Below are 101,793 nucleotides of genomic sequence, written 5' to 3'. Positions count from 1 at the left end.
TGAACCTGCCAGGTTCGGACCGAGAGACGCAAAGCGGATCGAGCGTCAACGGCGAAGCCGGTAAATCCTGCTCCCGCAACCAAACCTCCCAAAAAGCCCCACGCAGCTACGCGCGGGGCTTTTTGCTGTCTGTCCCGCCTCACGCAACTTGCACGTTGCTGGCGGTGACCTCGGGGGAACCGCCTGCGGTCTGGATCTGCGCCACGATCGTGTAGCCGTCGGCGGCGCCATTGGCATCGTAGATCAGGTTGTTGTCGCCATCGAGGATCAGCGAGGCCTTGCCGTCGGCAAAGGCGGTGCTGGTCGCGTTGGTGCCGTCATAGCTGTCGGTGATGGTCGAGAAATCGATTCCTTCGGCGAAAAGATGCCCGGCCTGCCAGCCGCCGGCGCCGTCATAGAGTGCCGTGAAGATGACCTTGTCCGCGGTGGCATCGAAATCCGTGATGCGGTCCAGGAGGGAAACGTTGACCGTCGAGGCCGCGACATTCGAGGCGACGCTGTAATTGTCATCGGTCGATTGATTCTGGAACAGATCGTTGCCGCCACCGCCGGTCATGACGTCGTTGCCGGCACCGCCGGAGAGGAAGTCGTTTTCGCCGCCGCCGTCGAGCGTATCGTTGCCGCGGCCGCCGGTCAGATAATCCGCCCCGCCGGCGCCGTTGAGCTTGTTGTTGCCGGCATTGCCGTAAATCTCGTTGGCAGCGTTGTTGCCGGTACCGTCGATGTTCGATGAGCCGGTCAGCACCAGATTCTCGACGTCGATATCACTCAGAGTATAGGTGACGCTCGAGAAGACGATGTCGATGCCACCATCGGGATCTTCCAGCACGATGTCGCCGCTGCTGTTGACCACATAGGCGTCATTGCCGGCGCCACCCGACATGGTGTCATTGCCGCTACCGCCATCCAGCAGGTCGTTGCCGGCGCCGCCATTGAGAACATCGTTGCCACTGCCGCCGATGAGCCAGTCATCGCCGCCATTGCCGTTCAGGGTATCGATCGCGCCGACACCGTCGAGGCGATTGTTGCTCTCGCTGCCATTGAGCGTATTGGGGTTGTTGTTGCCGGTTTGCGATGCCGTGAGGTCGCCCGGCTGATAGGCGGTTATGGTCGGCACGATCTTCAGCGACAGATCGGCCGGTATGTTGATCACCAGGCTGGCGCCGCCATCCGGATCGAGGTCATTGTCGCCATCGATCGTCGTGTAGTGAAAGGTCTCAACCTGGGCGGCGGCGCTGGCCGTCGCCGTGAAGGTAAAATCGCCGGCGAGGCGCGCACCGCTGTCGACGAAGAAGAAGGTTATGATCCCGGCATTGGTGGCAAGGGTGACCACGCCATCGACATTGGAAATGAGCTGCCCGATGGCAGCCCCGGTCACCGTCGCGGCCATGCCGGTCCAGGTGACGGTGAAGGAATTGGTGCCGTTGCCCTGCACGGGATCGACATAGCTGAAGCTGGCAAGCCGGGTGGTCGGGTCGCCGGCTTTGTCCGGTGTGACGCCAGCGACGCCGCCATCGCCATTGCCGGCGGTGAGGCTGCCATCCAGAACGTTGCCGCTGGCGCTCGCTGTGGTCGCTGCCAGCGCCGCGCTGAGTTCATAGAAATTGGCAACCTGCACCACCGTGTTTGACGGGGAATCGCCGCCATTGGGATTGGCGACAGCGACGAGATCCGGGTCATTCACCTGGATATCGGGGCCCAAAGCGACGGCGACGACGCGATCGACATGATCGACCAGCGCAGCGTCCCAGTCATTGCGGATCGTGGTGTTACTGGCCAGGCTGGTGCCGGATGACGGCTCGCCGTCCGACAGGAAGTAGACGGTGGTCGGACCGCCCAGCAATTGCGCCTGCAGGTCCGGATCGGTCAGGATGTCGGTCGCCGCGTCAATGCCATTGGCATAATTCGTGACGCCGCCGGCTTCGAGATCGTCGATGAAGGCGAGGGCGCTCTCCGTGTCACCCCATTCGGACATGGCGGTCGCATTGCTGCTGAAACCAATGACGATCACATTGACGTCGCCGGCCGCTTCATATTGAGACAGCATGTTGGCCAAGGCATCCTTGGCCAACTGGAACCGGGTCGTCCCGCCGACCGAGGAGCCCATCGATCCTGAGCAATCCAGGATGATGACCACGTTATTCTGTTGGTTGACCGCCGTGGTCGAGGTGGCGTCATTGTAATTGACCGGCGCCGGATCGAGAACGTCGACCGAGAATTGCGCCGTATCGGTGTCGCCATCGGCATCGGCGAGGCGATAGGTGAATTGCAGGTTGGACAGATTCGAGCCGGCGGTCTGCTTGAAGCTCCAACTGCCATCCTGGTTGATATGCAGGGTGCCGATATTGTCATCTGCCGTGCCCTGGGTGCCGTCGGCCTTGACATGGATATCGGTCCCGTCGGCATCGACAGCGACGAAGGAGCCGTCGCCCAGCGCCACGGCCTCGATCTGGCCTGGCGCGTTGATGCCGATATCGTCATTGGCGAGGAGGTTGGCGCCCTCGGTCACGGTGTCGAGGCTATTGATCACCAAGGCTTGCGTGTCATCATTGGCAACCGGCACGTCATTGACGTTACCGACACCGATCTCGAAATTCTGGCTGCTGGTCGAGCCGTCGCTGCTGGTGGCGAGCACGGTGATACCATGGCTCTCGGCGCTTTCGAAATCGAGCGCGCCCGCCACAGTGACGATTCCGGTCGCGGAATCGATCGCAAAGCGGCCTCCGGCATTGTCGCTCAGGCTGTAGGTGATCGTGGCATCAGTATCGGCATCGCTGGCGGCAGCGGTGATTCCGACTGCCGTGCCGATCCCGGCATTCTCGGCGACCAGATTCTGCGCCCCATTGGCGTCGATCGGGCCGACGATCTCGTTGTCGTTCACGTTTCCGATATTGACCGTGAAATCCTGATCGCTGGTCGATCCGTCGCTGCTGGTGGCGAGCACGGTGATGGTATGACTCTGGGCGCTTTCGAAATCGAGCGCAGCGGCCACGGTGACGATTCCCGTGACGGCATCGATCGCAAAGCGGCCGCCGGCATTGTCGCTCAGGCTGTAACTGACCTTGTCGTCGGCATCGACATCGATCGCATGGCCGGTGATGCCAATTGCCGCGCCGATCGCCGCGTTCTCCGCCACCAGGTTCTGGGCGGCGTCGCTGTCTTCCACAGGGCCGATGGATTCCTGGGAATCGGTCACCTGGACCGTGAAGGTGGTGGTGGAGGAAAGCCCGCCGGCATCGGTTGCCGTAACCTCGATGTCGTACTGGCTCTGCGTTTCGAAATCGAAGACGGCGCCGTCGGCGACGGTGACCACGCCGCTGGCTGAATCGATCACGAAGCGGCCGCCGGCATCATCGGCCAGGCTGTAGCTGCGTGTATCTCCCGCATCGGGGTCGGTTGCCTGAGCCACGATCCCGACCAGCGTGCCGGCGGTGGCGGCTTCGCTCACCTTGTTGTCCGCGGCATCGGTATCGACCGGTGCACCCGGCGCCTCGTTGACGTCGGCGACGTTGATGGTGAAAGTCTCGGTCTGGACGAGGCCGCCGCTATCGGTCGCCGTCACGACCACATCGAATTGTTGCGGACCCGATTCGAAATCGAGGGCGATCCCGGATTTAAGGCGCAGAGCGCCCGCCACGACTTCAAAGCGGTCGTCCGAAAGCTCGAAAGTATGGGTATCGCCCGCATCCGGATCGCTGACGGTGAGGAGGCCGACAATCTCGCCCGGCGCATTCTCAAGCACAGTGGTGTTGCTAAGCTCGATATCGGTCGGCGCCTGGTTGATGCCGCCCTCGAGATCGGCCACCGAGGCCTTCTGGTCGGAAAACTGCAGCCATTCTATATTGCTCAGCGTGTCCGTGCCGTCACCGCCCTCACGCTGATCGACGATGGTGATCGAACCGCCCTCGTTCAGGAAAATGTCGTAATCGGCCGCCTTGCCGGTAAAGACGGCGACGTCTTCGCCCAGATTGCCGTCGATCATGTCGTCGCCGCCCAGGCCGGCGATCTGGTCGTCGCCGGTATGGCCGTCCAACTTGTTGGCATTCTTGTCGCCGGTAATGGCGTCGTTGCCGGAACCGCCGACCACATTCTCGATATTGATCAAAGTATCGATGCCGATATCCGGATCGCCGAAGGCCTTTCCCGCAGTGAGGTCGATGATCATGGTTTCATCGGCGCTCAGATATTTGACCGTGTCGCCGTCATCGCCACCATCGATGACATCGTCGCCGCCGCCATGGCCGGCAATGAGCGTGTCGTTGCCGCCCAGGCCGAAGATCAGATCGTCCTGAGGGCTGCCGGTCAGGGTATCGTCGCCGGCATTACCCAGAATGATCAGCGGCCCGGCATAAGGCCCGCCATCGATCTCGTCATTGCCGGCGCCGCCGGAGAGAATTGTATAGGGCGAAAGATCCGCGGGAAGCTTGGACGCCGTGCTGGGATCCAGATAGTCCAGCGTGAGGCCGGAACCGTAACCCTTGGTCGTCCCGAACTGGACGCCTCCCAGGCCGATATTGCCGAACAGGCTGATATTCAGGAACGAGACGGGCGCTAGAGGATCCGGTATGAAGCCGAGCAGGGAGGACAATTTGTCGACCGTCCCGAGTTCCGTCTGCTCCCCATTTTGTTCTTCGCCGCCGGCGGCGGTGGAGAACCCGCTGGGATCGAATTCATCGAGCAGTGCCTGGTCGCCATCCTCGGCGCCATCGGCTTCGCCGCCCTGTTCCTCCCCAGGTGCTGCACCCTGGATCGCGCGCAGTTCCTGGAGCACGTCGTTGAAGTATTGCAGGACTTCATTGCCCGGCAGGACCACCGGCTGACCGGGTGCTATGAAGAAGCTGGTTACCGTCGCCGCGGCATTGGCCTCGGTGATCTCCTGGATGCCGCCTGCATTCTGGATGACGATGCGGCCGACATGGCCATCCTCGTCCGGCAGCAGCATGATGATGGTATCGGTGCCTTCCAGTGCCAGTCGGACCGCAACCGTGGTGCCGCGGATGCCGATCGTGCCGACAGGCGTGTTCACTTCCATGCTGCCATTGGGCGCGATGGTGCCGGTCGAGAAGACGAAGGTGCCCTGCAGCACGGTGGTCACGAAATTGCCGCCGCCGCTGGCTGGATCGTAGACCATCTCGTCCATGGTCATGCGGGCGCCCGCGGAGAGCGCGAAGGTGGTGCCGTCGATGAAGACGATGCCGACGCTGCCGTCGTCAGCCGCCAGCACGACGTCATTGAGGAAAATGGGATCGCCGGCTGCGAGTTGCGTGCTTGATCCGCCGGCGCGCTCGACCGTCACGGTGCCGGCAACCGTCTCGACACGACCGATCGCTTCACCTGTCTGAGCGAGTTGGATATCTCCGACGTCGCTCTGTGTGGTTTGATTTTGCGCCAGGCGCAGGTCGCCGCCACTGTCAGCCAGGCGTTCGACCAGCGCACCATCAAGTTGCGCACGACCGCCGATCAGCAGATCCGGCGTCTCTCCTTGCGCGAAGTATTGCTTGATGACGATGTCTTGACCGATCGCCGTCTCGATCAGCAAATCATCGCCGATCTGCCGGAAATCAGCTTTGAGGATATCGCCGCCGCCAGGAACGGCAATGCGATCGCTGCCATCGGCGTGCAGAACCAGCCGCCCGGCATCGCCATCCAAACCACGCTCGACTGTCGCTACCATATCGACCCCCCGTTCCTTGCGGGGAGCCGATCTGGGGCTCATCGCAGGACGTCTATTGGCAAGCCATCACTATCCAGATCTTGCGTCGGCAGATGGCCTCGTTGTTTGGGCGTCACACGCATTGGCGGAACAAGAAGCATCTGGCGACCGCTGGCGACGCTCATTGGCACGCATGGTCAAATCTGCTCGTTGTGAAGCTCTTCAGCCCCACTTCAGTAATTGTTTAAAATTATTATTAGATTGTCTCTTGTTGTCATCAGGGAATCGCGTGGGTTGGCGGCAAATTGAATTGTTGCACAACGCGATGTGCGAAATTCCCCGCCAAGCCCGCCGTTCTTGCCGCCAGCGTCTAATATTCGATCACAACGACCAAATATTGGGCAGGACTAAATGCATTTAACGATACCCTTAATGGATGTGAAGAAGCGAGTCCGCGACCTTTCGGAACGGGATGGAGAGGCGCAATGGGACGATCAACGCGACCGAGTAGAAATTAAGGTGTCGCGGTGGCGTTGGTCTTTCGCATCGACTGAACTGGCGAGCAAATTCTGCGTCCATGCCTCAGCCAAATGATGAATTCGAGGGTGATCCGTTGCTTTAAGATACAGCTTGTGACTGGCGTCACAGCCTTTCTCGCCAATGGTCTTTACCACTCCTATGCCTTTATTTGCGTCCGGTCCGGGCAAATGATTGGCAGTGAAACTGCGTTCAGTCATGCGCGCATCAGAAAGCGCAGGCAGAGGGAGGTGAAGGCGTGCGGGTCTGGGATTCTATTCTGGCGTTTCTTCTGAGGTTGTGGCTGCGCGATGAACGGCGCTATGCGCGCCGCTGGATTCTGCGCCTGAAACTGGGCCGCCGTCATTCAACCTTGGGCAACGACGTGAAGGACGAGGCGGAGACGCGTCGCAAGGCCGAGCAATGGCTGGCATATATGCGTGGTCTTGGCCTGAAGCCCAATCATGCCTGCGTTGAAATCGGTTGCGGCTCGCTCTGGGCGGCCGAACCCGTCATTCGTTACCTCGATCCCGGCAAATATGTTGGCCTCGATATCACGGATTATTTTTTCTCGCTTGGGCGCCAGCGCCTGGGCACATTGATCGACAAAAAGCGCGTTGAGCTCCGTGTGCTGACGCCCGGAGAACTGGCACGGCAGGCCGCCCGGCCGGCCGATTTTGTTTTCGCGCGCAAGGTGCTGGCGCATGTGGAGCCCGACGAGCTTCCGGAGTTCATGACGAATTTCTGCCGTCTCATCCATTCCGGAACGATCGGCGTGATCGATAACCCCAAAACCGAGACAACGGGATATCGCAATCCAGGTACAATCGCCTATGCTCTGGCCGATATCCTGCCGCATGTGCCGCCCGGCATTAAGTGCACGCAGCATCGTTTCACGCTTATCCTGTGCCGGGAAATGGCACCGGTGATGAATCCCGATGATGCTGCACGCGCCTTTGCCTAACAAAACGGCCCCTTCCGCTGGAAGGAGCCGTTTCGATTGTCACCAGGATAAAGCCTGTCAGGCGGCGACCGCCTTGTCCTCGGCCGGTGCCAGGCGGATGAGGTAGTCGAAGGCCGACAGGGCCGCCTTCGAACCCTCACCCATGGCGATCACGATCTGCTTGTAGGGCACGGTCGTGGCGTCGCCCGCGGCGAAGATGCCGGGCTGCGAGGTTTGGCCGCGGTGATCGATCTCGATCTCGCCGCGCGGGGTCAACGCAACCGCGTCCTTCAGCCATTCGGTGTTGGGCACCAGGCCGATCTGCACGAAGATGCCTTCGAGCTCGATACGGTGCAGGTTGTCCGTGTTGCGATCCTTGTAGGTGAGGCCGACAACCTTGGCGCCGTCACCATGCACTTCGGTCGTGAGGGCCGAGGTGATGATTTTGACGTTCGGCAGCGAGTTCAGCTTGCGCTGCAGCACCGCATCGGCGCGGAGGCTGCTGTCGAACTCAATGAGCGTCACATGAGCGACGATGCCGGCTAGATCGATCGCCGCCTCGACCCCGGAATTGCCGCCGCCGATCACCGCCACGCGCTTGCCCTTGAAGAGCGGGCCGTCGCAATGCGGGCAATAGGCGACACCCTTGTTGCGGTACTCATCCTCGCCCGGCACGTTCATCTGGCGCCAGCGGGCGCCGGTGGCCAGGATGACGCTGCGCGATTTCAGCACCGCGCCATTGGCGAGATGCACTTCGGCGAAGCCGCCTGGCACCTTTGCCGGCACCAGCTTCTCGGCACGCTGCAGGTTCATGATGTCGACGTCATAGGCCTTCACATGCTCTTCCAGCGCCACGGCGAGCTTGGGGCCTTCCGTATGCGAGACGGAGATGAAGTTCTCGATCCCCATCGTATCCAGCACCTGGCCGCCGAAACGCTCGGCTGCCACACCCGTGCGGATGCCCTTGCGCGCGGCATAGATCGCGGCGGCGGCACCAGCGGGACCACCGCCGACGACGAGGACATCGAAAGCTTCCTTGGTCTTCAGCTTTTCGGCCGCGCGCTTCTCGGCGCCGGTATCGATCTTGGCCAGGATCTGTTCCAGATCCATGCGACCCTGGCCGAAAGTCTCACCATTCAAAAAGATGGTCGGCACGGCCATGACCTGGCGTCCGTCCACTTCCGACTGGAAGAGGGCGCCGTCGATCGCGACGTGATGGATGCGCGGATTGATGACGCTCATCAAATTGAGCGCCTGCACCACGTCCGGGCAATTCTGGCAGGATTGCGAGAAATAGGTCTCGAAATGATACTCGCCGTCCAGCGCCTGGACCTGCTCGATCACGTCCTGCGCGGTCTTGGAGGGATGGCCGCCGACCTGCAGCAGAGCCAGAACCAGCGAGTTGAATTCGTGACCCATGGGGAGGCCGGCAAAGCGCACGCCGACGGCGGTGCCGGTGCGATGGATCGCGAAGGAGGGCTTCCTGGCATCGTCGTCGCGCCGCACCAGGGTCACCTGCGGGGAGAGCGAGGCGATGTCTTCCAGTAGCGCCAGCATCTCCTGCGAGCCGGCGCTGTCATCGAGCGAAGCCACCAGCTCAATGGGTTGGGTGATCCGCTCCATATAGGCCTTCAATTGCTCTTTCAGATTGGCGTCCAACATGACGATGGCTCCCCGGAATTTCGGTGTTTGGGAATTCGGTGTTCGGTATCCCCCGGATCCAGGCGAGAAGCCGGATCCGGGGAAACGCGTCAGGTAATCGGTTAGATCTTGCCGACCAGGTCGAGGGACGGAGCCAGGGTCTTGGCGCCTTCCTTCCAGGCCGCCGGGCAGACTTCACCCGGATGCGCGGCGACGTATTGCGCCGCTTTGAGCTTGCGCAGAAGTTCCTTGGCATCGCGGCCGATACCGCCCGCGGTGATCTCGACGATCTGGATCGTGCCGCTGGGATCGATCACGAAGGTGCCGCGATCGGCGAGGCCGGCTTCCTCGATCAGCACGTCGAAATTACGGCTGATGGTGAGGGTGGGGTCACCGACCATGGTGTACTTGATCTTCTTGATCGCGGCCGAGGTGTCGTGCCAGGCCTTGTGGGCAAAATGGGTGTCGGTCGAGACGCTGTAGATCTCGACGCCCATCTTCTGGAACTCGGCGTAATTGTCGGCGAGATCCTCGAGCTCGGTCGGGCAGACGAAGGTGAAATCGGCCGGGTAGAAGAAGACGACCGACCACTTGCCCTTCAGATCGGCATCGGTGACGGTGACGAACTTGCCGTCCTTGAAGGCTTCGGCTTTGAACGGCTTAATAGCGGTGTTGATCAACGACATTTTTCTTATCTCCAAATAGGTTTGCCGCGAAACGGTGAGGCTTTGATATAGGGGTCATGTCGATCAATGAAATCGATTTTTTGCAGCGCATCAATCGAGTGAAGCGATTAATCGGCATTTGAGCCTAGAAAAACCCGGGAAATCAGGCAGTTCCTCCTGTGTGCAGATGCGTTGCCGATGCTGCACCTGCGTCAATTTGTCCGCCAGGGCTGGCGCCTGTTTTGGCGCAAGGCGCTCCGATAGGATCAGAGAATCGATATGGGAATCGGAAGGAGAGTGATCGTGCGGGGCGAATCCAGGCGGCAGAGGCCATGACCTCGCTCAGGCGATCCCTGCCATCCGCCAATGCCCTGTTCGTGTTCGAAGCGGCGGCGCGTTTTCTGAGTTTCACGCGCGCGGCGGCCGAACTCAACGTCACACAATCGGCCGTAAGCCGCATGATCGCCCGGCTCGAGGCGCATCTCGAAGCAAAACTCTTCATCCGCACGGCGACTGGCATCGAACTCACCGATGACGGGCGGCAGCTCTATCACGCGGTGACCGGCAGCTTTCAGCATATCGAGATGGCGATCGAGGCGATCCGGGCGCGCCATGGCGGTGGCGGCATGGTGACCCTGTCGCTTTCCTCGGCCTTCGCGATGCATTGGATCATGCCGCGCCTCGATCGCTTTCAGGCGCTTCATCCCGGAATAGATCTTCGCTTTCAACTGGTGCGCGGCGAGCCAATCGGGCCGGTCGAGGATGTCGACTTCGCGATCCGCTACAATTTCCCGCGCGACGCCGATCACGAAAGCTGGCCGTTGATGGCAGAGAAGGTGCTTCCGGTCTGCAGCCCGGCTTATCTTGCGGCGCATGGCCCCTTGGAACATGGCCGCGATCTCGGCCGACATACCTTGGTCCATCTCTCCGGTTCCACGCGGATTCCCTGGTCGCGCTATCTCGCCGAATTCGACTATGCGCCGCCCACCGGTAGCCGCAGCCTCACGTTTTCCGATTATTCGCTGGTCATCCAGGCAGCGATCAGCGGCCGCGGTATCGCCTTGGGCTGGTGGCATGTCGTCGCCCATGAGCTGGCGCAGAAGGAATTGGTGCCGGCGGCACCCGAGATATTGGAAACCGGCAACCATTATTACCTGGTGGCCAGCAACCGCCGTCCGTTGCGCGATCCGGCCATCCTGGTACGTGACTGGTTGCTGGCGGAAATGCTGGCTTTGCAGGCACAAATCCGGGCCGATTGATCTCGTTGCCGGTTTCTGACCTCATGATCTGGGATCATGCCCGGCTGAGTATTGCGGTGATCCGGGGCAATGCCGGCCGCTGCTAGATTCGCGGGCAGAAAACATCATCCGGGGAAACGGCCATGGATTTGGAACTGAGTGCGCGCGAGAAGGAACTGGCGGCCAAGGGCCGTGCCTTCTGCGACGAAGTTTTGGTGCCGCTCGAAATCATCGCCGACGAGCATGGCGAGCTGCCGATGGAAAGGCGCGCTGCCGTGCGCCAGGCGGTGCGCGATTGGGGCCTTGCCGGTATCAATCACAAGAAGGAACATGGCGGCCTCGGCCTCACCATGGTCGAGCAGACCGTGATCGAGGAGCAATTGGGCCGCGTCACCAACGGCCTTTGGTCCTGTGTCTGGCGCGCACCGGTGAGCCTGACCTCCGGGACAAAGGCGCAGATCGACGCCTATTTGCGCCCCTCGATCCAGGGAGAACGTCGTGGCTGCTTTGCGATCACGGAAGCCGAGGCCGGTTCGGATCCAAGGCGCGTGAAGACCAAAGCGGTGAAGAAGGGTGACCAGTGGCTGCTCAACGGCGAGAAGTGGTTCGTCACCTCCTACAACGCCTCGGATTTCATCATCGTCCATGCCCATGTCGATGACGATCCCGACAAGCCGACCTTGTTCCTGGTCGACAAGCCGGTCACCAACATGGTGCATCTGCGCTCGCCGAAATTCATGCACAACTTCGCCTTCGACCATGCCGAGCTCCGCTTCGACGACGTCGCGGTGCCGGAGGATCGGATGCTGGGTGAGATCGGGCAGGGACTGGAACTCACCAAGGATTGGTTCGTCGAGGCGCGGTTGCAGATCGCCTCGCACACCTTGGGGGCCGCCATTCGTGCCGCCGAGATCGCCAATGACTACGCGACCACACGCCATCAATTCGAACGGCCGATCCGCGATTTCCAGGGCGTCGAATTCATGCTGGCCGATATGGCGGTCGAAATCTTCGCCGCGAAGTCGATGCTCTACCGTGTCGCCGCCGAGATCGATCGCGGTCTCGACCGCAAGATCGTCCATGCCCATGCCAGCGCCCTGAAGCTGTTCTGCTCGGAGATGGCGGGACGGGTGATCGACAAGGCGCTGCAGGTCCTGGGTGGGCGCGGCTATATGCGCGAGAATCCGGTCGAGCGGCTCTATCGCGATATCCGGGTCGATCGCATCTGGGAAGGGACCTCGGAAATCCAGCGCGTGGTGGTGGGCGGCCAGATCCGCAAGCGCGGCCTCGACATCTATAGCGGCTGGCAGTAACCGATCAGCGGCCGGGCGCGTCCAGGGTCACGGATTTTACCAGGGCAAAAACATCCTGGCCGACGCCGAGGCGCAGCTCCTCGGCCGATTGGCGCGTGATGCGCGCGCGGATATGGGCATTGCCGATGTCCAGCATCAGATCGGCATGGGCCGTGTCGGGCTTGCTGGCGATTTCGGCGATGCGGACGTTGAGGACATTTCGCACGCTGATGCCCTGTGGCCTCTCGGTCGCGATGGCGACGTCGCGGGCGCGGATACGCAGCCGCAAATTCGTATCGATGGCGGCTTCAAGCAGCGGCACCGAAAGTGATTGCCCCTGCAGATCGAGCTGCGTCAGATGATAATGTGCGTCGTGACCAATGATACGTGCCTGAAGGGCGACGCCGGGCTCATAGCGCTCGCCATTGGCCGGGAGGTCCAGGCGTTCGAGCACTTGCTCGACGGCGCCGCTGGCGACCAGCTTGCCGTCGCGCAGCACGATCATGCGATCGGCGAGGCGCGCCACTTCGTCGATATCGTGGGTCACATAGATCGCCGGCACGCCGAAGACGCTCGGCAATCTTTCGATATAGGGCAGAATCTCGGCCTTGCGCTTGAAATCGAGAGCGGCGAGCGGTTCGTCCATCAACAGCAGGCGCGGCCGGGTGAGGAGCGTACGGCCGATGGCGACACGCTGGCGCTCGCCCCCGGAGAGTGAGGTGGCATGGCGGGTGAGGAGGGGGGCGAGGTCGAGAGCAGCCACGACCTGGTCGAGGGTGATGCCGCTCGGCACATGGCGCGAGCGTTTCTCCGCGTAACGGAGATTGCCGGCGACATCGAGATGCGGAAGGAGCCGCGCATCCTGAAACACATAGCCGGTACCGCGTCGATGCGCGGGCAAGGCGTTCTTGCCGGCAGCCGATTGCCAGGTCTCGCCGGCAAAGGTGACGGTGCCGCTGGCGCGGCGTTCCAGCCCGGCGAGGATGCGCAGCAAGGTGCTCTTGCCGCAGCCGGAAGGGCCGAACAGGGCGGTGATGCCCTGGAGCGGCACGCTTTCCATCACGGCAAGTTTGAAATCACCGAAGGTGATGCGGAGGTCGAAGGCGAGTTCGTTCATGCGATCAGCCGACATGGATCGGGAAGCGTCGGTTCGTCACATAGACGAAGAGCAGGACCAGGAAGGAGAAGGCGAGGAGGCCCGCCGAGAGGAGATGTGCCTCGGCATAGCGGATCGTCTCGACATGCTCATAGATGGCGATCGAGATGACCTTGGTCTCGCCGGGAATGTTGCCACCCACCATGAGGACGACGCCGAATTCGCCGATCGTATGGGCGAAAGTGAGCACGATGGCGGTGAGATAGCCGCGCGCCGCCAAGGGCGAGATGACGGTGAGAAAGGCATCAAGCGGGCTGGCACGCAAGGTGGCGGCCGTTTCCCAGAAATTGCGGCCCAGCGTTTCGAATGTGGCCTGCAATGGCTGCACCATGAACGGGAGGGAATAGATGACCGAGCAAATGACCAGACCGGCGAAAGAGAAGGTGAGCTTCCCGCCGGTCGCGCTGAACCACAGACCGCCCAGGGTGGAATTGGGACTGAGGAAAACCAGGAAATAGAAGCCAAGCACCGTCGGCGGCAGGACCAGCGGCAAGGCAGTGATCGCCTCGGCCACCGATTTGATCCGCCAGCGGGTATTGGCGAGCCACCACGCGAGCGGCGTGCCGATGACGAGCAGGATGACGGTTACCAGCGCCGCGAGGCGCAGGGTGAGCCAGAGCGGGTCGAGATCGGGCAGCGTCATGTCGATCCTATTCTACCCCATAACCATAGCTCTCGATCAGCGCATGGGCTTCCGGCGATTTCAGGAAATCGAGAAAGCCCCGCGCCGCGGCATTGTCCGCCCCTGCGTTCAGCAGGATGGCGTCCTGGCGGATCGGCGTGAACTTGTCTTGCGGCACGACCCAAAACGACCCTTCCGATGGTTGCTGCGGGCTCTGCACGGCGGAGAGGGCGACAAAGCCAAGCTCGGCATTGCCGGTCGCCACCATGCTGTGCGTTTGCCCGATATTTTCCCCCATGACGATCTTGGTGGCCAGCTTGTCCCAGAGCCCCAGCGACTGCAAGGTCTCCCGTGCCGCCACGCCATAGGGTGCCAGGTCCGGATTGGCGATGGCCAGATGCTGGAAATCGTCGGCTTGAAGTGCCGCCGCGCCATCGGCACCGATGCGCTTCGGATCCGCGCTCCAGAGGGCGAGCTTGCCGATTGCATAGGTGAATTTGGTGCCGGCCACCGCCGCCTTCTCATCCGCCAGCTTGGCGGGTGTTTTGGCGTCGGCGGAGAGCAGGATCTGGAAGGGGGCGCCTGCCGAGATCTGGGCATAGAGCTTGCCGGTGGCACCCGTCGTGACCACGACCTTGTTGCCGCTGGCCTTCTCATAGAGTGCCGCGAGATCCTGCGATGCCTCGGCGAAATTGGCGGCGACGGCGACCAGTATATCATCGGCTTTCGCGGCGGCGATTCCGGCAATGGACATGATGCCGGCGACGGCCAGACGCGCGAGAGAGTGACGCAACATGATGGGGCCTCTTTGTTGATCGTTATAGCCATTCGTATATATCGAAATTCAAGTGCCGTCAAAGGGTGCATTTGCTTGCGATTCTGTGCTGATTTTCTTGGATAAACGGCACGTCTGGACTAACATCGGGCGCAACAGATTGGCTTTGGAATCGGGAGATTTTTATGGCGCATGACGCACCGGCCGGCAGTTCGGGGCCAGGCAAGCTGGCGATCCGCAACATCGGCATGATCCTGTCCGGCGATCTCGAGAACCCGATCCTCCCTGGCGATGCGCTGCTGGCCGAGAACGGCAGGATCGTCGCCTGGGGCAAGGCCAAGGATCTCGACATCGACGACGCCGTGACCGTGATCGATGCGCAGGGTGTCACCCTGGCCCCAGGCCTTATCGACAGCCACGTACATCCGGTGGCGGGCGACTGGACGCCGCGGCAGAACCAGATCGGCTGGATTGATTCCTCACTCCATGGCGGCGTCACCACCATGATCTCGGCGGGCGAGGTGCATATGCCCGGCCGGCCGAAGGATATCGTCGGCCTCAAGGCCATGGCGATCTTTCATCAGCGCATGTACGCAGCCTTCCGTCCCGGCGGGGTCAAGGTGCATGGCGGAGCACCCATCATCGAGCAGGGCATGACGGAACAGGATTTCAAGGATCTCGCCGATGCCGGCGTCCGCCTGCTGGGCGAGATTGGCCTGGGCGGTGTGAAAGACGGCCCGACTGCGCGGCAGATGGCGGGCTGGGCGCGGAAATACGGCATCCAGAGCACCATCCATACCGGCGGTCCCTCGATCCCCGGTTCCGGCCTCATCGACAAGGACGTGGTTCTGGAAGTGGATGCCGATGTGGTGGGGCATATCAATGGCGGCCACACGGCTTTGCCGGACAGCCAGATCCGCTGCATCTGCGAGGGTTGCAAACGCGGGCTCGAGATCGTTCATAACGGCAATGAACGCGCTGGGCTTTACACGCTCCGCACCGCGAAGGAAATGGGGCAGCTCAACCGCGTCATCCTGGGCACCGACGCGCCGGCCGGGTCCGGGGTGCAGCCTTTGGGAATCCTGCGCATGGTCTCGATGCTCTCGTCGCTGGGCGACATCCCGGCGGAATTCGCTTTCTGCTTTGCGACCGGCAATACGACCCGCATGAGGAAGCTCGATACCGGTCTCATCGAGAAGGGCATGGCGGCGGATTTCGTCTTCCTCGACAAGGCACAGCATTCGGCCGGCAAGGACCTGCTCGATTCCGTGCAGCTCGGCGACCTGCCGGGCGTCGGCATGGTCGTGATCGACGGTATCCCGCGCATCCAGCGCAGCCGCAATACGCCGCCGGCGACGCGTATTCCCGATCTGGTGAAGGGCAAGCTGGGTTAGAAGCGCTATGCGTCTCGAAGCCCAGAATATCTGCGTATGTTATTAAATTTGATGTGAATGAAGAGGCGTGATTTTTAACAGTTAAGAAAGAATCTGCATCTAGCGTCCGATCTGCATTAATTGTGAGTTGAGATATAGAGGACGCGAAATGGAAGATGCTCACTATTGGCTGGTCGCAACTGTGGCATTCGCGATCGGCGGCATTGCCACCTTTTATTCAAGCCAAGATAGCAAGCCGCATCCTAGGCTGATCGCGTTGGCTGCATATGGTGGGTCTATCGCCGCATCTTTCATCGGTGTTTACGCGGCAGCGGCGATTTCACTGTCTCAGCAGGCAGCCGCCGAAGAACAGCGGGTTATCGCAACTCTCTCGGCGATGCGAGAGGACACGATGTTTGCTATTGGGAAAGTCACATTGGCCGAGCAAGCGGCGGGCGCCGATGGTGCTGCCAAATCGGATGATCCGATTAGGTTCTGCAGCACGACGATCGAGATATTGTCGAGCGATGTGGAGGTATTGAGCATGGTTCCGCCCGAGGCTACGTCTACGTTGATTCAGGCGAGCAAGTCGGTCGAGGAAAGTTGCCGCAAGCTTATTGACGCCTTCTACGGCGACGATCCTTCCGGATTTGCCGAGGAGCTTCCGAGATATAAAGTAGAGCTCAGCTTCTCCGCCGAACTGCTTGACGTCATCAAAGATGCAGTGGCTGCGGATATAGATACGAACGCTCTCATGGAGAAGATCAACTACCTCCAGACCGAGCGACGCAAAAAGCTATTTGGCTAGCTCAACGCTTTCAGCAGTGCCAGCAACTGCGCTCGCTCTGCGGCATTTAAAGGCGCCAGGGTTTCCTCGGTGATGCGCTGGGCGGTCGCAAAGCCTTTTTCGGCTTCGGCGCGGCCGGTTTCGGTGAGGGCGACGACGATACGGCGGGCGTCGTCCGGATCGGGGCTGGTCTCGATCAGGCCGCGGGCCGAGAGACGGTCGACCACGCCCTTGATGGTGGCGGCATCGAGCGCCACCATGCGGCCGAGCAGATTCTGCGAGGTGGGGCCGATCTCGTAGAGCTTGGCCAGCGCCGCCCATTGCGGCGCCGTCACGTCGTTGCCGAACGCCGCCGAGAAGATCGCGGTATGGCGCTGGCTGACTTTGCGCAGGATGAAGCCGATCTGGTCATCCAGTGCGTAAGGCCTCTCGGTCTCGGCTTTCTTGCCGGGGATGCTGGCCATCAGCGCAGCCCGTCCTCGCCCTTGATCTCATTCTTGGTGAGTCCGCCGACGCGCGGCAGGGGCCGGCCGCTATCGGTGACGGCGATCGCCACCATGATCTCGCCCGCGCGCGGCGCGTCGTTGATCTGCACTTCCATGCCGTCGAAATGGCTGCGCACATAGGCAGCATCCTTGTGTCCCAGCGGCACGTCGAGCACGCAGCCTAGGCCACCGCGTTTCTTGGAAGAGGGAATAAGAGCGGCACCCTTCTCCAATACCTTGCGGACCGGCGTTCCCATCTTGGGGTGCAGGATCGCGGCGGCGTGTTCCAGCTCGCCATTCTCGCCGACGGCCGCGGCCTTGCCGTAACTCTCGGCCTTGCCACCTTCGATGCCGAGGGCGGCGACGGCTTTCTCGGCCAGCAGCTTGCCGAGTTCCTCGCCGATTTCCATCAACGGCGTCAAATCCTCGACATACTTTCCGGCGAAAGGATTGGCGATGACGGCGACCGCCGCCGCGCGCCGTGTTGGCGGATTGATGCCCTTATCCATCTCGCGATGGGTTTCCTCGACGAAGGTCACGATCTTGCGGATCTCGGCTTTCATCGCAATCCATCCTCTCCCTTGATATCCGCGGCGGCCAAGCCGCCGGCCCGATTGTGAATGCGCGATCCCGTGGTCATCACCAGCGCCAGCAGCATTTCATCGGCGCGCGGGCTGTCCGGAATGCCGATTTCGATGGCGTCGAAATGACTGCGCACATAGGAAGCATTGATATGGGTGACCGGCACGTCGAGCCGCGCGCCCGGCCCACCGACCTTTTTGGTGGAGGGCACGATCGCCTTGCTGTCGCCCAGCACCTCGCGCATGGCATAGCCACCCGGCGCGTGCCAGAGCGCCCCATGCTCGATTTCCCCCGCCGACCCGACAATGGCGCCCTTGCCATAGCCTTCGACGATGGACCGATCGCCACCCAGGGCTTTCACCATGTCCTGGGCGAGGGCGAGGCCGATCGGTTTCAGATCATCCATGAAATCGACGATGTGTTCGACATAGCGTCCGGCGAACGGGTTGCGGATCACGACCAGCCCGGCGACACGCCGCAGCGGTTTGTTGGCGCGCGGTCCGCCTTCGTGAAAGATCTCTTCGACCGAGATCAGGCGCTTGCGGATCTCAACTTGCGGCATGGCTGCCGAACTCCTTTTGCTTTGCCGTCATCCCGGGCATGACGACCCCGGCCATGACGAATTGTGTGGGCGCCTTCACGCCGATCAGCCGCGTCTCCCCCGCAAGATGCAGCGCCGCGGCATGAATATGTCCCGCCTCGACCAAACGTTCAGCATAACCGGCGCCGCTGGCAAGGGCGTCAGCGATCTCGGCATCGGAAAGAGGTCCGACCGAGCGGGTGACCAGGCGTTCGCCCAGATCGCTGTCGGGCTGGATCGTATTGGCCGGTTCCCGTGTTACCGCAAGGTGGCCGGGCAGATCGACGGCATTGGCGATCATGGTGGCGGCGGCATCGGCGCCGGCGGCATCGGCGGCGAGCACGGTCACCGCATCGGCGACGCCCAGCGAGAAGGAACGGCCGTGGCGCCCGCTGGTGGCGATGCCATGGATTCCGTCCTCGGCGCGGATGGTGAGGTTGCCGTGAAGGGCGGCCGCGAGATCGGGCCGTGACACCATGCCGATGGTGAAACTGGTCCCCGGTGCCAGATGGAGGGCGATGTCGCCGCCATTATTGACGTAAGCACGGTTGAGTGGTGCCGCTTTCAGCATGGCGGAGAGAATGGTGTCGGCGCCAGCGCCGGCCACGGCGGCCATGGGCGTGATGAAGTCATCCGTGGCATAGGCGCGCGTGGCGGCCACCATGCGGCGGCCTGTTTCGCTTAGCGCATCTGCATGGGTCGGCTGCCGGAGCAGAGAAAGCTCCCCGCAAAGCTCGTCGAGCAACGTGGCAAAGCGTCTTGCTGCCGCTTCATAGGCGGCGCGTATTGTCTCTCCATCACCATCCGCGCCCACAATGAGATCAATCGGGCCGTCCTGCAGATGCAGGCGGTGCCCGTCGGGCAGCATCCGGATTTGCTGGCGACCGCTCAATGCTTGCGCTCCTTGCGGGCGTGGAAGTTGAGCGGCCAAGGCGAATCGCGATGACGCGAGACCTGCTGGCGCTTGAGACCGTCGCCCTCCAGCGCATCGAAGCGGCGCACATGGTCCATATGCCCGCCGAGCTTGGCGTAATCGTCGAGCCGCATGGTGAACTCGATCGGGGCGACCAAAGCCGGTGTCGGCACATAGCCGAAGGCGTTCTGCGGCAACAGGGTGACGTCGACCATCAGCGTGATGCCGCCGCCCGGCCAGATATAGGCCGGTGCCCCGCCGCAGGTGACATAGGTGAGCGCGTTCTTGACCGATTGCGTGAGGCGCACGGGATTTTCGGTAACGCCGGCGCGCAAGGATCCGCCGGCACCGCCCATGAAGAGCACGGTGGAGAGCGCCGGCTCGCAATTCTCCTGAATGCGCGCGACGGAATCCTTGAGTGCTTGCGGCATCTCGGTTTCGACCGGCTGCAATGCCTCATTGAGCACGTAATAGCCGGCATGTTCGCCGGTTGTGCTCACCATCAGCATCGTGGTTCCGGCCTTCGCCACTTTCGGGTCGAATGGCATCAGGATGGAGAGTGGATCGGAGATGTCGGTGCCGCCCCATCCGGTGCCGGGTTCAGCCACCTGGAAATAGCGGCCGGGGGTGGATTTTCGCCCGCGCATCTTGATGCCGGTATCGGGAATGCCCAGGAGCTTCCCCGCCTGATGTTCGGAAAGCACGCCGGTGATGTGATCGTCGACCACCACCACCTCGTCGACTTTCCCCTGCCATTGCTTGGCGAACATGCCGATCGTGGCCGAGCCGCAGCCCACCCGCATGCGCTCTTCCGCCTGGCCGTTGACGATGGGTGCCTTGCCGGCCTCGACGATGACGGTGGAACCGCCATCGATCGTGAGTTCGACCGGTTTCATGTTGCAAAGATCGAGCAGCGTGTCGCAGGTGACGCGGCCTTCCTTCTTCGAGCCGCCGGTCAGGTGATGGACACCGCCCAGCGACAGCATCTGCGAGCCGTATTCGCCGGTCGTCACATGGCCAACCGCCTCGCCCTGTGCGCGCACGGTGGCTTGTTCGGGGCCGAGATGGCGATCGGTGTCGATTTTGATCTTCACGCCGCAATAGCTGAAGATGCCCTCGGTTACCACGGTCACCATGTCGACGCCTTCAACCTCGGCGGCGACGATGAAGGGCGCCGGCTTGTAATCGGGATACGTCGTGCCGGCGCCGATCGCGGTCACGAAGGTATTGCCGGCATGAAGGAGATTGCCGTCCCAATCCTGTGCTGCCCCACCGAAGGGCACCACGGCCTGGCCCTCGGCCACAGTCTTGCCGAGAAGGATATGCGGATCGACACGCATGAGTTCGCCAGCGACGTTGGCATAGCGGTCGCAGGCGCCCGTGGCCCCGTCGCGAATATAGCAAAGTACGGGACAGGCATCGCAGCGGATCTTGCCGTCTTCGGTCTTGGCCGGGATTGCGCTCATGACCGTGCCTCCAATATCGCCGCGCGGATGCGGTCTGGTGTCGCCGGAACGCGGGCGAGGCGTATCCCGGTGGCGTCGGCGATGGCGTTGAGAATGGCGGGTGCCGTCGGAATGAGGGCCTGTTCGCCGATCCCCTTGGCGCCGAAGGGGCCGACAGGCGACGCGTCCTCGATGAGGATGCTCTCGATCGGCGGCACGTCGCCGATGGTCGGGATCAAATAGTCATGCAGATTCTCGCCGCGCCCCGGATGGAATTCCTCCATGAGAGCGAGGCCGATCCCCTGTGCGATGCCGCCCTCGATCTGGCCCTCGACCAGGGTCGGGTTGATGGCGCGGCCGACATCATGGGCGGCGGTGATCTTCAGCAGTTTGACCGTGCCGAGTTCCTGATCGACCTCAAGCTCCACCAGATGCGCGCCGAAACCATAGACCGCATAGGGAACGCCCTGACCGTCGCCATCGAGGGGCGAGGTCGGCGGGTCGAAGGTTTCCTCGGCCATCAGCACATAGCCGTATTGATCCGGCGCGAGGGTGCCAAGATCGATGCGATGCGCGGCAGCGCCGTCGCGGACCACGATATGACCGGGATGAAATTCGAGCATCGCATCGGCGCCAGCATTGGCGAGGCGCAGGATGCGGCTGCGCAAGGCATTGCCGGCCAGTTGTGCTGCCTTGCCGCTGACGAAGGTCTGGCGCGAGGCCGAGGTCTTGCCGCAATCCGGCGTGACGTCCGTATCGGCGGAGAGAAGATCAAATTGGGCCACAGGCGCGCCCAAGGCATCGGCGCAGATCTGCGTGATGACGGAATTGGAACCCTGGCCGATATCGACGGCACCCTGATGAAGCGCCAGACGCCCATCGGGCTTCAAGCCGAGGCGCATGGTCGACGGATTGGGCAGCGAGGTATTGCCGCAGCCATACCACATGCCGGCCACCCCAACGCCACGGCGCCAGGGCGATGACGCCGTTTGCTGATCGTTGAATCGCTTGGCGTCTTCGCGCGCGCGGCGCCAATGCGGCCGCAGGGATTCGAAGCAGGCGCGGATGCCGGTACCTTCACCCAGGACCTGGCCGGTAACGGTCGGCTGATCTGGGCGCAGGGCGTTCACCAGGCGGAATTCCAGCCGGTCCATGCCGATCTTGTCGGCCAGCATGTCGTAAAGCTGCTCCTGTGCCACACCCGCTTGCGGCACGCCGAAGCCGCGGAAGGCGCCTGCCGGCACCACATGGGTATGGACGGCGCGGGTAAGGGCGCGGTAATGCGGCACGAAATAGGGACCCGAGGCATGAACCGGCACGCGGTTCGCGACCGTCGGCCCCCAGGACGCATAGGCGCCGGTATTGAAATCGCCGTCAAAATCCATCCCCAGCAGCTTGCCATCGCGATCCACCGCGACGCGGACATGCATGCGGCCGGGATGCCGCTTGGTTGTCGTCGTGATGGATTCGGTGCGGGAATAGACCATGCGCACGGGTTTGCCCGTCACCCAGGCGGCCACGGCAATGAAAGGCTGTACGGAGAGATCGAGCTTGGCGCCGAAACCACCGCCGACCGCGGTCGGGATGATCCGCACCTGATCCGGCGCCAGGCCCAAGATCTTGGCGATATCGTCGCGGTCCATATAGGGCGCCTGGGTGCAGGCCTGGATTTCGATGCGGTCGCCCACGCGCCGGGCGAAGCCGGCTTCTGGTTCGATATAGGCATGCTCGACGAAACCGGTCTCGAACACGCCTTCGACCACATGCGCTGCTTCGGCGAGTGCCTTGTCGACATCGCCTTTAACCACGCGGCCGCGCACCAGGATATTGCCCGCGCGCTTCTCGTGCACCGGCACCGCATCGGCGGCGAGGGCCTCGTCCAGCGTCAATTGCGCCGGCAATTCCTGCCAGGTGACCGGAAAGGTCTTGAGGTCGACCGCCTCGATCGCGGCTGGATCGCCGATGATGGCGGCAACCGCCTCGCCCTTGAAGCGAGCACGATCGATCGCGAAGACCGGCTGATCGGCAAAGGGCGGGATGACGCCGAAGCAATTCTCGCCCGGCACGTCGGCGGCGGTGAGGATGCGTTGGATGCCGGGATGCGCCTTCTGATAGGCAGCGAGATCGCCCAGCTTGAAACTGGCATGGTGATGGGGCGACCGGATCACGCGCAGCAGCAGCGCATCCCGGGGATGGGCATCCGCGCCGAAGACGTCGCTGCCGCAAACCTTGCGCTGGCCATCCAGGCGCTCGATCCGCGCGCCCACCGCCGTCCCGGAATCCGGCAGAACCGCCGCCGGCACGTCTTTCCCGGCGTCCAGCACCGCCGCCACGATCTTGCGATAACCGGTGCAACGGCACAGCACGCCACCCAAAGCGTCCTGCACGTCCGCCTCGCTGGGCTTGGCATCACGCTCCAACAGCGCCGTGGCGGCCACCAGCATGCCCGGCGTGCAGATGCCGCATTGGGCAGCGCCATGGCGCAGGAAGGAATCCTGCAATTTCCTGGCGACGGGTCGGGTATCGGCCAGGCCCTCGATCGTGGTGATCTCGCATCCCTCCACCTGACCCAGGGCCATGAGGCAGGCACAGGAAGCTTCGCCATCCACCAGCACGGTGCAGGCGCCGCAATCGCCGGCATCGCAGCCGACTTTCGTACCGTCGAGTTTCAGCGAATCCCGGAGCGCCTTGCTGAGACGCCAATGCGCCGGGGCATCGACCAGCACGCGGCTACCGTTGAGAATGAGGGGAATGCCGGGGGCGGAATCGTACATATTCAGGCTTCCTTCTGCGCCAGAAGGAAAGCGTCGCGCACGACGCGCTTTAACAATGTACCCGCGGCATCGCGCCGGTAGCTGGCGGTGGCGCGAATATCGTCGATGGGGGCGATCGGCGCGAGGACGATAGGGTCCAGCCGGCCGGCGATGCCTGCTGGAGACGCGCAGCCGAGAAGTGCTGCTTCCGCCGCCGGCAAGCGCTGGGCGACCGCCGAGCAGGAACCGATCGCGATATTGATCGCCGCGATGCGCCCGTTCTCGAGGGAAACCGCGACGGCGATCATGGCAATCGAGATCACCAGATAACGGCGCGCACCCAGCTTGGTGAAGGTCGTGGTGAAGCCAGCCATGCGCTTCGGCACCAGGACGGCCGTCACCATCTCGCTTGTCTGCAGGGCTGTGCGCCGGTTGCCGAGGACGAAAGCCGAGAGCGGCAGAACGCGCTGGCCCTGCCGCGAGGTGAGTTCAACCTCTGCTTCGAGCGTGAGGAGCGGGGGCACGCTATCGGCTGCCGGCGAGGCATTGCAGAGATTGCCGGCGATGGTGCCGCGATTCTGGATCTGGATCGAGCCCACTTCCCGCGCTGCCGCCTTCAACCCGTCGAAGCAGCGGGGCAGGGGATGCGCGACGATCTCGCTCCAGGTGGCACCGGCGCCGATCCGGAAATGCGCCTCGGTCTCGGTGATGCCGCGCAGATCGGCGAGGCGCGAGATGTCGATGACGGGCGTTTTGATCGGCTGATCGCCAAGCGCCGGGAAGAAATCGGTGCCGCCCGCCAGCAGGCGCGCGCCGGGTTGCGCCATCAGATCGAGCGCCGCGCTCACCGATGTGGGCTGCTGAAACATGCCGGCTGGTATCCTCTCGCTTGGCAGCCATCCACGCAACCGCCCCACCTTGCGGCCGGGAGATTGTTTGTATGCAAATAATTCTCCCGCCGAGGGGGCGCGCCGTCAAGTGCGTAAATGGCCCATCTCTCATTGCCTTGCCGGGAGCGCCCGAATCTCCGAAGAATGGCGGCGATTAGCAAGCCGTTCGGGAGGCAGATCATCCGCTCACGCGCAGAAATCGGCGTCCCGGTCCTGCTTCTGGCCATGTTCGGTACGGTTCTGCCGGCCGCGGCACATACGACCAGCAACGCTTTCGTCCTGCTGTTGCCGACTGGGTATTACCAGTTCGGCGGTACTTTGGCCGTGGCGCTTTCGGTCATTTTTATCTTTCTGGTTCCGCCCCGCATGCTGGCGGAAGGGTTTCGCCGCCGGGTCAGTCTTGGCGCGATTCCAGTGCCATCGTCGCTCTGGACCAGTGCCGTCGCCGCGACCGGGCTCAGCTTTCTGATCCTGGCAGGCTTTCTGGGCAGCCCCGACCCGCGGGCCAATCCTTTGCCCATCGCCATCTGGTCGCTGCTCTGGGTGGGATTCACTTTCCTGCAGGCTCTGTTCGGTGACCTTTGGCATTTCTGCAATCCCTGGCACGCGCCCTATCGGCTTCTGCGACGGTTGATGGGAACACGTGATGGCTGGCTCACCTATCCCGCCTGGCTCGGCTATTGGCCGGCTGTGCTCAGCTTCTTCGCCATTGCCTGGTTCGAGCTGGTCGATCTGGCCCCGGACGATCCGACCCGGCTTGCATATGCCGTTCTCGTTTACTGGGCCATCACCTTGATCGGGATGCTGCTGTTTGGCGAGGCTGCCTGGTTGGCGCGCGGCGAGGCTCTCACGGTCTTTTTCCGCTTCATGGCGGCCCTGTCGCCCTTTGCGACAACAGAGATCGCTGGCACAAAGCGGAGACTGGTCTCGCTGGGCTGGCCGGGTGAAAGGCTGCTGCGGCTCGAACCACTCCCTTTCGACGGCATCTGCTTTGTGCTGCTAACGCTTGGCACTGTCTCTTTCGATGGTCTTTCCAAGACCTTCTGGTGGCTGGCGCTGGGCGGCATCAACCCGCTGGAATTTCCGGGCCGCAGCGCCGTCGTTACCCTCAACACCTTCGGCCTGTTGATGCTGTGGCTGCTGCTCGTCGTCTGCTACGTGCTTTGCTGCGGAAAGGAGCAGGCGAAGGCGGGGCGCCAGGCGCTCAGCATCATACCCATCGCCCTGGCCTATCATTTTGCCCATTACCTCACCGTGCTGCTGGTCGACGGGCAATATGCACTGAAGATTGCCAGCGACCCGCTGGGGCTTGGCTGGGATCTCTTCGGAACCGCCGGCCTATATGTCACCACCTCCTTCCTCACCACCTATCATTCCGTGGTGACGCTCTGGAATTTGCAGGCCGGCGCCATCGTGGCCGGCCATGTCATGGCGGTGGTCCTCGCTCAAGTGATGCATAACGCCGGTGACGATGTGCGCCGTTGGCGCCATCTGCCGCTCGCGCTGCTGATGATCCTCTACACGCTGTTCGGCCTGTGGCTGATGTCGACGCCGAGTGCCGGTTGAGGCGTCCAGAGTTTTCCGCATTGAGTTTTCGAAAGGAGCGTGTTTTTATTCGTGTACAAACGGTCGGCACAAGACCGGAGAGGGGCTGCGTCATTGTAACGATTGCCTCAAGGCAGGCGATCCGCTCGAAACAGGGAGTCGCGATATGAAGCCGAAGAATCCCGCCGCCACATTGCGGCAAGCTCTCACCAGACGTTCCGCGCTCAAGAAAATCGGTGCCGCCGCTGGTGCGGCCGGCGCTTTCAGTCTGGCGCCGGGTTTCGTGCGCTATGCGCAGGCGCAATCCAGCGCGCCGATCAAACTGGGTTTTCAAGTACATAGCACCGGCATCGGCGCCGCCTATGGCCGCTGGTACGACCGCACCACGCAGGCCGCGGTGAAGTTGATCAACGAGGCGGGCGGGATCTCCGGCCGTCCGATCGAGTTGGTGAGCGAGGATGACGGCACCGATCCCAAGCGCGGTGCCGAGGTGGTCGAGAAATTCGCCAGCCAGCACAAAGTGGATCTCGTCTTCGGCACGCTGTTCTCGCATGTCGTGATCGGTGCAGCACCTCGCGCGGGCGAATTGAAGATGCCCTATTTCGTGGTGAGCGAGGGCTATCATGTCGCTTCCGGCGCTCTCAACCGCTATGTGTTCCAGCCCGGCATCACCGATGTCCGCTCGCAGGTAAGTTCGATGGCGCCCTGGATCGCCGGCAATCTCGGCAAGAAGGTCACGATGATCTTCCCGGATTACGCCTTCGGCCATGATCACCGCGATTTCTTCTCGGCGGCGATCGAGAAACAGGGCGGCTCCATCGCGGCGCTTCTGGCGATCCCGCCGACGGAATCGTCCTATACCAAATACTTCCCGCAGATTCCCGCCGAGACCGAGGTGATCTATCACGTCATGGTCGGGCCGGGCGTGCTCACCTTCGTCAAGGAAATGGGCGAGCATTTCGGTTCGCAGCGCCCGCAGATTTTCGGCTTTGTCGATTCGCTGGAAGCCGTCGATCTCGCCAGCCCCGGCCTCGAATTCCTCGACGGCACTTATTTCTGGGAAGCCAATCCGCGTTATGCGGGCTCCAAACAGACCGAATTCGACAAGTTCTACCGCGAGAAGGTCGGCGTCGACGCCAACGGCGCCAGTGTCTCGGATGCCAAGGATATTTCGACCTATTCGCATATGTTCGGCTGCTGGGAGACGCTTTACGTCATCAAGCAGGCGATCGAAGCCAGCGGCTATCAATCGCCCGCCGACAAGGCGAAGCTGATCGAAGCCACCGAGGCGATGACGACCTTCGCGGCCAGCAACGAGCATCCGCAGGGCGACAAGGTGTTCGATGGCAAGCGGCATCAATGCTATGGCCATCAATTCATCTCGAAGGTTGAAGGGCAGAAACTCAACGTCGTTCACCAGACCTCGATCGAGGACGGTCTCTACGAGAACGATACCGATTACACCAAGCAAGCGCTGTAAGTTTGGCTTATCGCGTATGGTCGCTACATGCTCACGTGTCATCCTCCGCGAAGGCGGAGGATCCACGAGTTTCTTTCTTCGCCTTCCTGACAAACTCGTGGATCCTCCGCCTTCGCGGACCATGACAGCGTAGGTTTACCTTGGCTCTGGGTCCACATCTCCTTCTCGCCTTGATGGAAGGCACGGTCGCTGCCTTCGTGCTGGCGCTGACAGCCCTTGGCCTGTCGCTGGTCTTCGGGGTCATGCGCATCGTCAATGTGGCGCATGGCGAGTTCTTCATGCTGGGCGCGGTGCTGGCCTGGTTCTTCACCTCGCTGGTGCCGGATTTGCCCTTCTGGGGTTTCATGCTGGCATTGCTTGCCGCACCTCTCTGCGTTGCGGTGATTGCGGTTCTGGCTGATGGGCTGGTGCTGCGTCGGCTGAATTACGAACCCGAGGCTACTATCGTCGCCACGATCGGGATTCTCTACATCCTGCAGCAGGCGGTTTTGACGATCTACGGCCCCAATGCGCAGCCGGTGGTGGCGCCGATCAATTTCCGCGTCGTGCTGCCCTGGTTCGGCTATTCCGGTTACAAGCTGGTGGTGATCGGGGCCGCGGGCTTGCTGCTGCTGGCCGCCTGGTATTGTATCACCCGCACCAAATTCGGCCTGATCATGCGTGCGACACAATTCGACCGCGAGACCGCCCAGGCCTTCGGTGTGCCGGTGAAGCGGGTTTACGCAGCCGTCTTCGCCCTGGGCGCCGGATTGGCGGCGATCGCCGGCGTGCTCGTCGTGCCGCTCCAGCAGGCGCATTACTTGATGGGCCTTGATCCGCTGCTGCTCTCTTTCATCGTCGTCATCATCGGTGGGCTTGATTCTCTTAAGGGCACCATCCTGGCTGCCTTCATCATCGGCATCAGCGACGGCATCATCTCGATGTTCTTCTCGCCGACTTTGGCCAAGATCATCGCCACCCTGGCCGTGGCTCTGGTGCTGGTGTTCCGGCCGAACGGCCTCTTCGGAGGGCGCAGCCGATGAAGGACCGGCGCGTTCTTGGCCTGCATCTCGGCCTTGTCGTACTTCTCTTTGCCCTTCAATTCGTGCTGCCGGATTATCATCACACCAATGTCGCCCGCATCATGGTGCTCGCAACCTATGCCATGGGCTACAATCTGCTGGTGGGCTATACGGGGCTGCTCAGTCTCGGCCATGCCATGTTCTTCGCGGCCGGTCTCTATGGTGCCGGTCTGCCGATCTATTATTTTGCCATGCACCCGGTGGGTGGTTTCGTCCTTGGCTGCCTCGCCGCCTTGGCGCTGGCGATCCTGGTGGGATTGATCGCTCTCCGCACAACCGGTGTCGCCTTCATGATCGTCACCATGATGTTCGCCCAAGCCTTCTTCCTGGCGACGCTCTATTTCAACGATGTCACGCATGGTGACGAAGGGCTGGTCCTGTCACCCGAGGCGCGGCGCTTCGCTGTTCTGGGTCTCGACCTCGATCTCGCCGAGCCGATGACGCGCTACAACATGGCGCTGGCACTCTTTATCGGCGGCATGATCGTCTGCCTCGCTTTGGTACGCTCGCCCATGGGCCGTGTCCTGGTGGCAATCCGAGAAAACGAGGAGCGCACCAAGATGCTGGGCTACAATGCTCGTGATTACAAACTCCTGGCGCTCTCGTTGTCCGGCCTGCTCTCGGGCGCTGCCGGTGCGGCCTATGTTCTGCTCTTTGCCTATATGGGCTCCAGTTTCGCCGCCATCCAATATTCGATCCTGCCGCTGCTCTGGGTGCTGCTGGGCGGGATCGGTACGGTGATCGGGCCGCTCATCGGCACGGCGCTGATGTTCTATCTCATCGACAAGACCAGCGAAGTAATGTCGAGCTACCTCATCGTCGTGGGCGCCGTTCTTGTCGCGCTGGTGTTGTTCTTCCCGAAAGGGATCGCCGGATCTCTCCGGGCGCGCTATCTGCGGTGGATGCCGTGAGCTTCCTCACCACCCAGGCGCTGGCCCGATCCTTTGGCGGCCTCAAGGCGGTCGCGGGAGTCGATCTTGCGCTGGCGCAGGGGGAGATCCGTGCCATCATTGGTCCCAACGGCGCCGGCAAGACGACATTGGTGAGCCTGATCTCCGGCCGCATTCCACCCTCCGCCGGCCGCATCACCTTCGACGGCGCGGATATCACGGAGCTGAAGCCGTGGGACCGCGTCTTGCGCGGCATCGTCTACACGTTCCAGATCACCAGCATCTTCAAGAATCTGACTCTGACCGACAATGTCGCCCTCGCGGCACAACGTGCGCTGACACGGTCTCGGCCGCTCTGGCGCGGTCTCGATTCCAGCGAAATCGCGACGGCGACACAATCAGCCCTCGACCGTGTCGGCCTGGGCGCGCGTGCCGACGAGCTGGCAGGTGAGCTCGCCTACGGCCATCAGCGGCTGCTTGAAGTGGCGATGGGGCTGGCGCTGAAGCCCAAGCTCCTCATTCTCGACGAGCCCACGCAGGGTCTGTCGGAACAAGAGATCGCCGATTTCTGTCGGCTGGTGAAGTCGATTGCCCAGGAAGCCACCATCCTCCTCATCGAGCACAACATGGATGTGGTTATGGAAATGGCCGACCGCATCACCGTCATGAATAACGGCGCGATGCTGGCGGAAGGGACACCCGACGAAATCATGAATCACGCTGAGGTCCAGCGTGCCTATCTGGGGGCATGATGCTGCAAATCGAGAACATCGATGTCTTCTATGGCAACGTGCAAGTCCTGCGCGGCGTGTCGCTCGATCTCAAGCCGGGCGAGGTTCTGTGCCTGCTGGGGCGCAACGGTGCCGGCAAGACCACGATCCTGAAATCGGTCATGGGCCTGCTGAAGCCCCGAGCCGGGCGTATCGTGCTCGACGGAATCGACCTCACAACGCTGCCGCCGCACGAGGTGCCGAAACAGGGAATCGGCTATGTACCGCAGGGACGGCGCCTCTTTTCCGAGCTCACAGTCGAGGAGAACCTGCAGATCGGTCTGCTGACGCGCAAGCGCGGTGCGGCTACGCGCAGCCATGTGCTGGAACTTTTCCCCATCCTGCGCGAGCGCCTCGACCAGCGCGCCGGCACACTGAGCGGTGGCGAGCAGCAGATGCTGGCCACGGCGCGCGCTTTGTGCCTGGAGCCCAAGGTGCTGCTGCTCGATGAGCCGACCGAGGGCCTGATGCCGATGATGATCGCCAAGATCCTCGAGATCGTCGCCCGTCTGCGCGAGATGGGGGTGGCAACGATCCTGGTCGAGCAAAGGGTCGAATCCGCCCTCCATGTCGCGGACCGGATCGCCTTCATCGAAAACGGCCGCTCGGCCGAGGTGATGTCGCCGGACCAGCTTCGCGCCGATCCCGGCCTGCTGCATCACTACGTCGGTGTCGGTATCCGACGTGGTGCCTAGAAGCCGCAAACCCCGCCGCCATCGATGGACAGGATGGCGCCGTTGACGAAGCCCGCATCTCCCGAGGCCAGATAAAGAATGGCGGCGGCCACTTCCTCGGCTGTCGCCATGCGTTTCATCGGTGCGCGGGCATGGGCAGCGGCAAGATAGCGCGCTGTATCGCCGCTGGCTTCGGCCGCCTCTCTGATCATATCGGTGTCCACATTGCCCGGGCAGACGCAATTGATACGGATCTCCTGGGCAAGCTCCAGCACCATGGCACGGGTGAGGTTCACCACCGCCGCCTTCGAGGCCGAATAGGCGGCACCCAGGGGATAGCCGATCAGGCCGGCATCGGAAGCGACATTGACGATATTGCCGCGGCTTGCCTTGAGGGCGGGGAGGGCGGCCTGGGAACAGAAGAAGGTGCCGGCGACATTGGTATTCATCGTGCGGTCCCAATGTGCCTGGTCGACGTCTTCAACCCGAATTTCGGCGAAGTAGCCGGCGGAGTTCACCAGGATGTCGAGGCCACCCAGGCCGGTGACGGCCAGGGCGACGACCTTGGCGCTGGACTCCTGGTCGCCTACCTCGCCGATCGCGGGCAGGATGGCGGCACCGGGATGGGATGCGGCGAAGGCATCATAGCTGGATTGGGACCTGGCACCGATAGCCACCTTGGCACCTTCGCGCAGGAAGGCCGCCGCCGTGGCGGCGCCGATGCCGCGCGCGCCGCCGATCACCAGGACCTTCTTGCCCGAGAATCGCATGCTGGAACTCCACTTTTGCTCGCTGGCAGTCTGGCAGGAGCTTTTGCTTGACCTTGATCAAATGTGCCGCGAGATGGCGCGATACATCAAGTCGCGTCAAGGCAGGCGCGCATCCTCACTGAAAGATTACGCCCCGCTTCCTTGAGGAGAGCCGAAGTGACCGCGATGCCTTTGTCCCCCGATGCGCCGGCTTGTCTCACCATCCGCCGCCTCTCCGGCCGCATCGGCGCCGAGATTGGGGGTGTCGATCTCGGCGGTCCCCTCAGCGATGAAACGGTCACCGCCATCCGCCAGGCCTTGCTCGCCAACCGCGTGATCTTCTTCCGTGGTCAGGGCCATATGACCGATGCGCAGCAGGAGGCCTTTGCCGGGCGCCTGGGTGATCTGGTGCCGCATCCAACCGAAAAGGTGAAAGCGGGGACCATGGGTATCCTGGAACTGGACGCTGCCGCCGGCAATGGCAAGGCCGATGTCTGGCACACGGATGTCACCTTCGTCGATGCCTATCCGCGCTATTCGGTCCTGCGCTCGATCGTCATTCCGGAATATGGCGGCGACACGGTCTGGGCCAGCACGGTCGCGGCCTATCACGATCTCTCTCCCGAGTTGAAGCAACTGGCAGAGAGCCTCTGGGCCGTCCACAGCAACAAATACGACTACGCCGCCCAGCACGCCCATGCGACGCCCGAGGAGAAGGCGCATTACGAAAGGACCTTCGCCGCGAATGTCTACGAAGCACAGCATCCAGTCGTGCGCATCCATCCGGAGACGGGCGAGAAATCGCTGGTACTGGGCTATTTCATCCAGCGCATGGTCGGGCACAATCACATAGATTCCGCGGCTTTGTTCAGCTTGTTGCAAAATCACGTGATCCGGCAGGAGAACACGATCCGCTGGAACTGGCGCGTGGGCGATGTCGCCATCTGGGACAATCAGGCGACCCAGCATTATGCCCTCAACGATTATGGCGGCCAGCGCCGCGTCATGCGCCGCATCACCATCGCTGGGGAAATTCCGGTCAGCGTCGACGGACGCCGCTCGCAGATGCTGCGCTCGGGTGCTGCCTGATCCGTCAGTTCATCGGTACGACCGAGATCGCGTTATAGGGCGATCCGTCGATCAGCTTGGTCGACCAGACCAGGTAAACGAGCACGTTCTTTTCGGCATCGAAGAAGCGGCTGACGCGCAATTCCTTGAAGAAGACCGAACTGTCCTCCGAGAACACGACCTCGCCCTCGTCGTCGCGCGGAATGTCGCCGATGATGCGCAAGGGGCCGACGGCCCGGCAGGCGATCGAGAAGCGGCTGGGGTCCTCGGCCAGGCCCACCGCGCCGCTCCAGCCGCCGGTCTCGGCCCGGCTGAGATAGCAGGCGGCGTTCTCGACCTTGGGGTCGTCATAGCGCTCGATCACCACTTTGTCGTTGGGGCTCATCATGCGCCAGGTGGTCGAAACCTGGCCGATCCTTTCCTGTGCCAGGGCCGGTAGCGTCCCCAGACAGAGGCATCCCGCCCAGATCGCCAGAGCCGTCAATTTTTTCGACGCCATCTCAACCTCCAAATATCGCCGGTCCGGAACCATCACCGCAGCCTCTCGTTCCATTCGGGGAGAACAGCCAACGGAATCGAGGCAAGCCATGGCACAAGAGGTTAACCAAGACCAGCAACAGTTTCACGAAGTCGCCGCGGATTTTACCGACGCCATGCTGGTGACGTTGCGCGCCGATGGCGCCATGCACGCAAGACCCATGGCCATCGCCGCCCTGCGGCCAAATGGCGAGACCTATTTTGCGACCGCCCTCGACAGCCCCAAAGTCCAGGAACTGGAAGCCAATGCCGAGGTTCTGGTGACCTTTCAGGGGGAGAGCCAGTTCGCGACCTTGCGCGGGCCGGTGCGCGTTTCCCGGGATGCGCGCCTGATCGATGAATTGTGGCAGCCAGATTGGGAGGTTTGGTTCCCCGGAGGCAGGAGCGACCCTAATCTTTGCATTCTTGTGGTGACCGCACGGGACGGCGAGTTCTGGGATCGTCGCGGGGCACAAGGAGTGGGATACCGCTTCATCGATGCCGAGGCACGCCGCCGCGGTGATACCAGCGATGTTCCGGAAGAAAACCACGCCAAGGTGAAATTCGGTGGCTGATCGGGCGTCACTCCTCATTCCTTCGCGCCCGCCATCGCTGTCCTGTATAATGCAAGAAAACCACACTGCGATGGTGAGTGCGAGCCCGTCATGACTCCCGCCGAAGAACTGGCCGAAAAAAGGGTTCAGCGGCTGATCGATCGGCTGCCGAATTGGATGGCGCGGCTTCTGCGGCGTGTGCGCGAACCCTCGGCGCGCTGGGTGCGCATACCGATTGCGGTCTTTTGTCTCATGGGCGGGATGCTGTTCTTCCTGCCGGTCCTGGGCATCTGGATGCTGCCGCTCGGCGTGTTGCTTCTGGTTGAGGATTTGCCGATCATGCGGCGTGGCGTCTATGCTACGGTCAATTGGGTTGCCCATCGCCACCCGCACTGGTTCTCATGACCGATTGGCTCCATCCGGCTTTCACATATCTTCTGACCGCCATCCACACGCTGCTGGCGCTCGCTGTCACGTTCCATGTGCTGCTCAAGAAGCGCGAGGTGGGATCGGCCATCGCCTGGATGGGTGTTGCCTGGCTGTCGCCGGGTCTGGGTGTTCTGCTCTATCTCCTCTTCGGCATCAACCGGGTGCATCGCAAGGCGTTCCGCATCCGCCAGCGCCGGCAATTGCCCCATACACACAGGCTGCCCGACGCGCCCGCGCGCAGCGATCATCTGGCACAGTTGGAACTCGCCGTCGACCGGCTCACCAACCGGTCCTTGCCGACCGGCAACAAGGTCGAATTGCTGCGTGACGGCGAGGAGGCTTATCCCGCCATGCTGGCGGCGATCGACAAGGCGGCGATCAGCATCGCGCTTTCCAGCTACATCTTCGAAGCCGACGCGGCAGGCGAACCATTTATCAGCGCACTGATCCGCGCCCAGGCGCGCAATGTCGATATCCGCGTCATCGTCGATGGGGTGGGAAGCGGCTATATCCATTCGCCCGTTTTTCAAAAGCTGCGCGCGGCAGGCATCCAGGTGGGGCGCTTCATGCATTCCTTCCTGCCCTGGCACATGGCCTTTCTCAACATGCGCAGCCATAAGAAGATCCTGGTGGTTGACGGGACGATCGCCTTCCTGGGCGGCATCAACATCACCGCCGGCCATCTGCCCAGCCACCAACCCGCATCACCCATCCGCGATGTGCATTTCCGCGTGACCGGCCCGGTCGTCACGCAGATCGCCGAGGCTTTCGCCGCCGATTGGTATTTTGTCTCGGGCGAGGAATTGTTCGGGAAGAAATGGTTTCCGCCGATCGAGCCGGCGGGTGACGCGGAAGCGCGCGTCATCACCTCCGGTCCCGACCGCGACCGCGAACGCCTGGCGCTGACCTTCCAGCAGGCGATCGGTTGTGCCCGAAGTTCGATCAAGCTGGTAACGCCCTATTTCCTGCCGGAGGATCGCCTGATTGCCTCGCTGGTTCTGGCGGCGATGCGCGGGGTTGCCATCGACATCGTCATTCCGGCCCATTCCGACAATATCCTGGTGGATTGGGCGACGCGGGCCCATGTGACGCCTTTGTTGGAAGCAGGCTGCCGCATCTGGCGCGCGCCAAAGCCCTTCGAACATTCGAAGATGTTTACCATCGACGGTGAATGGTCCTTGATCGGCAGTCCCAATTGGGACGTGCGCTCACTGCGGCTCAATTTTGAGATCAGCCTGGAAGTTTATGACGACGACTTCGCTGCCCTCATCGAACAGCAGGTGGAGAAACGCAAGGGACGCGCACTCTCGCTGAAAAAACTCAACCGGCGAGCGCTGCCGGTCCAGCTGCGCGACAGTGCAGCGCGGCTTCTGCTGCCCTATCTGTAGTCGCCCAGGCGTTCTCGATCAGCACCTCGATCGGGTGGTGATCCGAGGGTCCGCGCGCCAGCACGCGGCTTTGCGTGCAGGCGAGGTGCCGCACCAGGCAGCGGTCCAGTCTTGTCTGCAGCCGATGCGTGGGGTCGAGCGGACCCACCTCGGCGAAATCCGGAATCCGGATTCTGCCTACCGCGTTGCAATCGCCGATGATGACGGTCGGCCCCTCGGTCGCCTGAGCGATCGTCAATATCTGCCGCCGGTTGAGAATCTGCCCGTGGGAGAGATGCACATTGGCAAAGGTGATGCCATCCAGCACCAGCAATTGCGCGAGGCGCGGCGGAACGCGGAACGGAAAGGGCGAGATCGGCAGCGGCACCGAATGCGCATTTCCCAATTCATGCGGCGACCAGGCAGCTAGGCCGTAAACGCGCTTCTGCATCGGCTGCCAGTGGACATGTCCGCCGACCAGATTGTGAAGACCCTCCAGCGGCTGCTTTGCTTCCTGCATCAGCAGCAAGTCCGGTTTTTCCGCCTCGATCAGTGCCGCGATGTCGCCGATCAATGCGCCGGCACGATGCCAGAGGTTCCAGGAAATGATTTTGAGGGTCGACGGCATGACGTTTACTCAACCATCGCAACGCATTGCGGTTCCGCCTTTCGCGATCATGCGGCCAGGGCGGAGGCTTGGGTGAGATCGACGCCCGCCTCGCGCATCTGCTTTTCCGCCGTCGCGAGTGAGCCGCCAAGATCGATGGCGCGGCAGGCATCCAAGGCGACCCTCGTCTCAAAACCCAGCTTGCGCGCATCGAGCGCCGAATAGGCAACGCAGAAATCGGTGGCGAGGCCGACCAGGGTCAAGCGTGTCAGCCCGCGCTCGCGCAGATAGCCGGCCAGGCCCGTCGGCGTCTTGCGGTCGTTTTCGAAGAAGGCGGAATAGGAATCGATCGGCGCGCGAAAGCCCTTGCGGATGACGAGTTCCGCCTTGGTCCAGTCGAGACCGGGATGGAACTCCGCCCCCTTCGTTCCCTGTACACAATGATCCGGCCACAGGGTCTGTGTACCATAGGCGAGTTCGATGCTGCCGAAGGGTGCTGTTCCCGGATGGGAACTCGCGAAACTGGAATGGCCCTTCGGGTGCCAGTCCTGCGTGAGGATGACATGCTCATGCGCTGCCGCGAGCCTATTGACCAGCGGCACGATCTCGTCCCCGCCGCCGACAGCAAGTGCGCCGCCTGGGCAGAAATCATTCTGCAGGTCGATCACGATGAGGGCATCGGCTGAGGTCAGGCTGGCTGTCACGTCGCGATCTCCGCTTGCGGGGCTGCGTTGGCTGGCACAATCTTAGTTCAGTGGCGCTGTGGCGGCAATTCCATGGCTGGCGCCGATTTGGGCAGCGGCCGGCGCCGAATGCTCAAAATAGCGCCAGCGGATCGGCCGGTCTCGGGAAAAGACTGGAAAAGGGACTGGCATCGCGCTTGCTATAGCTATGGCAGAATAACGCCGTGCCGGACTTAAGGCGACGGCGCAACTGGCGTGGAACGGTTCCCGGCATGGATGGCAGCCTAGACATCAGATTTGCGGCGCCTAACGTCGCGGGAGCTATCTCGCGCCTCACGCATCTCGATCAGCGCGCGCCCTTGCGTGCCCTGTTCCCGCATTGTCCGAATATGGGCCTGCCGGTGGCGGCGATCACGGCCACCTGCGGCGGCTTCGTCGGCGGCGACCGCCTCGCCCTCAATCTGGAGATTGGCGATAGCGCCGCCTTGATGGCGATTGGCCAATCGGCGGAAAAGCTCTATCGCTCGACCGGGGCCGAGACCGAGATCCGGGCGACCTTTACCCTTGGCCGCGATGCCTGGCTGGAATACCTGCCGCAGGAAACGATTCTTTTCGACGGCGCCAGGCTGCGGCGCGAGACGCGAGTCGAGATGGGTGCTGGCAGCGGATTGCTCGCCGGCGAGATCCTGGCATTCGGCCGCCAGGCGCGCGGCGAGACCATCTCGCATGGCCTCATTCACGATTCCTGGTCGATCCACCGGGGCGGCAAGCTGGCCTGGGCGGACGTCTTCCATGGCGCCGATGCCGATCTCGTGGACCTCATAGATCATCCCGCCGCGCTGGCCGGATCGCGCGCCAGCGCCATGCTGATCCATGCCGGCAGCAATCTGGCCGTGGCACTGGCCTGGGTCCGGGACAAGCTTGCAGCACTCAACAACCAATTGCGGGTCGCGGCCACCATCGTCAATGACGTCTTGCTGGTGCGTTGGCTGGCGCCCGAAGCCGCCGATATCCGCCCCGGTTTCGCCGCACTCTGGATGGGCCTGCGCGCGATGTCGCGCGGCCTGCCGGCACAGCTTCCCACCTTCTGGCATGTCTGAGGAACAAGGTTCATGCGCCTGACCCCGCGAGAGAAAGACAAATTGCTGATCAGTATGGCGGCGATCGTTGCCCGCAAGCGCCTGGAGCGCGGCGTCAAGCTCAACTACCCGGAGGCGATCGCTCTCATCAGCGATTATATCGTCGAAGGTGCTCGGGACGGGCGCAGTGTCGCCGATCTGATGCGCGACGGCGCCACCGTATTGACGCGCAATCAAGTGATGGAAGGAATCTCCGAAATGCTGCACGAGGTGCAGGTCGAGGCGACCTTTCCGGACGGCACCAAGCTCGTCACCGTCCACAACCCGATCCGCTGAGAGGGCGTCATGATACCTGGTGAAAAGATGCCGAAACCCGGCGAGATCGTTCTCAACGAAGGCCGCGCAACCGTGACGCTGCGCGTCGCCAATACCGGCGACCGGCCGATCCAGGTCGGCAGCCACTACCATTTTTTCGAGACCAACGAGGCGTTGAGATTCGACCGGGCCGCCGCGCGTGGCTTCCGCCTCGACATTCCCTCGGGCGCCTCGGTCCGGTTCGAGCCGGGGCAAAGCCGCGACGTAAATCTGGTCGCGTTCGGCGGCGACCGCATCATTTATGGCTTTGCCGGCCTCGTCGACGGCAAATTGGAGGGCTGAGTCATGGCATATCGCATGGATCGCAGCACCTACATGCTGACCTATGGCCCGACCAAGGGGGACCGCGTCCGTCTGGCGGATACTAATCTGGTGATCGAGATCGAGAAGGATTTCGGCATCCCGGGCGAGGAGGTAAAATTCGGCGGCGGCAAATCGATCCGCGACGGCATGGCCCAATCGCAGCGCAGCCGCGCGCAAGGCGCCGTCGACACCGTCATTACCAATGCCGTAATCATCGATCACTGGGGCATCGTCAAAGGCGATATCGGCCTGAAGGATGGCCGCATCGCCGCCATTGGCAAGGCGGGCAATCCGGACACCCAGCCGGGCATCGACATCATCATCGGCCCGGGCACCGAGATTATCGCCGGCGAGGGGCGGCTGGTAACGGCGGGCGGCATTGACGCGCATATCCACTGGATCTGTCCGCAACAGGCGGAAGACGCGCTCTATTCCGGCATCACGACCATGATCGGTGGCGGCACTGGCCCGGCGGAAGGCACCTCGGCCACCACCTGCACGCCGGGACCCTGGCATATCGGCCGCATGCTGCAGGCCGTTGAGGGGCTGCCGGTCAATATCGGTCTTTTGGGCAAGGGCAATACCTCGAAACCGGACGGCCTGATCGAACAAATCCAGGCGGGCGTTTGCGGGTTGAAGCTGCACGAGGATTGGGGCACGACCCCTGCCGCGATCGACAATTGCCTGAGTGTCGCCGACATGATGGATGTGCAGGTCGCGATCCATACCGACACGTTGAATGAATCCGGTTTCGTCGAGCGCACCATCGCCGCCTTCAAGAACCGCGTCATTCATGCCTATCACACGGAGGGAGCGGGCGGTGGGCACGCGCCGGACATCATCCGGCTCTGTTCCTACGCCAATGTTCTCCCGTCTTCGACCAATCCGACGCGGCCCTTCACGGTCAATACGCTCGACGAGCATCTCGACATGCTGATGGTGTGCCATCATTTGGATTCGCGCATTCCGGAGGATGTCGCCTTCGCCGAGAGCCGCATCCGCCGCGAGACCATCGCCGCCGAGGATCTGCTGCACGACATGGGCGCCATTTCGATGATGTCCTCAGACAGCCAGGCGATGGGACGCGTGAGCGAGGTGATCGTCCGCACCTGGCAGACGGCACACAAGATGAAAGCGCAATTCGGCAGCCTCGCCGGCGACCCGGCCGAGAACGACAATAACCGGGTGAAGCGCTATCTCGCCAAATACACCATCAATCCGGCTTTGGCGCAGGGCATGGCCCATGAGGTGGGGTCGATCGAGGTGGGAAAGCTCGCCGATCTCGTGTTGTGGAAACCGATGTTCTTCGGTGTGAAGCCGGACATGGTGTTGAAATCGGGCATGATCATGGCGGCGCCCATGGGCGACCCAAACGCCTCGATCCCGACACCTGAGCCTGTGCATTACCGGCCGATGTTCGGCGCCTTCGGCCGCGCCATGCAGCAGAGCTGCATCACTTTCGTGAGCCAGGCGGGAATCGATCTGGGCATCGGCACCGACCTGGGATTGCAGCGGCGCTTGTCACCGGTGAAGAACACGCGCAATCTCGGCAAGGGCGATATGGTCCTCAACGACGCCATGCCGGCGATCGAGGTCGATTCCGAGACTTACGAAGTACGGGCGGATGGCCGCCTGCTGACCTGTGAACCTGCCAAGGAATTGCCCATGGCTCAACGTTATTTTCTGTACTGATCATGACCGAGCTCCTTCACGCGAAGACCTGTGTCCCCGCTGGCCACTGGCCGGTCGATCGGCAGATGGCGACGGTGACGTTGAGCTATGCCGATCGCTGCCGTCGCCGCATCCGCCTCGTCGATGATGCGGGAAAGCCCTTTCTGCTCGATCTCGAGAAGCCGATGCGTCTTGCCGATGGTGATGGTCTGGCACTCACCGACGGCCATTTCGTGCGCGTGATCGCGGCACCCGAGAAATTGCTGGAAGCGCGTGGCCGTGACGCCGCGCATCTGGCGCGCCTCGCCTGGCATGTCGGCAACCGGCATACCGCGGCCGAGATTGTCGATCAGACGACCCTGCGCCTGGTCAATGATGCGGTGCTGCGCGACATGCTGATGGGATTGGGCGCCACGCTCACCCTGGTCGAGGCACCCTTCCATCCGGAAGGTGGCGCCTATGGCGGCCATGTCGCCACCGGCCACGGCCATCATCATGGCCATGCGGCGGATGGCCACGATCACGATCATGCACATGCACATGGCCATGGACATCATCACCACTGAACCCGGCATCCGGGCGGCGACGCGGCTGCTCACTTGGCTGTCGCCGGCCTTTCCGGTGGGTGGTTTCAGCTATTCCCATGGCATCGAGTTCGCGATCGAAGCGGGATTGGTGCGGGATCGCGCCAGCCTTGGCCAGTGGATTGAGGGGATCCTGCGCTTCGGCGCCGGACGCGTTGACGGGATGCTGTTGCTGGCAGCGCATCGCGCGGCACAGGCTGGGAGTGTCCCCGAACTGCTTGCCGTTGCCCACCGGGCCGCCGCCTTGCGTGGCACGGCCGAACTGGCCTTGGAGGCGACAGCGCAAGGTCAGGCCTTTCTGAAAGCCGTGCGCCATGGCTGGCCGGAAATGGCCGCGACCGCGCCGGTCACGGCGTTGGCCGCCGATGGCGTGGCGGTCACCTATCCGATCGCTGTCGCCGTGTTGACGGAAGCGGCCGGGCTTGCCGAAGAAACCGTGCTGGAAGCCTATCTGACGGCTTTCACCGGCAATCTCATTTCGGCCGGCATCCGCCTCGTTCCGCTCGGGCAAAGCGACGGCATCGCCGCCCAGGCCGCGTTGGAACCACTCATCGCGCGTCAGGTTGTGCGCCTGCGGGGCGAAGACTTTTCTAATCTCGGCGCGGCGGCGCTTGCCGTCGATTGGACCAGCATGAAACACGAAACCCAATACACAAGGTTGTTCCGCTCATGACTCTTCCCGTCCGCATTGGCATCGGTGGCCCCGTCGGCTCCGGCAAGACGGCTCTCCTCGAACGGCTCTGCCGTTGCCTCGGCGAAACCTATGACATCGCCGTCATCACCAATGACATCTATACCAGCGAGGACGCCGCCTTCCTGACCCGTGCCGGGGTCCTGCCATCGGCGCGCATCTCCGGTGTCGAGACTGGTGGGTGCCCGCATACCGCGATCCGCGAGGACGCCTCGATCAATCTCGCCGCGGTCGACGATCTCATCGGCAAGTTTCCCAAGCTTGAATTGCTGTTCGTGGAATCGGGCGGCGACAATCTATCCGCCACCTTTTCGCCGGAACTCGCCGATCTCACGCTCTACGTGATCGACGTCTCGGCCGGCGACAAAATCCCGCGCAAGGGCGGGCCCGGCATCACGCGCTCGGACATTCTGGTCATCAACAAGATCGACGTGGCGCCCGTGGTCCATGCCGATCTCGATCTGATGGCGCGGGATGCGGCGCAGCAGCGTGGCACCAAGCCGGTGGTCTTTGCCAATATGCGCGACGGTACCGGCCTCGAGCGGATCATCGCTCTCATTCTGGAACTGGCGGGATTGCCCCGGCGCAAGGAGAGCTTCGTGACGACGCTGCCGGACCTGCAGGATTGGAGCGCGCTCGCCCGCGCTTGAGTTCCCCCGCGCTTGAACTCAGGGCCGCAGCACCTGGCCACCATCCACCACCAATGTCTGCCCGGTGATCCAGGAGGCGAGCGGCGAGGCCAGGAACAGCACCGCATTGGCGATCTCTTCAGGCGTGCCATAGCGGCCGAAGGGAATTTCGTCGCGCACGTCGGCATAGGTCTCCGGCCGTTCGACGCGGCAGCGATCCCAATAGCCGCCCGGGAAATCGATCGAACCCGGCGCCACGCAATTGACGCGGATCTTCCGGGTGGCGAGGCGCACGGCTTCCGAGGTGGTGAACTGGATGAGGGCTGCCTTGGCAGCGGCATAAGCCGGTTGATGCGGCGAAGGGATCATCGCCGAAATCGAGGAGATGCTGATGACGGCACCGGCTCCGGATTTCGCGAGATGGGGCTCGGCGGCGGCGATACCGCGTACCGCCGACATGACATCGACATTGAAGCAATCGGCCCAGGCATCGTCAGTGGCATCGATGCCGGAGGCATTGCTTACGAAAATGTCGATTCCGCCCAAAGCCGCGGCGGCGTCGCCAATATAGGCGGTAACGGACTCACCGTTCGCGAGATCGCAGGTAGCGGCATGGACTTTGCCACCGAGAGCGGCCAATTCCTTCCGCGTTTCTTCCAGCGTATCGGCGCCCCGGGCACAGATCGACACGGCGGCCCCGGCCTTGGCAAAACCGGTCGCGATGGCACGGCCGATGCCGCGGCTGCCGCCGGTGACGATAACGCGGCTCTTCTTGAAATCGAATGCCATGAAATCTTTCCCCCTAGCGCCGATCCAGCATCTGCTCGATCAGTTCCACAACCTGGTAGCCTTCGTCCAGCGTCGCCAACTCGGTTGGCTTGCCATCCAGCATCTCAGCGAGGGCATCGAGCGGCGCCGAATCCGGCAAAGCCGGGCCGGCATCGCCGGCATAGTCCAACTGCCGCCAATCGACGATGGCGATCTCGCCCTTGCTGCCGGTAACGGCAAAGCGGATATCGTCGTCGCGGTCGCCGCCGATGGCGGCATCGATGGTGAAGGTGATCGGGCCATGGGCGATCTCGGCCTTGAGACTGGTCTCGATCCCCTTGCTGCCGCGGATGATGTCGGCGTTGCGCAGCCGGCCCGGGCCGAACAGACGATTGGCGAGGAAGATGTAATGCGACACGACTTCGCGGGTGAAGCCGCCTTCCTGCGGCTCCGCCAGCCAGTTGCCGGCTGCGGCCTGCCAGGAGCGCGGCCATTGCGCAAAGCGCGCCCGCAATTTGATGGATTGGATCTCGCCCAGATCGCCGCTGGCGATCACGCGCCCCATCCGCACGGCGGCATCACGCGTCGCGAAGTGAAAATTGACCGCTGACTGGATGCGCGCCTCGGCGGCCAGGTCGCGGCAATGGCGGGCCGAGGTGACGCTATGTGCCAGGGGTTTTTCACAAAGGACCGGCTTTCCCGCGGCCACCACCAATCGCATGATGGCTTCGTGCGACTTGGGTGGTGTCGCGATATAGATGGCGTCGATCTCCGGATTCCGGATGACGGCCAGGGCACTGTCCATCAAGGGGAAGGGCACCGAGGGACGCGCCGGATCGAAACCGGCGGCGACGCGGAAGCGCGGATGCGCCGCCAATTGCGCCGCCATTTCCTGGCCCATGACGCCAAGGCCGATCAATCCGACGCGATAGGTCTGCATAGAGGTCTCTTTCAGGCGAGCGAGTAGAACATCCGCAGCGAGGTTGCCAGCAGGAAGAGCGCAAAGAATTTGCGCAGGATGCCGCCGGAGACAGTATGTGCCACCTTGGCGCCCAGCGGGGCAAAAATCAGGCTGCTCGGCACCAGGGCCGCCACCGCCAGCAGGTTGACATAGCCCAGCGACGCCGTCGGCAGGCCGGCCATTCCCCAGCCGGTCACGACAAAGCTGACGGCACCTGGAACGGCGATGATCAGGCCGATGGCGGAAGCCGTGCCGACGGCGCGGCGGATCGGATAGGAGCAGAGGGTGAGGGTGGGCACGGTGAAGCTGCCGCCACCGATCCCCATCATGGCGGAGAACCCGCCGATCGCCATGCAGATGATCTGCCGCAGAGGTGTCCGGGGGAGCGATTTCGAAATGTGATAATCGCTGCGTGCGAAGGCGAGATAGCAGGCGATAATGAGGGCCATGACCGCGAAGATCGCGGTGAGTGTCGCGCCCCGCGCCATGCTGGCAAGGACGGAACCGATCACCACGCCGACCGCAACCCATGGCGCCCATTCCTTCAGCAACGGCCAGTCGACCGCCTTGCGCTTGTTGTGCGCGCGCAGGGAAATGATCGAGGTGGGGATGATCGAGCCCAGCGAGGTGCCGATCGCGATATGCATGCGGAGATCGAGCGGCACGTCGAAGGCGCCGAGAACGTGGAAGAGGGCCGGCACGACAACGATACCGCCGCCGACGCCGAGCAAGCCGGCAAGAAAGCCGGAGAAGCAGCCGGCCAAAGCAAGAATGCCGGCCAGCAGCCAGACCTGATCACTGAACATCATATTTGGAATGTCGCCTAAGCCGGAAGAACGTCGAATTTCTGGAAGCGCAACGAGACACGCTGGCCTTTCTGCAGCATCGCATCCGCGACTTCCGGGGGCAAGGCAACATCGAGCGAAATGGGTGAATCCAGCAATTGCACCTCGACGCGGGGCAAGGCGCTGGCGCGGAAAATCTGCTGCACGATCGCCGGCACGCCGGGCGCTTCCGCGCTGCCCAGGCTGATTTCTTCCGGGCGGACATAGGCGATACCCGCGCCGTCCATCAACGGACGGGCCGCTGGAATCGTGATCGCCGTTCCCGCCACCTTGACGACACCGTCCTGGACCGCGCAGGGAACGCGGTTGGCGCCGCCCAGGAATTCGTAGACGAAGGACGTGCCGGGACGATGATAGACCTCTTCCGGCGTGCCCACCTGCTCGATGCGGCCGCGATTCATCACGACCACCTTGTCGGCCAGCTCGAGGGCTTCCTCCTGGTCATGGGTCACGAAAACGCTGGTCAATTGCATCGTGTCGTGGAGCCGCCGCAGCCAGCGCCGGAGATCCTTGCGCACCTTGGCATCGAGTGCGCCGAAGGGTTCGTCGAGCAACAGGACCGAGGGCTCGATCGCGAGGGCGCGGGCGAGGGCGACACGCTGGCGCTGGCCGCCGGAAAGCTGGCTCGGGAACCGATCGCCGAGATTCTCCAATTGCACCAGATGCAGCAATTCATCGACGCGCCGCCTGATCTCGGTTTTTTCCGGGCGCTGGCCGCGCGGCCGCACATTGAGGCCGAAGGCAACGTTGTCGGCCACACTCATATGCCGGAACAGCGCGTAATGCTGGAACACGAAGCCGACCTGCCGCTCGCGCAACTTCCGCCCGGTCATGTCGAGATCGTTGAACAGGACCTGACCGCTATCCTGCTGCTCCAGCCCGGCGAGGATGCGCAGCAAGGTGGTTTTGCCGGAGCCCGAGGGACCGAGCAAGGCCACGAATTCGCCCTTCTCGATATTGAGATCGACCCCGTCCAGAGCGGCGAAGCTACCGAAACGTTTGGCGATGCCTTGAATTTGCAGGGTCACGAGGACCTCCCTATCGGATGGGGTGGTGCCGCAGAGGGCGATGACTAGATGCCATCGCCCATCAGCATGCCGCCGGAGCGGCCGTCGAGCACATCGGAAAGACTGGTGCGGTCGAGAATGCCTGACGAGGCGTCGCGCACTTGTTTCAGCACATGCCGGATGGCACAGGTCGCCTCGTCCTCGCAATCGCTGCAACGGCGATAGGCGGTAAGGCTGGCGCAAGGCAGTTGCGCCAGCGGCCCGTCAATCAGACGGATGACGTCGCCGAAATAAATACCTTCCGGGGCCTTGGCCAGGGCATAGCCGCCATGCTTGCCCCGGTAGCTCTGCACCAGACCGTGACGCTTCAGCTCCAGCAGGATGAGTTCCAGGAATTTCCGCGGCACGGCCTGCTTCGCCGCGATTTCGGCGATGCCCACGGGTTCGGTGTCGGATCGGTTGTCGCGGGCCTTGGCCAGATAGATCAGCGCCCGCATGGCATATTTGGCTTTTTGGGACAGCATACTCAAATCTCTATAGGGTAACTAGAGAATATGCTTTGTCCCTGAAATGTCAAGTATCTGAGGAGCCGATATCGTGGTGGCATGAAGGGCTCTCAACCCGAGGCCGGGAGATTAGTCGAGCCGGGAAAGCCATGCCAGGAAATTTCACCGCCAAGCGCCCTGACGCATGAACCTCAATTGGTTCGCCGGCCCCGCATGAGGTCGGCGGCGCGTTCGGCGATCATCACCACGGCGGCGTTGATATTGCCGGTGAGCATGTCCGGCATGACCGAGGCATCGATCACGCGCAGCCCCTCGGCCCCGCGCACGCGCAATTCCGGGTCGACCACGGCCATCGGATCGCTGTCGATGCCCATTTTGCAGGTACCGAGCGGGTGATGCACGGTGATCGAGGTCTTGCGGATATGATCGTCGATATCCGCATCGGTATTCTTCTCGCCGCCGGGGAAAAATTCGCGCTCGATGAAAGGCCGCATCGAGGGCTGTGCCGCGACTTCCCGCGCGAGGCGCACGCCGGCGCGCAAGGACGCCCAATCGGCCTCGACCGACATGAATCGCTGCAGGATGCGCGGATGCTCGGCGGGGTCCTGCGAACGCAGGGTCACGCTGCCCCGGCTTTCCGGATGCAGCATCACGATCCGGCAGGCAAAGCCGTCCTTGAAGGGCTGCTTGAAGGGTTTCATGTAAGGCCATGCGCCCAAAGGTGCTGCCGTCAGCAGGAACTGGATGTCCGGCAAGGCAAGGTCGTCGCGGCTTTTGAGAAACGCGGTGATGCCGCCAGGTACGTCCGCCGCGAAACCCTTGCCGAAGAAATAAGCCTTGCCGAGTTCGCGGGCGATGCGGTCATAGCGCATCATCTTGATGAAGGGGCCGGGTTCCTTGCGGTGATACATCAGGATCACCGAGACATGGTCCTGGAGATTGCGCCCGACGCCCGGCAAGCCGATGCGGGTGGGAATATCGAGGCGCTTCAACTCCTCCGGATCACCGATGCCCGAGAGTGTTAGAAGCTGCGGCGAGTTGATGACACCGCCCGCCAGAATTACTTCACGTTCCGCATGTACGACGCGCTTCTTGCCATCCTGGATGAACTCGATACCGACGGCGCGATTGCCATCCATGACGATCTTCGTCGCGAGCGCGCGGACTTCGATCGTGAGTTCGCGGCGCTGACGGGCCGGCTTCAGGTAAGCGGTGGCGCAGCTTGAGCGACGGCCGTTGCGAATGCTCATCTGCAGGCGGCCGAAACCTTCCTGCTGCGCGCCGTTGTAATCCTCGGTCCAGGCATGGCCGACACGTTTGCCGGCCTCGGCAAATCCATCCAGGAGCGGATCCTGATAATGGCAGAACTGGGTGCCCATGGGGCCGTCGCCGCCGCGATAAGCATCGGTGCCCCCCTCCCAGGTCTCCTGCTTGCGGAAATAGGGCAGGGCGTTGTCGAACGACCAGCCGGTCAGGCCCGATGCGGCCCAGCGGTCGAAATCGCCGCGATTGCCGCGCACATAGGCCATGGCATTGGTGGAGGAACAGCCGCCCACCACCTTGCCGCGGGCGCATTCCACGGCGCGGCCGCCAACGCTGGGTTCCGGCTCGCAGAAATACATCCAGTCATGCAGGCGCTTCTGCAGGATCTTGCCCCAGCCGAGCGGAATATGGATCCAGGGATCGCGGTCCCAATCGCCGGCCTCCAGGATCAGGGCGGAGGCGTTGCCGTCCTCGGTCAGGCGGTTGGCCAACACGCAGCCCGCCGAACCCGCGCCGACGATGACGTAATCGTAGGTTTTCTCGCCTTGCATCTTGCCACCGCCCCCAACGGGCCACCCTTGGGCGGCCTTCACCCATCTTGCTGCACAATCCGGTGCCGGCTCAGACCGGCACCGGATTTTTGTCGCGACGCCCTATTTCAGGAAGGCGTCGGTATAGACATCCTTCACCGCGACCGGCGCCTTCAGCAAGCCCTGCTGTTGCAGCGTGTCGAGGGTCGCCTGCCACTTCGCCTCGGTCATGATGCCTAGCCCGCCTGCCTTGGTATCGTCGCTGTTGAAGGTCGAGGCGATGTCGGCCTCGATCTGTTCGACCAGCACGCTTTGCTTCTCGGCATATTCCGGCAAGGCTTTGGCCACGATCGCCGCCGCCGCCGCCGGATCGGCGATCACATCGGCGAAGGCCCGCAGATAGGCCGCCATGAATCGCTTGGCGAGATCGGGGTTCTCCTCGGCGATCTTTTCCGAGGTGAAGACCCCCGAGCCATAGACCTGATAGCCGAAATCGGCGCCGAGCATGATGCTGAGCGAGCCCTTGCCACCGGCCTTGGCTTCCAGTTCCGGCACCTCGGCATCGATATAGCCCGGTACGGCGTCAACCCGCTTGAGCAGCAGATAATTCTCATAGGGCGGCGAGACGGTGCTCTTGGTGACATCCGCCTCGGTCATGCCGTTGGCGGCCAGCAGCGCCTTGAAGAAGACATAGGTCGAGCCGGCGGGATGGATGCCGATATTGAGGCCCTTCAAATCCGCCGGCTTGCTGAGCGGCTTGTGCTTGACCAGCGAGATCATCGCCAGTGGGCTATGCTGGTTCACCGCTGCGATCGCCACGACGGGCAGGCCCTGAGACCGCGATACCGCCAGCGTCGGCAAATCGCCAAAGCCGAATTCGGCATTGCCGTTGGCGACCAGGCGCAGGGCGTCCGGCGTGCCGGTGCCCTTCTGGATCGACGTGACGTTGATGCCGTTCTCTTTGAAGTAGCCCTTTTCCTGGGCAACGAAGAACATCGCGTGATTGCCGCGCACCACCCAGTCGAGCTGAACGGACACGTCGTCTTCCGCCCGGCTCTGCCGTGGGCCGATGACCACCGCCGCCGTTGCGGCGATCAGCAACAGGCCGCCGGAAATCACGTTTCGTAACTTCATGCTCGTCTCCTTGCTCTTCTGGGTTGTTCCTGGGTTGTCAGTGCTGTTGTGCCGGGTCGAAACGCGGCGACCAGGGCGTGATCGCGCGCTCCAGGACCTCGATCGCGTAATAAAAGGCGACGCCGACGACCGAGACGACAATCAGTGCTGCGAATACCAGCGGGGTATCGAGCTGGGTCGAGGCGAACTGGATGGTATAGCCGAGACCGGCGGAGGCACCGGCGAACTCACCGACGATGGCGCCGATCACGCTCAACGTGATGGCGATCTTCATGCCGGCCATGAGGTGAGGGAGGGCGTTTGGAATCCGCACTCGCAGCAGGATGTCGTTGTCTCTGGCACCGACCGAACGCATCAACGAGATGAGGCCGGGTTCGACCGATTGCAGGCCACCGAGCATGCCCAGGGTGACGGGGAAGAAGGCGATGACCACGATCAAGACCACCTTTGGCGCAAGATCGTAGCCGAACCACAGGATGAAAATCGGCGCCAGCGCTACCTTGGGCACGGTCTGGAACAAAACGACGATCGGATAGAGCGCCTGACCAAGCAGTCGGAAGCGCACGATCAGCAGCGCGAGGACGATCCCGCACAAGGTCGCCAGAGCGAAGCCGACCAGTATCTCGTGGGCGGTGATCAGGGTGGCGCCGCCGAGGATGCTCGCATTCTCAACCAGCGAGGCGGCGATGCTGGAGGGCGGCGGCACGACAAAGGCCGAGACATCGAACGCCCAGATGGCGGCCTCCCAGGCGAGCAGCAGCAGGATGCCGAGCGCAAGGCTGGGGAGCGAATTGATGAAGGCGCGTCTTCCAGAGCGATTCATCCTGCCGCTCCTTCTTGCGGCGAATCGGCCCGGCCATGGCTCGCCAGCAGATGCTCGCGCAGGATCGATTCGGTCTCGCGGAAGCGGACGTCGCTGAAACTGCGTTGGTTACGTGGGTAAGGCAGCGGCACGGTAACCTTCTCAATGATGCGCGCCGGCCGCGCGCCCATGACGTGGACATCGCTGCTCAACAATACCGCCTCGTCGATGGAATGGGTGACGAGTACCACGGTCTTGCCGGTGCGTTCCCAGATGTCGAGGAGGAGATAGCTCATTTCCTCGCGGGTGATGGCGTCCAGCGCCCCGAAGGGCTCGTCAAGCAGCAGCAGGTCTGGCGACAGCGTCAAGGCGCGGGCGATCGCCACGCGCTGGCGCATGCCTCCGGAAAGCTGGCGTGGCAGCTTGCTCGCGGCATTCTCCAGGCCGACCAGCCGCAAATTTTCCTGGGCGCGGCTGCGAATTTCCTGGCGGCCCAGTTGCGGTTCCGCCAGCGACAGCAGGAAGCCGGCATTGTCGAGGGCCGTCTTCCAGGGCAGCAGCGTGGCATCCTGCAGCACCATGCCGATCTGACGGCGGCGCGCGGCCTCTGCCGGGGCGTTGCCGCCGATGGTGAGTCGCCCGCCGGTGGGTGCTACCAACCCGGCGATCGCCTTCAAAAGGGTGCTCTTGCCGCAGCCCGACGGCCCGATCAGCGAGACGATAGCCCCCCGCGGAACAGTCAGATTGACATGCTCGACTACATTGGTTCCGATTGGTCCGGCCTGGGCGCCGGGATAACCGATGGAGAGTTCCTCGGCTGCGATCAGGATCTCGGGCCCCGATACACCATTTCGATGGGGGGCATCGGCCGGAACGTCAGGCGCAGCCTGGGGAGCCGAAACCATCATAGCCGTCCGCGCGGCATCGATTTGGCCGCAGCCAGGGTGATCCAGGGGGACATGGTTCGTGGCCTTGCTGTTCATTGGTGCGGCGTCTTGGTGCGCCTGTAGACCAATTCTGTAACATGCGAACCATTAGGCCGCAAGGCACAGCCGGCAGCACTCGCGATCCTATTTTAGGCGCGCGCGTCCCATCGCTGGAATCAGCGCCTGCGCGGCGTATCCGAAGCTACGAAGGTTATTGCTGTGCCGTTCCGGCGGGAAAGGCGTGCTGGAAGATATAGCGCTGCACGTCGCTCAGATGCTGATGCATCAGCTCCTGCGCGCGTTCGCCCTGGCGGGCAGCGATGGCTGCCGCGATCTCGTGATGGAAATCGGCATAGACAGATTGCCGCTTGTAGCAATTGGCATTCTCGCCCAAACGCTGCCATCCGGTATTGCGCTGGCTGGCATGGAGCGTATCGAAGACCGCGAGGAACAGGGAATTGCGGGCGACCTCGGCGATGGTTCGATGGAAGCGGGCATCGGCCTCCTGATAGGCAGCCGTGTCCGCGGCGGCGCGGGTGTCCTCGGCCAAAATCTGCAGGCGATTGATTTCGGCCTGGGAAGCGCGAAATGCTGCCAGGCGCGCCATAACCGGCTCAATCGCGAGGCGCACTTCGATCACTTCCAGCGGATTGGTGTGGTCGAGAATATGATCGATGCCGGCATTGGCGACCCGTTCGGCCAGGGCATCGTGGCTGGCGCGTTCGCCGCCCGCGATCAGGCCGGCCGCGATGAAGGCGCCATTGCCGCCGTTCTTCTGCCGGTTGACGAAAGTACCGCGGCCTTGATGACGCGAAATGTGGCCTTCTTGCTCAAGAATGTCGAGGGCACGCCGCAAGGAGCGCCGGCCGACGCCAAGCTCTTCCGCCAGTGTCCGTTCCGGCGGCATGCGGGTGTCGTCGTCGAAATCGCCCTTGGCGATCAACCGCCGCAGCTTGTTGAGAGTCGGGTCTACGCGCTCCATGCTCAATCCCAGTGATTCGATCCAGTGCCGCTCCCGATTGGGTTGTCGGCAAATGTCTGGTTCGATTCGTGTGTGACCAATAATCGAACAATTACTATCATGAACCGCTCCTTGCGACAATCGCCGCACCAATTTCGCCGGAAGCGGCTGCCCCGTTGACGCTGGCGGGAAGAAATGGTTACGTTACGGCCAACGAATACGCCAATCGAGGCGAACCAATCTGAGATTGGTTCGGCGGGCGATGCCCCCCCGGATCCCGATCTCACGCGAACAGCGGAGGGGTTAACATGGCGGCGCAAGGCAACAAGGCTGGCGGAAATTCGGGCCTACAACTGGATGGCAGCAATCTGCAGGCGGCCCTCGATCAACTGCACGCCGATGTCGCGAAAGCGAACATGGCCGGTTATTGGGTGGTCGATCGCAGCGTGAAGCACGACGAAGACCGTCAGGTCATGGATACCCGCAAGGCGATCCCGTTCTCCTGGAAGTACAAGACCGAGATCGAACCCTTGCTTTACCGCTCGGCCGAACTGATCACGACGGAGAGCTCCGAGCGCCGCTCGCTGGTCCTGGTCAATCCGGGCTTGGCGCCCAAGCGCGCCACCACCACCAACATGTATGTGGCCTACCGCCTCAACGACCCGCGCGAAATCATGCCGCCGCACCGGCATTCACCCAATGCAATTCGCCTCGGTCTCACCGGCAAGCAGAACTTCACCGGCGTCGAGGGCGAGAACATCAGTTTCGGCCCGGGCGATCTGGTGCTGACACCGCACGATACCTGGCACAATCACGGCAACAAGGGCGACGATAACGCGATCAATTTGAGCGTTCTCGATCTGCCGCTCGCCGAAACCATGAACTCGATGTATTTCGAGCACGACTATACCGAGGAAGAAGAGGGCAAGCGGGTCGCGCGCAAGATGCAATCCGAGCGTTTTCCGCCTACTTACTCGCAGATGGTCTATGGCCATGGCGGCTTGATGCCGCGCTTCGTCTCGCATCACCGCGGGGCGGGAGCCGCGTCACCGATGTATGTCTATCGCTACGACATGATGCGCGAGGCGCTTGAGAAATTCCGTGATTGGGATGGCGATCCCTACGAAGCCTTGATGATCGAGTATGTCGATCCCACCAACGGCTTGCCGGTCTTCAAGACCATCACCTTCTTCATGCAGATGCTGCGACCGGGCGAGCGCACTTTGCCCTTGAAACAGAGTGCCAGCCTGGTGGTCTCGCCCTTCGAGGGCCAGGGGCATAGCATCGTCAACGACAAGACCATTGCCTGGGACCGTTTCGACACCGTGGCGGTGCCGGGCGGCAGTTGGTGCCAGCACGTCAATACCTCGGCCAAGGATCCCGCGATCCTCTTCGTCGCCAGCGACGAGCCGGCGCTGAAAGCCCTCGCCTTCTATCAAAAGCATGGCAAAAATCAGAACGGCGACATCGTGAAGCTCGCCTGACGAGCCTGCATTTCAATCATCATATCAGACGGCATTCATGGCACGCGCAAAGAACACGAAACTGTTGGCCAACATCGACTGTCCCGGTGGCGGGCAGGTCTGGGTCGACGGCAATATCCTCTATATCGGCCATATGCGGCAGCCGACGGGCACGACCATCGTCGACATCTCGGATCCCCGGAATCCGAAGACGCTGGCGCGTATCGACATGCCTGTGGGCTGGCATTCGCACAAGGTCCGTGTGTCCAACGGCATCATGATCGTGAATCACGAGCGCCAGGGCATGGAGGGCGATGCCGAATTCGGCGGCGGCCTCGGTATCTATGACGTTTCGAAGCCGGCCAATCCGCGCCTCATTTCGAAATGGCGCACCCATGGCAAGGGCGTGCACCGCTACGATTTCGACGGTCGTTATGCCTATATCTCGCCGACGGCCGAGGGTTATGTCGGCAATATCGCGATGATCCTCGATCTCCACAATCCGGAGAAGCCCGAGGAAGTTGGCCGCTGGTGGATCCCCGGCCAGTGGAAGGCTGGCGGCGAGGATTATCCCTGGGACAATTGGACGCCGCCACGCTGCCATCACCCCATGCGCCGGGGTGATCGCCTCTATGTCAGCTATTGGCATCACGGCTTCTTCATCCTCGACATCGAGGACATGACGAAGCCCAAGCTGATCTCGGCGGTCAATACCTCGCCGACCTTTCCGCATCCCACCCATACCTGCCTGCCGATTCCGGAAACCCTGAAGGGCCGGCGCGTGATGGTGGTGGCGGACGAGGATGTCGCCAAATTGTGGCCGGCGGCCCCGGCCTTCACCTGGATCTACGACATCACCAACGAGCATTGCCCGATTCCGATCTCGACTTTCCAGGTCGAGGGCATCGACAAGGACGGGTCGCCGCAGCCGCCGATGATGGGTTGCCACCAACCCTCGGAGCGTTTCAAGGGAACCACCATTCCCTTTGCCTGGTTCGCCCAGGGCCTGCGTATCCTCGATATCGCCGATCCCTTCGCCCCGCGTGAGATCGCCTTCTACGAACCCGATCCGCCCAAGGGATTCGAATTGTCATCATCCAATGACGTTACCATCGACGATCGCGGCATCTGCTATCTGATTGACCGCCAGCGCGGCGTCGACATCATCGAAACCTCGGTTCTTTGAGCGGGGCGGAGGAAGAAATGAGCGAAGAAATCACCACCATCGGCAAGAAGAATCCGAATTTGCCGTTTCATCCGGCGGTTCGTGCCGGCGATTTCATCTTTGTATCGGGACAAGTTGCCAAGGACGAGAACGGCAACATGTGTGCAGGCAATATCGAGGAAGAGACGCGCTGGACGATTGAATCGATCAAGCGCATTCTCGCACTCGATGGCGCCGATCTCAGCGATGTCGTAAAAGTGACCGTCTATCTCGAAGACGCGCGCAATTTCGGCCGCTACAATCGGGTCTTCGCCGAGTACTTTCCGGAAGGGCGCATTTCGCGCACGACGGTCGAGGCCCGGGCGGTGATCGAATGCAAGATCGAGATGGATGCGGTTGCCTATAAGCCGAAGCGCTGAAGCAAGATTGCGCTGAGGATTTGAGAGAAACAAGAATGCAGGGCGAAGGCTCTGCGTCGACAGGGAGATGGAAGATGTTGCGAGTTCTCGGTCGTGCCACCTCGGGCAATGTGCAGAAGGTTCTGTTCCTGCTGGAAGAGCTGGGCGCTCCCTATCAACGCGAGGATTACGGCCGCCAGTTCAACAATACCCAGGACGCCACCTATCTCGGCCTCAATCCCAATGGCAAGGTGCCGACGCTGATCGATGGCGACACCGTGATCTGGGAATCGAACACGATCCTGCGCTATCTCGCCTCGAAATATAACGGTGCCGCCCTTTATCCCGCCGACCCCGCCGCGCGCAGCGAAGTCGAACGCTGGATGGATTGGCTGCTGGCCTCGCTCAATGGCCCCTATGTCGCGATCTTCAAGGAAGCGAAGAAGCCTGCAGCCGAGCGTGGCGCTAGCTGGGATGCCGATGCCAAGGAATTGAAGGCGCAGCTCGATATCCTTGCTAAGGGCACGGCCGCCCGCCCTTTCCTCGCCGGACAGAATTTCTCGCTCGCTGATATCTGCCTCGCGCCGATCGTGCATCGCTGCCTCGATTTCCCGGTCGATCTGCCGGGCCTCGACGGCCTGCGCGCCTGGCGCGACAAGGTGACCGCGCGGCCGGCCTTCAAGAAGGCCGTCGGCTGATCGTCGCGACACGTGAAAGGCGGCGACAAGACCGCCCATCACAACAGAGCTAGAGACAGGGTAGAGCTGGAACAATATCTGGGGGCGTTATGACCAAGGCAGCCGTCATCGGCTTGGGCACCATGGGACCCGGCATCGCCGCGACCCTGGCGCGTGCCGGTATTGCCGTGACCGCTTTCGATGCGAGCGCCGATCAGCGGGAGAAGGCCCCGCTGGGCTTCGATCTCGCTGGCCGCGTGCTCGAGAGCCTCGGTGTCGCAGTGACCGCCGGCGGCAGCACATGCATCGCCGACAGCCTTGAGGATTGCGTCGCCGGCGCCGATCTCGTCATTGAGAACGTGTCGGAAAAACTGGATGTAAAGCGCGCGGTCTTCACCGCGATCACAGGCTTTGTGGCCGACGATGCCATCATCGCTTCCGACACCTCCGGCATTCCCATTACCGAGATCCAGGCCGGCATGAAAAATCCGGGGCGGATCATCGGCATGCATTGGTCGAACCCGCCCCATATCATCCCGATGATCGAGGTCATCGCCGGCACCGAGACAGCCAAGGCAACGGTCGATTGGATGACCGCCTTCGTGCGCCGCATCGGCCATCTGCCCGTGATCATCAAGAAGGATGTGCCGGGTTTCGTCGAGAACCGCGTGCTCTATTCGGTCATGCGCGAATGCGTCGATCTGGTGGAGCAGGGCGTCATCGATCCCGTCGATCTCGATACCTGCGTCTCCTGGGGCATCGGTTACAAGCTCTCGGTGGTGGGGCCGATGGCGCTCCTCGACATGGCGGGGCTCGACATCTACCGGGCGGTCGGCTCCTATCTCAACAAGGAATTGTGCGACCGCAGCGACGTCGCGGCCTATGTCACCGAACGCGTCGATCGTGGCCGCCTCGGCATGAAATCGGGCGGCGGCATCTTCGACTACACGCCGGAACAGATCGCGGCCCTGCGCGACGAACGCGCCCGCAAGCTGGTGGCGGTCCGCAAGGCATTGGAAGCATGACCAACAAGGAGGGAAGAACGGTCGGCAAAAAAGCTGATCGTTGAGCCAAGCAAGTTTTACCCGCACAATCTGGGGCCAGCAGCGCGGCGTTACCATTCTGGCCGAAAAGAACAAAGTCAGTTGCGACAAGCAGCGACGAACAGAACGACCAAACAGGCACAAATTTACGAAGAGCAGGAGGCTTCGCTATGATTAAGTTTTCGAGACGGCATTCGGCCCGCACGGTACTTGCGGCCGCCATGATGACCAGCGTATTTGCCATTGCCGGCGGTGCCATTGCCGCCGACGTCAAGTCAATCGCCGTGCTGACCCCGGAAGAGCCCACCGATTTCGGCTGGAACCAGCAGGGCTTCGACGCGGCCAAGGCCGTTGCCGAAAAGTATGGCCTGGAATTCATTCCGGCCACCGGTCTCGGTTACGGCGACGTGCATCCGCAATTGCGCGAAGTGGCCGATGAAGGCGCCAGCCTGATCATCGCCCATGCCAGCGGCTACAACACGGCGGCACCGGAAGTCGGCGCCGAGAAGAACGTCGCGGTCGCGATCGTCGACCGCCCGGATGCGAACAAGCCGGGCGCCGTCGCCGATTACACCCTCAGCGGCCATGAAGGTGCCTATCTCGCGGGCGTGCTCGCCGCGAAAACCTCCGAAACCAAGACGGTCGGCATCGTCGTTTCCGGCGAACCGCCCTCATGGAACTCGCAATCGGCGGCCTTCGCGCAGGGCGTCAAGGCCACTGATCCGGCCATGAAGATTCTCTATGCCGTGATCGGCCCGGCCGCTTATGCCGATGTCGCCGGGGGCCGCCGCGTCAGCGAACAGGTGATCGCCGCCGGTGCCGACGTGATCTTCGGCCAGGGCGACGGCGCCAGCTTCGGCATGTTGCAGGCAACCGAGACCAGCAAGTCGACCAGCGGCGGTGAGGTCTGGTTCATCGACGTGATCGGCGACAAGACCTCGATGAAGGATGCGACGAGCCTCCTCTCCTCGGTGGTCTGGAACCTGGTGCCGGTCTATTCGGCCATGGTCGAGGATCTGAAAGGCGATACCTTCGGCACGCATGGCTATTCGATCCAGCTCAAGGACGATTCCGTGCAGCTTCTGAAGACCGCAAACGGTTCGGATGCGGCTTGGGCCGATGTCGAGGCGGTCAAGAAGCAGATCATCGACGGCAGCCTGAAGATCGAGCCGGTCTGGGATGCGAAGGATGTCCGCGCGCTGATGAGCTCGGTCACCGACGCACCGCAGCAGTAAAATCGCCAAAAGCGATCATGTGAACGGGCCACGCCGCGCCGCAAGGCTGGCGTGGCCCATCGCTGAGTAACCAGATGACCGATTTCCCCGTGACGGATGGCGGCGCCTTGGCCCCCGTGGTTGCCGTCAGCAATGTGACCAAGAGATTCCCCGGCGTGCTCGCCAATGACCGCGTCTCGCTGGCCTTCCGCGCGGGCGAAGTGCATGTCCTCCTTGGCGAGAACGGTGCCGGCAAGTCGACTCTGATCGGCATTCTCGCCGGCATGCAGCAGCCGGACGAGGGCGAAATCCTGATCGATGGCCGGGCCGTGAAGATCGGTTCGCCGCGCGAGAGCCTGGAATACGGCATCGGCACCGTGTTCCAGCATGTGTTGCTGGTACCGAGCCTCACGGTGATCGAGAATTTGATGCTGGGTGCCGGCTGGTGGCGCCGCCTCAACCGCGCACCGGCTCTTGCCAGGTTCCAGGAATTATCCGCCTTGCTGGGTGTCGATATCGACCCGGACGCGGTGGTCGGCCGGCTGTCGCTGGGCGAACAGCAGCAGGTCGAGATCATGCGCGCGCTGTGGCGCGGCGAGAAGGTGCTCATTCTCGACGAACCCACCTCGATGCTGACGCCGCAAGGAGTGAAGGATCTGGGCGAGGTGATCCGGCGCCTCCGCGACAAGGGTGTTGCGATCATCCTCATCACCCACAAGCTCCTCGAGGCCTATGAATTCGGCGACCGCATTTCGGTCCTGCGCCTGGGGCGCGTCGTCGGCGATATTCCGCCGGAGCGCCTGGCGGCCATGAGCGAAGCCGAGACCACCGATGCCGTCATCGACATGATGTTCGGCAATGCGGGTGACCACAGCCGCGAGGCCGAGACATTGGTGGGGCGCGACCGGCATTTGCGCAACGTCGATCGCGCTATCGCCCCGCGCCTGACCGCGCACAATCTTGCAACGCTCGCAGGCCGCGGCGAATGTCCGCTGCGCGATGTCAGCTTCGATCTTTGGCCCGGCGAGGTGTTGGGGATCGCGGGGGTCGACGGCAACGGCCAGAAACATCTGGCCGAGGTCCTGGCCGGACAGCGTTCCGTCAGTGCCGGGCGCATCGATCTCGCCGGCCAGGACATAACAGGCGATGGTGTCCCGGAGCGGCGCCGGCACGGCGTCCGCTATGTGACTGATGAGCGCCTCGGCGAGGGAACGGTCGGCATTTTCTCGGTCGCCACCAATCTCGTCCTGAAGGAAATCGGCCGCGAGCCGTATTGGCGGCGCGGCTGGAGCGATTGGGCCGGCATCCACGATCATGCCCGCGATCAGATCGGCCGCAACGACATCCGCACGCCGTCGGAAAAGACGCCGGTCGCCAAATTGTCGGGCGGCAATATCCAGAAGGTGCTGCTGGCGCGCGAGATCAACAGCGATGCCAAGGTGGCGATCTTCAACAAACCTACCTATGGCCTCGATCTTCAAAACACCCGTATCGCCCATGACCGCATCGTGACCAGTGCCGATCAGGGCATGGCGATCGTCGTGATCTCGACCGATCTCGACGAGTTGATCAAGGTCAGTGACCGGATCGGCGTCATGTATCAGGGGCGTCTTGCCGGCATCGTCGAAAACGGACCGGATGTCGAACGAAAGGTTGGCTTGCTGATGACGGGCGTGGAGGCGGCATGAGCGCCGGTTTTGAAACAAGTCCCGCCGAAGCCGATCTGCTGCGGCAGGAAAGGCTGCGCGAGATTCAGGCGGCAATCCTGCGCGTCCTCGTGCCGGTCTTCGCCGCCCTCGTCATGGGTGGCATTATCCTGCTGCTGCTCGGCAAGAACCCGCTCGATTATTATGGCTTCGTCGTCCGTCGCGGCCTCCTCACCTGGGGCGGGTTCCAGGAAACGCTGACGCGCATGGCGCCGCTGTTGCTGATCGGCGCCGGTCTCATTGTTGCCTTTCGGGCCGGCATCTGGAATTTGGGTTCCGATGGCCAATTCCTGCTGGCGGCGGTCATCACCGCGGCACTGGCCCCAGCGTTGATCGGCACCCTGCCGCATCTCCTCACCCTGCTGATCTGCATGGTGGTCTCGGTCATCGTCGCGGCAGCCTGGTCCCTGATCCCGGCCATTCTGAAGGCACGCTACGGCATCAACGAAATCATCACCTCGCTGATGATGAGTTTTCTCGGGGTCAGTTTTGCAAACGTCCTGGTGAAGCTCTTCTTCCGCGATCCCAACACGACCGTGCCGCAGACCCGAGACCTCGCCGTCGCGGATCGCCTGCCGCGTTTGTTCGATACCACCGTCCATAGCGGTGTGGTGATTGCGATCCTCACGGTCATCCTAGTCCACATCATGATGACGCGCACCGCTTTCGGCCTGAAGCTGCAGGTGGTGGGTGCCAATCCCGCCGCCGCCATCCATGCCGGCCTCAAAGTGGGCTGGCTCACCATCGCCACCTTCGCCATCAGTGCCGGCCTCATCGGCCTGGGCGGCTCGGTCGAAATCCTGGGTGTCTGGGGCACGGTGCGGGCGGATTGGAATCCGGCCTTCGGCCTGCTGGTGGTGCCGATCGTGTTCCTGGCGCGGTTCAACGGCTATGCCGTCATCGGCTTCACCCTGTTCTTCTCGGCGCTGATGATCGGCGGCGAGAGTGCCGCGCGCCGCGTGGGTGTCCCCAATGATTTCGTGTTAGTGCTGGTGGCCCTCTTGCTGATCTTCCTCGCTTTGGTCGAATATCTCGATCATCAGCGGCGCAAGCGGGCAGGAGTCTGAGATCATGGATGGATTGCTGACACAGCCCTTTCTCACAGCCTTGCTGTTCGGCGCGGTGACGGCGGGCATTCCGCTGCTGCTGGCCGGCCTCGGCGAACAGATCTCGGAAAAGGCGGGTATCCTCAATATCGGCATCGAAGGCATGATGCTGTTCGGTGCCTATGCCGGCTTCGTCGCGGCCTATTACACGCAATCCTTCGGCATCGGCTTCGTCGCGGGGGGTCTTGGCGGCGTGGCGGTCGCGGCGCTGGTGATGCTGCTCTGCATCCGCTTTGGCCTCAACCAGATCGTGATCGGCATCGCCGTGACGCTCGGCATCGAAGGGCTGACGGCGCTATTGCATCACATCCAGTTCAGCCGCACCTATCCGCGCCTGTCGGCGGCACCCATTCTCGATATACCCGGCCTCGCCAGTATCCCCGTGATCGGGCCCGGCCTCTTCAGCCATAATGCGATGGTCTATCTAGCGCTCCTCCTCGTCGCGGTTCTCGGCTGGGCTTTCCGCAACACCTATTTCGGCCTCAATCTGGAAGCGGCCGGCAACAAGCCGGCAGCTCTCGATGCCGCCGGCATCGATGTGGTGAAGACGCGGACCATCGCGGTGCTCGCCACTGGATTCCTTGCGGGTGTGGGTGGCGCCTATATGGCCAATGTCGGTGCCGGCATCTTCGTGCCCTTCATGACCGGCGGTGCCGGCTTCATCGGCATCGTGCTGGCCATGCTGGCGCGTGGCCGCCCGGTCTGGGTCCTGCTGGGCGCCATCCTGTTCGGTGTCAGCCTGACCATGACCACGGCGCTTCAGGTGGCCGGAATCGATATTCCGACCGACGTGGTGCAGATGCTGCCCTTTGCCATGGTGATGCTGGTTCTGGTCATCTTTGCCCGGCACAGCGTGCTGCCGCCGGCTCTGGGCCTGCCCTATGTGCGGGGCGATCGGTAACGACTACCTAGACAGGATTGATTCAAGGGAGGTTCGACGATGTCCGACACAAAAGTTTATCTGCTGGATGGTGGCACCTTGGTGATCGACGGATTCCATGCCTTCTGGAATCGCGGTCCCAGCGGCGAGTTGCGCTTTCCCTGCTATTCGGTGCTGATCGAGCACAAGGATGGCCGCTACATGTTCGATACCGGCTACGATTTCGATCATGTCATGCGCGTCCTGCCCTTCGAAAAACCGATCCAGGACGAGAGCCAGAAGATCCCCGGCCAGCTCGCCAAGGTGGGGTTGAAGACCAGCGACATCAATTATGTGATCAATTCCCACTATCACTTCGATCATTGCGGCGGGAACAAGCATCTCCACGAAGCCTGCACCATCTGCCACACCAAGGAACTGGAGCAGAGCGCCAATTGCCAGCCCTTTGAACATCTGGGTTATTCCGACCTCACCTTCGCGCCGGACATCGCCAAGGGGAAGGGTGTCGAATTGCCGCCCGATCCCGCCCTCGACATGTTCACGCCGAAATTCGAGACCCTCACCGGCGACCAGGAAATTGCCAAGGGCCTGTGGCTGTTCGAGACGCCGGGTCACACGGCCGGGCATTACAGCCTGATGGTGGAGCTGAAGAACCGGCGGCCGATGCTGTTCACCGCGGATGCGTGCTACAGCCAGAAGAACATGGACATGATGTGCATCTCCAGCTTCCATCTCGATCCGACGGCGAGCCTCAATTCGATGAAGCGTTTGAAGGCCCTGGCGGAGAAGCATGACGCCGAGCTGTTCTATTCGCACGATCTCGAAAGCTTCAAGAACTACCAGACCGGCGCCAATTTCTACTCCTGAGCCACGGGCGAAATCTGGTCAAAAAAAGGGGCCCGTATCCGGATGGATGCGGGCCCTTAGTCTCCTCTGGGATTCAAAAATCTAGTAACGCACCATGCCGGCATCGACATTGAGCGCCTGGCCGGTGATCCAATGCGCTTCCTCGGAAGCGAGGAAGGCCACCGCCGGAACGATATCGCCGGGCGTGCCCTTGCCCTTGATCGCCTGCAGCATGTCGACGAAGCCGAAAGCATCCTTGTGCGGTGTCTGCTGCACACCCTCGGTATCGACCAAGCCCGGCATCACCGTATTGACCGTGATCTTGTAGCCACCAAGTTCTGTGGCAAGGGCGCGCCCGAAAGCCAGCACGCCGCCTTTCGAGGCGACGTAATGCGCCATGTTGGGCGTGCCGGCGAGCATGCTGTTCGAGCCGAAATTGACGATGCGGCCATAGCCGTTCTTGCGCATCAAATCGGAACCGGCGCGGCACATCAGATAGAGCCCGTCGTAATTGACGCGGGCGACACGGCGCCATTCCTCGAAAGTGAGCTCGTCCCATTTCACGAAGGGCACGATGGCGGCCACATTCACCAGCACATCGAGCTTGCCGGCTTTCTTCGCCACCGCCTCGAACAGCTTCGAGACCGAATCGGGATCGCCGATATCGACCTGCTGGCCGAAGGAGGCGCCCCCGATTTCCTTGGCGGTTGCCTCGGCACCGGCGCCGTTGATATCGGCGGCGATCACGGTCGCCCCCTCTTTGCCGAGGCGCAGTGCGACGGCCTTGCCCATGCCCTGCGCAGCACCGCTCACGACGGCCACGCGCCCTTCAAATCTCCGCATAAAAAGCTCCCTTGTTTGGTCTTGTGTCTGGATTTTTTTGAACGATCAGGCCCTGCCGGCGGCGATCACCGCGGTCGCCGCCTCGATTCCGGCGCCGATATCGACCTTGCGACCGAGCTTGCGCAGGGCGCCGCCGAAAGCCGTGAGTGCCACCACCGCATAGATCGGCTCCGCAACCGGACCCATATGACCGATCCGGATGAGCTTCCCCTTGGTATCGTTGCGCCCGGTCGAGAAGACGACACCGTATTCTGACCGCGCCGCCGAGATAATGTCGGAATCCTTGATGCCCTCCGGCACCCGGACGGCGGTGCAGGTGGGCGAGGCGATTGCCTCGCTCTTGGCCCAGAGCGGCAAGCCCATCGCCTTCAGCCCGGCGCGCGTGGCGGCCGCGGTCAAGGCATGGCGGTGCCAGACTTTCTCCGGACCCTCATCGAGATATTGGTCAAGTGCCGCGTCAAGGCCGTTTACCTCCGCGACCGACGGCGTGAAGGGGAAGGGCTTGTCCTTGCTCCAGGCATCCTTCCAATCCTTGAGGCTGAGGGCCGACGCGAAGGGCGCCTTCGGATTGGCCTCGATATGCTTCCAGGCCCGCTCGCTCACCGCCATGACGGTCAAACCCGGTGCGCCGCCCAGGCATTTGCCGGGGCCGGTGATGAAGACGTCGGCAAAACAATCCTCGGGATGGATATCCATGCCACCGAAAGAAGAGACGGCATCGACGATCAGCAGCGCGTCATTGTCGCGCACGATTTTGCCGATCTCGCGGGCCGGGTTGATGGTGCCGGATGGTGTGTCGTGATGGACCAGGGACACGACTTTGATGTCCGGACGCTTCTTGAAGGCCTCGGCCACGGCTTCCGGCGGGATCGATTCGTTGAAGGGAACTTCGATCTCGACCATTTCCTTGTGATAGCGCGCCGACCAATAGCCGAAACCCTTGCCGTAGACGCCGGAAGCGAGGTTCAGCACCACGTCATTGGGCCCGATCAGCGAAGCCGCCGTCGCCTCGATCCCCGGCGCCGGCTCGCAATGAAGAATGAGGGCTGGCTGGCTCACGCGCAGCGCCTTGGCGCATTTCCGCGCCACATCTTCATAGAATTGCTGGAAATAGAGGTCGTAATCGTACTGGATTGGGCGCGACAGGGCTTGCAGGATGCGCGGATAGGCGGCCACTGGTCCGGCCGACAGGGTGATCACAGGTTCCTTGATATTGGGTCTCGACGGCATTTTGGTTCGGCCTCCCCCGATTTGGTTCGCAGCGGCGTTTCGCCCGCCTAATGATGCATTGAATGATAGACTGACGGCCCGGAAAGTGAAAATACTATTGCTGGTCTCAGGCTGATTGGTTCGCATCCCATGGCACATTCTCCCGATAATTGGTTCGACGTCCTGATTATTGGTTCAGGAACCGCCGGCGCGGTTCTGGCCGGACGCCTCAGCGAAATGGCGGGATTGCGGGTGGGCCTCATCGAGGCGGGGGGTGCCGCCACCAACCCCCTGATCGCCGAGCCGGCGAAATGGCCCCTTCTCCAGGGGAGCGACGTGGATTGGGGCTATCGGACCGTGCCGCAGCGCCACACCGCCGGCCGTATTCATGATTGGCCGCGCGGCCGGGTCATTGGCGGCTCGACTGCGATCAATGCCATGGCCCATGTGCGCGGCCATCCCAGCGATTTCGATAACTGGGCGGCTTCCGGCTGCAAGGGCTGGGGTTTTGCCGATCTCTTCCCCTATTTCCTGAAATCCGAGACCTATACGCCGGGTGCCAATGCCTATCACGGCGGCAACGGCCCTTTGCACCTCATCCGTCCGACCCAGCCCAGTCCGGTAACGCTCGCTTATATGGCGGCGGGTGCCGAGCGCGGCTGGCAGCCGACTGACGATCACAACGGGGCGCGGATGTGCGGTCCCTGCCTCAACACCCTCACCATCAAGGACGGCAAGCGCCAGACCATCGCCGATGCCTATCTCGCGCCGGCTCTGGCGCGCCCGAACCTGCAGGTCCTGACCGGGATCGACGTCCTCTCGCTCAAGATCGAAGGCGCGCGCTGCACAGGTTTGCGCGCCGCCACCGGGAGCGGCGTCACCGAATTCGGCGCCGACCGGGTAATTCTCGCCGCAGGTGCCATCGGTTCGCCGCTCCTGCTGCTACGCTCCGGGATTGGTCCAGCCGAGGATTTGCAGGCGCTCGGCCTGGATGTCCGGCTCGATCTTCCCGGTGTCGGCAGGAACCTCCACGACCATCTGCTTTCCGGCGGCAATGTCTATCGGTCGCGCCATCCGGTTCCGTCATCGCGCTATCAGAATTCGGAATCGCTCATGTATCTCCACCGCGACGGCGCCTCCGCCGCGACAGCGCCGGAAATGGTGCTGGCCTGTGTCGTCGCCCCCGTGGTGACCGAGCAGTTTTCGGCACCACCCCTGGGCGAGGCCTATACCCTGATGTTCGGCTTCACCCATCCCAGGAGCCGCGGCAGTCTGCGTCTTGCCTCAGCGGATCCGCGTGTGGCGCCGCTGCTGGATCCCAATTATCTCGCCGAAGCCTATGATCGGGAGGTCTATCTCGATGCCCTTGATGCCGCCCGTTCCGTGGGGTCGGCACGCGCGCTCGACGATTGGCGGGCGGCTGAATTGCTGCCCGGCGCCGGCTTCGCATCCCGCGCCGAGAAGCTTGCCTTTCTGGAAAAGGCAGCCTTCACCCATCACCATCCGGTCGGCACCTGCCGCATGGGCGCGGGAGATGATGCCGTCGTGGATGCCTCGCTTGCTTTGCGCGGCATCGAGGGGCTTTCGATCTGTGATGCTTCGATCATCCCCCGCATCACGACCGGCCCGGTTAACGCGGCGATCGTCGCGATGGCGGAACGCTTCAGCGACCTTCTGAAAGGGCGGCCGCCCTTGGCGCCACATCTGCCGGCATCGCAGGCGGCGTTTGCTTGACATGCCGCAATATCTTGGGCGTCCTACGCGTCCTCTTCGAGCAGGGAAAGACGCGGCATGAAAGTGGCGAGAGTATTGACGCTATTGGGCCTCGGCCTTTTTTCCGCTTGTTCAAACAATGCGCCCGCTCGCGATGCCGCGCCCGTTGCGGTCAGTCTGCGCAACGATGGCACCGCGCCGATGGAATGCCGGCTGATGTTCGGTCACTGGGTCGATCGCGATCTCGGCAGATTGCCGCCGGGCGGGCAAGTCTCCTTTTCCGTCGAGCAGCAGCCGAGCGATGGCGGGCTTTTCGTCATGCGCCCCGACGGCAAGATGCGCATGATGATCGAGACGATTCTCTGCGGCCAATATCCGGATTGGCCGGGCAGCGTCGGCCAGGTCGATCTCGGTCCCGCACGACGTAAATTGGTCTCGGCGATCAACGCGAGTTGCAGGATGCCGCCAGAGGGTGGCAGGATCGCCTGCCCGCCGGTGACATTGACGGCGGCGCCATAGAAAAAGACGGTTTTTCAGGGGAGGTTTCCAGAATGAGCACGTTTTCCGGCATTACCGAGATGATTTCCAGCGGCGATCCCGCATCGCCGGCGATCGGCGCGCCGGAACGGCAGACCATGTCGCGTGGCGATCTCGCCGCGCTGGTGGCGCGGGTTGGCGCCGATTTGCGCGGGATCGGTATCGGCCGGCGTGATGCGGTGGCGATCGTGATGCCGAACGGGCCGGAAATGGCGAGCGCCTTCCTCGCGGTCGCGGCGTCCTGTGTTGCCGCGCCGCTCAACGCTGCCTATCGCGGCGACGAATTCGATTTCTATCTTGGCGATCTCGACGCCCAGGCCTTGATCCTGCCGGCGGGTGCCGAGTCCCCCGCGCGCGAGATCGCAGCCAAACGCAAGATCCGCGTCATTGAACTCACGCCGGATCTTGCCGGTCCCGCCGGTGCCTTCTCGCTCTCGATCCCGGCCGGGAGCGGTGCGGTGGTGCCGCCATCACCGGATGACGTCGCTCTGGTGCTTCACACCTCCGGCACCACCTCGCGGCCAAAGATCGTGCCGCTGACCCAGCGCAACCTGATGACCTCCGCCGGCAACATCGCGCGGACGCTTGCCCTGACGCCTGCCGATCGCAGCCTGGTCATCATGCCGCTCTTCCATATCCACGGTCTTATCGGCGCGCTGCTCTCCTCGCTCTATGCCGGCGGCTCGGTTCATTGCCCGCCCGGCTTCAATGCGCTCAAGTTCTTTGGGCAACTGGATGAGGCCGGGGCCACCTGGTATTCCGCTGTCCCCACCATGCACCAGACCATCCTCGCGCGTGCCAAGGGCAATGCCGAGATCATCGCACGGCGCAAGCTGCGCTTCATCCGCTCATCTTCCGCCTCCCTGCCGGCGCCGGTGATGTTGGCGCTGGAGGAAGCCTTCGGCTGCCCGGTGATCGAATCCTACGGCATGACCGAGGCCGCGCATCAGATGGCCAGCAATCCGCTGCCGCCCAAGGCAAGGAAGCCCGGCTCGGTCGGCATCGCCGCCGGCCCCGAGGTCGCGATCATGAGCGCCGAAGGCAAGATCCTGAAGCCGGGCGAGGTGGGCGAGATCGTGATCAAGGGCGCCAATGTCACGCCGGGCTATGCCAACAATCCCAAGGCCAATGAAGAGGCCTTTCGCGACGGCTGGTTCCGGACCGGCGACCTGGGAATCATGGACACGGAAGGCTATGTCAGCCTCACCGGCCGCCTGAAGGAGATCATCAATCGCGGCGGCGAAAAGATCTCGCCGCGCGAGGTCGACGATGTGCTGATGGAACATCCGGCGGTGGCGCAGATCGTCACCTTCGCGCTGCCCCATGACAAGCTGGGCGAGGAAGTGGCCGCCGCCGTCGTGCTGAAGGAAGGTGCTGCCGCGAGCGAGCGCGATTTGCGCGATTTCGCCGCCCAGCGCCTCGCCGATTTCAAGGTGCCGAAGAAGATCGTCTTCCTCCCCGAAATTCCAAAGGGCGCCACCGGTAAATTGCAGCGCATCGGTCTGGCGCAGAAACTCGGTCTTGCCTCATGAGGATTGCAATCTACGGCGCCGGTGCCATCGGCGGATTGATGGGTGCGCATCTGGCGCGGGCCGGTGAAGACGTCACCTTGATCGCGCGCGGGCCCCATCTCGCGGCGATGCAGGCGAACGGCCTCACTGTCCTCAATGCCTCCGGCGAGTTCAATGTGCGGCCGCGTGCCACCGACGATCCCGCAGTGGCCGGTATCCAGGACTACATCATCATCGCGCTGAAAGCCCAATCGGTGCCGGCCATCGCCGACAAACTCACGCCCATGATCGGGCCCGATACCGCCGTGGTGATGGCTGTGAACGGCGTGCCGTGGTGGTACTTCCATGGCCTTGCCGGGCCGCTCAAGGATAAACGCCTCGTCAGCGTCGATCCCGGCGACCGGCAATGGGATCTCATCGGTCCCGAGCGCGTCATCGGCTGCGTCGTTTATCCGGCGGCCGAAATCGTCGAGCCCGGCCGCTTGAAGCATGTCGAAGGCGATCGCTTCACATTGGGCGAACCTGGCGGCGAGAAGTCGGAACGCATTCTGGCGCTGAGCCGCGCGCTCATCGCTTCCGGCCTGAAAGCCCCGGTGCGGCCCGACATCCGCACCGAGATCTGGGTCAAGCTCTGGGGCAATGTCGCCTTCAATCCACTGACCGCCTTGACGGGTGCGACCCTGGATGTGATCTGCACAGAGCCCGGCACCCGTGCCGTCGCCAAGGCGATGATGCTGGAAGCTGAGGCCATCGCCAATGCCCTGGGTGTCAAGATGCCGGTCGACATCGAGCGCCGGATTGACGGCGCCGCGGCAATCGGCGCCCACAAGACCTCGATGCTGCAGGATTTCGAACGCGGCCGCCCGATCGAACTCGATGCCATTGTCGGCGCCGTCAGCGAGCTCGGCCGCCTGGTTGCCGTGCCGACGCCCACCATCGACATGATCTATGCGCTGACAAAGCAGAAGGCGAAAGTGGCCGGGTTGATATAGGGCGAGTCAGGCAAACCTAACAATTGTCATGGTCGGCGCAGGCCGACCATCCACGAGTTTCAGCGAGACCGAAGAAAGAAACTCGTGGATCCTCCGCCTTCGCGGAGGATGACAGCTATGTTGTCCCGGTATCCCTCACATCGTGGCGCCGATCTGCCAGGGCACGAATTCATTGTCGCCATAGCCGAGCTGTTCCGATTTCGATTGCTCGCCCGAGGCAACCCGCAGGATCAGCTCGAAAATCTCGCGGCCCTTCTCCTCGATGGTGACACCGTCCAGAACATCGCCGCAATTGATGTCCATGTCCTCGACCATGCGCTTGTACATGTCGGTATTGGTGGCGAGCTTGATCGAGGGTGTGGGCTTGCAGCCATAGGCTGAGCCGCGGCCGGTGGTGAAGCAGAGGATGTTGGCCCCGCCCGCCACCTGGCCGGTGGCCGAGACCGGATCGTAACCGGGCGTGTCCATGAAGACGAAGCCCTTGGCCGTCACGGGTTCCGCATATTCATAGACGGCGGTGAGATTGGTGGTGCCGCCCTTGGCCGCGGCCCCCAGGGATTTTTCGAGAATGGTGGTGAGGCCGCCTGCCTTGTTGCCGGGCGAGGGGTTGTTGTTCATCTCGCCGCCATTGCGCGCGGCGTATTCTTCCCACCATTTGATGCGCGAGATCAGCTTCTCGCCCACATCCCGCGAAACCGCGCGGCGGGTAAGCAGGTGCTCGGCGCCGTAGATTTCCGGTGTCTCCGACAGAATACCCGTGCCGCCATGCTTCACCAGCAAATCGACCGCCGCCCCCAGGGCCGGATTGGCGGTGATGCCGGAATAGCCGTCCGAGCCGCCGCATTGCAAAGCGAGGATCAGTTCCGAGGCCGAGATGGTCTCGCGCTTCACGTCATTGGCCTTGGGCAGCATTTCCTTGATGGCGGCGACGCCGGCCTCGATCGTCTTCCTGGTGCCACCGCTATCCTGGATGGTCATGGTGCGGAAGGTATCGCTCTCGACGATGTTGTAGGCCTCTTTCATGCGGTGGATCTGGAACACCTCGCAACCGAGACCGACCAGCAGCACGCCGGCCAGATTGGGATTGGTGGCATAGCCCCATTGCGTGCGCTTCAGGATGTCGAAGCCTTCGCCCTTCGAGGCCATGCCGCAGCCGGTGCCGTGCACGAAGGGAATGATGCCGTCGATATTGGGGTATTGATCGAGAATGCCGGATTTGGTGACGGCCTCCGCCATGAAGCGCGCCACCGAGGCCGAGCAATTCACCGAGGTCAGAATGCCGATGTAATTGCGCGTGCCGGAGCGGCCATTGGCGCGGCGATAGCCCTGGAAAGTGGCGCGCTCGGCAACCGGCAGCGGTGCCTCGTTGCGGGCACCGGCGCCGAAGGCGTAATCGCGCTCGAATTCGCCCATCTCCGTGTTGTGCTCATGCACCCAATCGCCGGGCAGGATGTCCTGGGTTGCAAAGCCGATGATCTGGCCGAATTTCAGAATGGGGGCACCCTTGGCGATCGTGCTGATCGCCATCTTGTGTCCCTTGGTGATGCGGCCATTGGCGGCAACGCCATTCGCGCCAGGCACATTTATCACGGCACCCTGGCCGATCTCGTCGACGGCAACGACGACATTGTCCTTGTCGGACAGGCGAATGGAGCGGGGCTGGCTGGCGATTGCGCTGACTTGGCTCATGGCGGTGGGTTTCCAGATGCCGCGCGGTGGGGAAACCTGGACTTCCGGCGGCAGAAAGTGGTTGCGTTTCAGATCGCGTATTCTAACATGTTAGTATGAATCTGGAAGCGGAATCATACGATTTTCTGGCCGATGTCAGCGGGCCCGGGCGCGGCGGCACCACGTCCCGCGTCGTCGAGGCCTTGCGTGAAGCCATTGTTTCACTTGAACTTTCTCCAGGTACACAACTCGACAAGGCGGCTCTTTGCGCGCGTCTCGGGGTCTCCCGCTTTCCGGTCTCCGAAGCCCTCTCGCGGCTCCAGGCCGAGGGGCTGGTCGAGATCCGGCCTCAAGCGGGGACCATCGTCTCGCGCATTCGTATCGCCGATGTCCGCGAGAACCTGTTTCTCCGCCGCGCGCTCGAAGCCGAGGCGGTCCGCGCCCTGGCGCGCAGCCGGCCGCCCGAGGTGATCGACGCGCTGGAGCGCAATCTCCGCTACCAGAAAGCCGCCGCCGCGGCCGGCGACCGCAAAGGCTTCCACGTCCTCGATCTCGAATTCCACGACATCATCTTCACCGCATTGGGCTTCGAGCGCGTGAAAGCGATGGTGGAATCGGCACGCCTCGGCCTCGACCGCATCCGCCGCCTGCTTGCCACCCGGCGCCGCCACACGCTGACCTACAAGGAACACGAAGCCGTCGCAACGGCGCTTGCCGCAGGTAACGCTGAGGCCGCGGCGCAGGCCATGGTGGCGCATCTCGATGCGGTGATGGTGGAATTGCTGGCGCTGGCCGAAGCGCAACCGGAGATTTTCGCCGATGCGGTGCCCAAACAACGCAGCCCACGATCGCTCAAGGCGCTGGGCTGATTTCAAAAGACCAAGAAGGATCAGGGGAACATGAAGACACGCAGCTTCAAGGCGCCATCGGGCGCCAAAATCGATTTCACCGAACTCGGCTTCGGCACGGCGCCGCTCGGCAATCTCTATCGCGCGCTGAGCGAAACGGAAGCCCAGGCGACCCTGCAGGCGGCCTGGGATGCCGGTTTGCGCTATATCGATACCGCACCGCTCTACGGCCTGGGCCTTTCGGAAACGCGCATCAATCATTTCCTGCGCGGCAAGCCCCGCGATTCCTATGTGCTGTCCACCAAGGTCGGGCGCCTGCTGGAAGTTTGCGCGCCGGATCAACGCACCGGTATCTGCAAGTTCTTTGAAACGCCTACGCGCCGCGAGATCTATGATTACGGCCATGACGGTATCATGCGCTCGGTCGAAGCGTCTCTGGAACGCCTCGGTATCGACCGTATCGACATCCTCTTCGTTCACGATATCGACGTCTTCAATCACAAGAGCGTCGCGGCGCGGGACGAGAAGGTCACCGAACTGATGAAGAGCGGCTATGGCGCGCTGGTCAAATTGCGCGACCAGGGAGTCATCAAGGCTTTCGGCGCCGGCGTCAACGAATGGGAAGTCTGCGAGATCCTCGCGAAACAGGGCGATTTCGATCTCTTCCTGCTGGCCGGCCGCTATACCTTGCTGGAACAGGAATCGCTGAGCTCGTTCCTGCCGCTCTGCGAAAAGCGCGGCATCGGCATTGTGATCGGCGGTGCCTACAATTCCGGCATCCTGGCGAGCGGTGCCAAGCCGGGCGCCTTCTACAATTACGATCCGGCGCCGCAACACATCCTCGACCGCGTCGCCGGCATCGAGAAGATCTGCGCGCGGCATGGTGTGAAGCTGGTCGAGGCCGCCTTGCGTTTCCCGCTGGTGCATCCGGCGGTCGTCACCGTCATTCCCGGCGCCAGCCGGCCGGAGGAAGTCGCCCTCAATATGCAGGCGCTCGCCGCCGACATCCCGGCGGCACTCTGGGCCGAACTGAAGGCGGAAGGATTCATCCGCAGGGATGCGCCGGTTCCGGGAGGCAAATGATGTTGCGGGTCGATGCGCATCAGCATTTCTGGGCGGTGGCGCGCGGCGATTACGGCTGGATGGAATCGAGCCCGTCCCTGGCGCCGATCCGGCGCGATTTCATCCCGAATGATTACGAGGAATTCCGCACGCGCTACAATATCGAGCGGACGGTGTTGGTGCAGGCCGCCCCCAGCATCGAAGAAACCGAATACATGTTGGGCCTCGCCGATGCGACGCCCTGGATCGCCAAGGTGGTTGGCTGGGTTGATTTCGAGGACAGGAGCCATCGCCGCCATCTCGAACGTCTCGCGCGTCACGGGAAATTTTCCGGCGTGCGGCCGATGATCCAGGATATTGCCGATATCGACTGGATGCTGCGGCCGGATGTTCAATGGGGCTATGACGCAATCTGCGCGCTCGATCTCACCTTCGACGCCCTTGGCTTCCCGCGTCATCTCGGTAATTTCCGGCGACTCTTCGATCGCTATCCGAAGATGCGCGTCGTGATTGATCATTGCCTGAAACCGGAAATCCGCAACCAATCCTTCGATGCCTGGGCCGCGGGCATTGCCGAAATCGCGGCGAAGACCCCCGTCTATTGCAAGCTGTCGGGCCTTGCGACCGAAGCCGAATCGGATTGGAAGGTCGCTGCGCTGCGTCCCTATGCCGAGCACGTCATCGGCAGCTTCGGCGCAAATCGTGTCATGTGGGGTTCGGATTGGCCGGTAATCAATCTCGCTGGCGGCTTCGATGCCTGGCGACAGGCAGCGGAAGAAATCGTCGGCAATGCTGCTGCCCGCGACCGTATCTTCGGTGGCAATGCCGCCGAATTCTACCGGATCACCTGATCAGGCCGTCGGCTGGCCGATCGCTTCAAGGGCGTCGTCGATCGATTTTTCGTAATGGACCAAAGGTGCCTGCACGCCATGGGCCCAGAGCGTATGGCGCACGGGGCCTGAGGCGCCGGTCACGAAGAATTTGACGCCGTTGCGATGTGCCTTGCGCGCGGCACCTTCGATCGTGTTGGCGGCGGTTGAATCGAGGAACGGCACGGCCGAGAAATCGAGGACGAAGCTTTTCGGCCGGTCGGCGATGCGGTCAAGCACGGCCCCCACGGTCGAGGCGGCGCCGAAGAAGAAGGCGCCACTGATCCGATAGATGACGAGATTGGGATCGGTCGCGAGCGCCACGTCATAGGCGGTACGGCCGCCATTCGCATTGTCGGCGCGATCCTCGGTCACCATCGGCGTTTCGCTCTCGACGCTGATCGTCTGCGCCATGCGGTGCAGGAACAGCAGGGTGCCGAGACCGAAACCGACCAGGATGCCTTCGGTGAGGTCGCGGAAAACTGTAAGCAGGAAGGTTGCCAGCAGCACCACGGCATCGCCGCGCGACGAGCGGATCAAGGTCAGGAAGGCATGCCGCTCCGCCATGTTCCAGGCGACAATCGCCAGCACACCGGCCAGGGCCGCGAGCGGGATATAGCCGGCGAGCGGTGCCGCCACCAGCATGAACAGCAGAAGGAAAAGAGAATGCAGCATGCCGGCGACCGGGCCGCGGGCGCCGGCGCGGACATTGGTCGCGGTGCGCGCGATGGTGCCGGTGGCGCAGACGCCGCCGAACAAGGCCGAGCCGATATTGGCAAAGCCCTGCGCCACCAATTCGCAATTTGAGCGGTGGCGCCGCCCGGTCATGCCATCGGCGACGACGGCGGAGAGCAGGGATTCGATCGCCCCCAGCAAGGCAAAGGCCACGGCATCCGGCAGGACCGCCATGGCAAGTTCCGGCGTAAAGACGGGGAGGCTCGGCAAGGGCAGGGAATTTGGAATGCCGCCGAAGCGCGAGCCGATCGTATCGGCCGGCATGTCGATCAGCCAATTGATGATCGATGCCGCGGCAACGGCGATCAGCATGCCGGGCCAATGCGGCCGGAAGCGTTTGAGACCGGCGATGATCGCGATGGTGAGCAGGGCGATGCCCGCCGTTGCCGGACTGAAGGTGCCGCTGGCGGCAGCCAGGGCCTCGACTTTCTCGATGATCTCGCCCGGTTCCTTGCCCGGCAATGTCAGGCCGAACAATTCCTTGATCTGGCTGGCAAAGATGATGACGGCGATGCCGGCGGTGAAACCCACGGTCACGGGATAGGGAATGTACTTCACATAGGTGCCAAGCCGCAGGAAGCCCAATACCAGCAATATTCCCCCGGCCATCAGCGTCGCCAGCAGCAAGCCGTCAACGCCATGGCGGCTCACGGTTGCCGCCACCAGCACGATGAAGGCGCCGGCAGGACCGCCGATCTGGAAGCGGCTGCCGCCCAGCGCCGAAATGAGGAAGCCGCCGATGATCGCGGTATAGAGGCCGCGATCCGGCGTGGTGCCCGACGCAATGGCAATTGCCATGGACAGGGGCAAGGCGACGATAGCAACGGTGAGGCCGGCGATGGCGTCGGCTTTGAGGTCGCCCAGCCGATAGCCTTCACGGAGGATGGTGACCAGCTTGGGTGTGAAGATCTCGGCGAAGCTCGCCGATGTCTCCTGCGGCTTTTGTTCGAGGGCCGGTGACGTCATCACATCATCTCCTTCAGCCGAACGCCGCGCCCGGTTCCGGTGCTGGGCGCATTTTCGCCAATGAGCTCGATCCCGGCCTGATCAAGGGCGGTTACCAGCTTCATCAGAGAATCGACATTGGACCGCACCACGCCATTGCTGGCCTCCATCCTCTGGACGGTCGGCAGGGAAAGCGAGGCCATTTCGGCCAGCCGTTTCTGGTCGAGTCCAAGCAGCGCGCGGGCCGCGCGCATCTGAGCGCCCGTGATCATCTGGCCATCTCAGCAAAGTTGTTCGATGGGGATATTCTAGATATTTAATCTGATGTGTCAAATATCATTTATGCCGCAATTTATCTCAATGTTTGCGCTTGCATTGCAGCCTTTCACGGGCGCAAAAAATCTGGTCTATATCGACTTCTTCTGCCATCGCTCGGATGGCATCTGTCCCCAATCAGAGGCATGAGATGAAACTTCTGCGATACGGTCCGCGCGGCGCCGAAAAGCCCGGCATGCTCGACAAGGATGGCGGCATCCGCGATCTCTCTAAGGTGGTCGATGACATCGCCGGCAATGTGCTGACGCCCGAAGGCCTCGCGAAGTTGAAGGCACTCGATCCCGCGAGCCTGCCCAAGGTCGAAGGCCCGGTGCGCTACGGCCCCTGCGTCGCCCGGACCGGCAAGTTCATCTGTGTCGGCCTCAATTATTCGGACCACGCCAAGGAAACCGGCGCCGAGCCGCCCAAGGAACCGATCCTGTTCATGAAGGCGACCAGCGCCATCGTCGGCCCCAATGACGACGTGATGATCCCCCGGAAATCGATGAAGACCGATTGGGAAGTGGAACTCGGCGTCATCATCGGCCGCGAAGCGCGCTATGTCGACGAGAAGAACGCGATGGATCATGTCGCCGGCTATTGCGTGATCAATGACGTTTCGGAACGCGAATTCCAGGCTGAGCGCGGCGGGCAATGGACCAAGGGCAAGTCGGCCGATACCTTCGGTCCGATCGGCCCCTGGCTGGTCACGCCGGATGAGGTCGCCGATCCGCAGAACCTCGCCATGTGGCTCGAAGTCGATGGCCACCGCTATCAGAACGGCTCAACCAAGACGATGATCTTCGGTGTCCGTCATCTGGTGCATTACATCTCGCAATTCATGAGCCTGCAGCCGGGCGACGTGATCTCGACCGGTACGCCGCCGGGTGTCGGCCTCGGCATCAAGCCGAATCCGATCTTCTTGAAGGCCGGGCAGGTGATGCGCCTCGGCATCGACGGCCTCGGCGAGCAGCGCCAACAGGTTATCGCCACACCCTGACGCACGGGGATAGATCGCATGTTTCTGTGCTGTGGCGACGCGCTGTTTGACCTCTTCTCGCAGCCCAGCGATGGTCCGGCGACCATCCGGCTGGAGGGCAGGGTGGGCGGCTCGCCTCTCAATGTGGCCGTCGGGCTGGCGAGACTTGGCCGGCCCGTCGCCTATTTCACCAAGAACTCGACCGATCTCTTCGGCCAGCGCATCGCCGCTTTCCTGCGGCATGAGGGCGTCGATACCAGCCTGCTGGTTTCTGCCTCGAACAACAGCACGCTGGCGGTGGTCGAACTCGACGCGGCAGGTGTTCCCGCTTATGCCTTCTATACCGGGGGCACGGCGGATCGGTCGCTGAGCCTGGATGAATTGCCGCCGGTTCTGCCGGCCGATATCCGCGCCATCCATATCGGTTCCTACACGACCGCGACCGAGCCGACGGCCTCGAGCCTGGTGGCGCTGGTGAAGCGCGAGAGCCAGCGGCGCTTCATCTCCTACGATCCCAATATCCGTCCCTCGATCGAGCCCGATCTTGAGGTCTGGCGCCGGCGCATCGCCTCGCTCACCGGTACGGCGCATCTCGTCAAGCTCAGCATCGAGGATGCGGAATTGCTTTATCCGAAACAATCGCCGGAGCATCTCGCGGCCGATTGGATCGCGCGCGGCGTGCGCCTGGTCGTGGTGACGAAAGGCGGCGATGGCGCCGTTGCCTTTACCGGCGGCGGCTGCAGCGCCGCTGTTCCGGGTTGCCATGTCGAGGTGGTGGATACGGTGGGGGCGGGCGACACCTTCCAGGCGGCGATGCTGACCTGGCTGGAGCGGCGCGATGCGCTTCACGCCACCGAGGCCGCGGCTCTTGATTCCGATGCCTTGCGGGCCATGTTGAGTTTCGGCGCGCGTGCTGCCGCCATTACCTGCAGCAGGCGCGGCGCCGACATGCCGCGCGCCGCCGAACTCGGGCATATCGTTTCTTAGAAAGTCCTGTGATGACCTATCGCCTCTTCATCGACAGCGCCAACCCGCAGGAATGGGATCTCGCCCGCAAGCGCGGCTGGCTCCATGGCGTCACCACCAACCCGCTCATCATCAGCCGCGCCGGAAAACGCGTCGACATGGCGACAGCGGCCGATCTGGTCGAGGCGGCGAAGTCGCGCGAGCTTGCCGAGATTCAGTTGCAGGTGACCGGCCATTCTGCCGATGAGATGCTGGCCAGCGGCCGCGCCTTGCGTGAATTGTGGGGCCGCGTCACGGTGAAGGTGCCGGCAACCGCCGCCGGTTTCGAGGCGGCGAGCGTGCTCTGCCGCGAGGGCGCCATCGTCACTATTACCGCCTGCTATACCGCGCACCAGACCATGCTGGCCGCCAGCATCGGCGCCCGTTATGTCGCCCCCTATTACGGGCGCATGCTGGATGCCGGGCTCGATGCCGATAATCGTCTGGATGCCATGCTGCGTATCGCCGATCTCCAGGAGAATCTCGCCGTGCTGGTGGCGAGCATCCGCTCGATCGATCAGTTGGAGACACTCACCGCCCGTGGTTTCGATACCTTCACCCTGACGGCGGCGCTTGCCGAGGCGGTGGGGCAGGCAGCCGAAAGCGACGCCGCCGCAGCCGATTTCATGAAAGCGGCCGAAGACTCGCTCCGGGCCTGAATGATCATTCAAAAGTTGAACGGCCTTTCAGCTTGAAATCCCCCTGCATCGACCTCTGCAAATTCGACCGGAAGACGGGCTGGTGCCTGGGCTGCGGTCGGACCAAGGAGGAATGCAAAAAATGGAAGAAGGCCAAGAAGTCGAAACTGAAATCGATCCTGGCCGAACTTCCTGACCGCCTTCGGAAACTCGAGGATTAGGCAACCCGCCGTTTGACCGAGATGGCGAGTGCTGCCGCGATGAGGCAGAGCGTGCCCGCCGTGAAGAAGGCCGGCAGGTAGGAATCGAGTTCCGAACGCGACAGGCCGGCGCCATAGGCGGCACAGGCTGCCCCCAATTGATGCCCCGCGAAGACCCAGCCGAAAACCAGATTGGCGCGCTCGCGGCCGAAACGTTCGGCGGTGAGCTTCACCGTGGGCGGCACGGTCGCCACCCAATCGAGGCCATAGAACATGGCAAAGAGCGAGAGGCCGTAGAAGGTGAAATCGGAGGCTGGGAGATAGAGCAGCGACAAGCCGCGCAGGCCGTAATACCAGAACAGCAGCCAGCGATTGTCATAGCGGTCGGAGAGCCAGCCTGACGCAATGGTGCCGAGGAAATCGAAGATGCCGATCATGGCGAGGAAGCCGGCACCCTGAAGTTCCGGCAGGCCGAAATCGACGCAGAGAGGAATGAGATGCGGCTGGATGAGGCCGTTGGTGCTGGCGCCGCAGATGAAGAAGGTGGCAAACAGCACCCAGAACACCCGCGTCTGGGCGGCGTCGCGCAAGGTGGCGATCGGTGCCCAGGCAATGGCGCGGAAGGAATGGGCCAGGGCCACATGCGGCACGACCGTCTTTTCGCCATAGGGGGCGAGGCCGAGATCCGCCGGCCGGTCGCGCAGCAGCAGGAGAACCAGGAACGCCGTTGCGCCCAACAAAACACAGAGCAGCAGGATGCCGCCGCGCCAGCCGTGATGTTCGGCGATCCAGGAGATGAGCGGCATGAAGACCAATTGCCCGGTGGCGGAACTGGCGGTCAGGAAGCCGATCACCAGGCCGCGCCGCTCCGTAAACCAGCGCGTTGCCACCGTGGCGCCCAGAACCAGGGCCGTAAGCCCCGTCCCGAACCCGGCGACGACACCCCAGAGCAGGATGAGCTGCCAGAGCTCGGTCATGAAGAGCGACAGGCCGAGCCCGGTGACGACGATGGCGAGCGAGGCAAGTGTCACCTTGCGCAGGCCGAAGGTGTTCATGAGGGAGGCGGTAAAGGGCCCCATCAGGCCGAAGAAAACCAGGCGCACCGCCAGCGCGCTTGAGATCTCGGCATTGGACCAGCCGAATTCGCGCTGCAGCGGCAGGAGCAGCACCGCCGGCCCGCCCACGGCGCCCGCCGTCACCAGCATGGTGAGGAAGGTGACGGCGACCATGATCCAGCCGTAATGGATCCGGCGGCGTTCCAGCGAGCGTGACAGGGCGGCGGCGATCATGGCGGGGCTTTCCGTATTACCGTTATAATAATGATGGACATCATCAATAAAACATTTATGATGATCATCGTAATGATTGTCAAGCCACTTCCGAGAGGGTGCCATGAAGGTCAGCAGGGAAACAGCCGCCAAGCATCGCGCCGCCATCGTCACCGAGGCGGCGACCCTGTTCCGCGAACATGGCTTTGACGGCGTGGGCGTGGCCGAGATCATGAAGGCGGCCGGGCTCACCCATGGCGGCTTCTATGGTCATTTTGCCTCGAAGGATGCCCTGGCCGCCGAAGCCAGCGCCAAGGCCTTCGCGGATGGCGCCGCGCGCGTCGCCAAGGACGCCGATATCGGCGCCTATCTCAATCGCTATCTGACCGAACGGCACCGGGACGCGGCTGGCACCGGCTGTCCGATGGCGGCGCTGGCCGCCGAGGTGGAGCGGCACGAACCCGAGCTCCAGGCGCGCTTCACCGGCGGCATGGCGGATTACATCGCGGCGATCGAGGCCTTGCTGCTGCGCTCGGGTGCGCGCAAGGGGGCAGCCACGCGCCGGCGCGCGGTTACCCTGGTGGCGGCGGTGGTGGGCGGCATGACCTTGGCGCGTGCCTGTGCCGCGGCGGATCCGGATCTTTCCGGCGAGATTCTCGCCGCCTTGCGCAGCGAGCTCTCGGATCTGGCCAGGGACTAAACTAGCCGCGATTAGACGAGCTGCGGCGCGGAACCGAGCAGCAGGATCGCGGCGAAATGGGTGCCTGATCCGGTCAGCACGCAGCCATGCCAGACGGGATCGGTCCAATTGCCGATGTCGCGGCCATAGATCACCGCGCCCACGGAATAGGCGATCCCGCCCACGGTGAGGAGGATCAGCGAGGGCAGCGGGTTGAGGTCGATGAAGGAATCGAAGGCCGTCACGAACAGCCAGCCAAGCGCCAGATAGAGCGCCACAAAGGCTCGCTCATGCCGACCGCGCAGCACCAGCTTCAGGAAAATGCCGAGGAGGGCCAGGCCCCAGACCCAGATCAGGAGGTCGAGGCCGAACGGCCCTTCGACTCCGTGGATGACGAAGGGCGTGTAGGTGCCGGCGATCAGCAGGAAGATGGCGCTGTGGTCGCAATAGCGCAGCCACCAGCGGTGCCGCGATGTCTCGTGCATGTTGTAGAGATAGGAGAAGAGCGAGCAGAGCAGCAGCGAGATGCCGTAGACCAGACCGGCAATGCCCATCGGCGACAAGCCAAGCCCATCCGTCCGCGCCAGGAGCCCCACAAGGGCGATAGCGCTGAAGGCGAAGGTGGCCGTCAGGATCGCCCGGTTGACTCGGCGGGCGGCGCCGCTGGGCTGGCTGCTGGGCATGGGCGGTGGGGGAGCTCCTCGGGCCGGAAATCGACGCTCCTGCCACTATAGGGTCAAATGGCGGGCCGCCAAGGCCTTCATGCCATCCCCCGCAGCCGGATAGGGCATTGCCTTTGCCCGCGGGATGACCTTATTTGTGCCATCCCTGCTGCCCGGCGTGAGGGCGGCAATTGAAGGCCAGATGAGGAGACCTATCCGTGACCGCCAACATTTTCCGGGGCTGCATCCCCGCGCTGATGACGCCCTGCAAGCCGGACCGCAGCCCGGATTTCGACAATCTGGTCGCGACCGGCAAGGGCCTGATCGCCGCCGGCATGTCGGGTGTGGTCTATTGCGGCTCGATGGGCGATTGGCCGCTGCTGACCGATGAACAGCGCATGGAAGGTGTGGAACGCCTGACGAAGGCCGGCATCCCCGTGATCGTCGGCACCGGCGCCCAGAACCCGGCCCGCGCGGCAGCGCTCGCGGCCCATGCCAAGAAGGTGGGGGCGGGCGGCCTCATGATCATCCCGCGCGTGCTTTCGCGCGGCCCCTCGCTCGCGGCCCAGCGCGCCCATTTCGCCGGTATCCTCGAAGCGGCGGTCGATCTGCCCTCGGTCATCTATAACAGCCCCTATTACGGCTACGAGACCAAGGCCGATCTCTTCTTCGACCTCCAGGCCAAGTACAAGCATCTGGTCGGCTTCAAGGAATTCGGCGGCGCGGAATCCTTGAGCTACGCGGCGCAGCACATCACCGGGCGCGACAAGTCGCTCACCCTGATGGTGGGCGTCGACACACAGGTCTTCCACGGCTTCGTCAATTGCGGGGCGGGCGGTGCCATCACCGGCATCGGCAATGCGCTGCCCAAAGAGGTCCTGCACCTGGTCTCGCTGTGCGAACGCGCGGCCCAGGGCGATGCCAAGGCCCGCGCCCAGGCACTGGAACTCGAGAAAGCGCTCTACGTGCTCTCCAGCTTCGACGAAGGCCCGGATCTGGTGCTCTTCTACAAGCACCTCATGACCCTAGAAGGCCATAAGGGCTATGAGCTCCATTTCAATGCGAGCGATGCCCTGAGCCCCAGCCAGAAGAATTATGTCGAAGGGCAGTGGAAGCTGTTCAAGACCTGGTATGCGGATTGGTCGCAGGGGAAGTGATACGCGCGGGCGTATTGCACCGGTCATGATTTTCCAGATGTAACGCTACCGAGGATGGGTTCCAGGGCATGATGAATCACCATGGTCTCCAGGTTGACCAGCAGCTTTCAGACTTCATCATGCAAAGGGCCCTCCCCGGCACCGGTATCGACGCCGACCGGTTCTGGCGGGGTTTTTCGGATCTGGTGCATGACCTGGCGCCGAAGAACCGAGCGCTGCTGGCCAAGCGTGACGCGTTGCAGGCCAAGATCGATGCCTGGTTCCGGGGCCATCCCGATGCCGGCATTCCGGCGCAGAAGGAATATCTCACCGAGATCGGCTATCTGCTGCCCGAAGGTCCGGATTTCAGCATCGAAACCAAAAACGTCGATCCGGAGATCGCCTCGGTTGCCGGCCCGCAATTGGTCGTGCCGGTCACCAACGCGCGTTATGCCGCCAACGCGGCCAATGCCCGCTGGGGCAGCCTCTATGATTGCCTCTATGGCACCGACGTCATGGGCTTGCCCGTGCCGGGCGGCACTTATGACAAGGGGCGCGGTGCCCGGGTGGTGGCGCGCACACGGGTGTTTCTGGACGAGGCCTTTCCCATCGAGGGTGCCAGTCACGCCGACGTGCGCCGCTATCATGTGAAGGACGGCGTTCTCCTCATCGACGATCTGCCGCTGATGCAGCCGGAGAAGTTCGTGGGCTATCGCGGCAATCCGCGCGCGCCGGATTCGATCCTCCTGCGCAACAACAATCTCCATGTCGAACTGGTCTTCGACCGGGCGCATCCGATCGGCAGCCGCGACCAGGCACTGCTCGCGGATGTGGTGATCGAAAGTGCCTTGTCGGCGATCATGGATTGCGAGGATTCGGTCGCCTGCGTCGATGCCGAGGACAAAGTCCAGGCTTACGGTAACTGGCTGGGCCTGATGAAGGGCGATCTTGAGGCCGTGGTGGAGAAGGGCGGCAAGTCCACGATCCGGCGGCTCAATCCCGACCGGGTCTTCACGCGGCCCGAGGGTGGCGAACTGATCCTGAAAGGCCGCGCTTTGCTCTGGGTGCGCAATGTCGGCCATCTGATGACCACACCCGCGATCCGCGACAAGGACGGGAACGAGATTCCCGAAGGGCTGATGGATGCGATGGTGACGACCCTCATCGCGCTTCATGACCTCAGGAAAACCGAGGGCCTCCGCAACTCCGCGCATGGTTCGGTCTATGTGGTGAAGCCCAAGATGCATGGGCCGGAGGAAGTGGCCTTCGCCGACGAGATCTTTGCCCGCGTCGAGGATGTCCTGGGCTTGCCGCGCTATACGGTGAAGCTCGGCATCATGGATGAAGAGCGGCGGACCACCGTCAATCTCAAGGAATGCATCCGCGCGGCGAAGCACCGCGTCGCCTTCATCAACACCGGATTCCTCGACCGCACCGGCGACGAGATTCATACCTCGATGGAAGCGGGCCCCTTCTCGCGCAAGGATTTCATCAAGCGCAAGGGCTGGATCACGGCCTATGAGAATCTCAATGTCGATATCGGCCTCGAATGCGGCCTCTCCGGCAAGGCGCAGATCGGCAAGGGCATGTGGGCGGCTCCCGATCTGATGGCGGCGATGCTGGAACAGAAGATCGAGCACCCGAAGGCCGGCGCCAATTGTGCCTGGGTCCCCTCGCCGACGGCGGCGACCTTGCACGCCCTCCATTATCACCGCATCGATGTCTTCGCGGTACAGAAGAAACTGGCGGCCGGCGGCCGGCGCGCTCATGTCGATGCGGTGCTCGACATCCCGGTGGCATCCTTCCGCAAGTGGACGCAGGCGCAGATCCTCCGCGAAATCGAAAACAACGCGCAGGGCATTCTCGGTTATGTGGTGCGCTGGATCGACCAGGGGATCGGCTGTTCCAAGGTGCCCGACATCAACAATATCGGCCTGATGGAAGACCGCGCGACCTTGCGCATTTCCTCGCAGCACATCGCCAACTGGCTCCATCACAAGATCTGCACGCCCGCGCAGGTGATGGAGACCATGAAGCGCATGGCGGCGGTGGTCGACGGCCAGAACAAGGGCGATCCCGCCTACAAACCGATGGCGCCGGATTTCGACTTGTCGGTTGCGTTCCAGACGGCCTGCGATCTGGTCTTCAAGGGACGGGAGCAGCCCAATGGCTATACCGAGCCGCTGCTGCATGCGGCGCGGTTGCGGGTGAAGGGGCGGAATTAGGGCTTCAGCGAGTCATCACGATACTGGAATTTGCCAAAGAACAATTTTAACTTAATAGTGGTGAGTGCAGTCCTTGTGAAGGCCGTGATGTCGAAGATAAAAACTCGACGGATAAAATCAGGCGCCAAGACTTACGCATTGGATCTTCCTCCGGGAATGCTCAGCCGTGGGTTTTGGCTTTATGTTTGGCGCGTGAAGGTTGATCGCAAAAGCCTACTCTATGTTGGCAGAACTGGCGATAACTCAAGTCCGTTTGCCGTCTCCCCATATCAGCGATTAGGCCAACACCTCAGCAAACTTAAAAGCCAGAATGCGCTGAAGCGGCACTTGGCTAAGTTGGGCCACGAGCCAGAAAACTGTTCGAGCTTTGAGTTTATTTGCCATGGTCCGATCTACCCAGAGATTACTACAGGCTGTATGGATGATCATGTGCCAGTGCGGAATGCAATTGGTGCGTTAGAGAAGGGACTTGCTCAAGCGTTGAGAAAAGCGGGTTACACAGTAATGAACGAAGTTAGATGGACACATTCACACGACAAAGCCGCTTTAAAGAAGGTGGTGAATGCATTTAGATATCACTTTCCCAAAATCATGAAGCCTTAGCTTGTGCATTCGGCGACCAGCCATTGGGATTGTAGCCAAAATGCTCAAAAATCATGCGCTGGTCAGGCTTCAATGCCAAATCGCTCAACTTAGGCATTACTTTCACGCCACAGTTCAAAATCGTGCCATGTGCATCTTTTGCAATGACTGGCGTGAGCGCTTTTAGAAACTCTGCATGAAACTCACCGGAGATATCTGCTGTTACCGCCTGATAAAAGGCCCCGGCTCCGATATCGGCCATCTGCAAACCGGCATGCGCTGCGTGAGGAAGAACTCTCACTTCGTCATAATCAATCATTGACCACACTAAATCGCCGCGCTTCAGGAAGAGGCGACCGGCGCGGCTCTGTCGTTCAATTTTCCGCATATATTGAACGAAATCAGCATATTTAAGTCCACCTCGTTTTGAGAAAATGATGCGCATCGTTTCTTTCGAGCGCGACACTGGTGATGAGCGTGCATAACAAAATGCAGTGACGCGCTCGAGTAGAATTCTGCTTAGCCACCAGTAATACCAAGCTCCACCAGAAACTTTGACTCGTTCGTTTCGATAGCTGCGCATATTTTCCTTGTGTGAAGCGACGAAGAAATAGCGACATGGTTTCGTCGCAATCATTTCGCAGGCGATACGCTTCTTTACGGGTATCAGATCAGAAAAGTGAATATCTGGACGTTGCGAGTTCTTGAATCTGCCGCGGATTTCATCAGCCCATTGCTGAACGTCAGTGTCGTAACGCTGCCTCACGACAAAGGCTGAAAGGAGCATCCAATCATTTGTCACGCTGTTTGCTGCGGCTCCACAAAGTCCCGGATCGCCGGACTCATCAATATAGACTATGTAGTTGACAGCCATCTTGCGTCTCCGCGAAGATTTCTTATCTCGCACAACCTAAGGGCGAGTCAGTACAAGTGGCAAGGGGGTTTGTGATGGCCGTGTCAAAAAAAGTGCCGCAAAGGCTCTACAAGTATCGTGCATTCAACAATCTGACACTCGACTTGTTAGTGGTGGATCACACCTTCTTTGCGGATCCTTCAACCTTCAATGATCCGCTTGATACACAGCCACACCTAGAGGTCGACATCGAAAATGTCGATCTCAAAGAAGTCCTCTCTAAAATGGTCTCTGAGCGTGAGAGATCCGAGATGAATGCGGCCGCACATGCCATCAATTACAGTGGACCCAAGACGGTCAATCACATTTCAAAACTGAGTCGCCGTAGCGCTGCCAGAGTTATTTCCGAGATAGAATATTTCGCTACCGATATCGAGCACGCAGCGGAGGAGCAAGAGCGGTTGAAACAATTGCTACGGAGCAGTATCGAAGTAGAGCTCCGGCGACGATACAATAAGGGAGTTCTTTCCTTAGCCGAACGCCCTAACTGCCCCCTGATGTGGAGTCACTATGGAGATCAGCACAAGGGGATATGCATTGGGTACTCAGTACCGCCTGAAGATGTAGATAACCTTATCAAGGTTGATTATCGAGGTGGACGACGAGTGAAAGTAAGTGACATCGCGGCCATGTTAAGTGGAGACAAATCTGCGCGCCAGATAGTAGATCGAGCTGTACTCGCTCGAAAGGCCCCAGAGTGGAAGTACGAACGCGAGTGGCGACTTATTGGCGATCGAGGCCTTAGCAATTCGGCTCTTGAATTGGAGGAAGTAATATTTGGCCTGAAGTGTGAAAGCCCAATGCAGTACGTGGTTATCAAAGCGCTTGAAAGAAGAAGGCCTAAAGTGCGCTTCTATGAGATATGTGAAACACGAGGCTCGTTTAGCCTTAAGAAGCGGCCCTTAGATATGGGCGAAATGCTCGCGCATTACCCCAGGCGATATCGTGACATTCTCGATGAATTCACGCCGGTATAGTTCCAGGTCAGGGGTGTCGAGTTCGACAACCTAAGGCCTTACCCCGGATACCACTCCCTCCCCGGATCATCCGCCGCGCGGCTATAGCCCCACGCCGCTTCGATGAGGGCCGGGAGGTCGTAGGCCGGTCGCCAGCCGAGTTCGAATTTGGCGAGGGTGTTGTCGAGCCAGTTGGAATGATAGCGGCTGGGAATGTCGAGCGCGGGTAGCTTGCGCGTCTTCTGGAGATGGCCTGCGCGCGCGGCACGGGGCGAACGTGAGACCTCTACCTTAATAGATAGAGGTCTAATAGATAGAGGTCTCGTGCCCGATGGCGCGCCCACCCGATACTAAATACCCTGGCCGCCGGAGACCTCGATCCGCTGGGCGTTGATCCAGCGATTGTCTTCAGACAGCAGGCTCGCGATCATCGGTCCGATGTCGTCGGGCAGGCCGACGCGGCCCAATGCCGTCATGTCTGCGAAGAACTTGTTGAACTCCGGCGTGTCGCGGACGGCACCACCGAAGAAATCGGTCTCAATGGCACCCGGCGCCACCGTATTGACCGCGATTCCGCGGCTGCCCAATTCCTTCGCCATGTAAACGCTCAGCACCTCGACGGCACCTTTCACAGCGGCGTAAGCGGCCCAACCGGGTGCCGAAACGCGGGTAAGGCCGGAGGAGAGGTTCACGATGCGGCCACCATCCGCGATCAGCGGCAGCAGCGCCTGGGTCAGGAAGAACACGCCCTTGAAGTGGACATTGACCAGGCTATCGAACTGAGCCTCGGTGGTTTGCTCGATGAGGGCATAATCGCCGTGGCCGGCATTGTTCACGAGATGATCGAATGTCTCGCGCTGCCAGGTATCGCGCAATGCCGACCGCAGGCGTTCGGCAAAGGCGGGGAAACCGGCGACGGTGCCGGTATCAAGCTGCAAGGCGAGCGCCTTGCGACCCAGAGCGTTTATCTCGGCGACGACGGCCTGCGCGTCCTCGGCACGATTTCGATAGGTAAGGATGATATCGCGACCGTGGCGCGCGTTGCTCAAAGCAGCGTTCCGGCCGAGCCCCCGGCTGGCGCCGGTGATGAGAGTGATCTTGGTCATGTGGAAACTCCTGTTGCATTCACAGGAGGTTATATCGGGCAGCAGCAGCGATTATTGTTGCGGGAACCTCGGTGTTTTTTGCCAATTCCTCCGACCCAGGTTTGTGCGCGGCCGGGGGCTGGGCTAGGATCACGGCATGACCGACGCCCTGCTCACCGCCGTCCGCCGCTATGCGGAGGCTCATTCCGATCCAACCGGTTTGGCCGAGACACCCATTCCCGGCCTCACAACCGTGCGCGCCACCGCGCAGAGCCGCCTCGTTTATGCGATCTCTCGACCGCTGGTATGCCTGGTGTTGCAGGGAAGCAAGCGCGTCACGATGGGATCGCAGGCTTTCGATTTCGGCGCCGGCGATTCACTGATGATCTCGGCGGATGTGCCGACCGTCAGCCAGATCACGCGCGCCAGCGTCGCGGCGCCTTACTTCTCGCTGGTACTGGAACTGGATACGGGTGTCATTGCAGATCTGGTCATGCAGATGAAAGCGGCACTCACAAGCGATCATGTGCCCGTGCGGGTTGACCCGACCGAAGCCGATGTCGCGGACGTGGCACTGCGGTTGATGCGCCTGCTCGATCGCCCGGCATCGGTACCGGTCCTGCAAGCCTCGCTCGTGCGCGAGATGCATTACTGGCTGCTGGTGGGCCGGCATGGCGCCGCGATCCGGAATCTGGGCTGGCCGGACGGTCGCGCGCAACGTGTGGCGCGCGCGGTGGCTGTGATTCGCGCCGAATTCGCGCAGCCGCTGCCGGTTGAGCGCTTGGCCGCCGTGGCCGGCATGAGTCCCTCGTCGTTTCACCAGCATTTCCGCAAGGTAACTTCCCTCTCTCCGCTGCAATTTCAAAAGCAATTGCGCCTCATCGAGGCGCGCCGGCTGATGCAATCGGAAGGAATGAGTGCCAGCAGCGCGGCCTTTGCCGTCGGCTATGAGAGCGTGCCCCAATTCACGCGTGATTACGGGCGCATGTTCGGCTCACCGCCGGTCCGGGATATGAAGGTGGCGCGAGAAAAGGTCCAGGCCAGCGCCTGAAGCAGCGTGAATCCGGTGGCTTACCCGGGATACCAGACCTTCCTCGGATCATCCGCCGCGCGGCTGTAGCTCCACGCCGCTTCGATAAGGGCCGGGAGGTCGTAGGCCGGCCGCCAGCCGAGTTCGAATTTGGCGAGGGTGTTGTCGAGCCAGTTGGAATGGTAGCGGCTGGGAATGTCGATCGCGGGCAGGTTGCGCGTCTTCTGGAGATAGCTGGCGAGCGCGCCGTAATCGACCGGCTCGTCCATGGCGACATTGTAGAGCTTGCCGCGCGCGATCGGGTTGCCGAGGGCGGCGAGGATGGCGGCGATGAGATCGGTCACGTGGACGAAGTTGCGCTTCAAGGGGCGATTGTGCGCATCGCGGAGGAGGGGGATGGTGTTTTCCCGCCGGCAGCGTTCGGCAACCTCCGGCGTCACCATCTTTTTCCAATCCGGGCCGCCGAAGAGATCGTCGCCGAAGCTCAGGGTATAACGGAAATCGTCCTTTTCCATGATCCAGGGCGCGCGCAGGCAGCAGGTGTTGATGCCGTATTGGATGCGGAACTGTTCCAGCATCACCTCCTCGAGCACTTTCGAGAGCGCGTAGCAGCCGGGATAGGCCATATGCGGGGTCCGCTCCGTGACGGGGCCATCATGTTCGTAGAAGAAATGGCCGACACCCGCATCGCCGCCGATGAGGATGAATTGTTCGGCGCTGGGGGATGTGCGGAAGGCTTCCAATAACCAGAAGAGTCCTTTCACCGTCACGTCCATGACGGTTTCCGGAATTTCCTTGCAGGTGGCGAGATGCACCACATGGGTGACGCCGCTCATGGCGCGGTCGACGCTGTCGCGGTCGGCGATGCTGCCATGGATCGTTTCCACGCGCTCGGTCGCGGCGATCGTGCGGCTGTGGCAGAGGGCGCGGATTTTCGCATCCCGCCAGCGCGGGTCGCGCAGGAAGGTGTCGATGAGGGCTGAGCCCACTTTGCCGGTGGCGCCGGTGACAAGAAGCAGCATGATCCTTCTCCCCTGAGATGTCGGGCCTTATTGGGCGGCCATCTTTTGTACCGATGCGCGCTCGACGAGCGGGCATTCGACCTTGATCTGGGCTGGGCGTTTCTCCGGCCGGCGCGCGTGATCGATGATGTATTCCACGGCCAGCGTGCCCATCTCGAAATGCGGCAGCAACATGGTGGTGAGGGGCGGGCGCATGAATTGCGCGATCTCGCGGTCGTCATAGCCGATCACCGCGACATCCTCGGGAATGCGCTTGCCCAATTCCTTTAGGGCTTCGAAGCAGCCCAGCGCCATCAGATCGTTGGCGCAGAAGATCGCCGTCGGCGGTTGGCGCAGCTTCATCAATTCATGAGTCTGGGCATAGCCGGCCGAGGGTTCCCAATTGCCCGGCCGCACCAGATGGGGGTCGAACGGAATTTCATGACTGGCCAGGGCCTGGCGATAGCCCTTGAGGCGGTCGCGCATGGCATCCATCCAGGTCTCGCCCTCGATGAGGCCGATCCGCGTATGGCCGGCCTGGATCAGCCTTTTGGTGGCCATGCGACCGCCCAAGACTTCGCCGGGCGCGATCGAGGGCAGGGAACGGTCAGCGGCATAACAATTGAGGAGCACCACCGGCAGGCGCGCAAGCGCCGGCGTGGGCTCGATCCGGCGGGTCTGGATGGTGGCGTAGATGAGGCCCAGCAGCGGCTGATTGAGGAATTGCGCATGCGCCGCCTGTTCCATCCCGGCATCGCCCCGCGTCACCGCGACACTGACGGTGAGGCCGAATTCCCAGGCCTTTTCGCGCACGCCGTCGAGGGCCAGGGCGCACCAGGGATCAGTCGAGAATTCATCGGCCATGAAGCCGATGGCGCCGGTGCTGGTGGCGCTTGTGCGCGACGGCCCGCGCCGGATGAGCCGGTAGCCGAGCTCCTTGGCCGCGGCCAGCACGCGATGCCGCGTCTCGTGGGAGAGGCGCGCGCCCATGGCATCGTTGAGCACCAGCGAGACCGTGGTCTGTGACACGCCGGCTTGCGCCGCGACATCCATCATGGTTGGCGCACGGCGTTGAGGGGTTTTACCTCCAACCTTCCGTTGCGCTGTGACAGCCTTTAGTGGCGGCTTGTTGGGGGCGTTCATGGGGGCTCATTTTCGCGTGGATGCAGTGATCTGCCGGAGATTCCTGCGGTGTTTCCCATCATCTGCTTCATGCGCATATTAGCACATGCAACATCCTGTTTTTAATGATTTTCTATTTGTATGATATTTCCTGATTGACGAAATATTACCACTCATGGAACATCACTGGAAAGCGGCGCCTTGAGACCGCTGGAGCTTCGAGAAGCCACCAACATCCTTATTGGGAGGAAAAACCGTGAAGAAACTTATGATTGCGGCGGCATCCGCCGCCATTCTGCTGGCTGCCGGTCAAGCCATGGCGCAGGAAAAGAAGCAACTGGCCTTCGTCGTCAACGCGGCGTCGGATTTCTGGAAGCTGGCTGAGGCCGGTGTCAACAAGGCGCAAGCCGAATTGCCGAATTACGAATTGCAGTTCAAATATCCGGCGCAGGGCACGGCCGCCTTGCAGAACGCCTTGATGGACGATCTCGTTGCCGCCGGCACCGATGCCATCATGATTTCCTCGGTCGATCCCAAGACCTCGATCGATGCCTTCAACCGCATCGCGGGCCAAGTGCCGCTGTTCACCACGGATAGCGACGCGCCCGACAGCAACCGCATCGCCTATCTCGGTTCCTCCAACACGCTGGCCGGTGTGCAGGCAGGCGAGGTTGCGGTGAAGGCCTTGCCGGGTGGTGCCAAATGCATGGGCTTCGTGGGCTTCCTCGGCGCCGACAATGCCAAGGAACGCATCGCCGGGTTCCGCCAGGCGGTCGAAGGGAAGGGGATCGAACTCGTTGACGTGCGCGGCGACGACGTCGATTTCGCCCGGGCTCGCAGCAATGTCGACGATGTGCTGGCGGCCAATCCGGAGATCACCTGCATGGTCGGGTTCTACTCCTACAATCCGCCCAAGATCTATGAGGCGCTGCAGGCCGCCGGCAAACTCGGCCAGATCACCGTCATCGCCTTTGACGAGGATCCCATCACGTTGGGTGCGGTGAAGGATGGCAGCTTTGCCGGCACCGTGGTGCAGCAGCCGTTCGAATGGGGCTATCAGGGGATGAAGCTGATGGCCGCCTATCTCGAAGGCGACAAGTCGCAGATCCCAGCGGACAAGCTCTTCATCGTGCCGACCAAGGTGATCGACAAGGCCAATGTCGACGAGTTCGAAGCCAATCTGAAGGCGACGCTCGGCAAATAGGCGCAAATAGCCGCCAATAGGCCCTGGGGCCGTGCTGGCGCGAGGAGCGGTTTCCTTCGCGCCAGCACCTTCTTGCATCCGCCCTTCCATTTCATCAGACTTCAGTAGCGCGACCGCCGGGGGCGACAGAGCGATGGCCGATCCGTTTCTCCAACTGAACGATATCAGCAAGAGCTATCCGGGTGTCCATGCCCTGGAGCAGGTTTCCCTCTCCGTGGCGCCGGGCGAGATCGTCGGCCTGGTGGGCGAGAACGGGGCCGGCAAATCGACCTTGATGAAGATCCTGGGCGGCGTGGTGAAGCCGACCGCCGGCAGCATCCATATCGACGGCACCGAGCGGCCGATTTTTGGTGTGCCCGATGCCATCGCCGCCGGTATCGCCTTCGTCCATCAGGAACTCAATCTCTTCGACAATCTCGACGCGGCGTCGAATGTCTTCATCGGGCGGGAACCCTTGCGCGCCGGGCCTTTGCGCCTAGTCGACCGCGCGCGGCTCTATGCCGAGGCAAAACCCCATTTCGCGGCGCTCAAGGTGGATTTCCAGCCGGAGACGATGGTGGCGGAACTCTCGATCGGCCAGCGGCAATTGCTGGAGATCATCAAGGCGCTGTCGCTCAATGCGCGCCTCATCATCATGGACGAGCCGACCTCGAGCCTCACGCTTTCCGAAACGGAACGCTTGCTCGCCATTGTCGCCGAGCTGAAGGCGAAGGGTGTCGCCATCATCTTCATCACCCATCGGCTGAATGAACTGACCGAATGCGCCGACCGGGTGGTCGTCCTCAGGGACGGCCGGGTGGTGGGCCATCTGCCCAAAGAAGAGATCACTCATGCCGAGATGATCCGCCTGATGATCGGGCGCGATCTCAAATCGCTCTATCTGCCACCGGCGGGTCCGCCGGGCGAGGTGGCGCTCGACATCGCGGAGGCGCGCACCTCGGCCTATCCGGATCACCCGGTCTCGCTGCAGATCCGGCGAGGCGAGATCCTGGGCCTTGCCGGGCTCATTGGCGCGGGACGCACGGAATTGGCGCGCGCCGTGTTCGGCATCGACCGCTTGCTGGGGGGAACCATCGCGCTGGACGGAAAAGTGGTGGATATCCCAAATCCGCGTGCGGCCATCGCTCAAGGAATTTTCCTGGTGCCGGAGGACCGCAAGCAATCCGGCCTGCTCCTCGATCTCGCCATCGCCGAGAACATTGCCCTCTCGGATCTTGGCGGCTATGCCGCGCGGGGATTTGTGGTGAAGGACAGGATCGTCCGGAATGCGGAAGTGCAGAAGGAGCGGCTGCACATCCGTGCGCCCAATGTAAACACCGAGAGCGGATCCTTGTCCGGTGGCAATCAGCAGAAGGTGGTGCTGGCGAAATGGCTTTCCATGACGCCGCGCCTCCTCATCTGCGACGAGCCCACACGCGGTGTGGATGTCGGCGCCAAGACCGATCTTTACCGGATCCTGCGCGATCTCGCCGATACCGGCGTCGCCATCCTGATGATTTCCAGCGATATGGAGGAGGTGATCGGTGTCAGCGACCGCATTGCCGTCATGCATGAGGGACGCATCAGCGGGTTTCTCGAACGATCCGAATTCAGCGAGCAGAATGTTCTGCAACTCGCCGTCGGCCACAGGATGAATGCGGCATGATCAAGAAAGATATCGGTCTTCTTATTCTCATTCTGGTGGTCGGAACGGTGGTGGCGATCATCAACCCGCTGTTCCTGTCGCCGATCAATCTCGGCAATACCGCAAATCTGGTGGGGCTCTTCGGCCTCTTTGCCATCGGCCAGGCCTTTGTCATCATCACCGGCGGGATCGAGCTTTCGGTTGGATCGATCATCGCCCTGCTGGGGGTGCTGTTCGTCGATCTGATGGTCACGCACGAAATGGCCTGGCCGCTGGCGCTCATCCTGATGCTGGTCCTCGGCATGATCGCGGGCCTCGCCCATGGCCTCCTCATCACGCGGCTCTATCTGCAGCCTTTCATCGTGACGCTCTGCGGTCTGCTGATCTATCGCGGTGTCGCGCGGTTCTATACCGCCGATGCCACGGCGGGCTTCGGCTTCGGCGTCAGCTTCCCCACCCTGGAATGGCTCACCACGGGGCGCTTCTTCGGCGTGCCGCATTCCTTCATTGCCATGCTGGTCGTGGCCGCGATCATGTGGGTGGTGCTGCACCGCTCGGTCTTCGGCCGGTATCTCTATGCCGTCGGCAAGAACGAGGAGGCGGCGCGTTATTCCGGCATCAATACCAAGCGCGTCATCGTCGCGGCCTATGTCATCTGCGGTCTGTTGACGGCGATCTCGGCGATTTTCTTTGCCATGTATACGCGCTCGATCTCGCCCTCATCCCACGGCAATTTCTACGAACTCTACGCCATCGCCGCGGCGGTGCTGGGCGGCTTCTCGCTGCGCGGCGGCGAGGGATCGATCGTCGGTGTGGTGCTGGGGGCCATTCTGCTGCAGGTGTTGCAGAACCTGGTCAATTTGCTCGGCATTCCGAGCTCGCTCAATTTCGCGGTGATGGGATCTGTGATCCTGATCGGCGTGCTGGCCGACACGCAATTCGCCGAGTTCCGGAAGCGCCTGCTGGCAAAACGGACCGGCGCATAAAGCGCGCAAATCATATCCGGCATGGGGGAAATGGTGGGCGCGACAGGGATTGAACCTGTGACCCCTACCATGTCAAGGTAGTGCTCTCCCGCTGAGCTACGCGCCCGCCTGATGTGCCCTGAACCGTCTGAGATTTGACGGGGTGGCGAAGGTGATCGGGCGAAAGGGGACGGCCCAATCCATCGGCGGGTGGGCAAATAGCATCCTCCCGGGCCGAATGCAAGCATTGTAGGCCGGGCGCCCCGCCGGCGCCGTTTCCCGCATCTTTGGAAGGGCATAGGTCGTCAGCTCCAGGCCGGATTTTTGACCGATTCCGGCGTGCCCTCGTGACAGGCGCGGCGTTTTTCATTAAAGCTTGAGCAGATGTCCAATTCGCGATCCCTTGTCGAGCCGCCGGAAGCCGCCGCCGAACCGGACGATGCCGCGATCCGATTGTTGCGCCCCAAAACCTGGCTGGCGCCGCTGATCGTTGCATCGCCGCATTCCGGGCATCATTACCGGCCCGATTTCCTGGCCAGCGCCAGCCTGACCCGCCAGGAATTGCGGCTTTCCGAAGATTGTTATGTCGACGAATTGGTGTCGGCGGCACCCGATCTGGGGGCGCCGCTTTTGGCCGCCCTGTTTCCGCGCAGCTATTGTGATGTGAATCGCGAGCCGCTGGAACTCGATCCGGCGATGTTCTCGGATCGCCTGCCGGCCGAGGCCAATACCCAATCGCCGCGCGTGGCGGCGGGGCTGGGCGTGGTGCCGCGCCTGGGCGCCAATGACCGCGAGATCTATCGCCAGAAACTTGCCTATGCCGAGGCCGAGGCGCGCCTCGCGCGCTGCTACCAGCCCTATCATGAGGCACTAGCCGGCCTGGTCGCCGAAGCGAAGGCGCAATTCGGCCATTGCCTGGTGCTGGATTGCCATTCGATGCCCTCCCATGGCGGCGGGCATGACCGGGAAGCAGCGCAAAAGGGCCGCAACGGCCGGGTCGATTTTGTGCTGGGCGATTGTTTCGGCGCGTCCTGCGCGGCCGGCATCACCGCCGCCATCGACGCGCATTTACGCGCGGGTGGGGCACAGATGCGGCGCAACAGCCCCTATTCGGGCGGCTATGTGACCCAGCATTACGGGCGGCCGGAAACCGGCGTGCATGTATTGCAGGTCGAGATCAACCGAGCGCTTTATGTGCATGAGCGGAGCCTGGAACCCCATGCCGGTTTCGCCGGCATGCAGGCGACGATGAAGGGCCTCATCGCCATGCTGATGGACCGGGTGGAGGATTTGCTGCGGACATGAATATGGAGCGCGTTGACGTGGAACCGGGGGCCGTGAGCCTGCGGCCGGCCGTGGAGAGCGATCTTGCCACCATCCAGGCGATCTATGCCCATCATGTGAAGACTGGCCTCGCCAGTTTCGAGGAAGTACCGCCGGACGTGGCCGAGATGACCCGGCGCTGGCAGGCCATCCGCCAGGCGGGGTTGCCCTATGTGGTAGCCGAAATGGGCGGAGTGGCGGGGATTGCCGGCTATGCCTATGCCGGTCCCTACCGGCCCCGGAGCGCCTACCGCTTCTCGGTTGAGGATTCGATCTATCTGGCCCCGGAGGCCATGGGGCAGGGAATCGGCCGGGCCTTGCTCACGCGGCTCATCGATGAGAGCACGGGGCTCGGCATGCGACAGATGATCGCAGTGATTGGCGATTCGGCGAATCTTGCCTCGGTCGGGCTCCATCGCTCGCTCGGATTCGAGATGACGGGTACTTTCCGGGCAATCGGCTTCAAGTTCGGACGTTGGGTGGATTCGGTCCTGATGCAGCGCGCGCTCGGCGAGGGCGCCAGCACTACTCCGACAAATTAACCCCTGGCAAATTAAGAATTCCAGTTACTTAACACAGGCGGAACCCAGGCAGAAAAAAAGGCCGTGCCTTACGGCACGGCCCAAGTTCTGGGAGGAAACGCCCATGAGGGGCGCCTTGCGACGGCGCCTGTCAGGGGAGAAATGCGCCGTCGCAAGGCAAAGATGGCTCTTGTGCGGTGCAATGTCAAGCATTAAGGCGCTGGTTATTTAAGCGTCATCTTGCTGAAAAAACTGGCAAAAATGATGTTGCTGCTATGCAACACTATTGGTTTAGTAGGGTTTATTATCACTTAACAAAATAACCAAATTTTCTGCGCTCAAGTATCTGAACCGGCGAGATTGCCGGTGGGTGACTGGAGAGTGCGGGCCATTGACCGGGCTTCGGCCGCATCGCTAACGTCGATGACATGACCGATATTCTTCTGAGCGGCCCGATCAATGGAACGCATGTCGCGGCCGCGCGTTTGGCTTGCGAGGAAAAAGGTCTCAATTATCACTTCGAAGAACCGGATCTGTTGAAGGCAGGTGGCTTTCGTCTGGCAGATTTGCTGACCTATCTATGCGAACGCCAGCCGAGTCTCAGCCATGCCGGACTGATGCTGTTCGATCTTGAAGCCATCCTGCGTTATCTCGATGAAGCCTTCCCGGGGCCGATCCTCCAGCCCGAGAAGGCCCGTGACCGGGCGCTGATGACACAGATCATGGCCGTCATCCGCCAGCACCTCTGTCCCAGCGCGGTAGGCGTGGTGATCGCGCAACGCCTGTTCATGCCGTTCCTGGGCGGCGCCACCGACATCAACCTCATCACCCGCGTGCTGCCGGCCTTGCGTGACTCGCTTTACGCGATCGAGCAATTGTCGCTGCTTTCTCATGACGGCGAGCGATCGGAATTCCTGGTCGGCGGCGATCTTTCCCTGGCCGATATCATGCTGTTGCCGATTGTGAGTTATCTGATGGCGACCCCAGAAGGGAAGGATGCCATCGCCGCCTCGACGCGCCTGTCACGCTGGTGGATCGCTGTGTCCCGACGGGCGAGCTGGTCGCGGGCGCGGCCGAATCTGGGTTGAAACGGCGCGCGCCGTCCCCACATCCCTTTTTCCCCTTCTTTCCTGCTTTGCTTGCGACGGAGATTGTCATGATCATGACCAAGGCTCGCCTCGCAATTGCCGCCTTGGCCCTCACCCTGGTACCGGTGGCGGCTTTGGCGCATCACGGCTGGAGTTCCTACGATCCAAATACCGTGCTGAAGATCACCGCGCCGATCGAAAGCGCGGAATACCGCTTTCCCCACGGCCTGATTACGCTCACGCATGAGGGTGCCGTCTGGGACATTGTCCTGGCGCCGCCTTCGCGCATGACCGCCCGGGGCCTGCTGCCCGAACATCTGAAGGTTGGCCAGGAGGTGACGGTGGAGGGCTATCCCAGCCGCGTCACCGCGCATGAAATGCGGGTCGAGCGCATCACGATCGACGGCACGACCACCGAATTGCGCTGAGGGACGGGTCATGGAGCATGGCGCGGCGGTGGAGGGGATAGCAGCCATCGCCGCCCAATTGGAGCATTCGGCGCTGGGCGCCGCGATGCGGGAATCGCTGTTCCTCTATCCCCTGATGAACCTTCTTCATATCTTCGGGCTCATTCTTCTGGTGGGGGCGATCGGCCTGCTCGATCTGCGCGTCCTGGGATGGGCGCGCGACCTGCCGCTCAAGCTCTGCTCGTATTATCTCACGCCGATCGCGCTGATCGGCCTTGGCATGATGCTGGGCAGCGGTTTTCTGATCTTCAGCGCGGATGCGGGACCGCTGAGCGCCAGCACGATTTTCCGCGTGAAGCTGCTCGTCATCGTGGCGGCTCTCGTCAATGCGGGACTCTTCCGCCTCGCCTGGTCGCGCCGCCTGGGGCATTGGAACGACAATGCGCCGCCGGTCGCCCGCGCGCAGGCCGGCCTGTCGCTGCTGTTGTGGTTCTCGGCGGCAACCGCCGGGCGGCTGATCGGCTACGGCTAAGCGTTACTCGTTGAAGGCTTCCTCGCGCTTGGCGCGGAGCTTGGGGCTGACCAGCAGCAGGAGCAGCAAGGCGGCGGCGGCCAGCAAACCAGCACTGATCGGGCGAGTCACGAAGACGATCGGGTCGCCGCGCGAGAGCAGCATGGCGCGGCGCAAATTCTCCTCCAGCATCGGACTGAGGATGAAGCCGAGGAGGAGCGGGGCCGGTTCGAAATCGAGCTTTACCAGCAGATAGCCGCAGAAGCCGAAGAGGGCCATGGCAAAGAGATCGAAGGGGTTGCTGTTGACGGTGTAAACGCCGATGCAGCAGAAGGCCATGATCGCCGGGAAGAGCAGGTTGTAGGGAACGGTCAGCAGCCGCACCCACATGCCGATCAAGGGTAGATTCAGGAGCACCAGCATCAGATTGCCGATCCACATCGAGGCGATGATGCCCCAGAACAATTCCGGCTCTTCGTTGACGACATTGGGCCCGGGCGTGATGCCCTGGATGATGAGGGCGCCGATCATCAGCGCCATCACCGGGCTCGACGGGATGCCCAAAGTGAGCATGGGGATGAAGGATGTCTGTGCGCCGGCGTTGTTGGCGGATTCGGGCGCGGCCACGCCTTCGATGGCGCCCTTGCCGAAACGGCCCGGCGTTTTCGACAGGCGCTTTTCGATACTGTAGGCGGCGAAGGAGCCGAGCACGGCGCCGTTTCCAGGCAGAATGCCCAGTGCCGAGCCCAATGCGGTGCCGCGCAGAATAGGTCCGGCCATCATTTTCAGATCGGCCCATTTCGGAAAGAGCCCGGTGACCTTGCGCACCATCACCTCGCGGGTGTGCTCGCTCTCGAGATTGCGGATGATCTCGCCGAGACCGAACATGCCCATGGCGAGCGCCACGAAATTCAAACCGTCGGCGAGTTCGGGGCGATCCAGGGTGAAGCGCGGCTGGCCGGAGAAAATGTCGGTGCCGATCGTGCCCAACAATAGCCCAAGCACGATCATGGCCAGCGCCTTCAGGAGTGAGCCATGGGCGAGTGTCACCGAGGCGACCAGACCGAGGACCATCAGCGAGAAATAATCCGCCGGGCCGAATTCGAGCGCGATGTCGGCCAAGGGCGGCGCGAAGAGGGCGAGCAGAAAAGTGGCCACCGTGCCGGCGAAGAAGGAACCCAAAGCCGCCGTTGCCAGCGCCACGCCGGCGCGGCCCTGCCGTGCCATCTGATAGCCGTCGATGGCGGTGACCACGGATGAACTTTCGCCCGGCAGATTGATGAGGATGGCCGTGGTCGAGCCGCCATATTGCGCGCCGTAATAGATGCCGGCCAGCATGATGAGGGCCGAGACCGGCGGCAGCGCGAAGGTGGTCGGCAGCAGCATGGCGATGGTTGCGATCGGCCCCAGACCGGGCAACACGCCGATGGCGGTCCCCAACAACACGCCGATGAAACAATAGCCGATGTTCTGCAGGCTGAGCGCCGTGTCGAAGCCGAGGGCGAGATTGGCGAAGATATCCATGGCGATGCTTCCTTACTGCCCGTTCAGCCAGCGACCCACGAGCGGGATCGGCAGGCCGAGGCCATAGACGAAGACGCCGACGCAGAACAGCGTCAGCACGGCCGCCAGGATGAGGGCCACATGCGCGCGCGCCATGCGGCTGGCAAAGGCGCTGAGCAGGGCCACGCCGAACAGACTGATGATGAGGCCGATCTCGCGCACGAAGAGGCCGAAGAGGATCGGCGGGATAACGATGAGGAGGAGGCCGCGCCAGGTCCAATGTTCGATCCCGACCGCGCCGCCCTTGAATATACCCACCAGCGTGATGATGAGGCCGAGCAGGAACAGGAGGCCGCTGAGAAGGACAGGGAAGGCGCCCGAATCGAGACGCTGCGGAGTGCCCATCGGATAGTCGATCGCCGTCGCGCCGAACAGGATGGCGATCGCCATCAGCAGCAAGCCGGCCCAAAGATCCCTCGAGCGGATATCGATCGCTTTCATCCCGGTATCATTCCGTAAAAGTCGTCATCTGCAAATGAAAATGCGGTCACGCATAAAAATGCGGCGGAACCAGTCCTCGGTCCCGCCGCGTTTTTCGTCCCTGCGCGCTCGGTCAGTCGGCGTAGATTCCGGCCGCATCAATGATCGGCTTCCAGCGGTCGATCTCGGCCGGGAGATAGGCGGCGAGCGCCTCCGGCGTGGCGCGATCCTCGGCCACCGGCTCGGTGCCGAGCTCGGCGAAGCGCTCGATCACCTTGGGGTCCTTGAGCGCCACCTTGAGAGCCGCCGACAGCTTGTCGATGGCTTCCTGCGGCGTGCCTTTGGGGCCGTAGAGCGCGTGCCAAACCGCCACTTCGACGCCGGCCATGCCGGCTTCCGCCGTGGTCGGGATGTCGGGCAGAGAGGCGACGCGGGCTGGCGTGGTCACGGCATAGGCCTTCACCTTGCCGGCCTTGATATGGCTGGTGGTGTTGGTGGTCTGGTCACAAAGAAGGTCGATCTGACCGCCCAGGAGATCGGTCATGGCGGGGCCGGTGCCCTTGTAGGGAATGGTGGTCATCTGCACCTTGAGCGCATCCATCAGCAGCATGCCGCAGAGATGCGAGGCCGAGCCGATACCGGCATTGCCGTAGCTGATCTTGTCGCCATTGGCCTTGATGTATTCGACCAAGGCCTTGCCGTCGGCCGGTTCGAGATCGGCGCGGGCGATCACGGTCATCGGCACGTCGGTGATGAGGCCGATGGGTGCGAAATCTTCGCGCGGATTATAGGGCAGGCTGCGATACAGCGTGGCGCTGGTCGCTTGGCCGATATGATGAAGCAGCAGGGTATAGCCGTCGGGTTCGGCCTTGGCGACACGGCCGGCTCCCAGTGTGCCGCCGGCACCGCCGACATTCTCGACAATCACCTGCTGGCCCAGTTCGCGGCTCATCGATTCCGCGACCAGGCGCGCCACGGTATCGGTCGGGCCGCCGGCGGCGAAGGGAACCACCACGGTGATCGTATGGTCGGGATAGGATTGGGCTTCGGCGGCGAAGGGCAGCAGAGCCATGGCGAAGGCCGCGGCGAGCATGCGTTTCATGTCAGTCCTCCCAGAAAATGGCGCCGGTTTTGACCGGTCGGATATACGTCACTTGGCTTGACCAAAGTCACGCATTCAGGCCGTCCCTTGTCAAGCAACGTG

98 protein-coding genes and 1 tRNA gene are annotated in these 101,793 nt (G+C 62.3%); 57 read left to right on the top strand and 42 right to left on the bottom strand.

All coding sequences use genetic code 11. From position 1 onward, the window contains the following. Window positions 1-139: 139 nt before the first annotated feature. Window positions 140-5,674: a cadherin domain-containing protein gene (locus ACE3PR_RS13180; protein ID WP_374372637.1), complete on the bottom strand. Its 5,535-nt coding sequence runs from the start codon at window positions 5,672-5,674 to the stop codon at window positions 140-142. A 754-nt stretch (window positions 5,675-6,428) separates the two neighbouring features. Here ACE3PR_RS13180 and ACE3PR_RS13175 point away from each other — a divergent pair. Continuing rightward, the gene (locus ACE3PR_RS13175) at window positions 6,429-7,133 is read left to right on the top strand and encodes a class I SAM-dependent methyltransferase (RefSeq protein WP_374372635.1); all 705 of its coding nucleotides are present in this window, start codon (window positions 6,429-6,431) and stop codon (window positions 7,131-7,133) included. A 57-nt stretch (window positions 7,134-7,190) separates the two neighbouring features. Here the strand turns inward: ACE3PR_RS13175 and ahpF are convergent, their stop codons facing one another. Together ahpF and ahpC are read right to left on the bottom strand one after the other, a co-directional pair. Further along, on the bottom strand, window positions 7,191-8,774 hold the full coding sequence (gene ahpF, locus ACE3PR_RS13170) for an alkyl hydroperoxide reductase subunit F (protein WP_374372631.1): 1,584 nt from the start codon (window positions 8,772-8,774) through the stop codon (window positions 7,191-7,193). Between the two features lie 101 nt (window positions 8,775-8,875). Next, window positions 8,876-9,439, bottom strand: a complete 564-nt coding sequence (gene ahpC, locus ACE3PR_RS13165; protein ID WP_374372629.1) for an alkyl hydroperoxide reductase subunit C — start codon at window positions 9,437-9,439, stop codon at window positions 8,876-8,878. 311 nt (window positions 9,440-9,750) lie between these two features. On the opposite strand from ahpC, the gene ACE3PR_RS13160 reads away from it, so the two are divergent. Both ACE3PR_RS13160 and ACE3PR_RS13155 read left to right on the top strand, forming a co-directional pair. Beyond that, complete coding sequence (locus ACE3PR_RS13160; RefSeq protein ID WP_374372627.1) at window positions 9,751-10,677, top strand: LysR substrate-binding domain-containing protein; 927 nt, start codon at window positions 9,751-9,753, stop codon at window positions 10,675-10,677. A gap of 122 nt (window positions 10,678-10,799) precedes the next feature. Then, window positions 10,800-11,969, top strand: a complete 1,170-nt coding sequence (locus ACE3PR_RS13155; RefSeq protein ID WP_374372625.1) for an acyl-CoA dehydrogenase family protein — start codon at window positions 10,800-10,802, stop codon at window positions 11,967-11,969. A gap of 4 nt (window positions 11,970-11,973) precedes the next feature. Here the strand turns inward: ACE3PR_RS13155 and modC are convergent, their stop codons facing one another. From modC to modA, 3 genes are read right to left on the bottom strand one after another with little or no spacing between them, the layout of a single operon-like run. After that, a complete protein-coding gene (modC, locus tag ACE3PR_RS13150) occupies window positions 11,974-13,065 on the bottom strand; it encodes a molybdenum ABC transporter ATP-binding protein (protein ID WP_374372623.1) in 1,092 nt (363 codons plus the stop codon). Window positions 13,066-13,069: 4 nt separating this feature from the next. Then, window positions 13,070-13,747, bottom strand: coding sequence for a molybdate ABC transporter permease subunit (gene modB, locus ACE3PR_RS13145; protein WP_374372621.1), 678 nt, complete (start codon window positions 13,745-13,747; stop codon window positions 13,070-13,072). 7 nt (window positions 13,748-13,754) lie between these two features. Then, complete coding sequence (gene modA, locus ACE3PR_RS13140) at window positions 13,755-14,522, bottom strand: molybdate ABC transporter substrate-binding protein (protein ID WP_374372619.1); 768 nt, start codon at window positions 14,520-14,522, stop codon at window positions 13,755-13,757. Between the two features lie 164 nt (window positions 14,523-14,686). Here modA and ACE3PR_RS13135 point away from each other — a divergent pair, with 164 nt between their 5' ends. After that, complete coding sequence (locus tag ACE3PR_RS13135; protein ID WP_374372616.1) at window positions 14,687-15,895, top strand: amidohydrolase family protein; 1,209 nt, start codon at window positions 14,687-14,689, stop codon at window positions 15,893-15,895. A 148-nt stretch (window positions 15,896-16,043) separates the two neighbouring features. After that, entirely contained in the window at window positions 16,044-16,682 is a 639-nt protein-coding gene (locus ACE3PR_RS13130; RefSeq protein WP_374372614.1) for a hypothetical protein, read from the top strand. Here the strand turns inward: ACE3PR_RS13130 and ACE3PR_RS13125 are convergent. From ACE3PR_RS13125 to ACE3PR_RS13095, 7 genes are read right to left on the bottom strand one after another with little or no spacing between them, the layout of a single operon-like run. Then, the gene (locus ACE3PR_RS13125; RefSeq protein WP_374372612.1) at window positions 16,679-17,125 is read right to left on the bottom strand and encodes a MarR family winged helix-turn-helix transcriptional regulator; all 447 of its coding nucleotides are present in this window, start codon (window positions 17,123-17,125) and stop codon (window positions 16,679-16,681) included. The two genes, ACE3PR_RS13130 and ACE3PR_RS13125, sit on opposite strands and share 4 nt — an antisense overlap. Next, a complete protein-coding gene (locus ACE3PR_RS13120; protein ID WP_374372610.1) occupies window positions 17,125-17,709 on the bottom strand; it encodes an amino acid synthesis family protein in 585 nt (194 codons plus the stop codon). The genes ACE3PR_RS13125 and ACE3PR_RS13120 overlap by 1 nt, the downstream gene beginning before the upstream one ends. Next, window positions 17,706-18,290: an amino acid synthesis family protein gene (locus tag ACE3PR_RS13115; protein ID WP_374372608.1), complete on the bottom strand. Its 585-nt coding sequence runs from the start codon at window positions 18,288-18,290 to the stop codon at window positions 17,706-17,708. Before ACE3PR_RS13115 ends, ACE3PR_RS13120 begins: the two co-directional genes overlap by 4 nt. After that, window positions 18,277-19,200: a UPF0280 family protein gene (locus tag ACE3PR_RS13110; protein ID WP_374372606.1), complete on the bottom strand. Its 924-nt coding sequence runs from the start codon at window positions 19,198-19,200 to the stop codon at window positions 18,277-18,279. Before ACE3PR_RS13110 ends, ACE3PR_RS13115 begins: the two co-directional genes overlap by 14 nt. Continuing rightward, the gene (locus ACE3PR_RS13105) at window positions 19,197-20,687 is read right to left on the bottom strand and encodes a 6-hydroxynicotinate reductase (RefSeq protein WP_374372604.1); all 1,491 of its coding nucleotides are present in this window, start codon (window positions 20,685-20,687) and stop codon (window positions 19,197-19,199) included. Before ACE3PR_RS13105 ends, ACE3PR_RS13110 begins: the two co-directional genes overlap by 4 nt. Then, the gene (locus tag ACE3PR_RS13100) at window positions 20,684-23,440 is read right to left on the bottom strand and encodes a molybdopterin-dependent oxidoreductase (protein ID WP_374372602.1); all 2,757 of its coding nucleotides are present in this window, start codon (window positions 23,438-23,440) and stop codon (window positions 20,684-20,686) included. Before ACE3PR_RS13100 ends, ACE3PR_RS13105 begins: the two co-directional genes overlap by 4 nt. A 2-nt stretch (window positions 23,441-23,442) precedes the next feature. Continuing rightward, window positions 23,443-24,288, bottom strand: a complete 846-nt coding sequence (locus ACE3PR_RS13095; protein ID WP_374372600.1) for a xanthine dehydrogenase family protein subunit M — start codon at window positions 24,286-24,288, stop codon at window positions 23,443-23,445. Window positions 24,289-24,453: 165 nt separating this feature from the next. Here ACE3PR_RS13095 and ACE3PR_RS13090 point away from each other — a divergent pair, with 165 nt between their 5' ends. The 6 genes from ACE3PR_RS13090 (at window position 24,454) to ACE3PR_RS13065 (ending at window position 30,750) form a co-directional block, all read left to right on the top strand. Further along, complete coding sequence (locus ACE3PR_RS13090; RefSeq protein ID WP_374372598.1) at window positions 24,454-25,875, top strand: hypothetical protein; 1,422 nt, start codon at window positions 24,454-24,456, stop codon at window positions 25,873-25,875. A gap of 145 nt (window positions 25,876-26,020) precedes the next feature. Next, the gene (locus ACE3PR_RS13085; protein WP_374372596.1) at window positions 26,021-27,334 is read left to right on the top strand and encodes an ABC transporter substrate-binding protein; all 1,314 of its coding nucleotides are present in this window, start codon (window positions 26,021-26,023) and stop codon (window positions 27,332-27,334) included. Window positions 27,335-27,474: 140 nt separating this feature from the next. Then, window positions 27,475-28,356 (top strand): branched-chain amino acid ABC transporter permease, encoded by an 882-nt coding sequence (locus tag ACE3PR_RS13080; RefSeq protein WP_374372593.1) that lies wholly within the window; start codon window positions 27,475-27,477, stop codon window positions 28,354-28,356. After that, window positions 28,353-29,306 carry a branched-chain amino acid ABC transporter permease gene (locus ACE3PR_RS13075; protein ID WP_374372591.1) on the top strand — a complete coding sequence of 318 codons (954 nt, stop codon included), beginning with the start codon at window positions 28,353-28,355 and terminating at the stop codon, window positions 29,304-29,306. The genes ACE3PR_RS13080 and ACE3PR_RS13075 overlap by 4 nt, the downstream gene beginning before the upstream one ends. Further along, window positions 29,303-30,037: an ABC transporter ATP-binding protein gene (locus ACE3PR_RS13070; protein ID WP_374372589.1), complete on the top strand. Its 735-nt coding sequence runs from the start codon at window positions 29,303-29,305 to the stop codon at window positions 30,035-30,037. Before ACE3PR_RS13075 ends, ACE3PR_RS13070 begins: the two co-directional genes overlap by 4 nt. After that, window positions 30,034-30,750, top strand: coding sequence for an ABC transporter ATP-binding protein (locus ACE3PR_RS13065; RefSeq protein ID WP_374372587.1), 717 nt, complete (start codon window positions 30,034-30,036; stop codon window positions 30,748-30,750). The genes ACE3PR_RS13070 and ACE3PR_RS13065 overlap by 4 nt, the downstream gene beginning before the upstream one ends. Here ACE3PR_RS13065 and ACE3PR_RS13060 read toward each other — a convergent pair. Next, complete coding sequence (locus ACE3PR_RS13060; protein WP_374372585.1) at window positions 30,747-31,499, bottom strand: SDR family NAD(P)-dependent oxidoreductase; 753 nt, start codon at window positions 31,497-31,499, stop codon at window positions 30,747-30,749. The two genes, ACE3PR_RS13065 and ACE3PR_RS13060, sit on opposite strands and share 4 nt — an antisense overlap. 165 nt (window positions 31,500-31,664) lie before the next feature. Here ACE3PR_RS13060 and ACE3PR_RS13055 point away from each other — a divergent pair, with 165 nt between their 5' ends. Next, window positions 31,665-32,567, top strand: a complete 903-nt coding sequence (locus ACE3PR_RS13055) for a TauD/TfdA dioxygenase family protein (RefSeq protein ID WP_374372646.1) — start codon at window positions 31,665-31,667, stop codon at window positions 32,565-32,567. 4 nt (window positions 32,568-32,571) lie between these two features. Here the strand turns inward: ACE3PR_RS13055 and ACE3PR_RS13050 are convergent, their stop codons facing one another. Further along, window positions 32,572-33,045 (bottom strand): CreA family protein, encoded by a 474-nt coding sequence (locus ACE3PR_RS13050; RefSeq protein WP_374372583.1) that lies wholly within the window; start codon window positions 33,043-33,045, stop codon window positions 32,572-32,574. A gap of 88 nt (window positions 33,046-33,133) precedes the next feature. Here ACE3PR_RS13050 and ACE3PR_RS13045 point away from each other — a divergent pair, with 88 nt between their 5' ends. From ACE3PR_RS13045 to cls, 3 genes are all read left to right on the top strand, one after another. Then, the gene (locus ACE3PR_RS13045; RefSeq protein WP_374372581.1) at window positions 33,134-33,637 is read left to right on the top strand and encodes a pyridoxamine 5'-phosphate oxidase family protein; all 504 of its coding nucleotides are present in this window, start codon (window positions 33,134-33,136) and stop codon (window positions 33,635-33,637) included. 90 nt (window positions 33,638-33,727) lie between these two features. After that, the gene (locus tag ACE3PR_RS13040) at window positions 33,728-34,021 is read left to right on the top strand and encodes a hypothetical protein (RefSeq protein WP_374372578.1); all 294 of its coding nucleotides are present in this window, start codon (window positions 33,728-33,730) and stop codon (window positions 34,019-34,021) included. Further along, the gene (gene cls, locus ACE3PR_RS13035) at window positions 34,018-35,433 is read left to right on the top strand and encodes a cardiolipin synthase (protein WP_374372576.1); all 1,416 of its coding nucleotides are present in this window, start codon (window positions 34,018-34,020) and stop codon (window positions 35,431-35,433) included. The genes ACE3PR_RS13040 and cls overlap by 4 nt, the downstream gene beginning before the upstream one ends. Here the strand turns inward: cls and ACE3PR_RS13030 are convergent. Both ACE3PR_RS13030 and pncA read right to left on the bottom strand, forming a co-directional pair. Beyond that, window positions 35,366-36,040 carry an endonuclease/exonuclease/phosphatase family protein gene (locus ACE3PR_RS13030; RefSeq protein ID WP_374372574.1) on the bottom strand — a complete coding sequence of 225 codons (675 nt, stop codon included), beginning with the start codon at window positions 36,038-36,040 and terminating at the stop codon, window positions 35,366-35,368. The two genes, cls and ACE3PR_RS13030, sit on opposite strands and share 68 nt — an antisense overlap. Window positions 36,041-36,087: 47 nt before the next feature. Next, a complete protein-coding gene (gene pncA / locus ACE3PR_RS13025; protein WP_374372572.1) occupies window positions 36,088-36,723 on the bottom strand; it encodes a bifunctional nicotinamidase/pyrazinamidase in 636 nt (211 codons plus the stop codon). A gap of 251 nt (window positions 36,724-36,974) precedes the next feature. Between pncA and ACE3PR_RS13020 the strand changes: the two genes are divergently transcribed. From ACE3PR_RS13020 to ureG, 7 genes are read left to right on the top strand one after another with little or no spacing between them, the layout of a single operon-like run. After that, window positions 36,975-37,802, top strand: a complete 828-nt coding sequence (locus ACE3PR_RS13020; protein ID WP_374372570.1) for an urease accessory protein UreD — start codon at window positions 36,975-36,977, stop codon at window positions 37,800-37,802. Between the two features lie 12 nt (window positions 37,803-37,814). Then, window positions 37,815-38,117 (top strand): urease subunit gamma, encoded by a 303-nt coding sequence (locus ACE3PR_RS13015; RefSeq protein ID WP_374372568.1) that lies wholly within the window; start codon window positions 37,815-37,817, stop codon window positions 38,115-38,117. 9 nt (window positions 38,118-38,126) lie between these two features. Then, the gene (locus ACE3PR_RS13010; protein ID WP_374372566.1) at window positions 38,127-38,438 is read left to right on the top strand and encodes an urease subunit beta; all 312 of its coding nucleotides are present in this window, start codon (window positions 38,127-38,129) and stop codon (window positions 38,436-38,438) included. A 3-nt stretch (window positions 38,439-38,441) separates the two neighbouring features. Beyond that, the gene (gene ureC, locus ACE3PR_RS13005) at window positions 38,442-40,151 is read left to right on the top strand and encodes an urease subunit alpha (protein WP_374372564.1); all 1,710 of its coding nucleotides are present in this window, start codon (window positions 38,442-38,444) and stop codon (window positions 40,149-40,151) included. A gap of 2 nt (window positions 40,152-40,153) precedes the next feature. Next, entirely contained in the window at window positions 40,154-40,696 is a 543-nt protein-coding gene (locus tag ACE3PR_RS13000) for an urease accessory protein UreE (RefSeq protein WP_374372561.1), read from the top strand. Then, window positions 40,659-41,387 carry an urease accessory protein UreF gene (locus ACE3PR_RS12995; RefSeq protein ID WP_374372559.1) on the top strand — a complete coding sequence of 243 codons (729 nt, stop codon included), beginning with the start codon at window positions 40,659-40,661 and terminating at the stop codon, window positions 41,385-41,387. The genes ACE3PR_RS13000 and ACE3PR_RS12995 overlap by 38 nt, the downstream gene beginning before the upstream one ends. Further along, window positions 41,384-42,055: an urease accessory protein UreG gene (gene ureG, locus ACE3PR_RS12990; protein WP_374372557.1), complete on the top strand. Its 672-nt coding sequence runs from the start codon at window positions 41,384-41,386 to the stop codon at window positions 42,053-42,055. Before ACE3PR_RS12995 ends, ureG begins: the two co-directional genes overlap by 4 nt. Before the next feature lie 18 nt (window positions 42,056-42,073). Here ureG and ACE3PR_RS12985 read toward each other — a convergent pair whose 3' ends face one another. From ACE3PR_RS12985 to ACE3PR_RS12940, 10 genes are all read right to left on the bottom strand, one after another. Then, entirely contained in the window at window positions 42,074-42,823 is a 750-nt protein-coding gene (locus tag ACE3PR_RS12985) for an SDR family NAD(P)-dependent oxidoreductase (RefSeq protein ID WP_374372554.1), read from the bottom strand. A gap of 13 nt (window positions 42,824-42,836) precedes the next feature. Beyond that, on the bottom strand, window positions 42,837-43,742 hold the full coding sequence (locus tag ACE3PR_RS12980) for a Gfo/Idh/MocA family protein (RefSeq protein ID WP_374372552.1): 906 nt from the start codon (window positions 43,740-43,742) through the stop codon (window positions 42,837-42,839). 11 nt (window positions 43,743-43,753) lie between these two features. Further along, window positions 43,754-44,572: a sulfite exporter TauE/SafE family protein gene (locus ACE3PR_RS12975; RefSeq protein WP_374372550.1), complete on the bottom strand. Its 819-nt coding sequence runs from the start codon at window positions 44,570-44,572 to the stop codon at window positions 43,754-43,756. 14 nt (window positions 44,573-44,586) lie between these two features. Next, window positions 44,587-45,636, bottom strand: a complete 1,050-nt coding sequence (locus ACE3PR_RS12970) for a sulfate/molybdate ABC transporter ATP-binding protein (RefSeq protein ID WP_374372548.1) — start codon at window positions 45,634-45,636, stop codon at window positions 44,587-44,589. Between the two features lie 44 nt (window positions 45,637-45,680). Next, the gene (locus ACE3PR_RS12965; protein ID WP_374372546.1) at window positions 45,681-46,139 is read right to left on the bottom strand and encodes an Rrf2 family transcriptional regulator; all 459 of its coding nucleotides are present in this window, start codon (window positions 46,137-46,139) and stop codon (window positions 45,681-45,683) included. A 173-nt stretch (window positions 46,140-46,312) separates the two neighbouring features. Continuing rightward, window positions 46,313-47,935 carry a GMC family oxidoreductase gene (locus ACE3PR_RS12960; protein ID WP_374372543.1) on the bottom strand — a complete coding sequence of 541 codons (1,623 nt, stop codon included), beginning with the start codon at window positions 47,933-47,935 and terminating at the stop codon, window positions 46,313-46,315. 102 nt (window positions 47,936-48,037) lie between these two features. Beyond that, window positions 48,038-49,048 carry an ABC transporter substrate-binding protein gene (locus tag ACE3PR_RS12955; protein WP_374372541.1) on the bottom strand — a complete coding sequence of 337 codons (1,011 nt, stop codon included), beginning with the start codon at window positions 49,046-49,048 and terminating at the stop codon, window positions 48,038-48,040. Window positions 49,049-49,085: 37 nt separating this feature from the next. After that, the gene (locus tag ACE3PR_RS12950; RefSeq protein ID WP_374372538.1) at window positions 49,086-49,871 is read right to left on the bottom strand and encodes an ABC transporter permease; all 786 of its coding nucleotides are present in this window, start codon (window positions 49,869-49,871) and stop codon (window positions 49,086-49,088) included. Next, window positions 49,868-50,758, bottom strand: coding sequence for an ABC transporter ATP-binding protein (locus ACE3PR_RS12945; RefSeq protein WP_374372534.1), 891 nt, complete (start codon window positions 50,756-50,758; stop codon window positions 49,868-49,870). Before ACE3PR_RS12945 ends, ACE3PR_RS12950 begins: the two co-directional genes overlap by 4 nt. Before the next feature lie 229 nt (window positions 50,759-50,987). After that, complete coding sequence (locus ACE3PR_RS12940; RefSeq protein ID WP_374372531.1) at window positions 50,988-51,758, bottom strand: FadR/GntR family transcriptional regulator; 771 nt, start codon at window positions 51,756-51,758, stop codon at window positions 50,988-50,990. Between the two features lie 287 nt (window positions 51,759-52,045). On the opposite strand from ACE3PR_RS12940, the gene ACE3PR_RS12935 reads away from it, so the two are divergent. The 10 genes from ACE3PR_RS12935 (at window position 52,046) to ACE3PR_RS12890 (ending at window position 62,256) form a co-directional block, all read left to right on the top strand. After that, the gene (locus ACE3PR_RS12935) at window positions 52,046-53,221 is read left to right on the top strand and encodes a cupin domain-containing protein (RefSeq protein WP_374372528.1); all 1,176 of its coding nucleotides are present in this window, start codon (window positions 52,046-52,048) and stop codon (window positions 53,219-53,221) included. Between the two features lie 37 nt (window positions 53,222-53,258). Then, window positions 53,259-54,386, top strand: a complete 1,128-nt coding sequence (locus ACE3PR_RS12930; protein WP_374372525.1) for an LVIVD repeat-containing protein — start codon at window positions 53,259-53,261, stop codon at window positions 54,384-54,386. 17 nt (window positions 54,387-54,403) lie between these two features. Next, entirely contained in the window at window positions 54,404-54,784 is a 381-nt protein-coding gene (locus ACE3PR_RS12925; protein ID WP_374372523.1) for a RidA family protein, read from the top strand. A 74-nt stretch (window positions 54,785-54,858) separates the two neighbouring features. Further along, window positions 54,859-55,461: a glutathione S-transferase family protein gene (locus ACE3PR_RS12920; protein WP_374372520.1), complete on the top strand. Its 603-nt coding sequence runs from the start codon at window positions 54,859-54,861 to the stop codon at window positions 55,459-55,461. An 89-nt stretch (window positions 55,462-55,550) separates the two neighbouring features. Beyond that, on the top strand, window positions 55,551-56,465 hold the full coding sequence (gene fhmpcd1, locus ACE3PR_RS12915) for a 5-formyl-3-hydroxy-2-methylpyridine 4-carboxylate 5-dehydrogenase (protein WP_374372517.1): 915 nt from the start codon (window positions 55,551-55,553) through the stop codon (window positions 56,463-56,465). Between the two features lie 188 nt (window positions 56,466-56,653). Continuing rightward, window positions 56,654-57,718: a BMP family protein gene (locus tag ACE3PR_RS12910; protein ID WP_374372515.1), complete on the top strand. Its 1,065-nt coding sequence runs from the start codon at window positions 56,654-56,656 to the stop codon at window positions 57,716-57,718. A 74-nt stretch (window positions 57,719-57,792) separates the two neighbouring features. Then, the gene (locus ACE3PR_RS12905) at window positions 57,793-59,385 is read left to right on the top strand and encodes an ABC transporter ATP-binding protein (protein WP_374372513.1); all 1,593 of its coding nucleotides are present in this window, start codon (window positions 57,793-57,795) and stop codon (window positions 59,383-59,385) included. Continuing rightward, complete coding sequence (locus ACE3PR_RS12900) at window positions 59,382-60,470, top strand: ABC transporter permease (protein WP_374372510.1); 1,089 nt, start codon at window positions 59,382-59,384, stop codon at window positions 60,468-60,470. Before ACE3PR_RS12905 ends, ACE3PR_RS12900 begins: the two co-directional genes overlap by 4 nt. 4 nt (window positions 60,471-60,474) lie before the next feature. Then, the gene (locus tag ACE3PR_RS12895; RefSeq protein ID WP_374372508.1) at window positions 60,475-61,410 is read left to right on the top strand and encodes an ABC transporter permease; all 936 of its coding nucleotides are present in this window, start codon (window positions 60,475-60,477) and stop codon (window positions 61,408-61,410) included. 39 nt (window positions 61,411-61,449) lie between these two features. Further along, complete coding sequence (locus ACE3PR_RS12890; RefSeq protein WP_374372506.1) at window positions 61,450-62,256, top strand: N-acyl homoserine lactonase family protein; 807 nt, start codon at window positions 61,450-61,452, stop codon at window positions 62,254-62,256. An 81-nt stretch (window positions 62,257-62,337) separates the two neighbouring features. Here ACE3PR_RS12890 and ACE3PR_RS12885 read toward each other — a convergent pair whose 3' ends face one another. Continuing rightward, complete coding sequence (locus ACE3PR_RS12885; protein ID WP_374372503.1) at window positions 62,338-63,078, bottom strand: SDR family NAD(P)-dependent oxidoreductase; 741 nt, start codon at window positions 63,076-63,078, stop codon at window positions 62,338-62,340. 45 nt (window positions 63,079-63,123) lie between these two features. Then, entirely contained in the window at window positions 63,124-64,308 is a 1,185-nt protein-coding gene (gene ppaT / locus ACE3PR_RS12880; protein ID WP_374372500.1) for a pyridoxamine--pyruvate transaminase, read from the bottom strand. A 129-nt stretch (window positions 64,309-64,437) separates the two neighbouring features. Here ppaT and ACE3PR_RS12875 point away from each other — a divergent pair, with 129 nt between their 5' ends. Genes ACE3PR_RS12875 through ACE3PR_RS12860 form a run of 4 tightly spaced genes read left to right on the top strand, consistent with a single transcriptional unit; the run spans window position 64,438 to window position 69,040 of the window. Further along, window positions 64,438-66,021 (top strand): GMC family oxidoreductase, encoded by a 1,584-nt coding sequence (locus tag ACE3PR_RS12875; RefSeq protein WP_374372498.1) that lies wholly within the window; start codon window positions 64,438-64,440, stop codon window positions 66,019-66,021. Window positions 66,022-66,078: 57 nt separating this feature from the next. Next, a complete protein-coding gene (locus tag ACE3PR_RS12870; RefSeq protein ID WP_374372496.1) occupies window positions 66,079-66,519 on the top strand; it encodes a hypothetical protein in 441 nt (146 codons plus the stop codon). Window positions 66,520-66,551: 32 nt separating this feature from the next. Beyond that, window positions 66,552-68,069: an acyl--CoA ligase gene (locus tag ACE3PR_RS12865; protein WP_374372494.1), complete on the top strand. Its 1,518-nt coding sequence runs from the start codon at window positions 66,552-66,554 to the stop codon at window positions 68,067-68,069. Beyond that, window positions 68,066-69,040 carry a 2-dehydropantoate 2-reductase gene (locus ACE3PR_RS12860; RefSeq protein ID WP_374372492.1) on the top strand — a complete coding sequence of 325 codons (975 nt, stop codon included), beginning with the start codon at window positions 68,066-68,068 and terminating at the stop codon, window positions 69,038-69,040. The genes ACE3PR_RS12865 and ACE3PR_RS12860 overlap by 4 nt, the downstream gene beginning before the upstream one ends. 135 nt (window positions 69,041-69,175) lie before the next feature. On the opposite strand, the gene ACE3PR_RS12855 is transcribed toward ACE3PR_RS12860, so the two are convergent. Continuing rightward, window positions 69,176-70,729 (bottom strand): UxaA family hydrolase, encoded by a 1,554-nt coding sequence (locus ACE3PR_RS12855; protein WP_374372489.1) that lies wholly within the window; start codon window positions 70,727-70,729, stop codon window positions 69,176-69,178. Window positions 70,730-70,824: 95 nt separating this feature from the next. On the opposite strand from ACE3PR_RS12855, the gene ACE3PR_RS12850 reads away from it, so the two are divergent. Genes ACE3PR_RS12850 through ACE3PR_RS12840 form a run of 3 tightly spaced genes read left to right on the top strand, consistent with a single transcriptional unit; the run spans window position 70,825 to window position 73,469 of the window. Then, window positions 70,825-71,577, top strand: a complete 753-nt coding sequence (locus ACE3PR_RS12850; RefSeq protein WP_374372486.1) for a GntR family transcriptional regulator — start codon at window positions 70,825-70,827, stop codon at window positions 71,575-71,577. Between the two features lie 30 nt (window positions 71,578-71,607). Next, a complete protein-coding gene (locus ACE3PR_RS12845) occupies window positions 71,608-72,639 on the top strand; it encodes an aldo/keto reductase (RefSeq protein ID WP_374372484.1) in 1,032 nt (343 codons plus the stop codon). After that, on the top strand, window positions 72,636-73,469 hold the full coding sequence (locus ACE3PR_RS12840; protein ID WP_374372481.1) for an amidohydrolase: 834 nt from the start codon (window positions 72,636-72,638) through the stop codon (window positions 73,467-73,469). The genes ACE3PR_RS12845 and ACE3PR_RS12840 overlap by 4 nt, the downstream gene beginning before the upstream one ends. Here ACE3PR_RS12840 and ACE3PR_RS12835 read toward each other — a convergent pair whose 3' ends face one another. Together ACE3PR_RS12835 and ACE3PR_RS12830 are read right to left on the bottom strand one after the other, a co-directional pair. Next, complete coding sequence (locus tag ACE3PR_RS12835) at window positions 73,470-75,188, bottom strand: SulP family inorganic anion transporter (RefSeq protein ID WP_374372478.1); 1,719 nt, start codon at window positions 75,186-75,188, stop codon at window positions 73,470-73,472. Then, window positions 75,188-75,421: a helix-turn-helix domain-containing protein gene (locus ACE3PR_RS12830; RefSeq protein ID WP_374372475.1), complete on the bottom strand. Its 234-nt coding sequence runs from the start codon at window positions 75,419-75,421 to the stop codon at window positions 75,188-75,190. Before ACE3PR_RS12830 ends, ACE3PR_RS12835 begins: the two co-directional genes overlap by 1 nt. Before the next feature lie 212 nt (window positions 75,422-75,633). Here ACE3PR_RS12830 and ACE3PR_RS12825 point away from each other — a divergent pair, with 212 nt between their 5' ends. From ACE3PR_RS12825 to ACE3PR_RS12810, 4 genes are read left to right on the top strand one after another with little or no spacing between them, the layout of a single operon-like run. Further along, window positions 75,634-76,482, top strand: coding sequence for a fumarylacetoacetate hydrolase family protein (locus tag ACE3PR_RS12825; protein WP_374372473.1), 849 nt, complete (start codon window positions 75,634-75,636; stop codon window positions 76,480-76,482). Between the two features lie 18 nt (window positions 76,483-76,500). After that, the gene (locus ACE3PR_RS12820; RefSeq protein ID WP_374372471.1) at window positions 76,501-77,448 is read left to right on the top strand and encodes a carbohydrate kinase; all 948 of its coding nucleotides are present in this window, start codon (window positions 76,501-76,503) and stop codon (window positions 77,446-77,448) included. 11 nt (window positions 77,449-77,459) lie between these two features. After that, complete coding sequence (locus ACE3PR_RS12815) at window positions 77,460-78,125, top strand: transaldolase family protein (RefSeq protein ID WP_374372469.1); 666 nt, start codon at window positions 77,460-77,462, stop codon at window positions 78,123-78,125. Window positions 78,126-78,157: 32 nt separating this feature from the next. Beyond that, on the top strand, window positions 78,158-78,325 hold the full coding sequence (locus tag ACE3PR_RS12810) for a DUF1289 domain-containing protein (RefSeq protein ID WP_374372467.1): 168 nt from the start codon (window positions 78,158-78,160) through the stop codon (window positions 78,323-78,325). On the opposite strand, the gene ACE3PR_RS12805 is transcribed toward ACE3PR_RS12810, so the two are convergent. Next, window positions 78,322-79,593, bottom strand: coding sequence for an MFS transporter (locus ACE3PR_RS12805; protein ID WP_374372465.1), 1,272 nt, complete (start codon window positions 79,591-79,593; stop codon window positions 78,322-78,324). The genes ACE3PR_RS12810 and ACE3PR_RS12805 overlap by 4 nt on opposite strands. Before the next feature lie 103 nt (window positions 79,594-79,696). On the opposite strand from ACE3PR_RS12805, the gene ACE3PR_RS12800 reads away from it, so the two are divergent. Further along, entirely contained in the window at window positions 79,697-80,272 is a 576-nt protein-coding gene (locus tag ACE3PR_RS12800; RefSeq protein WP_374372463.1) for a TetR/AcrR family transcriptional regulator, read from the top strand. A gap of 11 nt (window positions 80,273-80,283) precedes the next feature. On the opposite strand, the gene ACE3PR_RS12795 is transcribed toward ACE3PR_RS12800, so the two are convergent. Beyond that, on the bottom strand, window positions 80,284-80,934 hold the full coding sequence (locus tag ACE3PR_RS12795) for a hemolysin III family protein (RefSeq protein WP_374372461.1): 651 nt from the start codon (window positions 80,932-80,934) through the stop codon (window positions 80,284-80,286). Window positions 80,935-81,131: 197 nt separating this feature from the next. Here ACE3PR_RS12795 and ACE3PR_RS12790 point away from each other — a divergent pair, with 197 nt between their 5' ends. The 3 genes from ACE3PR_RS12790 (at window position 81,132) to ACE3PR_RS12780 (ending at window position 84,877) form a co-directional block, all read left to right on the top strand. Continuing rightward, on the top strand, window positions 81,132-82,070 hold the full coding sequence (locus tag ACE3PR_RS12790; RefSeq protein ID WP_374372459.1) for a dihydrodipicolinate synthase family protein: 939 nt from the start codon (window positions 81,132-81,134) through the stop codon (window positions 82,068-82,070). A 68-nt stretch (window positions 82,071-82,138) separates the two neighbouring features. Continuing rightward, entirely contained in the window at window positions 82,139-84,274 is a 2,136-nt protein-coding gene (locus tag ACE3PR_RS12785) for a malate synthase G (protein WP_374372456.1), read from the top strand. An 87-nt stretch (window positions 84,275-84,361) separates the two neighbouring features. Further along, window positions 84,362-84,877 (top strand): hypothetical protein, encoded by a 516-nt coding sequence (locus ACE3PR_RS12780; protein WP_374372454.1) that lies wholly within the window; start codon window positions 84,362-84,364, stop codon window positions 84,875-84,877. Here ACE3PR_RS12780 and ACE3PR_RS12775 read toward each other — a convergent pair. Then, window positions 84,864-85,730 (bottom strand): DUF3800 domain-containing protein, encoded by an 867-nt coding sequence (locus ACE3PR_RS12775; RefSeq protein WP_374372452.1) that lies wholly within the window; start codon window positions 85,728-85,730, stop codon window positions 84,864-84,866. The genes ACE3PR_RS12780 and ACE3PR_RS12775 overlap by 14 nt on opposite strands. Window positions 85,731-85,804: 74 nt before the next feature. Between ACE3PR_RS12775 and ACE3PR_RS12770 the strand changes: the two genes are divergently transcribed. Next, on the top strand, window positions 85,805-86,746 hold the full coding sequence (locus tag ACE3PR_RS12770; RefSeq protein WP_374372449.1) for a DUF2971 domain-containing protein: 942 nt from the start codon (window positions 85,805-85,807) through the stop codon (window positions 86,744-86,746). 329 nt (window positions 86,747-87,075) lie between these two features. Here the strand turns inward: ACE3PR_RS12770 and ACE3PR_RS12765 are convergent, their stop codons facing one another. Beyond that, on the bottom strand, window positions 87,076-87,831 hold the full coding sequence (locus ACE3PR_RS12765) for an SDR family NAD(P)-dependent oxidoreductase (RefSeq protein ID WP_374372446.1): 756 nt from the start codon (window positions 87,829-87,831) through the stop codon (window positions 87,076-87,078). Between the two features lie 136 nt (window positions 87,832-87,967). Here ACE3PR_RS12765 and ACE3PR_RS12760 point away from each other — a divergent pair, with 136 nt between their 5' ends. Then, window positions 87,968-88,861: an AraC family transcriptional regulator N-terminal domain-containing protein gene (locus ACE3PR_RS12760; protein ID WP_374372443.1), complete on the top strand. Its 894-nt coding sequence runs from the start codon at window positions 87,968-87,970 to the stop codon at window positions 88,859-88,861. Window positions 88,862-88,881: 20 nt separating this feature from the next. On the opposite strand, the gene ACE3PR_RS12755 is transcribed toward ACE3PR_RS12760, so the two are convergent. Both ACE3PR_RS12755 and ACE3PR_RS12750 read right to left on the bottom strand, forming a co-directional pair. Continuing rightward, entirely contained in the window at window positions 88,882-89,862 is a 981-nt protein-coding gene (locus tag ACE3PR_RS12755) for an NAD-dependent epimerase/dehydratase family protein (RefSeq protein ID WP_374372441.1), read from the bottom strand. Between the two features lie 27 nt (window positions 89,863-89,889). Then, the gene (locus tag ACE3PR_RS12750) at window positions 89,890-90,897 is read right to left on the bottom strand and encodes a LacI family DNA-binding transcriptional regulator (RefSeq protein WP_374372438.1); all 1,008 of its coding nucleotides are present in this window, start codon (window positions 90,895-90,897) and stop codon (window positions 89,890-89,892) included. A 322-nt stretch (window positions 90,898-91,219) separates the two neighbouring features. Between ACE3PR_RS12750 and ACE3PR_RS12745 the strand changes: the two genes are divergently transcribed. The 3 genes from ACE3PR_RS12745 to ACE3PR_RS12735 all read left to right on the top strand — a co-directional run bounded on the left by ACE3PR_RS12745 (window position 91,220) and on the right by ACE3PR_RS12735 (window position 94,777). Next, window positions 91,220-92,167, top strand: coding sequence for a sugar-binding protein (locus ACE3PR_RS12745; RefSeq protein ID WP_374372436.1), 948 nt, complete (start codon window positions 91,220-91,222; stop codon window positions 92,165-92,167). Between the two features lie 133 nt (window positions 92,168-92,300). Further along, window positions 92,301-93,812, top strand: a complete 1,512-nt coding sequence (locus tag ACE3PR_RS12740) for a sugar ABC transporter ATP-binding protein (RefSeq protein WP_374372433.1) — start codon at window positions 92,301-92,303, stop codon at window positions 93,810-93,812. Beyond that, window positions 93,809-94,777: an ABC transporter permease gene (locus tag ACE3PR_RS12735; RefSeq protein ID WP_374372431.1), complete on the top strand. Its 969-nt coding sequence runs from the start codon at window positions 93,809-93,811 to the stop codon at window positions 94,775-94,777. Before ACE3PR_RS12740 ends, ACE3PR_RS12735 begins: the two co-directional genes overlap by 4 nt. A 31-nt stretch (window positions 94,778-94,808) precedes the next feature. Here the strand turns inward: ACE3PR_RS12735 and ACE3PR_RS12730 are convergent. Further along, a tRNA-Val gene (locus ACE3PR_RS12730) sits at window positions 94,809-94,883 on the bottom strand. Between the two features lie 257 nt (window positions 94,884-95,140). On the opposite strand from ACE3PR_RS12730, the gene ACE3PR_RS12725 reads away from it, so the two are divergent. From ACE3PR_RS12725 to ACE3PR_RS12705, 5 genes are all read left to right on the top strand, one after another. After that, window positions 95,141-96,061, top strand: a complete 921-nt coding sequence (locus ACE3PR_RS12725) for an N-formylglutamate amidohydrolase (protein ID WP_374372428.1) — start codon at window positions 95,141-95,143, stop codon at window positions 96,059-96,061. Beyond that, on the top strand, window positions 96,058-96,621 hold the full coding sequence (locus tag ACE3PR_RS12720) for an N-acetyltransferase family protein (RefSeq protein ID WP_374372425.1): 564 nt from the start codon (window positions 96,058-96,060) through the stop codon (window positions 96,619-96,621). Before ACE3PR_RS12725 ends, ACE3PR_RS12720 begins: the two co-directional genes overlap by 4 nt. Before the next feature lie 407 nt (window positions 96,622-97,028). Then, window positions 97,029-97,688 (top strand): glutathione S-transferase family protein, encoded by a 660-nt coding sequence (locus ACE3PR_RS12715; protein ID WP_374372423.1) that lies wholly within the window; start codon window positions 97,029-97,031, stop codon window positions 97,686-97,688. A 74-nt stretch (window positions 97,689-97,762) separates the two neighbouring features. Continuing rightward, on the top strand, window positions 97,763-98,116 hold the full coding sequence (locus ACE3PR_RS12710; protein WP_374372421.1) for a DUF6152 family protein: 354 nt from the start codon (window positions 97,763-97,765) through the stop codon (window positions 98,114-98,116). 10 nt (window positions 98,117-98,126) lie between these two features. Continuing rightward, complete coding sequence (locus ACE3PR_RS12705) at window positions 98,127-98,627, top strand: hypothetical protein (RefSeq protein WP_374372419.1); 501 nt, start codon at window positions 98,127-98,129, stop codon at window positions 98,625-98,627. 3 nt (window positions 98,628-98,630) lie between these two features. On the opposite strand, the gene ACE3PR_RS12700 is transcribed toward ACE3PR_RS12705, so the two are convergent. The 3 genes from ACE3PR_RS12700 to ACE3PR_RS12690 form a co-directional block, all read right to left on the bottom strand. Then, window positions 98,631-100,130: a tripartite tricarboxylate transporter permease gene (locus tag ACE3PR_RS12700; protein WP_374372417.1), complete on the bottom strand. Its 1,500-nt coding sequence runs from the start codon at window positions 100,128-100,130 to the stop codon at window positions 98,631-98,633. A 12-nt stretch (window positions 100,131-100,142) separates the two neighbouring features. Beyond that, window positions 100,143-100,610 (bottom strand): tripartite tricarboxylate transporter TctB family protein, encoded by a 468-nt coding sequence (locus tag ACE3PR_RS12695; protein WP_374372415.1) that lies wholly within the window; start codon window positions 100,608-100,610, stop codon window positions 100,143-100,145. Window positions 100,611-100,722: 112 nt separating this feature from the next. Next, window positions 100,723-101,691 (bottom strand): tripartite tricarboxylate transporter substrate-binding protein, encoded by a 969-nt coding sequence (locus tag ACE3PR_RS12690; protein WP_374372413.1) that lies wholly within the window; start codon window positions 101,689-101,691, stop codon window positions 100,723-100,725. Window positions 101,692-101,793: the final 102 nt, after the last annotated feature.

This window comes from Dongia sp., assembly GCF_041909655.1.
In the GTDB taxonomy this organism is placed as follows: Bacteria; Pseudomonadota; Alphaproteobacteria; order Dongiales; family Dongiaceae; genus Dongia.
Note: the sequence above shows the minus strand (reverse complement) of the source record. Positions and strands in the feature narration are given on the sequence as shown.

What these genes read in the sequence shown, in the direction of transcription:
- ACE3PR_RS13180 (WP_374372637.1), bottom strand. Translation starts at nt 5,674, where the DNA reads ATGGTAGCGACAGTCGAGCGTGGTTTGGATGGCGATGCCGGGCGGCTG.
- ahpF (WP_374372631.1), bottom strand. Translation starts at nt 8,774, where the DNA reads ATGTTGGACGCCAATCTGAAAGAGCAATTGAAGGCCTATATGGAGCGG.
- ahpC (WP_374372629.1), bottom strand. Translation starts at nt 9,439, where the DNA reads ATGTCGTTGATCAACACCGCTATTAAGCCGTTCAAAGCCGAAGCCTTC.
- ACE3PR_RS13160 (WP_374372627.1), top strand. Translation starts at nt 9,751, where the DNA reads ATGACCTCGCTCAGGCGATCCCTGCCATCCGCCAATGCCCTGTTCGTG.
- ACE3PR_RS13155 (WP_374372625.1), top strand. Translation starts at nt 10,800, where the DNA reads ATGGATTTGGAACTGAGTGCGCGCGAGAAGGAACTGGCGGCCAAGGGC.
- modC (WP_374372623.1), bottom strand. Translation starts at nt 13,065, where the DNA reads ATGAACGAACTCGCCTTCGACCTCCGCATCACCTTCGGTGATTTCAAA.
- modB (WP_374372621.1), bottom strand. Translation starts at nt 13,747, where the DNA reads ATGACGCTGCCCGATCTCGACCCGCTCTGGCTCACCCTGCGCCTCGCG.
- modA (WP_374372619.1), bottom strand. Translation starts at nt 14,522, where the DNA reads ATGTTGCGTCACTCTCTCGCGCGTCTGGCCGTCGCCGGCATCATGTCC.
- ACE3PR_RS13135 (WP_374372616.1), top strand. Translation starts at nt 14,687, where the DNA reads ATGGCGCATGACGCACCGGCCGGCAGTTCGGGGCCAGGCAAGCTGGCG.
- ACE3PR_RS13130 (WP_374372614.1), top strand. Translation starts at nt 16,044, where the DNA reads ATGGAAGATGCTCACTATTGGCTGGTCGCAACTGTGGCATTCGCGATC.
- ACE3PR_RS13125 (WP_374372612.1), bottom strand. Translation starts at nt 17,125, where the DNA reads ATGGCCAGCATCCCCGGCAAGAAAGCCGAGACCGAGAGGCCTTACGCA.
- ACE3PR_RS13120 (WP_374372610.1), bottom strand. Translation starts at nt 17,709, where the DNA reads ATGAAAGCCGAGATCCGCAAGATCGTGACCTTCGTCGAGGAAACCCAT.
- ACE3PR_RS13115 (WP_374372608.1), bottom strand. Translation starts at nt 18,290, where the DNA reads ATGCCGCAAGTTGAGATCCGCAAGCGCCTGATCTCGGTCGAAGAGATC.
- ACE3PR_RS13105 (WP_374372604.1), bottom strand. Translation starts at nt 20,687, where the DNA reads ATGAGCGCAATCCCGGCCAAGACCGAAGACGGCAAGATCCGCTGCGAT.
- ACE3PR_RS13100 (WP_374372602.1), bottom strand. Translation starts at nt 23,440, where the DNA reads ATGTACGATTCCGCCCCCGGCATTCCCCTCATTCTCAACGGTAGCCGC.
- ACE3PR_RS13095 (WP_374372600.1), bottom strand. Translation starts at nt 24,288, where the DNA reads ATGTTTCAGCAGCCCACATCGGTGAGCGCGGCGCTCGATCTGATGGCG.
- ACE3PR_RS13090 (WP_374372598.1), top strand. Translation starts at nt 24,454, where the DNA reads ATGGCGGCGATTAGCAAGCCGTTCGGGAGGCAGATCATCCGCTCACGC.
- ACE3PR_RS13085 (WP_374372596.1), top strand. Translation starts at nt 26,021, where the DNA reads ATGAAGCCGAAGAATCCCGCCGCCACATTGCGGCAAGCTCTCACCAGA.
- ACE3PR_RS13075 (WP_374372591.1), top strand. Translation starts at nt 28,353, where the DNA reads ATGAAGGACCGGCGCGTTCTTGGCCTGCATCTCGGCCTTGTCGTACTT.
- ACE3PR_RS13065 (WP_374372587.1), top strand. Translation starts at nt 30,034, where the DNA reads ATGATGCTGCAAATCGAGAACATCGATGTCTTCTATGGCAACGTGCAA.
- ACE3PR_RS13060 (WP_374372585.1), bottom strand. Translation starts at nt 31,499, where the DNA reads ATGCGATTCTCGGGCAAGAAGGTCCTGGTGATCGGCGGCGCGCGCGGC.
- ACE3PR_RS13055 (WP_374372646.1), top strand. Translation starts at nt 31,665, where the DNA reads ATGCCTTTGTCCCCCGATGCGCCGGCTTGTCTCACCATCCGCCGCCTC.
- ACE3PR_RS13050 (WP_374372583.1), bottom strand. Translation starts at nt 33,045, where the DNA reads ATGGCGTCGAAAAAATTGACGGCTCTGGCGATCTGGGCGGGATGCCTC.
- ACE3PR_RS13045 (WP_374372581.1), top strand. Translation starts at nt 33,134, where the DNA reads ATGGCACAAGAGGTTAACCAAGACCAGCAACAGTTTCACGAAGTCGCC.
- ACE3PR_RS13040 (WP_374372578.1), top strand. Translation starts at nt 33,728, where the DNA reads ATGACTCCCGCCGAAGAACTGGCCGAAAAAAGGGTTCAGCGGCTGATC.
- cls (WP_374372576.1), top strand. Translation starts at nt 34,018, where the DNA reads ATGACCGATTGGCTCCATCCGGCTTTCACATATCTTCTGACCGCCATC.
- ACE3PR_RS13030 (WP_374372574.1), bottom strand. Translation starts at nt 36,040, where the DNA reads ATGCCGTCGACCCTCAAAATCATTTCCTGGAACCTCTGGCATCGTGCC.
- ACE3PR_RS13020 (WP_374372570.1), top strand. Translation starts at nt 36,975, where the DNA reads ATGGATGGCAGCCTAGACATCAGATTTGCGGCGCCTAACGTCGCGGGA.
- ACE3PR_RS13015 (WP_374372568.1), top strand. Translation starts at nt 37,815, where the DNA reads ATGCGCCTGACCCCGCGAGAGAAAGACAAATTGCTGATCAGTATGGCG.
- ACE3PR_RS13010 (WP_374372566.1), top strand. Translation starts at nt 38,127, where the DNA reads ATGATACCTGGTGAAAAGATGCCGAAACCCGGCGAGATCGTTCTCAAC.
- ureC (WP_374372564.1), top strand. Translation starts at nt 38,442, where the DNA reads ATGGCATATCGCATGGATCGCAGCACCTACATGCTGACCTATGGCCCG.
- ACE3PR_RS13000 (WP_374372561.1), top strand. Translation starts at nt 40,154, where the DNA reads ATGACCGAGCTCCTTCACGCGAAGACCTGTGTCCCCGCTGGCCACTGG.
- ACE3PR_RS12995 (WP_374372559.1), top strand. Translation starts at nt 40,659, where the DNA reads ATGCACATGCACATGGCCATGGACATCATCACCACTGAACCCGGCATC.
- ureG (WP_374372557.1), top strand. Translation starts at nt 41,384, where the DNA reads ATGACTCTTCCCGTCCGCATTGGCATCGGTGGCCCCGTCGGCTCCGGC.
- ACE3PR_RS12985 (WP_374372554.1), bottom strand. Translation starts at nt 42,823, where the DNA reads ATGGCATTCGATTTCAAGAAGAGCCGCGTTATCGTCACCGGCGGCAGC.
- ACE3PR_RS12980 (WP_374372552.1), bottom strand. Translation starts at nt 43,742, where the DNA reads ATGCAGACCTATCGCGTCGGATTGATCGGCCTTGGCGTCATGGGCCAG.
- ACE3PR_RS12975 (WP_374372550.1), bottom strand. Translation starts at nt 44,572, where the DNA reads ATGATGTTCAGTGATCAGGTCTGGCTGCTGGCCGGCATTCTTGCTTTG.
- ACE3PR_RS12965 (WP_374372546.1), bottom strand. Translation starts at nt 46,139, where the DNA reads ATGCTGTCCCAAAAAGCCAAATATGCCATGCGGGCGCTGATCTATCTG.
- ACE3PR_RS12960 (WP_374372543.1), bottom strand. Translation starts at nt 47,935, where the DNA reads ATGCAAGGCGAGAAAACCTACGATTACGTCATCGTCGGCGCGGGTTCG.
- ACE3PR_RS12955 (WP_374372541.1), bottom strand. Translation starts at nt 49,048, where the DNA reads ATGAAGTTACGAAACGTGATTTCCGGCGGCCTGTTGCTGATCGCCGCA.
- ACE3PR_RS12950 (WP_374372538.1), bottom strand. Translation starts at nt 49,871, where the DNA reads ATGAATCGCTCTGGAAGACGCGCCTTCATCAATTCGCTCCCCAGCCTT.
- ACE3PR_RS12945 (WP_374372534.1), bottom strand. Translation starts at nt 50,758, where the DNA reads ATGATGGTTTCGGCTCCCCAGGCTGCGCCTGACGTTCCGGCCGATGCC.
- ACE3PR_RS12940 (WP_374372531.1), bottom strand. Translation starts at nt 51,758, where the DNA reads ATGGAGCGCGTAGACCCGACTCTCAACAAGCTGCGGCGGTTGATCGCC.
- ACE3PR_RS12935 (WP_374372528.1), top strand. Translation starts at nt 52,046, where the DNA reads ATGGCGGCGCAAGGCAACAAGGCTGGCGGAAATTCGGGCCTACAACTG.
- ACE3PR_RS12930 (WP_374372525.1), top strand. Translation starts at nt 53,259, where the DNA reads ATGGCACGCGCAAAGAACACGAAACTGTTGGCCAACATCGACTGTCCC.
- ACE3PR_RS12925 (WP_374372523.1), top strand. Translation starts at nt 54,404, where the DNA reads ATGAGCGAAGAAATCACCACCATCGGCAAGAAGAATCCGAATTTGCCG.
- ACE3PR_RS12920 (WP_374372520.1), top strand. Translation starts at nt 54,859, where the DNA reads ATGTTGCGAGTTCTCGGTCGTGCCACCTCGGGCAATGTGCAGAAGGTT.
- fhmpcd1 (WP_374372517.1), top strand. Translation starts at nt 55,551, where the DNA reads ATGACCAAGGCAGCCGTCATCGGCTTGGGCACCATGGGACCCGGCATC.
- ACE3PR_RS12910 (WP_374372515.1), top strand. Translation starts at nt 56,654, where the DNA reads ATGATTAAGTTTTCGAGACGGCATTCGGCCCGCACGGTACTTGCGGCC.
- ACE3PR_RS12905 (WP_374372513.1), top strand. Translation starts at nt 57,793, where the DNA reads ATGACCGATTTCCCCGTGACGGATGGCGGCGCCTTGGCCCCCGTGGTT.
- ACE3PR_RS12900 (WP_374372510.1), top strand. Translation starts at nt 59,382, where the DNA reads ATGAGCGCCGGTTTTGAAACAAGTCCCGCCGAAGCCGATCTGCTGCGG.
- ACE3PR_RS12895 (WP_374372508.1), top strand. Translation starts at nt 60,475, where the DNA reads ATGGATGGATTGCTGACACAGCCCTTTCTCACAGCCTTGCTGTTCGGC.
- ACE3PR_RS12890 (WP_374372506.1), top strand. Translation starts at nt 61,450, where the DNA reads ATGTCCGACACAAAAGTTTATCTGCTGGATGGTGGCACCTTGGTGATC.
- ACE3PR_RS12885 (WP_374372503.1), bottom strand. Translation starts at nt 63,078, where the DNA reads ATGCGGAGATTTGAAGGGCGCGTGGCCGTCGTGAGCGGTGCTGCGCAG.
- ppaT (WP_374372500.1), bottom strand. Translation starts at nt 64,308, where the DNA reads ATGCCGTCGAGACCCAATATCAAGGAACCTGTGATCACCCTGTCGGCC.
- ACE3PR_RS12875 (WP_374372498.1), top strand. Translation starts at nt 64,438, where the DNA reads ATGGCACATTCTCCCGATAATTGGTTCGACGTCCTGATTATTGGTTCA.
- ACE3PR_RS12870 (WP_374372496.1), top strand. Translation starts at nt 66,079, where the DNA reads ATGAAAGTGGCGAGAGTATTGACGCTATTGGGCCTCGGCCTTTTTTCC.
- ACE3PR_RS12865 (WP_374372494.1), top strand. Translation starts at nt 66,552, where the DNA reads ATGAGCACGTTTTCCGGCATTACCGAGATGATTTCCAGCGGCGATCCC.
- ACE3PR_RS12860 (WP_374372492.1), top strand. Translation starts at nt 68,066, where the DNA reads ATGAGGATTGCAATCTACGGCGCCGGTGCCATCGGCGGATTGATGGGT.
- ACE3PR_RS12855 (WP_374372489.1), bottom strand. Translation starts at nt 70,729, where the DNA reads ATGAGCCAAGTCAGCGCAATCGCCAGCCAGCCCCGCTCCATTCGCCTG.
- ACE3PR_RS12850 (WP_374372486.1), top strand. Translation starts at nt 70,825, where the DNA reads ATGAATCTGGAAGCGGAATCATACGATTTTCTGGCCGATGTCAGCGGG.
- ACE3PR_RS12845 (WP_374372484.1), top strand. Translation starts at nt 71,608, where the DNA reads ATGAAGACACGCAGCTTCAAGGCGCCATCGGGCGCCAAAATCGATTTC.
- ACE3PR_RS12840 (WP_374372481.1), top strand. Translation starts at nt 72,636, where the DNA reads ATGATGTTGCGGGTCGATGCGCATCAGCATTTCTGGGCGGTGGCGCGC.
- ACE3PR_RS12835 (WP_374372478.1), bottom strand. Translation starts at nt 75,188, where the DNA reads ATGACGTCACCGGCCCTCGAACAAAAGCCGCAGGAGACATCGGCGAGC.
- ACE3PR_RS12830 (WP_374372475.1), bottom strand. Translation starts at nt 75,421, where the DNA reads ATGCGCGCGGCCCGCGCGCTGCTTGGACTCGACCAGAAACGGCTGGCC.
- ACE3PR_RS12825 (WP_374372473.1), top strand. Translation starts at nt 75,634, where the DNA reads ATGAAACTTCTGCGATACGGTCCGCGCGGCGCCGAAAAGCCCGGCATG.
- ACE3PR_RS12820 (WP_374372471.1), top strand. Translation starts at nt 76,501, where the DNA reads ATGTTTCTGTGCTGTGGCGACGCGCTGTTTGACCTCTTCTCGCAGCCC.
- ACE3PR_RS12815 (WP_374372469.1), top strand. Translation starts at nt 77,460, where the DNA reads ATGACCTATCGCCTCTTCATCGACAGCGCCAACCCGCAGGAATGGGAT.
- ACE3PR_RS12805 (WP_374372465.1), bottom strand. Translation starts at nt 79,593, where the DNA reads ATGATCGCCGCCGCCCTGTCACGCTCGCTGGAACGCCGCCGGATCCAT.
- ACE3PR_RS12800 (WP_374372463.1), top strand. Translation starts at nt 79,697, where the DNA reads ATGAAGGTCAGCAGGGAAACAGCCGCCAAGCATCGCGCCGCCATCGTC.
- ACE3PR_RS12795 (WP_374372461.1), bottom strand. Translation starts at nt 80,934, where the DNA reads ATGCCCAGCAGCCAGCCCAGCGGCGCCGCCCGCCGAGTCAACCGGGCG.
- ACE3PR_RS12785 (WP_374372456.1), top strand. Translation starts at nt 82,139, where the DNA reads ATGATGAATCACCATGGTCTCCAGGTTGACCAGCAGCTTTCAGACTTC.
- ACE3PR_RS12780 (WP_374372454.1), top strand. Translation starts at nt 84,362, where the DNA reads ATGTCGAAGATAAAAACTCGACGGATAAAATCAGGCGCCAAGACTTAC.
- ACE3PR_RS12775 (WP_374372452.1), bottom strand. Translation starts at nt 85,730, where the DNA reads ATGGCTGTCAACTACATAGTCTATATTGATGAGTCCGGCGATCCGGGA.
- ACE3PR_RS12770 (WP_374372449.1), top strand. Translation starts at nt 85,805, where the DNA reads ATGGCCGTGTCAAAAAAAGTGCCGCAAAGGCTCTACAAGTATCGTGCA.
- ACE3PR_RS12765 (WP_374372446.1), bottom strand. Translation starts at nt 87,831, where the DNA reads ATGACCAAGATCACTCTCATCACCGGCGCCAGCCGGGGGCTCGGCCGG.
- ACE3PR_RS12760 (WP_374372443.1), top strand. Translation starts at nt 87,968, where the DNA reads ATGACCGACGCCCTGCTCACCGCCGTCCGCCGCTATGCGGAGGCTCAT.
- ACE3PR_RS12755 (WP_374372441.1), bottom strand. Translation starts at nt 89,862, where the DNA reads ATGCTGCTTCTTGTCACCGGCGCCACCGGCAAAGTGGGCTCAGCCCTC.
- ACE3PR_RS12750 (WP_374372438.1), bottom strand. Translation starts at nt 90,897, where the DNA reads ATGATGGATGTCGCGGCGCAAGCCGGCGTGTCACAGACCACGGTCTCG.
- ACE3PR_RS12740 (WP_374372433.1), top strand. Translation starts at nt 92,301, where the DNA reads ATGGCCGATCCGTTTCTCCAACTGAACGATATCAGCAAGAGCTATCCG.
- ACE3PR_RS12735 (WP_374372431.1), top strand. Translation starts at nt 93,809, where the DNA reads ATGATCAAGAAAGATATCGGTCTTCTTATTCTCATTCTGGTGGTCGGA.
- ACE3PR_RS12725 (WP_374372428.1), top strand. Translation starts at nt 95,141, where the DNA reads ATGTCCAATTCGCGATCCCTTGTCGAGCCGCCGGAAGCCGCCGCCGAA.
- ACE3PR_RS12720 (WP_374372425.1), top strand. Translation starts at nt 96,058, where the DNA reads ATGAATATGGAGCGCGTTGACGTGGAACCGGGGGCCGTGAGCCTGCGG.
- ACE3PR_RS12715 (WP_374372423.1), top strand. Translation starts at nt 97,029, where the DNA reads ATGACCGATATTCTTCTGAGCGGCCCGATCAATGGAACGCATGTCGCG.
- ACE3PR_RS12710 (WP_374372421.1), top strand. Translation starts at nt 97,763, where the DNA reads ATGACCAAGGCTCGCCTCGCAATTGCCGCCTTGGCCCTCACCCTGGTA.
- ACE3PR_RS12705 (WP_374372419.1), top strand. Translation starts at nt 98,127, where the DNA reads ATGGAGCATGGCGCGGCGGTGGAGGGGATAGCAGCCATCGCCGCCCAA.
- ACE3PR_RS12700 (WP_374372417.1), bottom strand. Translation starts at nt 100,130, where the DNA reads ATGGATATCTTCGCCAATCTCGCCCTCGGCTTCGACACGGCGCTCAGC.
- ACE3PR_RS12695 (WP_374372415.1), bottom strand. Translation starts at nt 100,610, where the DNA reads ATGAAAGCGATCGATATCCGCTCGAGGGATCTTTGGGCCGGCTTGCTG.
- ACE3PR_RS12690 (WP_374372413.1), bottom strand. Translation starts at nt 101,691, where the DNA reads ATGAAACGCATGCTCGCCGCGGCCTTCGCCATGGCTCTGCTGCCCTTC.